Annotated in this window: 98 protein-coding genes and 2 pseudogenes (1 of these 100 cut by a window edge); 58 read left to right on the plus strand and 42 right to left on the minus strand. The window is 64.9% G+C overall.

From position 1 onward, the window contains the following. Positions 1-844, minus strand: the 5' portion of a protein-coding gene (locus CK228_RS22680) for a LysR family transcriptional regulator (protein WP_095789299.1). The gene continues 80 nt to the left of window position 1, outside the view; only the first 844 of its 924 coding nucleotides appear in the window; it begins with the start codon at positions 842-844; the stop codon falls past the left edge of the window. A 228-nt stretch (positions 845-1,072) separates the two neighbouring features. Here CK228_RS22680 and CK228_RS22685 point away from each other — a divergent pair, with 228 nt between their 5' ends. The 6 genes from CK228_RS22685 (at position 1,073) to CK228_RS22710 (ending at position 6,390) form a co-directional block, all read left to right on the plus strand. After that, positions 1,073-1,807 (plus strand): SDR family oxidoreductase, encoded by a 735-nt coding sequence (locus CK228_RS22685; protein ID WP_095789300.1) that lies wholly within the window; start codon positions 1,073-1,075, stop codon positions 1,805-1,807. 67 nt (positions 1,808-1,874) lie between these two features. Beyond that, complete coding sequence (locus CK228_RS22690; RefSeq protein ID WP_095789301.1) at positions 1,875-2,627, plus strand: glucose 1-dehydrogenase; 753 nt, start codon at positions 1,875-1,877, stop codon at positions 2,625-2,627. Between the two features lie 31 nt (positions 2,628-2,658). Next, positions 2,659-3,258 (plus strand): NADPH-dependent F420 reductase, encoded by a 600-nt coding sequence (locus CK228_RS22695; protein WP_095789302.1) that lies wholly within the window; start codon positions 2,659-2,661, stop codon positions 3,256-3,258. A 181-nt stretch (positions 3,259-3,439) separates the two neighbouring features. Continuing rightward, the gene (locus CK228_RS22700) at positions 3,440-4,072 is read left to right on the plus strand and encodes a class I SAM-dependent methyltransferase (RefSeq protein ID WP_095789303.1); all 633 of its coding nucleotides are present in this window, start codon (positions 3,440-3,442) and stop codon (positions 4,070-4,072) included. Between the two features lie 235 nt (positions 4,073-4,307). Beyond that, positions 4,308-5,534 carry a hypothetical protein gene (locus CK228_RS22705; protein ID WP_143750616.1) on the plus strand — a complete coding sequence of 409 codons (1,227 nt, stop codon included), beginning with the start codon at positions 4,308-4,310 and terminating at the stop codon, positions 5,532-5,534. A 40-nt stretch (positions 5,535-5,574) separates the two neighbouring features. Continuing rightward, positions 5,575-6,390 carry a hypothetical protein gene (locus CK228_RS22710; RefSeq protein ID WP_245437867.1) on the plus strand — a complete coding sequence of 272 codons (816 nt, stop codon included), beginning with the start codon at positions 5,575-5,577 and terminating at the stop codon, positions 6,388-6,390. Positions 6,391-6,459: 69 nt separating this feature from the next. On the opposite strand, the gene CK228_RS22715 is transcribed toward CK228_RS22710, so the two are convergent. After that, entirely contained in the window at positions 6,460-8,106 is a 1,647-nt protein-coding gene (locus tag CK228_RS22715; RefSeq protein WP_095789305.1) for an acyl-CoA synthetase, read from the minus strand. A 175-nt stretch (positions 8,107-8,281) separates the two neighbouring features. Here CK228_RS22715 and CK228_RS22720 point away from each other — a divergent pair, with 175 nt between their 5' ends. After that, the gene (locus CK228_RS22720; protein WP_095789306.1) at positions 8,282-9,832 is read left to right on the plus strand and encodes a serine hydrolase; all 1,551 of its coding nucleotides are present in this window, start codon (positions 8,282-8,284) and stop codon (positions 9,830-9,832) included. A 327-nt stretch (positions 9,833-10,159) separates the two neighbouring features. On the opposite strand, the gene CK228_RS22725 is transcribed toward CK228_RS22720, so the two are convergent. Then, entirely contained in the window at positions 10,160-11,914 is a 1,755-nt protein-coding gene (locus CK228_RS22725; RefSeq protein WP_095789307.1) for an adenylate/guanylate cyclase domain-containing protein, read from the minus strand. Between the two features lie 310 nt (positions 11,915-12,224). Between CK228_RS22725 and CK228_RS22730 the strand changes: the two genes are divergently transcribed. The 3 genes from CK228_RS22730 to CK228_RS22740 all read left to right on the plus strand — a co-directional run bounded on the left by CK228_RS22730 (position 12,225) and on the right by CK228_RS22740 (position 15,355). Next, positions 12,225-13,802, plus strand: coding sequence for an HD domain-containing phosphohydrolase (locus CK228_RS22730; protein WP_095789308.1), 1,578 nt, complete (start codon positions 12,225-12,227; stop codon positions 13,800-13,802). A 90-nt stretch (positions 13,803-13,892) separates the two neighbouring features. Next, complete coding sequence (locus tag CK228_RS22735) at positions 13,893-14,165, plus strand: hypothetical protein (protein ID WP_010910579.1); 273 nt, start codon at positions 13,893-13,895, stop codon at positions 14,163-14,165. A gap of 71 nt (positions 14,166-14,236) precedes the next feature. Continuing rightward, on the plus strand, positions 14,237-15,355 hold the full coding sequence (locus tag CK228_RS22740) for a substrate-binding protein (protein WP_095775124.1): 1,119 nt from the start codon (positions 14,237-14,239) through the stop codon (positions 15,353-15,355). Positions 15,356-15,451: 96 nt separating this feature from the next. Here CK228_RS22740 and CK228_RS22745 read toward each other — a convergent pair whose 3' ends face one another. Continuing rightward, entirely contained in the window at positions 15,452-16,387 is a 936-nt protein-coding gene (locus tag CK228_RS22745) for a hypothetical protein (RefSeq protein WP_095789309.1), read from the minus strand. A gap of 121 nt (positions 16,388-16,508) precedes the next feature. Continuing rightward, positions 16,509-17,402 carry a LysR family transcriptional regulator gene (locus tag CK228_RS22750; RefSeq protein ID WP_095789310.1) on the minus strand — a complete coding sequence of 298 codons (894 nt, stop codon included), beginning with the start codon at positions 17,400-17,402 and terminating at the stop codon, positions 16,509-16,511. A 103-nt stretch (positions 17,403-17,505) separates the two neighbouring features. Between CK228_RS22750 and CK228_RS22755 the strand changes: the two genes are divergently transcribed. Next, positions 17,506-18,264, plus strand: a complete 759-nt coding sequence (locus tag CK228_RS22755; protein ID WP_095789311.1) for an SDR family oxidoreductase — start codon at positions 17,506-17,508, stop codon at positions 18,262-18,264. A 124-nt stretch (positions 18,265-18,388) separates the two neighbouring features. After that, the gene (locus tag CK228_RS22760; protein WP_095789312.1) at positions 18,389-18,601 is read left to right on the plus strand and encodes a 4-oxalocrotonate tautomerase family protein; all 213 of its coding nucleotides are present in this window, start codon (positions 18,389-18,391) and stop codon (positions 18,599-18,601) included. Between the two features lie 153 nt (positions 18,602-18,754). On the opposite strand, the gene gcvA is transcribed toward CK228_RS22760, so the two are convergent. Then, positions 18,755-19,666 (minus strand): transcriptional regulator GcvA, encoded by a 912-nt coding sequence (gene gcvA, locus CK228_RS22765; protein ID WP_095789313.1) that lies wholly within the window; start codon positions 19,664-19,666, stop codon positions 18,755-18,757. A gap of 216 nt (positions 19,667-19,882) precedes the next feature. Here gcvA and CK228_RS22770 point away from each other — a divergent pair, with 216 nt between their 5' ends. From CK228_RS22770 to CK228_RS22780, 3 genes are all read left to right on the plus strand, one after another. Continuing rightward, a complete protein-coding gene (locus CK228_RS22770; protein ID WP_095789314.1) occupies positions 19,883-20,065 on the plus strand; it encodes a DUF1127 domain-containing protein in 183 nt (60 codons plus the stop codon). After that, a complete protein-coding gene (locus CK228_RS22775; protein WP_095789315.1) occupies positions 20,062-20,952 on the plus strand; it encodes an NmrA family NAD(P)-binding protein in 891 nt (296 codons plus the stop codon). Before CK228_RS22770 ends, CK228_RS22775 begins: the two co-directional genes overlap by 4 nt. A gap of 198 nt (positions 20,953-21,150) precedes the next feature. After that, positions 21,151-22,245 (plus strand): KamA family radical SAM protein, encoded by a 1,095-nt coding sequence (locus CK228_RS22780; protein ID WP_095789316.1) that lies wholly within the window; start codon positions 21,151-21,153, stop codon positions 22,243-22,245. A 7-nt stretch (positions 22,246-22,252) separates the two neighbouring features. Here the strand turns inward: CK228_RS22780 and CK228_RS22785 are convergent, their stop codons facing one another. The 3 genes from CK228_RS22785 to CK228_RS22795 are packed head-to-tail and all read right to left on the minus strand — an operon-like array spanning position 22,253 to position 27,477. Continuing rightward, positions 22,253-22,891 (minus strand): 4'-phosphopantetheinyl transferase superfamily protein, encoded by a 639-nt coding sequence (locus CK228_RS22785; RefSeq protein WP_095789317.1) that lies wholly within the window; start codon positions 22,889-22,891, stop codon positions 22,253-22,255. A 3-nt stretch (positions 22,892-22,894) separates the two neighbouring features. Beyond that, a complete protein-coding gene (locus tag CK228_RS22790; protein ID WP_095789318.1) occupies positions 22,895-23,350 on the minus strand; it encodes a GNAT family N-acetyltransferase in 456 nt (151 codons plus the stop codon). Next, complete coding sequence (locus CK228_RS22795) at positions 23,347-27,477, minus strand: Pls/PosA family non-ribosomal peptide synthetase (RefSeq protein WP_095789319.1); 4,131 nt, start codon at positions 27,475-27,477, stop codon at positions 23,347-23,349. The genes CK228_RS22790 and CK228_RS22795 overlap by 4 nt, the downstream gene beginning before the upstream one ends. Before the next feature lie 422 nt (positions 27,478-27,899). On the opposite strand from CK228_RS22795, the gene CK228_RS22800 reads away from it, so the two are divergent. The 8 genes from CK228_RS22800 to CK228_RS22835 all read left to right on the plus strand — a co-directional run bounded on the left by CK228_RS22800 (position 27,900) and on the right by CK228_RS22835 (position 32,532). Beyond that, positions 27,900-28,148: a DUF680 domain-containing protein gene (locus CK228_RS22800; protein ID WP_095775135.1), complete on the plus strand. Its 249-nt coding sequence runs from the start codon at positions 27,900-27,902 to the stop codon at positions 28,146-28,148. Positions 28,149-28,201: 53 nt separating this feature from the next. Beyond that, the gene (locus CK228_RS22805) at positions 28,202-28,423 is read left to right on the plus strand and encodes a DUF680 domain-containing protein (RefSeq protein ID WP_095775136.1); all 222 of its coding nucleotides are present in this window, start codon (positions 28,202-28,204) and stop codon (positions 28,421-28,423) included. A 112-nt stretch (positions 28,424-28,535) separates the two neighbouring features. Further along, a complete protein-coding gene (locus CK228_RS22810; protein WP_095789320.1) occupies positions 28,536-29,507 on the plus strand; it encodes an MBL fold metallo-hydrolase in 972 nt (323 codons plus the stop codon). 176 nt (positions 29,508-29,683) lie between these two features. After that, positions 29,684-30,163, plus strand: coding sequence for a tetratricopeptide repeat protein (locus CK228_RS22815; protein WP_020628939.1), 480 nt, complete (start codon positions 29,684-29,686; stop codon positions 30,161-30,163). Between the two features lie 524 nt (positions 30,164-30,687). Next, complete coding sequence (locus tag CK228_RS22820) at positions 30,688-31,209, plus strand: DoxX family protein (RefSeq protein WP_095789321.1); 522 nt, start codon at positions 30,688-30,690, stop codon at positions 31,207-31,209. Between the two features lie 119 nt (positions 31,210-31,328). After that, positions 31,329-31,934, plus strand: coding sequence for a BA14K family protein (locus CK228_RS22825; protein WP_245438097.1), 606 nt, complete (start codon positions 31,329-31,331; stop codon positions 31,932-31,934). A gap of 115 nt (positions 31,935-32,049) precedes the next feature. Next, entirely contained in the window at positions 32,050-32,367 is a 318-nt protein-coding gene (locus CK228_RS22830; RefSeq protein WP_095789323.1) for a DUF2934 domain-containing protein, read from the plus strand. A 15-nt stretch (positions 32,368-32,382) separates the two neighbouring features. Beyond that, positions 32,383-32,532 (plus strand): hypothetical protein, encoded by a 150-nt coding sequence (locus CK228_RS22835; protein WP_010910556.1) that lies wholly within the window; start codon positions 32,383-32,385, stop codon positions 32,530-32,532. 29 nt (positions 32,533-32,561) lie between these two features. On the opposite strand, the gene CK228_RS22840 is transcribed toward CK228_RS22835, so the two are convergent. From CK228_RS22840 to CK228_RS34850, 6 genes and pseudogenes are all read right to left on the minus strand, one after another. Then, the gene (locus tag CK228_RS22840; protein WP_143750617.1) at positions 32,562-33,029 is read right to left on the minus strand and encodes a hypothetical protein; all 468 of its coding nucleotides are present in this window, start codon (positions 33,027-33,029) and stop codon (positions 32,562-32,564) included. Positions 33,030-33,602: 573 nt separating this feature from the next. Beyond that, positions 33,603-34,010 (minus strand): FAD-binding oxidoreductase, encoded by a 408-nt coding sequence (locus tag CK228_RS22850; protein WP_095789373.1) that lies wholly within the window; start codon positions 34,008-34,010, stop codon positions 33,603-33,605. A 269-nt stretch (positions 34,011-34,279) separates the two neighbouring features. Then, positions 34,280-34,398: pseudogene (locus CK228_RS22855) on the minus strand (transposase); the annotation flags it as partial. 75 nt (positions 34,399-34,473) lie between these two features. Next, complete coding sequence (locus tag CK228_RS22860; RefSeq protein ID WP_095789325.1) at positions 34,474-34,803, minus strand: hypothetical protein; 330 nt, start codon at positions 34,801-34,803, stop codon at positions 34,474-34,476. 105 nt (positions 34,804-34,908) lie between these two features. Continuing rightward, positions 34,909-35,184 (minus strand): hypothetical protein, encoded by a 276-nt coding sequence (locus CK228_RS22865; RefSeq protein ID WP_095789326.1) that lies wholly within the window; start codon positions 35,182-35,184, stop codon positions 34,909-34,911. A 39-nt stretch (positions 35,185-35,223) separates the two neighbouring features. Then, complete coding sequence (locus CK228_RS34850; protein ID WP_143750618.1) at positions 35,224-35,802, minus strand: hypothetical protein; 579 nt, start codon at positions 35,800-35,802, stop codon at positions 35,224-35,226. A 1,289-nt stretch (positions 35,803-37,091) separates the two neighbouring features. Between CK228_RS34850 and CK228_RS22870 the strand changes: the two genes are divergently transcribed. Next, positions 37,092-38,525 (plus strand): radical SAM protein, encoded by a 1,434-nt coding sequence (locus tag CK228_RS22870; RefSeq protein ID WP_095789327.1) that lies wholly within the window; start codon positions 37,092-37,094, stop codon positions 38,523-38,525. Between the two features lie 7 nt (positions 38,526-38,532). Here CK228_RS22870 and CK228_RS22875 read toward each other — a convergent pair whose 3' ends face one another. Next, the gene (locus CK228_RS22875) at positions 38,533-39,630 is read right to left on the minus strand and encodes a helix-turn-helix transcriptional regulator (protein ID WP_095789328.1); all 1,098 of its coding nucleotides are present in this window, start codon (positions 39,628-39,630) and stop codon (positions 38,533-38,535) included. A 428-nt stretch (positions 39,631-40,058) separates the two neighbouring features. Here CK228_RS22875 and minC point away from each other — a divergent pair, with 428 nt between their 5' ends. The 3 genes from minC to minE all read left to right on the plus strand — a co-directional run bounded on the left by minC (position 40,059) and on the right by minE (position 42,087). Then, the gene (gene minC / locus CK228_RS22880; RefSeq protein WP_095789329.1) at positions 40,059-40,880 is read left to right on the plus strand and encodes a septum site-determining protein MinC; all 822 of its coding nucleotides are present in this window, start codon (positions 40,059-40,061) and stop codon (positions 40,878-40,880) included. A gap of 122 nt (positions 40,881-41,002) precedes the next feature. Continuing rightward, the gene (gene minD / locus CK228_RS22885) at positions 41,003-41,818 is read left to right on the plus strand and encodes a septum site-determining protein MinD (protein ID WP_010910549.1); all 816 of its coding nucleotides are present in this window, start codon (positions 41,003-41,005) and stop codon (positions 41,816-41,818) included. Next, positions 41,815-42,087, plus strand: a complete 273-nt coding sequence (gene minE, locus CK228_RS22890) for a cell division topological specificity factor MinE (protein WP_027047075.1) — start codon at positions 41,815-41,817, stop codon at positions 42,085-42,087. Before minD ends, minE begins: the two co-directional genes overlap by 4 nt. A gap of 557 nt (positions 42,088-42,644) precedes the next feature. On the opposite strand, the gene CK228_RS22900 is transcribed toward minE, so the two are convergent. The 7 genes from CK228_RS22900 to CK228_RS22930 form a co-directional block, all read right to left on the minus strand. Continuing rightward, a complete protein-coding gene (locus CK228_RS22900) occupies positions 42,645-44,429 on the minus strand; it encodes an ABC transporter ATP-binding protein (protein WP_095789330.1) in 1,785 nt (594 codons plus the stop codon). Next, entirely contained in the window at positions 44,429-45,460 is a 1,032-nt protein-coding gene (locus tag CK228_RS22905) for a glycosyltransferase (protein ID WP_095789331.1), read from the minus strand. Before CK228_RS22905 ends, CK228_RS22900 begins: the two co-directional genes overlap by 1 nt. Before the next feature lie 4 nt (positions 45,461-45,464). Beyond that, on the minus strand, positions 45,465-46,571 hold the full coding sequence (locus tag CK228_RS22910) for a glycosyltransferase (protein ID WP_095789332.1): 1,107 nt from the start codon (positions 46,569-46,571) through the stop codon (positions 45,465-45,467). Further along, entirely contained in the window at positions 46,568-47,740 is a 1,173-nt protein-coding gene (locus tag CK228_RS22915; protein WP_095789333.1) for an acyltransferase, read from the minus strand. Before CK228_RS22915 ends, CK228_RS22910 begins: the two co-directional genes overlap by 4 nt. Next, the gene (locus tag CK228_RS22920) at positions 47,740-48,084 is read right to left on the minus strand and encodes a hypothetical protein (protein WP_095789334.1); all 345 of its coding nucleotides are present in this window, start codon (positions 48,082-48,084) and stop codon (positions 47,740-47,742) included. The genes CK228_RS22915 and CK228_RS22920 overlap by 1 nt, the downstream gene beginning before the upstream one ends. Before the next feature lie 318 nt (positions 48,085-48,402). Further along, positions 48,403-49,644, minus strand: a complete 1,242-nt coding sequence (locus CK228_RS22925; protein ID WP_095789335.1) for an ATP-binding protein — start codon at positions 49,642-49,644, stop codon at positions 48,403-48,405. Beyond that, positions 49,641-50,366 carry a response regulator gene (locus tag CK228_RS22930; RefSeq protein WP_095775152.1) on the minus strand — a complete coding sequence of 242 codons (726 nt, stop codon included), beginning with the start codon at positions 50,364-50,366 and terminating at the stop codon, positions 49,641-49,643. Before CK228_RS22930 ends, CK228_RS22925 begins: the two co-directional genes overlap by 4 nt. Positions 50,367-50,590: 224 nt before the next feature. Between CK228_RS22930 and CK228_RS22935 the strand changes: the two genes are divergently transcribed. The 6 genes from CK228_RS22935 to CK228_RS22955 all read left to right on the plus strand — a co-directional run bounded on the left by CK228_RS22935 (position 50,591) and on the right by CK228_RS22955 (position 57,911). Continuing rightward, entirely contained in the window at positions 50,591-51,271 is a 681-nt protein-coding gene (locus CK228_RS22935) for a hypothetical protein (RefSeq protein WP_095789374.1), read from the plus strand. A gap of 133 nt (positions 51,272-51,404) precedes the next feature. Next, on the plus strand, positions 51,405-51,617 hold the full coding sequence (locus CK228_RS22940; RefSeq protein WP_095789336.1) for a hypothetical protein: 213 nt from the start codon (positions 51,405-51,407) through the stop codon (positions 51,615-51,617). A 153-nt stretch (positions 51,618-51,770) separates the two neighbouring features. Beyond that, positions 51,771-51,983 (plus strand): hypothetical protein, encoded by a 213-nt coding sequence (locus CK228_RS34860; RefSeq protein WP_143750619.1) that lies wholly within the window; start codon positions 51,771-51,773, stop codon positions 51,981-51,983. Then, positions 51,967-53,262: an efflux RND transporter periplasmic adaptor subunit gene (locus tag CK228_RS22945; RefSeq protein ID WP_095789337.1), complete on the plus strand. Its 1,296-nt coding sequence runs from the start codon at positions 51,967-51,969 to the stop codon at positions 53,260-53,262. Before CK228_RS34860 ends, CK228_RS22945 begins: the two co-directional genes overlap by 17 nt. Positions 53,263-53,265: 3 nt before the next feature. Further along, complete coding sequence (locus tag CK228_RS22950) at positions 53,266-56,409, plus strand: efflux RND transporter permease subunit (protein ID WP_095789338.1); 3,144 nt, start codon at positions 53,266-53,268, stop codon at positions 56,407-56,409. Between the two features lie 11 nt (positions 56,410-56,420). Further along, complete coding sequence (locus CK228_RS22955; RefSeq protein WP_095789339.1) at positions 56,421-57,911, plus strand: efflux transporter outer membrane subunit; 1,491 nt, start codon at positions 56,421-56,423, stop codon at positions 57,909-57,911. A 48-nt stretch (positions 57,912-57,959) separates the two neighbouring features. Here the strand turns inward: CK228_RS22955 and CK228_RS22960 are convergent, their stop codons facing one another. Next, a complete protein-coding gene (locus tag CK228_RS22960; protein WP_095789340.1) occupies positions 57,960-58,808 on the minus strand; it encodes a response regulator transcription factor in 849 nt (282 codons plus the stop codon). A 476-nt stretch (positions 58,809-59,284) separates the two neighbouring features. Here CK228_RS22960 and CK228_RS22965 point away from each other — a divergent pair, with 476 nt between their 5' ends. From CK228_RS22965 to CK228_RS22985, 5 genes are all read left to right on the plus strand, one after another. After that, the gene (locus CK228_RS22965) at positions 59,285-62,065 is read left to right on the plus strand and encodes a hypothetical protein (RefSeq protein ID WP_143750620.1); all 2,781 of its coding nucleotides are present in this window, start codon (positions 59,285-59,287) and stop codon (positions 62,063-62,065) included. 365 nt (positions 62,066-62,430) lie between these two features. Further along, positions 62,431-64,164, plus strand: coding sequence for a type I secretion system permease/ATPase (locus tag CK228_RS22970; protein WP_142885590.1), 1,734 nt, complete (start codon positions 62,431-62,433; stop codon positions 64,162-64,164). Positions 64,165-64,175: 11 nt separating this feature from the next. Beyond that, positions 64,176-65,471 (plus strand): HlyD family type I secretion periplasmic adaptor subunit, encoded by a 1,296-nt coding sequence (locus CK228_RS22975; protein WP_095775203.1) that lies wholly within the window; start codon positions 64,176-64,178, stop codon positions 65,469-65,471. Between the two features lie 177 nt (positions 65,472-65,648). After that, entirely contained in the window at positions 65,649-66,335 is a 687-nt protein-coding gene (locus tag CK228_RS22980; protein ID WP_095775161.1) for an aspartyl/asparaginyl beta-hydroxylase domain-containing protein, read from the plus strand. Positions 66,336-66,474: 139 nt separating this feature from the next. Continuing rightward, positions 66,475-67,356 (plus strand): DMT family transporter, encoded by an 882-nt coding sequence (locus tag CK228_RS22985; RefSeq protein ID WP_095789343.1) that lies wholly within the window; start codon positions 66,475-66,477, stop codon positions 67,354-67,356. A 59-nt stretch (positions 67,357-67,415) separates the two neighbouring features. On the opposite strand, the gene CK228_RS22990 is transcribed toward CK228_RS22985, so the two are convergent. Together CK228_RS22990 and CK228_RS22995 are read right to left on the minus strand one after the other, a co-directional pair. After that, the gene (locus tag CK228_RS22990) at positions 67,416-71,960 is read right to left on the minus strand and encodes an autotransporter outer membrane beta-barrel domain-containing protein (RefSeq protein WP_095789344.1); all 4,545 of its coding nucleotides are present in this window, start codon (positions 71,958-71,960) and stop codon (positions 67,416-67,418) included. A gap of 226 nt (positions 71,961-72,186) precedes the next feature. Continuing rightward, positions 72,187-73,149 (minus strand): AraC family transcriptional regulator, encoded by a 963-nt coding sequence (locus CK228_RS22995; RefSeq protein WP_095789345.1) that lies wholly within the window; start codon positions 73,147-73,149, stop codon positions 72,187-72,189. A 280-nt stretch (positions 73,150-73,429) separates the two neighbouring features. Here CK228_RS22995 and CK228_RS23000 point away from each other — a divergent pair, with 280 nt between their 5' ends. The 3 genes from CK228_RS23000 (at position 73,430) to CK228_RS23010 (ending at position 77,049) form a co-directional block, all read left to right on the plus strand. After that, positions 73,430-74,575, plus strand: coding sequence for a helix-turn-helix transcriptional regulator (locus CK228_RS23000; protein ID WP_095789346.1), 1,146 nt, complete (start codon positions 73,430-73,432; stop codon positions 74,573-74,575). Between the two features lie 315 nt (positions 74,576-74,890). Further along, positions 74,891-76,294: a nodulation protein NfeD gene (locus tag CK228_RS23005; RefSeq protein WP_095789375.1), complete on the plus strand. Its 1,404-nt coding sequence runs from the start codon at positions 74,891-74,893 to the stop codon at positions 76,292-76,294. Then, the gene (locus CK228_RS23010) at positions 76,291-77,049 is read left to right on the plus strand and encodes a slipin family protein (RefSeq protein WP_095775166.1); all 759 of its coding nucleotides are present in this window, start codon (positions 76,291-76,293) and stop codon (positions 77,047-77,049) included. Before CK228_RS23005 ends, CK228_RS23010 begins: the two co-directional genes overlap by 4 nt. 38 nt (positions 77,050-77,087) lie before the next feature. Here CK228_RS23010 and CK228_RS23015 read toward each other — a convergent pair whose 3' ends face one another. From CK228_RS23015 to CK228_RS23025, 3 genes are all read right to left on the minus strand, one after another. Further along, entirely contained in the window at positions 77,088-77,384 is a 297-nt protein-coding gene (locus CK228_RS23015) for a hypothetical protein (protein WP_245438098.1), read from the minus strand. 271 nt (positions 77,385-77,655) lie between these two features. Beyond that, complete coding sequence (locus CK228_RS23020; protein ID WP_095775167.1) at positions 77,656-78,045, minus strand: VOC family protein; 390 nt, start codon at positions 78,043-78,045, stop codon at positions 77,656-77,658. A gap of 34 nt (positions 78,046-78,079) precedes the next feature. Further along, the gene (locus tag CK228_RS23025) at positions 78,080-78,289 is read right to left on the minus strand and encodes a hypothetical protein (RefSeq protein ID WP_095775168.1); all 210 of its coding nucleotides are present in this window, start codon (positions 78,287-78,289) and stop codon (positions 78,080-78,082) included. Positions 78,290-78,431: 142 nt separating this feature from the next. Here CK228_RS23025 and CK228_RS23030 point away from each other — a divergent pair, with 142 nt between their 5' ends. After that, a complete protein-coding gene (locus tag CK228_RS23030; protein ID WP_095775169.1) occupies positions 78,432-78,815 on the plus strand; it encodes an SgcJ/EcaC family oxidoreductase in 384 nt (127 codons plus the stop codon). A gap of 88 nt (positions 78,816-78,903) precedes the next feature. Here CK228_RS23030 and CK228_RS23035 read toward each other — a convergent pair whose 3' ends face one another. Continuing rightward, positions 78,904-79,833, minus strand: a complete 930-nt coding sequence (locus CK228_RS23035; protein WP_095775170.1) for a LysR family transcriptional regulator — start codon at positions 79,831-79,833, stop codon at positions 78,904-78,906. A gap of 96 nt (positions 79,834-79,929) precedes the next feature. Between CK228_RS23035 and CK228_RS23040 the strand changes: the two genes are divergently transcribed. Next, on the plus strand, positions 79,930-80,940 hold the full coding sequence (locus tag CK228_RS23040) for an NAD(P)-dependent alcohol dehydrogenase (protein ID WP_095789347.1): 1,011 nt from the start codon (positions 79,930-79,932) through the stop codon (positions 80,938-80,940). A 57-nt stretch (positions 80,941-80,997) separates the two neighbouring features. On the opposite strand, the gene CK228_RS23045 is transcribed toward CK228_RS23040, so the two are convergent. From CK228_RS23045 to CK228_RS23055, 3 genes are read right to left on the minus strand one after another with little or no spacing between them, the layout of a single operon-like run. Continuing rightward, complete coding sequence (locus CK228_RS23045) at positions 80,998-83,310, minus strand: xanthine dehydrogenase family protein molybdopterin-binding subunit (RefSeq protein WP_095789348.1); 2,313 nt, start codon at positions 83,308-83,310, stop codon at positions 80,998-81,000. Beyond that, positions 83,307-84,290: a xanthine dehydrogenase family protein subunit M gene (locus tag CK228_RS23050; RefSeq protein WP_095789349.1), complete on the minus strand. Its 984-nt coding sequence runs from the start codon at positions 84,288-84,290 to the stop codon at positions 83,307-83,309. Before CK228_RS23050 ends, CK228_RS23045 begins: the two co-directional genes overlap by 4 nt. After that, positions 84,287-84,760: a (2Fe-2S)-binding protein gene (locus CK228_RS23055; RefSeq protein WP_095789350.1), complete on the minus strand. Its 474-nt coding sequence runs from the start codon at positions 84,758-84,760 to the stop codon at positions 84,287-84,289. The genes CK228_RS23050 and CK228_RS23055 overlap by 4 nt, the downstream gene beginning before the upstream one ends. Positions 84,761-85,005: 245 nt before the next feature. Between CK228_RS23055 and CK228_RS23060 the strand changes: the two genes are divergently transcribed. The 6 genes from CK228_RS23060 (at position 85,006) to CK228_RS23085 (ending at position 90,824) form a co-directional block, all read left to right on the plus strand. After that, positions 85,006-85,620 (plus strand): TetR/AcrR family transcriptional regulator, encoded by a 615-nt coding sequence (locus tag CK228_RS23060; protein WP_095789376.1) that lies wholly within the window; start codon positions 85,006-85,008, stop codon positions 85,618-85,620. 332 nt (positions 85,621-85,952) lie between these two features. Continuing rightward, positions 85,953-86,699 carry a DeoR/GlpR family DNA-binding transcription regulator gene (locus CK228_RS23065; protein ID WP_095789351.1) on the plus strand — a complete coding sequence of 249 codons (747 nt, stop codon included), beginning with the start codon at positions 85,953-85,955 and terminating at the stop codon, positions 86,697-86,699. Positions 86,700-86,802: 103 nt separating this feature from the next. Continuing rightward, the gene (locus tag CK228_RS23070) at positions 86,803-88,374 is read left to right on the plus strand and encodes a sugar ABC transporter ATP-binding protein (RefSeq protein ID WP_095789352.1); all 1,572 of its coding nucleotides are present in this window, start codon (positions 86,803-86,805) and stop codon (positions 88,372-88,374) included. Beyond that, positions 88,371-89,357 (plus strand): ABC transporter permease, encoded by a 987-nt coding sequence (locus CK228_RS23075; protein WP_095789353.1) that lies wholly within the window; start codon positions 88,371-88,373, stop codon positions 89,355-89,357. Before CK228_RS23070 ends, CK228_RS23075 begins: the two co-directional genes overlap by 4 nt. A 73-nt stretch (positions 89,358-89,430) precedes the next feature. After that, entirely contained in the window at positions 89,431-90,579 is a 1,149-nt protein-coding gene (locus tag CK228_RS23080) for a substrate-binding domain-containing protein (RefSeq protein ID WP_095789354.1), read from the plus strand. A gap of 14 nt (positions 90,580-90,593) precedes the next feature. Next, positions 90,594-90,824 (plus strand): bestrophin family ion channel, encoded by a 231-nt coding sequence (locus CK228_RS23085; protein WP_348629235.1) that lies wholly within the window; start codon positions 90,594-90,596, stop codon positions 90,822-90,824. Positions 90,825-90,843: 19 nt separating this feature from the next. Here the strand turns inward: CK228_RS23085 and CK228_RS23090 are convergent, their stop codons facing one another. Beyond that, positions 90,844-91,116 carry a hypothetical protein gene (locus tag CK228_RS23090; RefSeq protein WP_019859410.1) on the minus strand — a complete coding sequence of 91 codons (273 nt, stop codon included), beginning with the start codon at positions 91,114-91,116 and terminating at the stop codon, positions 90,844-90,846. A gap of 216 nt (positions 91,117-91,332) precedes the next feature. Between CK228_RS23090 and CK228_RS23095 the strand changes: the two genes are divergently transcribed. Together CK228_RS23095 and CK228_RS23100 are read left to right on the plus strand one after the other, a co-directional pair. Further along, complete coding sequence (locus tag CK228_RS23095) at positions 91,333-92,493, plus strand: hypothetical protein (protein ID WP_095789355.1); 1,161 nt, start codon at positions 91,333-91,335, stop codon at positions 92,491-92,493. After that, positions 92,486-93,244, plus strand: coding sequence for an ABC transporter ATP-binding protein (locus tag CK228_RS23100; RefSeq protein WP_095789356.1), 759 nt, complete (start codon positions 92,486-92,488; stop codon positions 93,242-93,244). The genes CK228_RS23095 and CK228_RS23100 overlap by 8 nt, the downstream gene beginning before the upstream one ends. A 44-nt stretch (positions 93,245-93,288) precedes the next feature. On the opposite strand, the gene CK228_RS23105 is transcribed toward CK228_RS23100, so the two are convergent. The 3 genes from CK228_RS23105 to CK228_RS23115 all read right to left on the minus strand — a co-directional run bounded on the left by CK228_RS23105 (position 93,289) and on the right by CK228_RS23115 (position 95,557). After that, complete coding sequence (locus tag CK228_RS23105) at positions 93,289-94,293, minus strand: NAD(P)-dependent alcohol dehydrogenase (protein WP_095789357.1); 1,005 nt, start codon at positions 94,291-94,293, stop codon at positions 93,289-93,291. A 50-nt stretch (positions 94,294-94,343) separates the two neighbouring features. Further along, on the minus strand, positions 94,344-94,613 hold the full coding sequence (locus tag CK228_RS23110; RefSeq protein WP_095775183.1) for a hypothetical protein: 270 nt from the start codon (positions 94,611-94,613) through the stop codon (positions 94,344-94,346). 194 nt (positions 94,614-94,807) lie between these two features. Further along, on the minus strand, positions 94,808-95,557 hold the full coding sequence (locus CK228_RS23115) for a thioredoxin family protein (protein ID WP_095775184.1): 750 nt from the start codon (positions 95,555-95,557) through the stop codon (positions 94,808-94,810). A 387-nt stretch (positions 95,558-95,944) separates the two neighbouring features. Here CK228_RS23115 and CK228_RS23120 point away from each other — a divergent pair, with 387 nt between their 5' ends. From CK228_RS23120 to CK228_RS23130, 3 genes are all read left to right on the plus strand, one after another. Next, on the plus strand, positions 95,945-97,165 hold the full coding sequence (locus tag CK228_RS23120) for a helix-turn-helix domain-containing protein (protein ID WP_095789358.1): 1,221 nt from the start codon (positions 95,945-95,947) through the stop codon (positions 97,163-97,165). A gap of 102 nt (positions 97,166-97,267) precedes the next feature. After that, complete coding sequence (locus CK228_RS23125) at positions 97,268-97,900, plus strand: PQQ-binding-like beta-propeller repeat protein (protein ID WP_095789377.1); 633 nt, start codon at positions 97,268-97,270, stop codon at positions 97,898-97,900. Positions 97,901-98,039: 139 nt separating this feature from the next. Continuing rightward, positions 98,040-98,870, plus strand: a complete 831-nt coding sequence (locus tag CK228_RS23130) for an aldo/keto reductase (RefSeq protein ID WP_095775186.1) — start codon at positions 98,040-98,042, stop codon at positions 98,868-98,870. 130 nt (positions 98,871-99,000) lie between these two features. Here the strand turns inward: CK228_RS23130 and CK228_RS23135 are convergent, their stop codons facing one another. Then, a complete protein-coding gene (locus CK228_RS23135; RefSeq protein WP_019859393.1) occupies positions 99,001-99,309 on the minus strand; it encodes a hypothetical protein in 309 nt (102 codons plus the stop codon). Positions 99,310-99,476: 167 nt separating this feature from the next. Here CK228_RS23135 and CK228_RS23140 point away from each other — a divergent pair, with 167 nt between their 5' ends. Beyond that, entirely contained in the window at positions 99,477-100,130 is a 654-nt protein-coding gene (locus CK228_RS23140) for a glutathione S-transferase family protein (protein ID WP_179296018.1), read from the plus strand. 312 nt (positions 100,131-100,442) lie between these two features. After that, positions 100,443-101,945 carry an ATP-binding protein gene (locus tag CK228_RS23145; RefSeq protein ID WP_095775187.1) on the plus strand — a complete coding sequence of 501 codons (1,503 nt, stop codon included), beginning with the start codon at positions 100,443-100,445 and terminating at the stop codon, positions 101,943-101,945. Between the two features lie 134 nt (positions 101,946-102,079). On the opposite strand, the gene CK228_RS23150 is transcribed toward CK228_RS23145, so the two are convergent. Beyond that, the gene (locus CK228_RS23150; protein WP_095789360.1) at positions 102,080-102,715 is read right to left on the minus strand and encodes a class I SAM-dependent methyltransferase; all 636 of its coding nucleotides are present in this window, start codon (positions 102,713-102,715) and stop codon (positions 102,080-102,082) included. Positions 102,716-102,910: 195 nt separating this feature from the next. Between CK228_RS23150 and CK228_RS23155 the strand changes: the two genes are divergently transcribed. Next, a complete protein-coding gene (locus CK228_RS23155; RefSeq protein WP_095789361.1) occupies positions 102,911-104,473 on the plus strand; it encodes an alpha/beta hydrolase in 1,563 nt (520 codons plus the stop codon). A 367-nt stretch (positions 104,474-104,840) separates the two neighbouring features. Here CK228_RS23155 and CK228_RS23160 read toward each other — a convergent pair whose 3' ends face one another. The 3 genes from CK228_RS23160 to CK228_RS23170 all read right to left on the minus strand — a co-directional run bounded on the left by CK228_RS23160 (position 104,841) and on the right by CK228_RS23170 (position 109,776). After that, on the minus strand, positions 104,841-108,044 hold the full coding sequence (locus CK228_RS23160; RefSeq protein ID WP_095789362.1) for a multidrug efflux RND transporter permease subunit: 3,204 nt from the start codon (positions 108,042-108,044) through the stop codon (positions 104,841-104,843). Further along, positions 108,041-109,147: an efflux RND transporter periplasmic adaptor subunit gene (locus CK228_RS23165; protein WP_179296019.1), complete on the minus strand. Its 1,107-nt coding sequence runs from the start codon at positions 109,145-109,147 to the stop codon at positions 108,041-108,043. The genes CK228_RS23160 and CK228_RS23165 overlap by 4 nt, the downstream gene beginning before the upstream one ends. Positions 109,148-109,497: 350 nt before the next feature. Further along, complete coding sequence (locus CK228_RS23170) at positions 109,498-109,776, minus strand: hypothetical protein (RefSeq protein WP_095789363.1); 279 nt, start codon at positions 109,774-109,776, stop codon at positions 109,498-109,500. A gap of 457 nt (positions 109,777-110,233) precedes the next feature. On the opposite strand from CK228_RS23170, the pseudogene CK228_RS23175 reads away from it, so the two are divergent. After that, a pseudogene (locus CK228_RS23175) lies at positions 110,234-110,918 on the plus strand (alpha/beta hydrolase); the annotation flags it as partial.

Genomic DNA, 110,918 nt, shown 5'->3' on the forward strand with positions numbered 1-110,918 from the left:
TGCGGGATACGAAGTCGGTGAAGAGCCGCACGCGCTTCGTCTTGCGTGTCTCGCCCTGCGTGAGAAGCCAGAGTGTCCCATGCATGGGCGGGTTGATGCCCGGCACCCTGACCAGCAGGGGGTCGGTATCTCCGACGAAGCACGGCAGTTTCGTCATCCCGATTCCTTGCTGCGCCGCGATGATCTGCGTCTCGGCATCCGGCGTCCTGAACGGAGCTCCCATGGTGTGAACTTCTCCCTGGCGCGCCCAGTCCGGAATTCCATGATTGTCTATGACGATCCACCGGATGGGATCAGGCGTGCCCGCACGCAACGCGGCTAGTCGATCGCGAGACATGTAGACGCCGCTGAACAACTCCGGCCCCTTCAGTCCGTGAAGATTGAGCGGCAGGGTCTTGCGGTCGGCGACAATGCGGATCGCGACGTCGGCCTCCCGGTTGGTCAGATTCGCCACCTCGCCAGTGGTCAAGATTTCCATCTCGATGTCGCGATGCATACGCGCGAAGTCGGCGAGATCTGGCATGAGCAGGTGTGTGGCGAGAAACGGTGGAAGTGTCACCCGCAAAAGCCCGCGCGCGCTCTGGTCGCGACCGAAGACGCGCGTCTCTAACTGGTGCGACGACGCTTCCATCCGCTCCGCGAGTTCGAGGACCTCCTCGCCCGCAGCCGTCAGGCGGTAGCCCGAAGGCAGCTTTTCGAACATCTGCGCCCCGAGACGTTCCTCGAGCTGGGCGATGCGTCGCAGCACGGTTGAATGATTCACTCCGAGGTGCGCGGCGGCAGCCCGCACCGAGCCTCCGCGCGCGGCGGCAAGAAAGTAGCGAACGTCATCCCAGTCGATCATGGTGCATTCCTGCGCCGCGCAGTGCGGTTTGCAAAGCCCATTCTAACACGCTCAGCCGTGGTTCGCGCGGTCGTCGCGGCGTTCAATCATCCAGCTGGATCGTTTTCGCACCACCGATGTGCGCGATTGCGCACTCACCGCCCGACTTCGGCGAACCCATCTTGAGGCTCTCGCGGGACTTCCCCGTACAGCCAAGGACACGAGACGGCGAAACAAAGGATACATGACATGAACAGACTGAATGGCAAGACCGCCGTCATCACCGGCGGCGCCACCGGCATCGGTCGCGCCGCGGCAAAGCGCTTCATCGAGGAGGGCGCCTTCGTCTTCATCTTCGGCCGCCGGCAGGAAGCGCTCGACGCCGCCGTGGCCGACCTCGGGCCCAATGCCCGCGCGGTGAAGGGCTCGGTCTCGAATGAGGCCGACCTCGACCGGCTCTACGCGGCGGTGAAGGCCGAGCGCGGAAGCCTCGACATCGTCTTCGCCAATGCCGGGGCCGGCGGCCCGCTTCCGCTCGGCCAGATCACCGCCGAGCACATTGACGAAACCTTCGACACCAATGTGAAGGGTACGATCTTCACGGTCCAGAAGGCGTTGCCGCTGATGGGCCAGGGCGGCTCGATCATCCTGACCGGATCGAGCGCCGGCACCACGGGCGCTCCGGGGTTCACCGCCTACAGCGCGAGCAAGGCGGCAGTGCGCAACCTCGCGCGGACCTGGGCGGAAGACCTGAAGGGCACCGGCATCCGGGTCAACGTGCTGTCGCCAGGGGCGACGGCGACCGAACTCGCGAGAGAGGCGCTGGGCGAGGAAGGCCAGAAGGCCTACGGCGCGATGACTCCGCTCCAGCGCATGGCCGATCCGGCGGAGATCGGGGCCGTGGCCGCCTTTCTCGCGTCGTCGGACAGCAGCTTCATGACTGCCAGCGAAGTCGCCGTCGACGGCGGCCTGGCACAACTGTGACCCCGATGCGGGACCACGCTTCTCAAACTCTACGAAAAACCAAACACACGACCAAAGGTGAAAGATTATGAAAAAACTCGAAGGTAAGGTTGCAGTCGTCACAGGCGGAAGCAGCGGGATTGGCTTGGCGACGGCCAAGCGCTTCGTGGAAGAAGGTGCACACGTCGTCATCACCGGGCGACGAGAGAAAGAGCTGAAGGAGGCCGCAGCCGTCATCAAGATTAACATTACGACGGTCACGGGCGACGTGGCTCGCTTGGAGGATCTGGACCGGCTCTATGCCATCGTGAAAGAGAAACATGGTCACATCGACGTTCTCTTCGCGAACGCGGGCGCGGGGACAATCGCACCGCTCGCGGTCGCTACTGAGGCCCACTTCGATCAGACCTTCGATGTGAACGTGAAGGGGCTGTTCTTCACGGTGCAGAAGGCCCTTCCCCTCTTCAAAGACGGCGGTTCGATCATCCTGAATTCTTCGGTTTCGAACGTGTTGGGATTGCCGGGGTTTAGCACATACGCCGCGAGTAAGGCGGCCGTGCGCAACTTCTCGCGCGCTTGGACACTGGAGCTGAAAGACCGCAAAATCCGGGTGAATACGATGAGCCCCGGAGCAATCGAGACCCCCGCGTTGGAGACAACGACAGGCCTTACCCCTGAGCAAGCCGAGCAAGCGGCCGCCCAGTTTGCGTCACAGATCCCAATGGGTCGCAGGGGCAAACCAGAGGAAATCGCGGCTGCCGTCACGTTCCTCGCCTCCGATGAAAGTTCTTTCATCACCGGCGTGGATCTCGCCGTCGACGGAGGCATGGCGCAGGTCTGACCCCGCGTTAAAACAAGATCGGAGAAGCATCATGAGCTATTCAATTATCGGCTTCGGCAATATCGGCCAGGCATTGGCCAAGGCGTTTGCCCGCAAGGGCATCGACGTGTCCGTTGCAACGACGCGCGGGCCGGAAAGCTTTGCAGCCGATGCGGCCGCGATCGGACCCGCGATCATTCCCAAGAAGCTGGCCGACGCGGTCAAGGCGGACATCATCTTTCTGGCTGTCCGTTTCGAGTCGCACCCTGAGGTCGCGAAGGCGCTCGCCACTTGGCAGGGGAAGACCATCGTCGATGTGACCAATGCTTACGGCGTGCCTCCTGAAAAACTGGGGGGACAGCCTTCTTCCAGGTTCATCGCACAGGCCTTCACCGGTGCAAAACTGGTCAAGGGCTTCAACCATCTGGTCGCTGCTGTCCTTGATCAGGATCCGGCCGTGCATGGTGGCAGGAGGGTCGTGTTCCTGGCGAGCGACCATGACGACGCCGCGGCGGAGATTGGTGCGCTTGCGGAAAATCTCGGTTTCTCGCCGATCAAGCTTGGCGGGCTGTCGGAAGGTGGGCTGCTCGTCCAGGCGCGCGGAAACAGCTGGGGTCAACTGATCTTCAAGGACCTGGTCAAGTTCGACTGATGAACACTGACCTGCCAACCGGCAGGGCGACGATGCACGGATCGGGTACGATCCGATCCGTGCGGAATTGAGAAATTCCCATGAGCCTTGAGAAGCCCGCTGCAGCCATCGGCTTTGACGGTGGCTCAGCCATGGATCGCCCCCTCGCACTCGTCGAATGCTCAACCTAAAGGAGACTCCGATGTACGACCAATCCAAGCTATCCGAATTGATCCGGTTCGCACGTATAGACGCGGGCTCCACTGTCATTGACGTTTACCCAGGCGACGGCGACTGGACGCGCTTGTTCTCCGACGTCGTGGGACCCGAAGGACGGGTCTACAGCTTCGTGCCGGCCGAAGTCGCCGACTTCAAGAACGATCCGGTCGGCCGCATGCGGACGCTTGCGAAGGAACCGGGCCGAGAGAACGTCGAAGCCGTCTCGGCGGACCTCGTCGCGATGCCGCAGGCCACGCAACCCGCGGATGTCCTGTGGCTGCACCTGTTCTACCACGATCTCCACACCGCGCTGATTCAGAAGAAGGGCGCGACGGCGGCCGACTTCAATCGAGCCGTCCACGAGCGGCTGAAGCCCGGTGGGTCATACGTTATCGTCGACCACGCCGCCGCCGCAGGGGCGGGCACGAGCGACGCCCAGTCGCTGCATCGGATTGAACCTGCATCCGTCCGCGAGGAGGTGGAGGCAGCCGGGTTCGTACTAGACGCCGAAAGCACCATACTGGCGAACAAGGACGATGCGCATTCGATCAAGGTGTTCGATCCCTCGATCAAGGGCGAGACCGATCGCTTCGCCTATCGGTTTGTGAAGATCTGACACTGTTCGCCAACGATGAGATTGGCACTGCCGCGGAAATCTGGCCGCGCGCCTGCCGGCGCATGCTCGGCGCCGCTATTTCGAACGGAGCCGTCCCCCAGCAAGGTTTCGTTCGTTCGAATGACAACAAGCAAGGAAATAGGAGGTAGCGTCCAGGTGACGCGGCATCCAGCCGTAGCTCGAATTAAGTGGAGAATACGATCGCGGTGAGGGTCGCGCCAGGTGAGGTCAAGTGATGAATCATTTGCAGGGTACCAGGTCCAAATGTCTGCGCTTTGACTTCACCTTTACCGAACGACGGCCTTCGATCGTGCTTCACGGGATATTTGGCAGCGGGTGCAACGCCATGCTGCCGGTCGTTTCGTCAATCCTCATCCTGCTGTTGGCATCTCCGGCAAATAGCCAGCTGGCGCCCGACGCGTCCGCGACCGCCGCAGCCAATGGCGGGTCGCCGGTCGCGGTTTCGGAGCGCACCGATATCGCCAAAGGCGACGATGAGCAGGCGGCCTTACGCCGCGAACTGGCCGCGGCACGGGCTGAATTGGCCAGGCAAGCGCAGGCCCTGAAAGCGCAGCAGCGGACGGACGAAGCGCTCACGCTCAATCTGGAGACGGCGCAGCGTGCCATCGAAAATTTCAGGGCGGAAGCCAGTCTCTGGGATAGCAAGAAAGCCGCGATGCCTGAAGCGCCGCCCTCCGTGGATGGCTCCCAGGTCGCCGCGACGCAGGCGCTGGATGAGGAGCGCCATAAGGTCGGGCTGCTGGAACAGGAACTCGCCACGGCCCGTCAGACCATCGATGCGCTCAAGGCAGGCGAAAATCTGTCTGTAGCGGAGCAGGCCAAGGCGGTGAAGGGCCGGCAACAGGCCGACGACGCCGCGAAGCAGGCGCTGGATGAGGAGCGCCATAAGGTCGGGCTGCTAGAGCAGGAACTCGCCACGGCCCGTCACACCATCGATGCGCTCAAGACAGGCGCAAATCTGGCCGCCGCGGAGCAGGCCAAGGCGGTGAAGGACCGGCAACAGGCCGACGACGCCGCGAAGCAGGCTCGCAAAGCGCTCGAACTGGAACGTCAACGAACAGATTCAGCCATGCGTGCCCTCGACATTGCTCGCAAGCAAAGCGACGCCTTGAAGCAGAGCTCGATGGATTTGAGCGCGGCGCTGGACCAGGAGCGCGAAAGAGCCAACGGCCTGGCCCGCAGCCTCAGTGCCGCGCGCGACGAAATCGACAGCGCCAAAATCGACAGTATCAGGGAGAAGCGTCGGACCGCGGCAGTGGTGCGCGCGCCCAAGGCAGGTGTTTCCAAGAGCGCGCTCGCGAGTTCGCTGCCGGTCGCAGCCCATCAACCGGGCTTGCCGAAAAAATGGAAGGTGAAGGGTCGAAGGTCAGCACAAGCTGTCCTGCTGGCAACGATGGCTCTTCCCCCCGCATTGCTGCCAACCCGCCCACTCTCGCAGTGAAAGACAGGTGAGCGAAATGCACGGCGCAGGGAGGATGACAGTGAAAAAATATGTCGCGGCCGCGTTGACGATCGGCATCGCGATCGGGCCTGCCTCGGCCCTCGATGCAGGTTTAGGCGGCAAGGTCGGCGGTCTCGGGCTCGATGCCGGAGTGAGCGCCGGTTCGCAAGGCGCGTCCGTAGGGGTGGGCGCGAGCGTCGGCGGTGTCGGCGGAGCAAATGTCGGCGCTTCCGTCGGCGCAGGCGCCGGATCAGTCAGCGCAGGCGTCAGTGCCAGCGGTAGCGTAGGCTCCGCAGGCGTCAGTGCCGGCGGCAACGTTGGCTCCACAGGCGGAGGCCTTTCGACCGGTGTCGGCCTGGGCGCCGATCCGTCCGCCGGAAACGGATCGGCGGCCGCTTCCGGTGGTTCGGCCGCCACGGCAGCCAGCGGTTCTGCCGCGAAAGGCACTGGGTCCGCCAAGACCGCCGCTGGCAAGACCGCCACTGCCAACGCCGTCATTGCCAAGACCGCCAGGCCATCGATCGCCCTGCCGCCCGTCCTCAGGCCTTCCAAAGCCGGTCAGGGCGACCTCGCCAGGGGATATCCCTTTGCACCCCTGGAAGCACTGAAAGCGAAACCCGGCACGCCGGTCGCGGTCGTGCAAGCCTGTCGCGCGGCGATCCTGTCCGCCGCCAGGCCGCTTGGCGCCGTGCGGGTCCGCGCGGTGAGCGCTGGTGCCTTGCGTCGACGTGGGAGTGCACTGACGGCGCCGATCCAGGTGCGAATAGACTATGCAGGGCGCGGTGGCATCGAAGTCCGGCAAGCGCAAGTCGGTTGTCGCCTCGATGCGGCGGGCAGGGTCATAGCGATAATGTAGAACCGATCTGCAACAGGGCACGCGCCGCTCCGCAGGCGTCGCCCGAGTTGAGCCGGCATATGCGGCCCTTCACCCCTTCCGCTTCTCCACCTCTGCCTTCCGCAGCAGGAACCGCTGGATCTTGCCGCTCGGCGTCTTCGGCAATTCGGCGACGAAATCGATCTCGCGCGGATAGGCGTGGGCCGAGAGCCGCTTGCGGACGTGTTGCGCCAGTTCCTCGGCCAAGTCAGGGCTGGCCTGGTAGGCGGGCGCCAGGATGACGAAGGCCTTGACGATCTCGGTACGCTGCGGGTCGGGCACGCCGACCACCGCCGCCTCGTTGACCGCGGGATGTTCGATGAGCGCGCTTTCGACATCGAACGGGCCGATGCGGTAGCCCGACGAGGTGATGACATCGTCGGCGCGGCCGATGAAGGACACCGAGCCGTCCGGCTCATATTCCACCGTGTCGCCGGTGCGGTAGTAGCCGCCCGCGATCGCCGGCGTCTCGGCCTGGTGGTAGCCGTCGAACCAGCGCAGCGGCGAGTTGGCGATGTCGACGGCGAGGATGCCGGGCTGGTTGGGGCCGAGCTCGTTGCCTTCGTCGTCCAGCACCACCATGCGATAGCCCGGCATGGCAAAGCCGGCCGAGCCCGCGCGCACGGAATGCGAAAGCCCATGGTGGTTGTTGACCATCATGCCGTTTTCGGTCTGGCCGTAATGGTCATGGATGGGCACGGCGAGATGGGCGTCGAACCAGCGGATCACTTCCGGGTTCAGCGGCTCGCCGGCGCTGCTCACCACGCGCAGCCGGCCCTTGATGCGGGCGGCGGCTTCAGGGCCTTCGGCGAGCAGCAGGCGGAAGGCGGTGGGCGAGCCGGCAAGGCTGGTGACGCCGAGCCGCTCGATGACATCATAGGTGTTCCTGGCGTTGAACGCGCCCTCGTTGAAGGTGGTGGCGATGCCGAGCAGCAGCGGGCCTGTGATGGCGTAATAGAGGCCGTAGGCCCAGCCGGGATCGGCGATGTTCCAGAAGACGTCATCGGGGCGCAGTCCGATCGCGTCGCGCATATAGGCGCCGAAGGCCAGCAGCGCGCTGAGCGGCACCGGCACACCCTTGGGCAGGCCCGTCGTGCCCGAGGTCGACATCATCATGAACAGGTCGTCGCCCTTGCGCATGACGGGTTCGCAATCGGGGGAGGCAGAGGCAAGGGCGGCGCGGAAATCGATGTCGCCTTGAGGCAAGGCATCGCCGGGGCCTAGAATGGTGGCGATCGGCGGGCAGTTCTCGATCTCGTCGAGCTTGCCGCGATTGGCCTGATTGGTCACCACCAGCCTGGCGCCGCTGTAGCCGAGGCGGTGCTCGATGGCCTTCGGGCCGAAGGCGGTGAACAATGGCTGGTAGACCGCGCCGATGCGCCAAGTGCCGAGGATGAGCGCGATGAGTTCGGGAATGCGCGGCAGCATGCCGGCGACGACATCGCCGGGGCCGACGCCTGCATCCTTGAGCAGGTTGGCGACGCGACCCGACATGTCCGCGAGGTCGTCGAAGCTGAACTGCCGCAGTTCGCCGCCGGCCGAGATGGCGCGCAGCGCCAGCCGGTTCTCACCGGTATGGCGGCCGCAGCATTCGACATAGGCGTTGATGCCGGTCGCCGGGTCGCCGTCAAGCCTGGCGATTTCATCCTCGATGCGAAAGGCCGCAACGGCGTCCTCGTAGCGTGGCAAGCCGGTCATGTCAGTCCTCCCTGGCGGCGCTCCATCTCCCCATGGCGCGCCTTCATCCGTCAGATTGCCTGAAATCGTGGTGACGGTCGATTGCGACGAAGGTGGACCGTGGAGCGGCAGGCATTGGCCTCGTTTGCACCGGCCTGTATCATAGCCAGGTGAATGCAGGAGAGGAGGGTCGGACGTGCGGCTGGGACGGAACCTCTGGCGAATCTGGGTCTGCATCGCCCTACTGGCACTTTGGCCGCGTGCCGCGTCGGCCGACACCATTGCGCCGGAGCGCATCGCTGTCGCCCTGTCGAAGCTAGAAGCGCTCGCCCAAGGCGCCGTCGCGGACGGTGGCGTGCCCGGTCTCGCCATCGGCGTGGTGCACGACGATGAGGTGATCTTCCTGAAGGGTTTCGGCCACCGCGAGGCCGGCAAGCCGGAGGCGGTCGACGCCGACACGGTGTTCCAGATCGCCTCGCTCTCCAAGCCGGTCTCCGCAACCGTCGTGGCGGCGCTGGTCAGCGACGGGATGGTGTCCTGGGATTCGAAGATCGCCGACCTCGATCCGGCCTTCCGGCTGGCCGATCCCTATCCGACCAGCCAACTCACCGTCCGTGACCTGTTTTCGCACCGCAGCGGACTGCCCGGCACCGCCGGAGACGACCTCGAGGACATAGGCTACGACCGGGCCGAGATCCTGCATCGCCTGCGGTTCGTGCCGCCGTCGTCCAGCTTCCGTGCCGGCTACTCCTACAGCAATTTCGGACTGACCGAGGGCGCCGTCGCGGCCGCCCTGCCGACAGGCAAGCCCTGGGAGGAGGTCGCCGAGGAGAAGCTCTACCGTCCGCTTGGCATGGCCTCGACCAGTTCCCGTCATTCGGACTTCGTCAAGCACGCCGATCGTGCCGCGCTGCACATCAAGGTCGATGGCGCCTGGGCCGCCAAGATAGAGCGCAATCCCGATGCGCAGGCGCCCGCCGGCGGCGTCAGTTCCACCGCGCGCGATCTCTCGCAATGGGTGCGCCTCATCCTCGGCAACGGGGTCTATGCCGGCAAGACGCTGATCGCCGCCGACGCGCTGGAACAGACGCATGTGCCGCTGATGACGCGGGGCAAGAACCCCGTCTCCGGCGGCGAGTCCTTCTACGGCCTCGGCTGGAATGTCGAATTCGGCCGGCATGGCCTGAGCTGGGGCCATGCCGGTGCCTTCAGCGTCGGCGCACGCACGCTGGTGACGATCTTCCCGCGGGAGAAGCTTGGCATCGTCATCATCGCCAACGCCTTCCCGACCGGCGTGCCGGAAGGACTGTCCGACAGTTTTGCGAACCTCGTCTTCGACGGTTCGGTGCAGAAGGACTGGGTCAAGGCATGGGACGGCATCTATGCCGGAATGTTCGGCCCGGCGGTCGCGGCGGCCAAGGCCACCTATGCCGCGCCGCCATCTCCGGCAAGGCCGGCCAGGCCGGCAAGCGCCTATGCCGGCCGCTACGCGAACGACTTCTTCGGCGATGCCGTCGTGGCGAGTGCCGGAGACGGCCTTGTGCTCAAGGTCGGCCCGGCCGGCGCCCGGTCCTATTCCCTGGCGCATTACGACGGCGATCTTTTCCTGACCTTCCCCGATGCCGAGACTCCGGACAGGCCAACCGGCGTGAGCTTCGTCGTGGGCCCGGACGGCAAGGCGTCGGCCATGACCATAGGCTTCCTCGACGACAATCATCTCGGCACGCTGCGGCGCGTGGGCGACTAGGGCTGACGGGGGCAACGCGCCGGACGCGGATGTTGTGCCGCAGCCCCAGACGCCCGATGCCGGATCGCCGCAAAGGACGCTGCGATGGTTCACTGCGCCGCAACGCGATCGCGATGGGCGATAGTGCCGGCGCTGGATGCAGCCTGACAACCGATCGGATTTTTCTCACGACGCATTACTGAGGTGGGACTTTACGAAAACGACATCCGCTTTGCGCCTGATGTCAGCCACAGAGAACTACTCTGCCGGTGCCCGCGAGCAGACATCGCTGTTCTTCCAGAACCGAACCGTCTGCTCTCGGCTTCAAAGGCGCAATGCACGAAGTCACTAGGGCGGCATTCCCGCCATCTTCAGAGCCTCGACATACTTTTTCCGGTCTTCGGGTCGTCGGAACGGCGGCAGCACGTCAGCAATATTTACAAGCCGCAGCGCAGGAGCGACCTTCGCATGGCGCTCGATCGTCTCCTTCGCTTGACCTGATCGCCCGGCTAGGGCGTGGCTGGCGGCAGCAACGCGTAACGCGCTTGCGTAGTTGGGTTGCTGTCGAAGCGCCCGCTCCGCCCACAGCAACGCGTCGTCGTAGTGGCCGGCACAGAAGTGGGCCAGCGCGGTGCAGAACTGCCAAGAGTAAATTCGCAGATCGAGCGGACTGAGGCGCATTGCGCGCGCGGCGTGCTCAATTCCCTTGTCCGGTTGGCCCAAACACGTCTTGACCCAGCTGCTGTAGCCCCACGCCAGAGCCAGGTTTGGGTTGAGCGCAAGCGCTTCGTCGAGGCGGGCCGCGGCCTCTTCAATGTCGCCACCGACATAGCCAAGCACGTAGCCGCCAAACGAAAGCGCAATGGCATCGTCGCGACCGAGGTCGATCGCTCTAGAAGCAAATCCAAGCGCCTCCTCGACTTCCTGCGTGCGATCGACCATCCAGCCATTGCTCTTCCGAGTGGAATAGCATCGCGCGGCTCTGGCGTGGGCGAGTGCGAACTCCGGGTCGCGGGCGATCGCTTGATTGAAAAGCCACAGCGCTTCCTCGCCAGCGGCCTTGGTGATCGTCCGGTCGAAGGTAGCAAGCCCGCGTAGATAGTAGTCATAGGCTTCAAGGCTCTCCGTCGGCTTGCGTCTGGCGCGCTCGATCTCGGCCTGCTCCATTTTCGGCGCGATTGCCCCGACGATGCTCGATGTGATCTGGTCCTGCAGATCGAACACCTCCGCCAGCGCGCCATCGAAACGGTCGGCCCACAAATGTGCCCCTGTCGAGGAATCGATGAGCTGGGCTGAAATGCGCAGCCGTTCGCCAGATCGGCGCACGCTGCCCTCAACCACATACCGAACACCCAGCTCGCGCCCTACCTTCTTCACGTCAACGGCGCGGCCTTTGTACGCAAAGCTCGAATTGCGGGCGATGACCAGCAAGTGGCGAAAGTGAGCGAGCGCTGTGACTATGTCTTCAACGACACCATCTGCAAAATATTCCTGCTCCGCATCGCCGCTCATGTTCTGAAACGGCAAGACCGCAACTGATGCCTGGTCGCGCTGGCTGGCAAGCGCCCGCGGCTCGATGCGAAGTGACCCTTCCAATCTAACCTGAAACACGCGTACCGGGTGCTTGATGTTTTTCAATTTCCGCTCGCCGAGATCCTCGAACGCAAGACCCAAACGGTCACCGACTTCATGGCGCACCGAAGACGAGACTACGATTCCGCCGGGCTCCGCCATGCTCTCAAGCCGAGCGGCGACGTTAACTCCATCGCCGAAGATATCGTCGTCCTCGACGATCACGTCGCCGAGGTTGATCCCGATCCGGAAGTCGATCCGGCGATCGCCCGGCTCGCCCTCGTTGCGGCTGGCCATGCCGCGTTGGATCGCTGCCGAGCAGGCCACCGCATTGACTACGCTGGGGAATTCTACAAGCATCCCGTCGCCCATCAGCTTGACGACGCGCCCCCGATGCTCGGCAATGCTGCCGTCGAGGAATTCCTTGCGATGGGCGTTAAGCGCCGCCAGGGTGCCGGCCTCGTCGACGCCCATCAGCCTAGAATAGCCGACCACGTCGGCGGCAAGGATAGCGGTAAGGCGGCGCTCCATAGAACAAGCCTGGCTTAGTTAATCGGAGCAGCCTAGCGCGTTTCACCACGGTGGCTAGCCGGATTCGGGAATCTGTCGACCTCACGCTCGGTCGTCCGCATTGCTGTTCTTACTGGCCCTGCAGCATGTGCAGGGGCAAAGCATGTATATTCGGAGCTTAAGGGCAGCGCGACAGCCAAAAGCGGACGTTCAGCTTGCGGCCCCCAAAACAGAACGCCCTGTTTCTCGCAGGATCTGCATCCGGCTCGAGATTTTTCCCCTAGGTATCGGCGGTGCAGGGGGCTAGCATAGGGATCACTGGGGGTGTGCGATGACAGCTGTCTCGATACGCCGGGCGGACTTCATGATGGTCCTGGCCTATGCCTCGGACCTCGCCACAGGCCATTCTCGCGACTTCGCGCTGAAATCCTGCGTGCTTGCAATGCGGATCGCCGAGCTTGCGGGGGTTTCCGATGAGGTTCGGCGCAGCGCCTACCATCAGTCGATGCTGCGCTATGTCGGCTGCAATGCCGACACGGACCTTCTGGCGGCCACGTTCGGCGACGAAATCGCGCTGCGCCAGGATCTTGTCGGTCTCGACATGGGCAATCGAGCGGAACTGGGCAGGGTCTTCGTGCAGGCCTTCAAGCGATTCTACTACGATCTCGAGCCTGACGCGCAGGCCAGGGCGATCGAGGCCGCGATGTCGCAGGCGCTCGCGGTGGCGCGCCCGGTGCTCATCGCGCATTGCGAGGTCGCGCAGCGGATCGGCGAGCGGCTCGGCCTGTCCGACGAGATCCGGCGCAATCTCGGGCAGATCTACGAACGCTGGGACGGCAAGGGCTTGCCGCGCGGGCTGAGTGGCGAGGATGTCCTGCCCGCCGTGCGCCTGATCACATTGGCGCAGGACGCGATTGCGCTCAGCGATGCCGTCGGCATCGACGGGATGGCCGAAACCGTGGCCAGCCGCGGCGACGGTCCATACGAAGCGGAACTGGCCCGGCTCGTCTCGGCCAACGCGGCGGTGCTGATGGAAGGCATCGGCGCGACGGTCGAACGCGAGACCATCCTGGCGCTCGAGCCGGATCCGCCGGTGACGCTGGACGAGGGGGCTTGCGACGAGGCGTTCCTGGCCATAGCCGACATGATCGACATGCGCATGCCGTTTACGCAGGGCCATTCGAGGATGGTGTCGGAACTGGCCGCGGGTGCGGGCAAGCGGATCGGGCTGCCCGCCCCTGATGTTCGCGCGCTGCGCTGGTCGGGCTGCATCCACGACATTGGCGAACTGGTGGTGCCGGTGGCGACCTGGATGCGCAACGGTCCGCTGTCGGTGCGCGAACGCGACGCGGCACAGCTGCACGCCTATTACGGCGAGCGGGCCCTGGCCTCGTTCGGTCGCGAGGGCGAGGCGATGGCAGCCCTCGTGCTTCGCCATCACGAGCGCCTGGATGGCTCGGGCTATCACCGCAAGGTCGGCGGCTCGGACCTGTCCCCGGCGGCAAGGATCCTGGCCGCCGCAGAAGCCTTCCAGACGTCGCGAGAGGAACGTCCGCACCGCAAGGCGCTGTCCAGCGAGGCGGCGGCGGCGCAGCTGCGCGCCGCCGTGCGTGACGGCTGTATCTGCCCCGACGCCGCCGAGGCCGTATTGTCCTTCGCCGGGCAGCCATCGCGGCGGGCCGTGCCGCGAGCGCTGGCCGGAATGACGCCGCGCGAGGTCGAGGTGCTGCGCGTGATCGCCGCCGGACTTACGGCGAAGGAAGTGGCCCGAAAGCTCGACATCTCGCCCAAGACCGCGGACCACCATATCCAGAGCGTCTATGCCAAGATCGGCGTGACCACCCGTGCCGCGGCCGCGCTCTACGCGGTCGAGCACGGCCTTGTCCGACCAGGCGAAACGCCGGCATAGGGAATCCACCCCATGCGCGCCCGCTCCAGGGCGCGCATCGTGATCCCGTCGACAGGCCAATGACGGCCGCAACCGACAGGAGGAAATCAGATGCTGCTCGCAACGACCAAAGTGGCTGATATCGATCACTTCATCCGTATCTTTTCGACCAAGGGCGCCGACAAGCGCCGGCTGCACGGCTCGAACGGCGCGACCGTCTTCCGCGACCCCAGCGAGCCCGACCGCGTCTGGGCGATCTTCGACTGGGACGCCGAGGGCTGGAAGAATTTCGTGTCCGATCCGGAGGTGCCAGCGATCCTGCAGGAAGCCGGCCATGTCGGCAAGCCGCAGGCGGCACTGCTGCTCGGCCACTACGAGGCCTGATGTCCCGCACCGGGCGCCGCCTGCCGCCAGGCGGCGCGCCCCCGACGAACCCCAAGATTTGGAGAAATCAAATGGATCCGAAACCCATCAAGATCGGCCTTGTCGCCGAACTCACCGGCCCATTGTCTTTCATGGGCGTCGCAAATGCGAACCTCACCACCATGCTTGTCGACGACATCAACGCCAAAGGCGGCTTGCTCGGCCGGCCGGTGGAACTCGTCATCGAGGATGGCGAGACCACGGACAGCGTTGCCAAGGCAAGGGCCGCGAAACTGGTCGACGTCGACAAGGTCGACGTGGTCGTCGGCGGCATCTACAGTTCGACCCGCCTGGCCATCAAGAGCGAGGCGGTCACCCGGGGCAGGACGCTCTACATCTACACCGAACAGTATGAGGGACAGGAAAACGATCCGCTGATCTTCTGCACCGGGCCCGTGCCCGCCCAGCAGGTCGAGCCGCTGATACCATGGCTCATGAACAGCACCGGCGCGAAGCGGTTCTATTTGCCGTCGGCCGACTACATCTGGCCCCATTTGCTGAACAAGGCGGCGAGCCGGGCGGTGCGCGCCAATGGCGGCGAGATCGTCGGCGAGGAGTATTTTCCGCTGGACACCGTCGATTTCCGGCGGACGGTGCAGCAGATCATGGCGAGCGGCACCGACGTGGTTTTCAACACCATCGTCCCGCCGGGCCTGACGCCGTTTCTCGAAGAGTTGCACAAGGCGGGTTTCGGCAAACGCGGCGGCAAGATCGTCTGCACCTACTTCGACGAGAACTTCTTCAATCTGGTGCCATCCGATCAGATCGAGGGCCTCTACAGCTGTCTCGACTACTACCAGGAACTCGACGAACCGTTCGGTCGCGCGCTGTTGCGCCGCTACGGTGAACGGTTCCCCGGTGGGGCTACGCTCACCGCGGGCAGCGGATGCACCGGGCACTACCGGGCGATCAAGATGTGGGAAGCGGCGGTGAAGGAAGCGGGCAGTGCCGAGCGGGACGCGGTCATCCGGGCGCTCGATCACGCCCGCATCAGCGAGGGACCGGGTGGCCCGGCCGAAATGGTCCCCGGCCAGCACCATGTTCGCATGAACATGTACATCGCGCAGGCGCAGGGCGGTCGGTTCCGGGTTGTCAAGAATTTGGGTTCGATCGATCCCAACGAGCGCGCGCTCAGCGACGAACTGGGGTAACTGGCGGCGTCGGAACGGACAGTCCGCATCCGGCGCGGTCTTTGAAAGTGATTGGCTTTGTCACCAGAGCAGCGGGCCTTGCCGCTCGCTCCCGGCTCATGACCCCTGGCCGTACCGGAGCAGTTTGAAGCAGTCGCCGCTGCCCGACTTCGCCTGCGACAACACCGGTTTTGACCCGTCGAGCCATTCCTGATGCGACCTGGCATCGGCCTCGATCCCATTGACCGGGGCCGCGCCGACGAAGCCGCGCCCTTGGCTGAACAGCCAGCAGGCGCGGGCCAGATGCTGCCTGGAGCGCTGGCGCAGCAGATCGGCATCGTAGAAGATGTCGAGCACCTCCCGCTTGACCCGGCTCTCCTTTTCCGAGTCGGCGACCGCTGCCTCCGGCGGATCGCCGCCGATCGTGTCCCGCAGGTCCTTGTAGTCGAGGGCGAGCTGGGTGGTGGCGTATTTGATCTCGCTCTCGTCGCGCACGATGTCGAACCACAGCCTGGAATCCAGCTCGTTGACGACGAAAGAGGATTCGAAATCGCGCGACAGGTTCAGCACCTCGAAGTCCGCGAGATCGACGTCGCGCTCGACCAGCAGGATCCTGGCCGCCTGTTTGCCGAGCTCTGTCCCGTGGAGGCTGACGGCGGTGTTCTTGCCGCCGAGCTGGGGGCTGAGATAGGGTCCGCCTTCATCCAGCAACTCGTCGAATTCTTCCAGCGACTGCATCACCGGCGCGCCGCGGGCAATGCGCGCGGCGAGTTTGGCGAGAACCTGCTGCAGCTCGGTCTCGCGCCGGCGCTGGTCCTGATAGTTTTGCTGGAAGAAGAAGATGAACAGCGACACGCCGATGCCGATCAGGATCACGCCCAGCTGTGAGAAGATGTTGCGATAATATTCGAGCAGCTTTTCGCGATGGCGCACGTCGTTGCGCACGCTGTGGGCGACGCCAAGATTGACGATCAGCGACAGGATCAGCAGCCCGGTGCCGACCAGGATGAGGCCGCCAATGAGGAGGTAGCCATGACCCGTGCTGAAATCCATCCGCTTATCCCAAGACCCCGCGCAGAATACTGCTATTTTGCTTCAAGACCTACGGTTTCGTCGGCGATGGGGTCGATGGCGGCGAGAGACCCATGATGGGCGCGGACCGATGGCCGCATCCCTACAGATTGGCCTCGGCGAAGATGTGCGCGGCCCAATCGAGGAAGACGCGCAGGCGCGGCGAGAGCTGGCGGTTCTGCGGGTAGAGCGCCGATAGCGGCGTCGGCGAGGGCGGGCAGTCGGCCAGCACTTCGACCAGCGTGCCCTGGGCAAGGTCCTTCTCGAAGCGATAGCGCGGCGCCTGGATGAGGCCGAGGCCGAGCCGCGCCAGATCGGCGGCGGTGTCGGAATTGTTGGCAGCGACGCGGCCCGGCAGCCTGATCTCGCGGGTCTTGCCGTTGACGGTGAATTCGAAGGGCAGCACCTCGCCGGTGCGCGACGAGACGAAGCCCACGGCCTGATGGCCGTCGAGCGCGTCGGGGGAGGCGGGCACGCCGTGACGTTCGAGGTAGGCGGGGCTGGCGCAGGTCATCTCGCGGATCATCCCCAGCCGGCGCATGATCATGCCGCTGTCGGGCGGCTCGCCGACGCGGATGACGCAATCGACGCCCTCACGCACGAGGTCGACCAGCCGGTCGCTCTGGCCGATCTGCAGGTCGATGCGGGGGTAGCGCGCAAGAAACTCCGGCAGGCGCGGCAGCAGGAAGGTGCGGGTGAGCAGCGTGCTGGCGTCGATGCGCAGCAGGCCGAAGGGCTCGGCCTTGCGGAAGGCGGCTTCCGCGTCCTCGATCTCGGCCAGGATCGACAGGCAGCGCCGGTAATAGGCCTCGCCGTCCTGCGTGGCGTTCACCTGCCGCGTCGTCCGCTCCAGCAGACGTGCGCCGAGATGTTCCTCGAGCCGGCGGATCGCTTCCGTCGCGGTTGAGCGCGGCAGGCCGAGATCGGCGGCGGCAGCGGTGAAACTGCGCCGCTCGAGCACGCGAACGAAGAGCCGCATCGTGTCCAGGCGATCCATAGCCTTTGTTCGCAGTTTCCGAATAGTGATGTCAAGTGACGGCTGATTATCCAAAAGGAGGCTGCATCTATATCCGTGTCACCAGCAACACGGAGAGACTCCCATGACAAACCAGCAGACAAAGACGGGCGACCCAATCAGAACCGCGATCGTGACCGGCGCTTCCAAGGGCATCGGTGCGGCGATCGCGCAGCGGCTCGCCGGCGACGGCTTCGCCGTCGTCGTCAACTATGCACGGGGCCGCACCGAGGCCGAAGCGGTCGTCGGCGCGATCGAAGCCGAAGGCGGCAAGGCGATCGCCGTGCAGGCCGACATCGCCGACCCCACCGGCATCGCCACCCTTTTCGATGCCGGCGAAAAGGCGTTCGGCGGCGTCGACATGCTGGTCAACAATGCCGGCATCATGAAGCTGTCGCCGATCGCGCAGACCGACGATGCGTCCTTCGACGCGCAGATCGCGGTCAATCTCGGCGGCGTGTTCCGGGGCATGCGCGAGGGCGCGAAACGCCTTCGCGACGGTGGCCGCATCGTCAATTTCTCCAGCAGCGTCGTCGGCTTCCTGCAGCCGGGCTACGGCGTCTACGCCGCCACCAAGGCGGCCGTCGAGGCGATGACGCATATCCTGGCCAAGGAGCTTGGCGGGCGCCGCGTCACGGTCAATGCCGTGGCGCCCGGCCCGGTCGAGACGGCGCTGTTCATGGACGGCAAGAGCCCGGCGCAGATCGAGGCCATCGGCAAGATGATCCCGCTCGGCCGGCTCGGCCAGCCCGACGACATTGCCGGCGTGGTCTCGTTCCTGGCCGGACCGGACAGTGGCTGGGTCAACGGACAAATCATCCGTGCCAATGGCGGCGCGATCTGAGGAGGCTGACATGCAACAGACAATCCTGATCACCGCGTGCGCGCAACTCCTGGAACGGATCGGCCTTGCCGACCTGCTCCATCCCAAAGCCTGAAAACCCAATCCCAACAGAAAGGAAACGATCATGCCATTCGCCAACATCAAGCTGCCGCAGGCGGCACTTTCCAAGGCGCAGAAGGAAGACCTCATCCATCGGACCACAGCCATGTTCGTCGACTTTTTCGGCGAAGGCGTGCGGCCCACCACGATGGTGCTGGTCGAGGAGATCGCCGACGGCGGCTATGGCCGGGCCGACGAAGTGTTCGTCATACCGGAAGCCTATCGCGCCAAGGAGTAGGCGCGCGCTGTCTCGGGCCGCTTGTTTCCCCCTAAATGGGGCGAGGGGCCCAGGTCTTGCAGCGCCGCGCCGCCCCACTGGACCGAAGGTCCGGGTGCTGGCGCTACCCTTGGAAGACTTGGGTTCCTCACCCAAGAAGGGGCGAGATCATCCTCAATCCCTCCTGGACATTCCGACCCAGTCAGCCGCCACCTCGGCAAACAGCCAGTCGCGGAACGCCCTGATCTTCTTCTGCCGCAGCGCGCCGTCGGGATAGACGAGATAGTAGCTGGCCGCCGATTTCAGCGCGAGGTCGAAGGGCCGCACCAGCCGCCCCGCCGCGAGGTCGGCCGAGACCAATGCGCTGCGGCCGAGCAGCACGCCTTCGCCATGCACGGCGGCCTCGACGGCGAAGGTGGCGGAATCGAAGCGCACGCCGCGCTTGGGGTCGATGCCGTCGACTCCGGCCTGTTGCAGCCATGTCGCCCAGTCGATGCGAAAGGCGTCATGGATCAATTTGTGGTGCCTGAGGTCCTCGGGCCGGCGCAGCGGATGTTCGCCTTGCAGCAGTTCCGGGCTGCAGACCGGGAAGACCTCCTCGTCAGCGAGAAATTCCGCCATCACGCCGGTGTAGCCGCCCTTGCCGTAGCGGATGGCGATGTCGATGCCGTCGCTGACGAAATCGGCCAGCACGCCCGAGGTCGCCAGCCGCACGTCGATATCGGCATTGGCGCGGTGGAAGCGATGCAGCCTCGGCACCAGCCAGCGGCCGGCGAAGCCGTCCGACGTCGAGACGCTCAGGATGCGCGTCGAGCGGTCGGGCGTGGCGGCGATGGTGGCGGCGGCGATCCGGTCGAGCGCCTTGCCGACCTCGACCGCATAGGCCGCGCCCACGGCGGTCAGGCGCACGGATCGCGTTCCCCGATCGAACAGCTGGATGCCGAGCCTGTCCTCGATGTTGCGGATGGCGCGGCTGACCGCGCCATGGGTGAGGTTGAGCTCGTCGGCCGCCCTGGAGAAGCTCAGATGCCGGGCGGCGGCGTCGAACGCGGGCAGGGCGGTGAGGGGCGGCAATCGTCGCGGCATGATCTCAACCTGTGAGTGTTGCTCACAAATCCTGCACAAAGAGTCGTTTGTCGTCCAGCCCGGAAATGCCCAGTATCAGGACGTACCGCGCATCGATGTCGACCTTTCCGGTTCCCTGATGCGTTCAAAGACCAACGATATGTGTGAGCGATCGTCATGCTCGCCCGATGGGCGGCACCGGCACGCTTGCGCCCTGACGAACATCGGAGACAGACAATGACCTCGACCCTTGGACCCATCGGCGCCGCGATGAGCGGCCTTGCCACGCGCAGCACGGCGGCATTCGAGCGCCGCCGCGTGCTGCGCCGGATTTCCCGGTTTTCCGACCGCCGCCTGCAGGACATCGGCCTGCAGCGCGACTGGGACGGTTCGATCTTGCACAATGGGAGGGGGATATGACCAGCACCCTGATCATCGGCGCGACGGGGCTTCTGGGCAGCGAAATGGCCAAGGCCAGCGCGCGCAATGGCGACAGCCTGCATGTCCTGGTTCGGGCAGCCACTTCAGCCAACGAAGAGCGGATGCGGCCGCTCAGGGAATTGGGCGCGACGGTGCATGTCGGCGATCTCGACGATTATGACAGCCTTGTGCGAGCCGTCGGCAAGGTCGACCGCGTCATCAGTTCGGTGCATGTCGGTTCGGCCAGCGAGATGACGCTGGTGCGCGCCGTCAGGGATGTCGGCGTCTCCCGCTTCGTGCCCTCCGCCGGCTTCGGCCTCGACTTTGCCGCCGCCGCCCCCGGCACGATCGCGCCGCTCGACATCAAGAGGGCCGTGTTCGACGCGGTCAGGGAGGCGGATCTGCCCTATACGGTGATCTACACCAACGGCTTCTTTTCCACCTGGGTGGCGACGCTGGGCGACCTGACGCGCTTCGGTTCGGCCGTGCTGCCGCCGGACGAGGTTACGCTCTATGGCGATGGCAATGTGCCGGCGACCTTCGTCAGCGAGAAGGACATCGCCGCCGTCACCATGCGGGCGCTGGCGGATCCCGCCGCTGTCCGCACGGAGATCCGCATCGCGCGAAACAGGATCACGCAGGGCGCGATGATCGATCTGTGGCGCCGGGTCAGCGGCCGCTCGCCGCGCGTCGTGAAGATGAGCGCGCAGGAGCTGGAGGGGTTGATCGCCGCGGTCCCCGGCCTCGGTCTGCTGCGGGCCTTCTGGATCCGTGGCGAGACCGCGCTTGAAACGGACACTCCGGAGGCGGGTGCGCTTTATCCGGAGCTGAGGTTCGAGAGCATTGAGAGTGCTTTTGTGGCGATGGCGGCGGGAACGGCTGTGTGATCAGGTTGTGCGTCACGAACCTGGTTCTGCAAGCCTTGCGCCAGGCCCCCACTGGACCGAGGTTCCGGGTGGGGTCTGCGCGGTGCTGCAACACCTAGGTTCCTCCCCCCATGCCGCAAGACAATCTGCGACAAGCGCGGTTGTTGACGGAAGCCTACTTACGGCCGATAGGTCCGCGCGACCACTCCGAGACCTGCAATGACCGACCTCAAAGATGCAACCCGCGCCCCCGACTGGCAGGACGATGTCCGCCAGGGCGTGCGCCATGTGCGCGACCTCGACCGCCTGCCGCTGTCGCCGGCCGAGCGCGCAGCAGCTCAGGCGGCGGCCGCACTGCACAAGGTGCGTGCGCCAAAAGCCTATCTCGACCTGATCGACTGGAATGACCCGGCCGATCCGATCCGAGCGCAAGTCATCCCGTCACTGGGCGAACTGGAGGAGGTGGAGGGCGAGCTTGGCGATCCGATCGCCGACCATGAGTTCAGTCCGGTGCCGCGATTGACGCACCGCCATGCCGACCGGGTGCTGCTGTTCCCGACCTATCAATGCGCGGTCTACTGCCGGTTCTGCTTCCGCAAGGAATCGCTGACCTCGATCGGCCGCGGCTATACGCGCGAGGCGCTCGAGCCGGCGCTGGCCTATATCGCGGATCATCCCGAGATCCGCGAGGTGATCCTGACCGGCGGCGACCCGCTGTCGCTGCCCGACAAGGCCCTGGCCGAAATCTTCGCGCGCATCGAGGCGATCCCGCATGTGCGGCTGCTCCGCATCCACACGCGCGTGCCGGTGGCGCTGCCGTCGCGCATCACAACCGGGCTGGTCGCTGTGCTGCAGGGCCGGCTGATGGTCACGGTCGTCACCCATTTCAACCACGCGCGGGAGATCACGCCCGCGACCGAGGTGGCATGCCGGATCATGCGGCAGGCGGGCTTCGTGCTGCTCAACCAGAGCGTTCTGCTCAAGGGTGTCAACGACAGTGTCGAAGTGCTGGAGGAGCTCTGCCGCGAGCTGATGTACCGGCTGGGCGTAAAACCCTACTACCTGCACCATGGCGACCTGGCGCGCGGCATGGCGCACCGGCGCACCACGATCGCGCAGGGCCAGGCGCTGGTGGAAGCGCTGAGGGCACGCCTGTCGGGCATCTGCAATCCCGTCTATGTGCTCGACCTGCCGGAAGGCGGCGGCAAGGTGCCGATCGGGCCATGTCCTATCGAGGGCCGCGACGGGGAGAGCTGGCGGATACGCGGGCAGGACGGCGCGGTGAGGATCTATCGGGAGATTGTCGGCGAATAGATCCGCGCTATTGCCCGACAAACGCCAACACGACCACGCGCGGGGCGACGCAGTAGGCGAGGCTGAGCATGCGGCCGGTCTTCGTCGTCGCGCGGCCGGCATCGAGGTCCACGGCGATATCCTCGTAGCCCAGCACCTGGCGATCGAGCGGAAAGGCTGCCTTGTAGACCGCCTCCTTGGCGGCAAACAGGATGCGGCCGGCAAGTCGCGGATCCGCCGCGCCGGTGCGATCCGCGGCGGTTGCAACGATCGCGAAAATGTCGTCGGGCAAGGGTTCGGCGGGCTCGACGTCAATGCCGAGAGAGACGATACCGCCGACAGGCGCGACCGCCGCGACGGCCATGTCGTCGTCATGGGCGAGCGAGCCAATTATCCCGTCCGGCCAGACCGGAGCGCCGGATGGCGCGCGTGGGATGGCGAGGTCGCTGATGCCGGCATCGGCCAGCAGCCGGTGCGCGATCCAGCGGGCGGCGCCGCTGGCGCGCCGCATGGCCGGCCGGCGCGCGGGGATGGAGCGCGCTTCCTCGGGCAGCAGATGGGTCTCGTCCGCATCGCCTATCACCCGGCATCCGGTCCGGACGCTCCGCGGCGCGATTGCCGCCATCGCCTCGGCCAGCGCGGCTTCAGGGGAGGGCGGCCGGGTCAATGGTCATCCCTTCGCCAGGACGAGGTCGGCGATCATTTCTCCGTCCTCGTCGAGCCCTTCTTCCACGAAACCGGCGGTGCGATAGAGCTGGCGTGCCGCTTCATTCTCCGGTTCGTAGCAGATCGAGACGTGCCTGACGTGACCGAGCCCGCCGATCTCGTGCAGCACCGCGCGCAACGCGGCCTTGCCGTAGCCTCTGCCCTGCCAGGCGCGGTCGATCATGAAGCGGTAGATGCGCGCCTCGTCGTCATCTTCCGGCGCGTCGTACATCAGGAAACCGACGAGGCGATCCCCGGCCATGATTGCGCGGGGCCGCGCGTCCTCGTCGGATTGGGACTCCTCCAGCGACTCTGCATTGCCGGCGACAAAATCCATCTGCTCCGGCGCCAGTTCCAGCGACGCGACCAAGGCCCGATTGGCCTTGGTCACCGGGGCGAGACGGATTTCTCCGGCCCTCAAGCCGACGCCTTGGCGCCGTCATTCGTGACCGGGATCACGAAGCGATGCAACTTGGCCGGGTTGCCGCGCCAGATCGAGTAGGGCTCCAGTTCCTCGCCCTTCATCACGAAGGAATCGGTGTCGGCCACCGAGCCTTCGCCCATCACGACGCCGTAATGGACAAAGGCGGACGGTCCGAGCGTGCAGCCCTTGCCGATGCGGATATAGTCGGACTTGAACGCGCCTTCCTCCAGCGAGTGAGCCTGGATGACGCAGCCCTCGTTGAGCGTGACATCATCGCCGATCTCGACCAGGGAGCGCTCGGTGAGGTTGGCTCCGCCATCATAAACCCGCTTGCCGACCTTGACGCCCAGCATGCGCAGGATCATCGGCCGGAAAGGCGTGCCGGAGAACAGGCGCACGATCGGAGAATCGGCAAGCTTCCAATGGCGTTCGTGGCGCCAGAAGGCGACGTCGTAGATCGTCGTCATCTGCGGCTTCAGCCTGCCGAAGCCAAGGCTTGCCCGCTCGACAAGGATGTAGAACGGAATGGTGATCGCCGAGGTCAGGAGCACGGCGGCGAAGAGAGCGACTTCAGCCCATTCGGTGTAGTAGTTCAGCGCCCGGTCCCAGATCGCCAGCGTGGCGAACAGCATGACCCATTGCGTGGCCATGAACAGGAGGATCGTCACCGCGTTGTGCAGGTTCTTGTGCGGGATGCGCTGGCGTCGGTCCGCCTCGTCGACGCCGGCGATGAGTTCCTTGTCGCGATTGACCATGCGCGGGATTTCAAAGGCAGGCGAACCCAGCAGCCCGACATTCTCGCGCACCGGCCCATCGATGGGGATCATCACCTTGGTGCCAAGCAGGACGTTGTCGCCCGTGCGTCCATCCGGCGGGTAATAGATGTTGTTGCCGAGATAGTTGCGTTCGCCGATGCGCGTCCGCTCGAGCCGGAACGCGGAGGCGGATTTGTGCATGTTGATCATGAACAGGCCGTCCGACACCATGGTCTCGGTGCCGATCTCGCACAGAAGCGGGTTTTCGTGCTGCTGGTTGGAGCCGAAATTGGAGCCGGTCTGCACCACCTTGTTGAGGTTCCAGCCGATGGCGCGCATGTAATAGACGATTGCCGAACTGTCGCCGAACAGCAGCCCCAGCACGCGGGAATTGCTGGTGAACTCGGTGGCGGCCTGCAGCCAGTAGCGGAAGCCGTAAAGCGTGTAGGTGCGGCCGGGTTTCAGGATCACGCTGAGCAGGCGCGGCAGCACCGTCGCGGCGATAAAAGCCGTGGCGATATAGCCGAAAAGCGTGACCGTGGTGCCGACGGCGACCACGCCGATCGTCTCCTGGTAGTCGTCGCCGACATTTTCCCAATAGCTGTGGAACAGCAGCGGCAGCGGGATGACAATGGCAAACAGCCCGATCAGCTGGACCGCCTCGAAGAGGAAGCGCCGGATGTCGGAAGGGTTTTCGTTGCGTACCTTGCAATAGTCCGCCGTGGTCGGCACGGCCGGCGAGCCATGCCAGTGTTCGCCATCGGGGATGCTCTGCCCGCGCTGCAGCGAGGACGAATGGCCGAGCTGGGCGCCGTCGCCGATCGACGTGTCGATGTCGAGCGTCGAGCCGACGCCGACGAAGGCATCGCGGCCGATGGTCAGCGGTCCCATGTGGATGTAGCCGGACTGCGCGCGAAAGCCGAGGATCAGCGATTCCTTGCGCAGGATGGTGTTGGCGCCAATCGAGATCAGATCCGTACAGACCGGTACGGATTTGGATTCGATGACGGCGTTCTTCCCGATCCTGGTTCCCAGCATCTGCAGATAGAAGCTGTAGAGCGGGCTGCCGCGGAACAGCACGACAGGGGCGGTGCGGATCAAGGTCTTGACCACCCAGAAGCGGTAGTAACGCAGGCCCCAGATGGGGAACGCCTCCGCCTTCCAGCGGCCGATCAGCACCCATTTCGCCAGGACGGCAAAGCCCGTCATGCCGAAGAACACGCCGGCCGAGAGCGCCACGCACCTGGTATAGAGCTGCAGCGGATCGTCGAGCGTGTCATACATCCAGTTGAGGCCGATGTTGAGCGCCCACAGGCCCGCGTAGCTGTAGACCGCGTAGAACAGCAACTGCGCCATTCCACAGGTCCAGTAGGCAAGATTCGATGCCTGGCGGGTGAGGACAGGCTCGTTGGCGGCGGTCGTCACCTCTTCCGAGACGCTCAGGTGCTTGGCCAGGCGCGCCACCGTCGGATGGAGATAGATGTCGCGCATGGACGTCGTCGCCCATTCCTTGCGAGTGCGCACGCGCGCGCAGAAATGCGCCATCAGCAGGGAGTTGGCGCCGAGATCGTCGAAGAAATTGTCCTCGACCGAGACCTCGTCGAATTTCAGCACCGCGGCCAGGGCCTCGGCCAGGAAGCGCTCGTCGTCATTGCCGGGGGCAACCATCTCCCGGTCGGCGGAAAGCCGCACGCTTGTCGGCTTCGGCAGCTGGCGAAGGTCCACCTTGTTGGAGACCGTCATCGGGATCGCGGGCAGTTCCTCGAGATAGGAAGGCACCATGTAGTCCGGCAGGCGACGCTTCATCGTCTGGGCGAGATCGGCGCGCGAGAGCGCCGGCTGGCCGGCCTTGGGCGCGTAGTAGGCGACGAGTTCGACGCGGCCGGGCTCGATCTCCCAGGTGGTGACGGCCGCCTGCGCGATCTCCGGCTGGTCCAGCAGCACCGCCTCGATCTCGCCGAGCTCGATGCGATAGCCGCGGATCTTGACCTGGGTGTCGATGCGCCCGGCATATTCGATCTCGCCATCGCCGTTGATCCGGCCAAGGTCGCCCGTGCGGTAGATGCGCTGCGACGGGTTGTTCGGCAGGCCGATGAAATCGGCGATGAACTTCTGTTCCGTCAGGTCTTGCCTGTTGAGGTAGCCGACCGCGAGCCCGATGCCGGCAATGCCGATCTCGCCCAGTTCACTGGGCTCGGCCAGTTCCGGCAGCGACGGGTCGAGGATGACGATGGAATAGGTGGGCAGCGGCGCGCCGATGGTGACGGGCTTGTCCGGCGTCAGCGCGCCCATCGTAGCCGTGACGGTCGCCTCGGTCGGGCCATAGGTGTTGAGGATCTGCCGGCCCGGCGTCGACCAGCGCACCACCAGATTGTGCGGGCAGGCCTCGCCGCCGACCAGCAGCGTGCGCAGGCTGGGCACATCCGATGTCATCGACGACAGCAGCGTCGGGCTGCAGGCCATGCAGGTGATTTCATGGTATCGCAGGAAATCCGCCAGTTCCTCGCCGACGAGCGGCATCTGGCCGGGCGCGGGCACCACGGTCGCGCCGGCGACGAACGGCACCCAGATCTCCTCGGAGGAAAAGTCGAAGGCAATCGTCATGCCCTGGTAGACGCGATCGCCCGGCCTGTAGCCATAGGATGCGGCGGCGACCCGGATGAAGTTGACGAAGCTCTGGTGCCGGATGGCCACGCCCTTCGGCCTGCCGGTCGTTCCCGACGTGTACAGGATGTAGCAAATGTCTTCCGCCGGCGCCTTTTGCGGCTTCAGCGGCGCGCTGGACTGTTTGGCGATCTCGGCGGCGGCGCTGTCGATCAGCACATGGGGGACCGGCAGCTGGTCGGCCCGCGACGCATAGGTGGCGATGGTGACGATCAGGCTGACGCTGGCGTCTTCGATGATGAGCGCCATGCGCTCTTGCGGAAAGGCGCTGGCCAGCGGCACGAAGGCGGCCCCCGCCTTCACGACGGCAAGCAAGGCGACATAGGTCTCCGCCGACCGGTCGAGAATGAGCCCGACCCGGTGGCCCGGCCGCACGCCGCGCTTGATCAGCACACGGGCGAACTGGTTGGCGCGGCTGTCCAGCTCCTGATACGTCCAGACATTTCCGTCGGAGATCACCGCCGGCAAGGTGGCGAATGTTGCGGCGAGCTCTTCGAAGAAGGTGTCGAGCCGCTCGTCGGGCTGGCCTGCGCGGGCGAAATCGGCGCCGGTCAGAATCTGGGCATGCGCGGCCCGCTGAGCAGCCCTTACAAGGGTATCGACGCCCGCCAGGCCATTTTGGGCCAGCCCGCTTTCGGGCTCCGCGCCCGGTCGTGCCATGTCCCTGTCCAGGCTGGCAAAGTCGACACCGTAATCCATTTCCATACTTTCTCGTCCTGGCCGCGCATCGCCCGGCTGTTCATGCCGCCGTTCGAGCAGGCATTTTCGGCAGTGCCGCTGCTGCAATTTGACCCTTGTCGATGGCGGACCGAAAGTTCCGAAAAGGAAGTCCCCACAGTCCCCCGCGGGATGGTTATGCCATCCGATCTTTTCGCCAGTTTTTCCGAATTGTTGAAACTTGTTTCTGAATTGTGTCTGAGCGCTCCTCCTGCCTTGCCCTTGAAGGTCTTTTCCGGAGGTGATGCCGCCGCCTTTCACCCAGATCCTGTCTGGCCGCGCCCCTTGAATCCCCGCCTCTCAAAAAAATCTCACCACCCCCGGGAATAAAGCACCGCCTTGCCGGGTCTTCCCTTCAGCGGGGCCAATCCGGTCCGCGACGCGAAGAAACGAAACAAGGATTTACGAACATGACCAAGCTCGCTCTCAGCGTGGCCGCGATGTTGCTTGCCTCGAGTGCCGCCTTTGCCGGCAGCGACCATTTCGGCGCCGACACTGTCAATCAGCCTGTCGCTTCCGTCGACACCAATGCCACCGCCTCGATCCCCTACACCGCGCACCCGGCCGGCGTCGACACCAAGGTGACGACCGGGCCGAGCCAAGGTTCGGTCCAGGACATCATCAACCGGCACAACGACGACGGTCTCTGGGGCCGCTGAGCGCCCCCGACCTTCGAACTCCTTCTCAAACCCCACAAACAGGAAGCACCGACATGAAAACCCTCGCTCTCACCGCCGCCGCCATCCTCGTGGCCACCACCGGCGCCTTTGCCGGCAGCGACCATTTTGGCGACCGCACCGCCAACCAGACGGCCGCCATGGTCGACAACACCCACACCGCCTCGATCCGCAAGGCCGACATGGTCCGGCACGGTGTCCAGGCGACAACGAAATCTGACGCGGACGAACCAGGCCAGGGCATCTGGGGCAACTGAGTTCTGGGTCCGGACCGCTCTCGAGGGTCCTGACCCAGCCCGCGATCAGGACGGAGGGCCATGTGGCGTGGCCCTCCGTCGCCCTTCCGCCACAACAACCCAGGAGACCACAATGTTCACCATGACACGCCGCACAGTGCTTCAATCCGCCGCCGCCGCTGCCGCCTTCGGCCTTGCCGGCAAGCTCGAATTCACCCGCCCCGCTTTCGCGCAGACGCCGGTCGAGCCGACCGTCGGCTTCTACAAATACACGGTCGGCGACATCGAGGTCACCGCCATCTACGACGGCATCTGGAAAAAGCCGCACGACCCGGCCTTCATCAAGGATGTCTCGGTCGAAGACACCAAGGCGGCGCTCGCCAAGGCGGGGCTGACCACCGACTTCATGCCCATCCCGCTCACCGTCGTCGTGCTCAAGATGGGCGGCAAGCTGATTATGATGGATGCGGGCTCGGGCGTCGGCCAGTGGCAGGCCAATGCCACGCACCTGCCGGCCAACATGGCCGCCGCCGGCATCGACTACAAGGCGATCGACACCATCATGATCTCGCATTTCCACCCCGACCATGTCTGGGGCCTGATGGAGAAGGGCACCAACACGCCGGTGTTCCCCAATGCCGAGCTGATCGTCAACGCCACCGAATACAGTTGGTGGACCGACCCGAGCCGGCTGGCCAAGCTGCCGGAGGGCCGCAAGCCGGCGGGCAAGCGCATCGCCGAAAACTTCCCGAAATGGAAGAACTGGAAGCTGGTTCAGGACGGCGCGGAAGTGGCGCCGGGCATCCAGATCGTCGCCGCGCCCGGCCACACGCCGGGACATTCGGTGTACCTCGCCAATTCCGGCAAGGCGCAGCTGATGATCTCGGCCGACACCATGTATGTGCCGGCCCTGCTGGCGCCGCATCCGGAATGGCAGGGCGCCTACGACCAGGATGGGCCGACCGCGATTGCCACGCGCCACAAGATCATCGACCGCGTGATCGCGGACAATATCCGCATTTCCGGGTCGCATTTCCCGTTCCCCGGCACCGGCGTCTTCGTCAAGGACGGCAGTGCCTATGGCTTCTCTCCCGTTCAGATTTGAGACCGTTTGGAAACTCTACTCTGGCGGCCATCTGAAGGCGTTTTCTGCGCTTCCGGTGCTCACGGACCCGAACGTCCGCTCCGCTCCGGTTCTCGAAACCACCATCATATGACTCGCCAAAGCGAATTTCGAAACGGTCTCTCAACGCTAACGCACAAACCAAAGCGAGAAAGACAATGAAACAGCTTCTTTTGGGCAGAAACGCCCTGTTCGGCCTGCTCGGCGCCATCGCCGTGCTGACCGTCGTTCCCGTCGCAACGATCATGCCGGCCTATGCGGTGGATGATATCGAGGGCGCCGATGCGCCCGACCTCACCGCCGTCCAGGCCAAGATCGCCGCCAAGGACTACAAGGGCGCACTGGCCGATCTGCGCGACCTCGCGCAGGACAACCAGCAGGCCGACGTCTACAATCTGCTCGGCTTCACGCTGCGCAAGACCGGCGACGTCACCACCGCGCTGACCTATTACAACAAGGCGCTGGAGCTGAAGCCCGACCACAAGGCCGCCCGCGAATATCTGGGCGAGCTTTATGTCGAGACCGGCGACATGAACAAGGCAAAGGAGCAGCTGGCGTCGCTGCAGAAACTCTGCCCCGCCGGCTGCGAGGAGCTTTCCGACCTACAGAAGGCCATCGACACCAAGGTGACGCAGTAAGCGGTGACCCGTTCCAACTCCCCCACGGACGTGGCCATGAGCTTGGCCATGCATTGTCTTATGCTGCGTCGGTCGACCCCCACTCCGTCTCGGCTTCGCCGAGCCACTGCCGGGGCGAGCCACGGGTCTCGCCCGTCCTTCGGACCCCCCGATCGACGGGGTAGAGGAAAGGCGGCAGGCTTTTTGCCGGCAACGCTCGTCCGGCAATGCTCCCTTCCTTTCCCTCCGGAGGGGGGAAAGGTGGCGCTGCGAAGCAGCGACGGATTGGGGAACCACGTGGCAATCAAGCCTCGAGCTGGTCAGTCGCGGACTGGGGGAGAGGTGGCCGCCAAGCGGCCCGCGTTGGGGACTGGCACAGACCGATCCAGTCCCCCACCACCAGTTTGGGCGCTCGTGGCTGGGAGCCGGCGCCTCTCCCTCGAGCCGGCTCCGGCCCTTTCGAAGATCAGACCCGTCAGGCGCCGTGCTTGCGCGCGTCCCACGGCGGGCGGCGCTTGCCTGTGCTCAAAAATTGGAGGCTGACCATGACACCGAACGAAATCGCCGCGAAGCTCACCGGCCTCGCCGCGAAATACCACATCAGGGACGTGACCCTGCTTGCCGGCCGCCTGCTCATGTCCTTCATCTTCCTGCATGAAGGCGTGACGCTGACCACCCATTTCGACGCCGCCGCCAAGGCGATGGCAGCACTTGGCGTCGGGTTGCCGCTGTTCGTCGCCACCATCGCGCTGCAACTGGGGGCAGGGCTCTCGGTGGCTTCAGGCCTGCTGACGCGGCTGGGCGGCATCGGGCTCGGCCTGTTCTGCCTGGCCACGGCCTTGCTGTTCCATGTCAACTTCGCCAGCCAGAACGAGCTGCTGCATTTCGAAAAGGACCTCGCCATATCAGGCGGCATGTTCGTGCTGGCCGCCGTCGGCGCCGGCCGGTTCTCGCTGGACTGGCTGCTGGCCGGGTATCTGCAAAAGCGCCAGCGCGACAAGGAAATGGTCAGGGCCTTGCTGGCCGTGGAGAACCAGTTCTCCGCGGATGTGCGGCTGCCGGTTTAAGGCAGCAAGGCCTGCCGCCTCGCGCATCGGCCTGCCGCTCCAGTGCCCTGCAACACGCCGCTCGCTGGAACCAGGCCCGGTGCTCCGCATTCTATTAGCGAAGGCTCAAGGAGTGTGTGATGAAAGCGGTTCTGGCACTGGTCGCAGGCTTCGTCCTCACCCTTGCGGTCTTTGCCAGCGGGCTGGCTTTCGCCGCCTGGCTGATACTGGCCAAGCCGGTGCATCAGGCCAGGCCCGCCGACAGTGTCTCACAGCTGTGGACCAAGGACGCACAGCCGGTAGATAAGGCCGCGCCGGGCCTGGAGCGCGTGGCCGCCGCGCAGCCTCCCGCGCCCGACGCCGCAGCCAGGATGCAGTCGCCCGACCCGACCATTACCAGCGCGGTGGCGCCCGATGCGGGCGAGCGGCAGATCAGACTGCCGGCTGCCCATCTCAGCTGGTGCGCGGACCGCTACCGCTCCTACAACCCCGACGACAACAGCTACATGTCCTACAGCGGACAGCAGCGCCCCTGCGTCTCGCCCTATCTCGAACCCGACGCCGGCAAGGCCGCGCAGCAGCCCGACGAAGTCAGCTATGTCGAGGGCGCCGCCGCGCCGCTGGTGGCGATAGCGGGCCTTTCGGACGACCACGTCCAATCCTGCTTCAGCCGCTACCGCTCCTACCGTCCCGAGGACAACAGCTACCAGCCATATTCCGGCGGACCGAGGCGCCAGTGCGAATAGGCGCCGCGCGCCCTCCCACCCATCCGGCAGTTCCGCCTGGACCAGCGATCACGCAGATTTTTTGGATCAATCCCATCACCGCAGCGTTCATCCCTGACACGAAGGAGGAACGACAATGGGCGACGAACGGCACGAGAAGATCCAGAAGCGCGCATACCAGATCTGGGAGCGTGAAGGCGGCGGCGATCCCGAGCATCATTGGCACCGGGCCGAGGCCGAGATCGACAGGGAAGCGGCACTGCCGCTGACAGCCGACGACGCGCTGCCGCGCGAGATCGCCAGCACCGACGTGCTGGAAGTCGAGGAACTGGCCATGCGCACCGGCATATCGGGCGACGAGGCGCAAGCGCTGCTCGACCGCTTGGGCACTGATCGCGCCGCGCTGGAACAGGCAGCGCGCAGTCTCAAGGCCAGGAAGGGCGCCAAATCCTGATCAGGGAGAGCGAAGATGATCCGCAAACTCAAGGACGGCAAATACCGGCTTTATTCGCGCAAGAAGGATGAGAAGACCGGGAAGCGGCGCAACCTGGGGACGTTCGATACGCGGGAAGCGGCAGAGAAGCATGAGAAGGAGGTGCAGTATTTCAAGCGGCATTGAGGGGGCCTCTGCAGCGGCAGGCGCCGATCTCATCCCTTGGCCGGCTCTTCGTAGATGCCGATGATGAGGAGCCATGCGCCTGAAATCAGGAAGGCGAACAGGACGATGGTTCCGAGGGCCGCGATGTAAAGCCCCACGCCGCGCCCGAGAATAAGCAAAATCGCGCCTGCAACTTCGGCCAGGTAACACATCGTGCCGCCCGCCAGCCGCGGCCCGGTCAACCCGATGGTGCTCATCCCCGCCTTGATGGCCACGACATATCCTCTGACGAAGATGAATGTTGCTATGCCCCAGAGCAAAAGCCATTCGAGGCCGAGTGCCGGAAGATATTGACCTCCCAGAAGCGCAAGGCTGCATGCCATGAAAATCGCGCTGAAGCCCGACAGCATGTTGATTGCCCGGTTCTTGTGCGTCGTGTTGCGGACGATGCGTTCGGGATTGATCGAGATCGCGACGAAGATCAACCCGGCAAGCCCCGCCGCGCCGCCGCCCACCATGACGAAGAAATCAGTCCATTGATCCAACATGACTTGCCCCCGAGCTTAAGCCGGCTCGATGGAGGCTAGCATGGGCGCGTTCTCGAACTCCACGGGGCGGGGCAGCCGATCGTGGGGTTTTGTCGTTCCGCGTTCGCACCGGCGCAGCGTTGATCCCGACGGTAGGCAGCGCTCGGACTGAAGGCCAGGACGGGAGCTAAATCCTGATCAGGGAGAGCGAGATGATCCGCAAACTCAAGGACGGCAAATACCGGCTTTATTCACGCAAGAAGGATGAGAAGACCGGCAAGCGACGGAACCGGGGGGACGTTCGAGACGTGTGAGGCGGCTGAGAAGCATGAGCGGGAGGTGCAGTATTTCAAGCGGCATTGAGGGAGGGCTGTTCGGTGCGTACCTCTGGCTACCGTGATGGCGATACGCTGCAAGCTTGCGTGACCGGTTTACTCTTAATTCCGCTAAGCACACGGCAGCTTTGCGCCCAAATGGCGACGTTCAATTCACGTGCCTCCAGCGCCAAAAGCCGACATTGATTCGCCTTAAATACGACATGGCGCGTAAAGGTCTGGGTGAAACCTAGAAACGGCTCGGTGCGAACGGAGCAAGCAAAGGACCAACTGGTCGATCGGTGACAGAATCTGCGACCAGACGGGCAGTAGCTGCTGCCAGCGTCAGCCCAAGATGGCCATGGCCGAAAGCGTAGATGACGTTGGGGTTGCGGGCCGACGGGCCGATGACGAGCCGGGAATCCGGCAGCGACGGGCGGAAGCCGAGCCCCTTTGAAGACGGCTGGCTGAGCGCGGGAAAGAACTTGCGCCCGCCGCGGTCGAGCAGAGCCAGGCGGCACGGGCACGGTAACCCCGTCGTCCTGCTGCTCGATCTGGAACCGGCGCAGGTCGTCGGTGGTCGCTGTGTCTGGTGAACGCCCGAGGAACGTCGCCAGGCGTCCGATGTCGCGGAGATGGTTGCGAACGTAGCGTGCATCCCAGCCAAGGCGTCCTGCTCTTTGGCAAAACACAAACGAGGTCTGGGACTACGGTCTAAAAGCTGAACCTAGACTAGCGCCTCCGGCGAGAATATTTCTCTGCAAGTCCGGGCTTATCAGTAGTGATTGTGCAGTCCCTCCCTGGCCCCGATGGTGGTTCAAAACCGAGGCCGCTAGTGGCTTAGTCAGCGATACACAGCAGTTGCAAAGTTGGTAACCACCGTGACGGTGGAGCGCTAACGTCCATGGCACTAAACCTGGCCCGCTATGTGTAGAAAGTCGTTTCCGAGATCCCGTGCTTGCGGCAGACATCGGCGGTCTTCATTCCCGCCTCCTGCTCCTTCAAGATCGCGATGACTTGTTCTCCGTGAACCGTGAGCGCTTCATTCGTCCGTCTCCTTAGATCGAGCTCTACCAAAAACTAGAGGAGATTCTGGGTCTCAGGTCACGAACTGTCCACCCTCAGGGGCGCACTCCAACAGAGTGGGAAAAGATTTCCGCAGGCATGCCGCGCAAACGCTGTGCCCTTATGACCAGCGGCCTTCTTCCCGGCCGAGACAGGCGAACGGGAGACGATGCCATCGTATCGGCAATCGCAACCGATTGCAGGACTGCCTTGAATTGGCCGCGCAACGCAGCGCTTTCCGCAGGCCAGTGCGATGTCAGTTCCCCCTGAACAAGACGGAGTTCCTGATCAAGAAGACTTTCGCACAGCTTGTTCAAGCGGGTGACGCGCCCATGCCTGTCGTAAAAGGCGCATGCTGTATTCGCCATGTCGAAGGCGTCGCTCATGCCGCTGACCCGCTCGGAAAAAATGCCTCGCGTGAGCAGATTGAATCCATATTGGTGCGACTGCTACCCAAGCGAGGGGTAGTCGAGCCGCGGACGAGCAGGAGGCTATTGACATTGCTGATCCTTGAAGGATTGGATCGACTGCGCAATGCCTGCCTTGAGCTTGGACCGATCGGAGGCGTCCATACATTCCGCGGGCGCGCGGAGCGCGGCCTTCATCATCTTGATCAGCAGGGATGTCTTTTGGCAGGCGGTAGCGGCTCTGGATATGGGGCCGCTGAATTGCGCAGTGACTTTTTGATCATAGTTTTGACAGGCGTCGGCCAAAGCGGCTGTCTGCGACAGCAAGATGATGGCAATAGCATAATTTAAGGTCTTCATCGAACTCCCCTTTAGTGTTTGCTTCTGATATAATTATATCTATTCGCCATCGCTCGGATCCTTTCCATATTCCGAATCAGTTGTATTGCAGTATCCGGGGCCACAAGATGTTCCTTCATAGCAGCAAAATGGCTCATTATCCCATAGGCAGCATATGTTGCCGTCACTGCAGTATATTGAGTGGGTCGGCCCTGGGCATATGTGATTTGCAAACGCAGATCGTGGAAAAGCCGCAGTTATTGCTGCGCTTAGACAGCCAACCGCAGCGGATTTAGCAAAACTGGCCATGACGCGGCGTTTTTCGATGTCTATTTGCGATGTGCTTCGAACTGCGAGGTGGGATCGCGCCTTGGGTGAGTCCCTGACTGGCTCGATACGAGCACGGCGGATGCCGAAAACCACGATGTGGGTCGCAAACAATACAGAAAAGGCCAGCGCCATGGCGCCTGCGAAGTAAATTCCTTCCTTGAAGTCGAATAGAACGCCAGCGATAAAAGTATTGGCAAATACGGCGCCGCTTAGAAGCATTGCCAGGAATGACTGACGGATACATCTGCTGCACTTGCCGATACGATGCAGAAAATCCCACTTCGAAGGTCTTTTGGCTGGTGTCTGCATCGGATTCTCGTTGGAACAAAGCTTTTCGGTTCCGATCAGACAGGAAGGCCATGGACCTTGCATCACCCAATTGGGTTAAGGCCCACGAAGTGAAGACTTTTATCACGCTTCGCGCATCACCAAAGTGGATGAAGTGCGATACAATACTCGCCAGCGCTGTTGAAGAAGTCACTCGCCGCTGAGGTCTGGCCTGATTATTTGGCCCTGAAGAGGTTCGGAGATGAGGTGTGCGCGGAGGCGACGATCAAAGTGGTGAACTCTTTCGCCAAAGATGGCATGAGCAGGCGAAGCTGATATCAGTGCCAACGCCAGTCCAAGGAAAAAACGCCGTGCTCCGATGGTCCGGCGCCATGTGACCTGCATGACAGGCGGTCAATGACGATAGCACGTCGAGAGCAAGATATTATCCGCCAGTCCAGAAGCGCTTTGGGGATTTGTATGCATTCTCAACCCCATTGAACAATGAACGAGAGGAGTAGCCGATGAAATTGAGTTGCGCACTCGTCTGCTCGGTGTTGGCATCATCTCACTTGTCTCGAAATGATCTTGAAGCCGAAACTCGGCGGCATCCAAGCATAGCGCATCACCCATCTGGGTGATGCACCTGGAGGTGCGTCTATTAAATTCTCACATCACGGCAACGAGTTGCCTCTTACCCATGGTACATTTTCTGATGGATTGGACAGATCGGCTTATGATTCTGGTATTAAAGTAGTATTATTTTCCTTCGTTGGAATATAGACTCGGCGGGTGACCTCGATACGGGACGTCGGTACGCGTCGTGTGAATAAGACAAGCTACTGCGGGAAGGGATGCCCCTGCAGAAAGGTTAATAAAGGGGGGGCTGATGACAACGGGAAAAAAAATAACTCTTGGCGGCTTCAGCGTGCTGATGCTGGCCGGATGTACGACCACGGATCAGGATCAGGCGGCACAGGCTATCCTGACGGGACTGATAGTAGGTGCCACTGCCGTGTCAAATTCCTCTTCTGGCGGGTATCATCCGCCTCCGGTCAACAGTGGGGCATCTTCTGGATCTGTCTATACTGGATCGGGCCCGGTTTCGGGAGGGGGTGGTGGATGCGGCGGATATTGTTCAGGCAGCAGTTGCGGAATAAAATGACTGCGCGCATCTCAGTTCCGCTCGTCGCCACGCGGCCAACACAGCGTCCTGCGGAACCCGGCTTCAGACCATGCGGCTTTTCGAGACAGCGTTGCGTTCCAGGCGGCGAAATCCCTGGTGTTTTTGCGGACGGGTGCAGAAACATCTCCACTGTTGGTAGTTGCGAATGAAAGCCGGAGCACACCTAGCCGGTGCCGAGCGCCTGATCTTTGCCTCCGAGAAGGGACGCATTGTGGCTACGCCCACGGACCGTTTCGCACCGGTTGAATTCCGGGGCGGGCCAGATGCCATTGACTATATCACCGCTACGCTCACATCCACGAATGAACGACTTGCGGATCGCGAGCCTTTGTCTCCGCATGAGGAGCAACTCCTCAAGCACGTGCTGCAGGCGGATAGCGGATCTGCGATACAGCAGACAACTTCATGCGGCGGCTGCTCCTGTACGGCTGTCGGTCAATCCAAATCGATAGAACTTTTTCTCCTGCTTTCGCAGTACTGCAATCTTGGCTGTGTTTATTGCCTGGACGGCGATGAGTCGTACCAAAAGCGGCGGCACCTGAAGATGCCACTGGAGACTGCGAAGCAGGCAATCAGCAGGTTCAGCAAGGATCTGGGACCGCGCGACCGCTTCGCGATCACGCTGTTCGGAGGAGAACCGCTCCTGAACTGGGAAGTCGTTCCCGACATTGTCAGCCATGCCAAGGAGGTCTGTCGTGATTCGCTTCTTCCTCTCCGGATTGCCGTGCAGACGAATCTCACCTTCATTCCTCCAGGTTTTATTGAACTCGCGGCCAAGGAAAATATCGAAATCATATCGAACATCGATGGGCCGCCGGAGATACACAACAGGATGCGGCCTCACCGCGGCCGAGGGTCCAATTCCTATAGTATGACGGTCAAGAATCTCGAAAAGCTTCAGCAGAGCGGAGTCCCGTTCTCCCTTAGGGCAACCATCACGTCACTGAATGCAGGCCGACTCGTGGAAGTCGCTGATCTCCACCGCTCGCTGGGAGCAGCCGGAACGATTTTCGGGGTGTTGCGGCCGGTCAATTCCGACGGGTTTGTTTTCGACCCTTCCTTGGCGCCAAGCAATGAAGACCTTGGCAGGAGTATGAGGCAACTTTATTGGGAGCGCCCCGAGATAGTTCGCGACACGCTGGAAGGCCTTTTCGGCCGTATGGTCATGCAGCGGTCTACGCGGGCTTGCGGTGCCGCTGAAATGGCGACCCCGACCGTCGACGCTAATGGTGACGTCTTTTCATGCGCGTGGTTCGTCGGCCAGCCCGCGAGGCTCATAGGCAACGTCCGTGAGGAAACATTGCTGCGCGAAACTGCGGTCCGCCGAAACTTTGAAGACTTCGATGGAACGAAAGACCCCGTTTGCGCGCGGTGTGAATACTTCGCGCTCTGCCGAGGTGGGTGTTCCGCGACCAGATTGAACACATGTGGAACTCCAGGCGAGGAATTCGCTACCGCCGTTGTCCGGAATCAGCAGTGCTCCATCGTCAAGAATTTGCTTGGCGAAGCCCTTCTTGCCAGCGGCGCTGGACAAAGCCCCGCGACGACGTATCGGAGGGAGAAGCCAAGCCTGGCATGAAGGGCAGCTACAACGGCCGCGGAATCGGTCTCGCCCCGATCAGAAGCAATGCCAGTTCGGTCTGACGCTCGGTCCCTGTCTTGGCCATGACCGACTTCAGTTGCGTTCTGATCGTCTCCCGCGACACTTCGGTTTTCGTCGCCATGTCTTCGACGGACAGGCCGTTGGCAATACCTCTGGCGACGCGCGCTTCCGCTGTAGTCAAATCGAACAGCCCAGTCAAAATCTCAGCCAATGGTGCATCTGGCGCAATCACCCGAGTCACGACCAGAAGAACGGCGGAGCGGGTAAAGATGTCATGCGCGTTGCGCCTGACCGGCACTAGGTGACCAACCAGAGGGGGCATTCCATCGCTGCCCGGTATCGCTATCGATCGCACGGATGCCTGGTTGCTTGCACTCAAACCGGCCAGTGCCGAGACCAGCAAGCGGTCGGCCTTGCGGTCCGCAAGCGACAATTTGTCGAAGGGGCCGAAGCGTACCCGTGGGGAGAGGGCCTCAAACATCGCATTGGCCGAGACAACGCGCCCTTGGGCAGTCAGGCTCGCGGCGGGGAGCCCGACAGTCTGTAGGGCTTCCGTGGCCGAATGTGCCGCCTGGAGACCCAGGCGCTGAGCCAGTAGGCCGGCGCGCGCGAAATGCGGCCAATATTGGTCGAGACGGCTGATCTCTTCGGTGGAAAAGGGCCCTTCGGTTGCGAGTCTTGCCGTATCGAAGGCGATAATGTCTTTGGTCGGAGAGACAACGGCCGTGCCGGCGGTCCAGCCAAAGCCGTATGGGCGATAGAATTCGCGATACAGCGCGTCCCGGTCGAGTTCCTCCTGGGTGCAAACGTCCAGGTCGGTAACGAATTTGTGCGGATGCAATACCAGGGCACGGTGAGGCCTGACATTGGGGTACTGCAATCCGCGGGCAAGATAGTCGTGGAACACTCCCTGGTACGTATCTGTGTAGATGGTTTTCACGCCGCCGCCAGGATCGAAGGTCAGCAAAGCGCCGGCGCGCACGCCGACGACAAGGCAAAACCGTGCCAGAACCTCTTTCCAAAACTCCGGAACGACCGCAGCTTCGTAAAGGCTGTCGACAATACCCAATTCACCGATCACTAGAGCCCCGGGACATCTGCTTTGTGAATCAAGTTTCTATGAATCAGAAAGATTTGGAAAGAGGCTCCGAGAAAACCGAACAAGATCAATTCGGTAGCGGCATCCTTTCTTAAGCACGGCGCTTTGCCCTGGCTGAGGGCGGGAGCCCGCTTGAGATACCTGAGGACCTATGCCGGCTCTCTCCGCCGAAATTCCAACGGTAGCTGTGGCGGCTCAACGAATGGCAACTGTTCCACTAAAGACGTCTGAAAGCCGCCTGTCTGGAAGCGGCCCCTATCAAGACATTTAGGGTGTTGGGGTAGCGGCCGCAACTGGCGTTTGGCCCGACCTTCCAATTCCTCGAAGACTGCCAAGTTGCCCACCCCTTGTTAACCATTCGTTAACCATTCCCTCGCTAGCGTTTACTTCTCAGTAAGGATTCGCCAGCCGTGACCTTTGCCGCCCCCCTCGAGGCCAAATCCATTCGCTTTCGTGCCCGTTCTTTCGTCGCTTTCACATTGACCCCGGAAGCGCCCATGGTGGAGTGGCTGCAGGGGCTGGATCACTGGATCGGCAACTCGCCGGGCTATTTTGCCGGGCGGCCGGTGCTGCTCGATCTGAACGTTTTGAAGCCCGCGCCGAACGAGATCGCGGCACTTGTGGCGGAGCTGGGGACGCGCGGCATCCGCATCTATGCCATCGAGCTGGAAGGGGCAGCGCTCGGCCCCGACCTGCCGCCCCTGCTGGTCGGCGCCAAGGAGGCGACGACGGAGGGGCTGCTGCCTGGCCGCAAGGGCGGGCAAGAGGCTTCCGGCAAGCCGGACGGCAAGGCCGCCGAGGGCAGGGTGCCGGACCATGGCGCGGACGCCGGCGGCGTTGCCAAGGGCAAGGCTGGCGCAAGCAAGACTGACCAAAGCGAGCCGCAGGTTTCGCACTACGATTCGGGCACGCTGATGATCAAGACGCCGATCCGTTCCGGCCAGGCGATCATGCATGCGCATGGCGATGTCATCGTGCTGGGCTCGGTCGCGTCCGGTTCGGAGATCGTCGCCGCCGGCTCGATCCATGTCTACGGCACGCTGCGCGGGCGCGCTTCGGCGGGCGCGCTCGGCAACACCGCCGCGCGCATCTTCTGTCGCCGCAACGAGGCCGAGCTTCTGTCGGTCGACGGCTGGTACATCACCGCCGAGGAGATGGAAGGGGTTTCGCGCGGCAAGCCGGTGCAGGCCTTCCTCGACGGCGACGGCCTGCGCGTCGAGACTTTGAGTTGAAGCGGCTTGGGAGCTGAAGCGGCTTGGGAGTTGAAGCGGCCGGGGAGCTGACGACCGCTGACTGAATAAAGGCCGGCAAGCCGGCCCGGGACAACAAACTGATAACAACGGAGGCTTTTTTCATGGGCAAGGTAGTGGTGGTCACATCGGGCAAGGGGGGCGTCGGCAAGACCACCTCGACGGCGGCGCTCGGTGCCGCCGTGGCCAAGACCGGCAAGAAGGTGGCGCTCGTCGATTTCGACGTCGGCCTCAGGAATCTCGACCTGATCATGGGCGCCGAACGCCGCGTGGTGTTCGACCTCGTCAACGTCATCCAGGGCACGGCCAAGCTGTCGCAGGCGCTGATCCGCGACAAGCGCGTCGACACGCTGTTCCTGCTGCCGGCCTCGCAGACGCGCGACAAGGACGCGCTGACGGAAGAGGGCGTCGGCGAGGTCATCGACAAGCTGCGCTCGGTGTTCGACTATGTCTTCTGCGACAGCCCGGCCGGCATCGAGCGCGGCGCGCAGCTCGCCATGCGCTTTGCCGACGAGGCGGTCATCGTCACCAATCCGGAAGTATCGTCGGTGCGCGATTCCGACCGCATCATCGGCCTGCTCGACGCCCGCACCATGCGCGCCGAACAGGGCGAGCAGATCGCCAAGCACGTGCTGGTCACCCGCTATGACGCGGGGCGGGCCGCGCGCGGTGAAATGCTGTCCATCGACGATGTGCTGGAAATCCTGTCGGTGCCGCTGCTCGGCATCATTCCCGAAAGCCAGGACGTGCTGCGCGCCTCCAATCTCGGGGCGCCGGTGACGCTGTCCGAGCCGCTCAACACCGCGGCCAAGGCCTATATCGACGCCGCAAGGCGGCTGGAAGGCGAGGATCTGCCGGTCGTCGTCCCCTTCGAGCGCAAAGGTTTCCTCGATCGTCTGTTGGGAAGGAGGGCGGCATGAACGTGTTCGACCTTTTCAAGCGGCGCTCGAGCGCGCCGGTGGCGCGCGAGCGGCTGCAAGTGCTGCTCGCCTATGAGCGCCGCAACCGCAGCCAGCCCGACCTCGTCTCCATCCTGCGCGAGGAGATCATGGCGGTGATCGCCAAGCACGTGCAGATCGACCAGGATTACCTGCAGGTCTCGATGGACCGCGGCGAGACCATGTCGACGCTGGAGATCGATATCCAGATCCCCAACAAGAGCGCCGTGCCGATGGCGATCGCGGGCTGATCTTCACCTCCCCCTCGTGGGGAGGGTCGGCTCGCAGTCGGAGCAAAGCGGAGATTGCGAGACGGGGTGGGGGCTGCGCGACGCTGCAGGCCTGTACTCCGAAGACTGGCGCCAGGCGCCCCCCTCTGTCCTGCCGGACATCTCCCCCTCAAGGGGGGAGATTGGCAGTTTCCGCGACAGCTCACTCCTTGCGACGTTGGTGGTTGGCGAAAGCCGACCCGATATCTGATCTCCCCCCTTGAGGGGGAGATGCCCGGCAGGGCAGAGGGGGTGCTGTCCCGCTGACATTGCCAGCCGCCCATCCCGTCACGTCGCCGCGAACGCCGCCGTTTTGCGCGGGGCGGCGGATGACCAGAGCAAGGGGAGGCCGGCACCGCATCTGGAGAGTAAGCGATGGGCGCCGGCCCGGGCGGATCGACAGGTCCGCCGCGAAGGAACGGTAGCGAGTCCGTGCACCGCATGGCATTGGTGCGATCGCGCAAGGTGCCAGCGGCGAGTCGTGGGTCCTTGATTCGGACGGCCGAGGGCCGCTCCGGGAATCGCGGCCCCGGCCCTTGTCAGTCCTGCGGTTCATGCTGGTAGAGCTCGTCCATCGAGAGCGACGCCAGGGCGCCGAAAGGAGCCTGCTTCTTCACCCGGCCACCGCTCAGGATCACCACGTCGTCGCAGAACGAGATGGTGCTGTGATGGTGGCTGATGACGATGGTCGTGCGCCGTCCGGCCCTCGACTTCAGGGTCTCGACGATGGCCGCCTCCGACAGCCCGTCGACCGCATTGGTGGCTTCGTCGAGGATGAGCAGATCGGGGTCGCGCACCAGGGCCCTGGCCAGCGCGATCCGCTGCCTCTGTCCCGCCGACAGATTGACGCCCCTGTAGCCGACGAGCGTCTCGTAGCCCTGAGGCAGCCGTTCGATGAATTCATGTGCTTCGGCCAGTCTCGCGGCGCGCTCGGCGTCGCCAAGCGTCGCCGCGTCCTGGCCGTAGCTTATGTTTTCGAAGATCGTGCCGTCGACCAGTTCCAGTTCCTGGCTGGCCAGCGCGATGTGGCGCCGCCATTGGCTGGCGTCGATGCGGTCCAGTGGCGATCCATCGACCAGGATCCTGCCGCTGTCCGGTTCCACGAAGCGGCACAGAAGGTTGACGATCGTTGTCTTGCCGGCGCCGGAGCGGCCGATCAGCGCCGTCGAGCGGCCACTGTTGATTTCGAACGTCGCCGCATGCAGCACCACCTCACGCTGGTCCGTGCCGGAATAGGTGAACGTCACATCATCGAACCCGATGCCCCGGCGCAAACCGTGGAACGGCCCGTCGCCTTGCGGCGGCCCGGGCTTGCCGGCGGGATCCAGCATCCATGTCACCTCTTCCAGCGATCCGCTCAGACCCTGCAACTGGCTCCACGAGCCCTGCAGGGCCCGCATATGCGGCTGCAGCCTGTAGAGCAGGATGACGAAGGCGATGATCAGCGGGAAACTCACCTGCGCCAGCCAGGCGCCGATCACCACCGCCAGGAACAGCATGGCATGGAGAACCTCCGTCAGCGGCGGCAATGCGCCCTGGCGGACCTGCAGGACGAAGGAGGCGCGGCGAACCGCATCGGACGCGGTGTCGAAGATCGCCTTCTCCCGGCCCTCCTGGCCGAAGATGCGGATCAGGCGTCCGGCATGCACCAGATGCAGCATCTGCGAGGCAAGGTGGCTGTTGCGCGAAGCGACGCTGCGGCTGGGCTCCTTCAGATTGGCCGAGAGGATGGCGTGCGCGATCTGGACGAGCGCCAGCCCGAGCGTGACCAGCAGCGTCATGCGCCAGGACAGGAGAAGCAGGAAGGCCAGGAGGATGATGGCGGCCGATGCGCTGACGATCGCCGACAGCATGATCTGGATGGCATCCGACGCCCGCCAGGATTCGTTCGAAATGATGTTGAGCAGCCGTCCGGGGCTCTGCCGCAGGAAGAAGGGATAGCCGACCCGCAGGAGCTGCTCCGACAATGCGCTGCGGATCGAATGACTGGCCTTGCCGGAGATGAAGGTCGTCAGCAGCGTGTTGGCGAAGGCGAAGACGTTCTTCAGGATGATCGAGCCGAGGATGGCGGCCGAAATGACGACAAGCCGGTCGCGCTCGCTGAAGCCCGATCCGACTTGCTGGAGAACAGCGGAGAAGCCGGCCATTCCCGTCGCGTCGCCGTGTCCCATGATGATGCCCAGCAGCGGGATGATCAGGCCGATGCCGAACCCTTCGAGGGCAGCGCTGACCAGGCCGAGGCCCACCACGGCCGGAACCAGGCGCAGTTGCCGCGTTCCGAAGGCGCGGAACAGCATCGGCAGGCTAGGCGGGAGCAATGGCATCAGGCCTCGGCATTGGCTTGCTGGTCCTGCCGCACCGGCTCGGCCTGCGGCCGTCCGGCCAGCAGGAGCAGCGCGTATCTGGCCGCGCCGAGCACATTCATGCCGACGATCGGCCAGTGCGACAGATCGAGTTCGCGATCGAAGGCGGGCCCGCCCGCCAATTCCCGCAAGGCGCCTCTCGCGGCCCAGTAGAAATGGCGAAGCAGCCAGGGAGCATGGCGGACATGTTTCAGGCAGAGCCCGCCATTGCCCAGGCTGTAGTCGCAGTGGAGCTTTTCGATGGCTTTGCGATCGCGCCGGCCATGGTGGTGGAATATCGTCATGTCGGGCACATACTCGACCGGGATGCCGAGCAGCACCGCCCGCACGAGGTAATCGGTATCCTCCGCCGACCGCAAGGGCCCGCCCGCGCCGAAGCGCTCGTCGAAATAGCCGATGCGGGCCGCGACGTCGCGGTGCATCGTCATGTTGCAGCCCAGCACGAAGCCGCCGGGATGAATATCGGGCGTCAGCCGCTCGCGCACCCGCGATCGCTTGATCGTGAAAGGCAGGTCCCGGGGATCGCCCAGCTCGACACGGCCTCCGCGGATGAGCCCCTGTTCCCCGGAAGAATAATGCCGCTCCAGGTCGCGCAGATAGTCGGGATGCACCGCGCAATCGTCATCGACGAAGACCAGCACGCGCCCCCTAGCGCGCCTCAATCCGGCATTACGGGCGGCCGCCAGTCCGGGACGCGGCTCGCAAATGGGCGTCAGTGGAATATCCGACATGGCGGCGATGCCGGCCAGGCGTTCCGCCGTGCGGTCGCTAGAGCCGTTGTCGACGACCACGAGCTCGGCCGCGAAGCCGGCATGGGCACGGCACGCGGCCTGCACCGACTTGATGCAGGCCTCGAGCACCGCGACGCGGTTGCGCGTGCAGATGATGAAGCTGACTTCCGGCGCCGATCGTTCCGGTCGCGGGCCGGCCGGGGCGCCGACAAGCGCCGTCGAACGATCGCGCCGCAGAGGTTGGTGGGCTTTGACGGTCATGCCTCTAGCCCACCCGATGAGATGCCAGAACCGCCGCGGCGGGCGCGGATTTGAAGAAATATTCCACGGCGTCCGCCTGCTTGCCGGCCGACAGCGAGGCGCGGCTGAGCCAGGGCGCCCAGGCGCCCGGCCGCAGCGCATATTTCTCGCGGCGGCGGATGGCGTTCCACTTCGCGGTCCGCGTCAGCAGTTCATGCGTCAGTGCGGGCTGCTTTTCGTCGGCGACGAGCTGGTAGAGGAAATAGAACAGATTGAGCGCGCCGGCCTCGAAGCTCGGCCGCGTCTCGTCCGGCAGCGAGCGGATCCGCTCCTCCAAGGCGAGAATGAAGTCGGCCGCGCGGGTGATCGTGTCGAAATTGACCGCTTCGCCGATGTCGCGCAGGTTCTGCGTGGCTTCCGCGAGGCCCTTGCGCTCGAGATTCTCGGCCACGATCCGCAAATGCGTCCTGCGCATCTCCTCGCTGTGCCGGCTGGTCACGCTTGCCTGATGGACGCGGTAGACGAGCAGGTTTTCGGGCATCATGGCCGCCGGATAGCGGGCGGTCAGCCGCCTGAAGAGATCGAAATCCTCGGCGTGCCTGTAGGTCGGGTCGTAGTTGAGGTCGGCGTCTTCGATGACCTTCCTGTTGTAGACGACCGTCGGGTGCATGAAGATGGTGAAGAACATCGCCAATATGGGCATGCGGCCGGACCGGAACACCGGATCGGGCTTGCCCCTGGCGATGCGGTCGCGGATCAACATGTCGACGCCGGCGCCGCAGAAGCCGAGTTCGGGCCGCTGTTCGAACAGCGCCACCTGGCGCGACAAGCGCCAGGGATAGGCGACGTCGTCGGCGTCCATCCGCGCGACCAGCTCGCCGCTCGCGACCGCCAGTCCTTCGTTGAGCGTCGCGACGAGGCCGCGGTTTTCGCGCGAGATGATCGAGACGCGGCTGTCGGCCTGCCGGTATCGCTGGAGGATCTCGAGCGAATTGTCGCTCGAGCCGTCGTCGATCGCGATGACCTCCAGGCGGCCGTAGTCCTGCCGCAGGATGCTTCCAAGTGCCGCGGCAAGGTAGGGTCCGGCATTGTAGACCGGCAGCAGGACGGAGACGAGCGGCGCGGCGGTCATGGTCTTGCATCCGTTCGCGGGAGGTCGAGGGATGGCGTGCGGCCATCGGGCGATCCGCCGGGATAGGCTTGCGCCGGCCTCGCAAACCAGCCGGCATGACCGGCCTGGGCTCGCCCGACATAGGGGAAGTGGCGCTTGAGGCTGTTGAGCGGCCTTTCGAAAACCAGCCAGGAAATCGAGGCCACGGCAATCGTGGCGGTGCTTGCAACCAGGAACCGTCCCGGCCCTTGCTCCGAGACATTGAGCGGAATCCAGGGCTGCGACTTGATGGCGAGCGACAGCAATATCGGGTGATAGAGATAGACGCCGTAGCTGATACGGCCAAGGGCGAGCAGCGGCGGCAGCTCCGCAAACCTGCCAGGGATGCCGCCAAGGCCGCGCGAACAGGCGGCGACGATGGCCATCAGCGGCACCAGGGGCAGGATTTGCAGCAGCAGCCAGCGGGCCCACTCCAGCGTCGGATCGGCAGGCGCCGGGACAAACCACTCGATCATCAGGAACGCGGCCGCGAAGGCAGGCCAGCCCAGCCGCATCCATTGCGGCAGGCCGGCGCCCCTCGACCGCCAGCAGGCAAGCAGCGCGCCCGACGCCAACGCGTCCATGGATGCCGGCGGCAGCAGGTCGCGCGCCAGCGCCGGGGTGGCGGTGATCGGCCAGTAGAAGCGATAGGCCAGCGACAGCGCGATGACGCCGATGCAGATCTGTTCGAAGCGCCGGTATGGGGCCAGCAGGACGACCAGCGGCCAGGCAATATAGAACTGCTCCTCGATGCTCAGGCTCCAGAAATGGCACAGCACCCAGGGGTTCCAGTCATTGCGCAGCGCATACCAGAAATTCGACAGGTAAAGCGCATGCCAGACCAGCGATCCCCTGGACTGCTCCAGGTCAAACAGCCAGACGAAACCCAGCACGGCAAAATAGGGAGGGAATATCCGCAGCGCCCGCCTGATGTAGAAGGACCGCAGCGCCGGGCCGGTTTCAAATGCGGCGGCCGAACGCGCTTCCAGGAGCAGGCGGGTGATCAGGAAGCCGCTCAGAACGAAGAACAGCCGCACGCCGATATGGCCCCAGAACGAAGATCCTCCCGCCGCGTAGAAATGCGAGTACATCACCATCGTCACGGCGATGGCCCTGAGTGCATCCAGCTGGATGTCGCGGGCGTTTGCCATCAGCGGCTTCCACCGGCGGCGTGATGTCCGCGATGAAGCTGGCGTGCGATTTCGAGCGGCAGACCAATGCACACGAAATTCGGCGGGACACCATCAAATCCGCGCTGTGCGAGCCTGCCTGCGTCGATCTCGCAATCGACGGACGGACGGCTCAAGTCGGTGAACCCGGCGGGATCCTTCACGGCGTATGTCCAGTCGCAAATGAGTCCCCCGGCGGATGGTTCGGTCACCGCATTGTGCAGCGCAACACAAAAAATCTTGCGAGCTGAAATACTTATGTGAGCAAGGCCAAAAATTGGCAGAAAGCCGCCGGTTTTTCGGATTTTGGCGATTTTCCACAGCATTTCAACCTTATGGTTCGAGTTGTATTGGCCTGCTCGCTTTGGTTGATTGGAAGCATTGCTACCCAGAGGGATAGGTAGCGCCCGAATTTTCGTTAAAAAGACCGCTGGATTTTAGAATCTACATTTTATCTATTTGGGCTCGTTCAAAATTATCCGGTGAATTTACTGAAATCATTGGCTTCTGCGGTGCAGCATAGTCGCCTTCTTTCGTCGGGCGACCACGCGGCTTGCTTCCCTCAAAGGACAGGCATTCGGCCAAGCTGCAGGGTGTTGCAAAGGCCTTTCACACGGCAAAGAAGACCGTGGCTTGCCGGCGCCTCACACCGCCGCAAACACCACCGTCTGCGTCAAACCGCCACCCTTGCGGTTCTCCAGAGTCACCGTTCCGCCGTAACGCTCGATGATCTCCTTGGCGATGGCCAGGCCGAGCCCCGCGCCGGGGATGAATTGCTGGCGGCCGGGGTCGACGCGGAAGAAGGGCTCGAAGGCCTTGTTGATCAGGTCGGGCGGGATGCCCGGGCCGTTGTCGGAAATGGTCAGCACGGCGCGCCTGTCGGTGGCGGCGAGCGCGACGGTGCAGGCCTTGCCGTGGGTGGCGGCGTTGACGATCAGATTGCGCAGCGCGCGGCGCAGGCCGAGCGCTCCGGCGCGCACCGAGACCTTGTCCAGAGGGCCGATCGAGACGGCATGGCCGAGCGAGACCATCTCGGCTTCGATGTCGCGCACCATCTTTTCCAGGTCCAGTGGCTCGACGGCGTCCTGATTCACCTCCTCGCGCACCAGGCGGATGGCGCTGTCGGCGATGCGGTCGAGCTCATCGAGGTCGTGAAGCCACTTGTCTCGGTCTTCGTCGAGGAATTCGGCGCGCAGCCGCATGCGCGTCATCGGCGTGCGCAGGTCATGGCCGGCGGCGGCCACCAGCCGCATGCGGCTTTCCATGGCCACCTTCAGCCGCGACGACAGCTGGTTCAGCGCATGCGCCGTCGCCTTGACCTCGGCCGACCCCACTTCCGGCACCGCTGCCAGCACGCCGTCGCTACCGATCTTGGAGACGGCCGCCTCCAGCATCTCCAGCGGCCGGATCAGCACCGAGGTGAAATAGACCGAGACGGCCGTGGCGCCGGCCACGATCAGCGAGATCCAGCCTGCCAGGATCAGCCATTCGCGCCCCGGCGGCTGGAGATGGGGCACCTCGACGATCGCCCAGCGATTGTCGGGCAACTGCACCGATGCGATCTGGCCGGGTCCACCAATCCTTTCGCTGACGAAAGCCAGCAAGTTGAAGCCGCGGCGGCGCAGGATGTCGGTGAGCATCGCGGTCTCCGCGCGGGCGATCCTGCCGCCGGCCGGATGGTCGGTGAATTGGACCTGCAGCACATCGGGGATAGGCCCTGGCAGCAGGCGCACCACGAGTTCCATCTGCTGGGCAACCCAGGGCACGACGAGTTCGGGCGGCGGCCCGCCGCCGCGCACGCTGATGACGGCGGCCGTCGCCAGGCCGACGACGCCGACGATCGAGGCGACAAGCAACAGGATGAGGCGGCGGCGCAGCGAGTTCACGCCGGGGTCTCCACCGTCTCGACGCGCGCGGTGAGCTGGTAGCCGCCATTGCGCACGGTCTTGAACAGCGGCCCATCGCCGGTGTCGGCGAATTTGCGGCGCAGCCGGCTCATCAGCACGTCGACCGAGCGTTCGAGCGGGTCGCGCTCGCGGCCCTGCGTGAGGTCAAGCAGCTGGTCGCGCGACAGCAGCCGGCCGGGGCGGTCGAGGAACACCTGCAACAGGTCGAACTCGGCGCCGGTGAGGTCGATGAGCTCGCCCCGCCGATCCGTCACCTTGCGGGTGTCGGGTTCCAGCCGGTAGCTGGCGAAGCGGTAGATACGGGGGCGCGGCGCCGGCGCCTCCTCGGGCGCGGCGCGCCGCAGCACGGCGCGGATGCGGGCGGTGAGCTCGCGCGGATTGAAGGGCTTGCCGAGATAATCGTCGGCGCCGAGCTCAAGGCCGATGATGCGGTCGACATCTTCCTTCAGCGCCGTCAGCAGAATGACGGGGATATGCGGCTTGCGGTCGCGCAAGGTGCGGCAGATGTCCAGTCCCGACCCATCCGGCAGCATGACGTCGAGCACGACGAGGTCGAACTGGCCGGCGCCCAGCTTCTGCTCGCATTCGCGCCGGTCCGCCGCCACCGAGACGCGAAAGCCTTGGCCGTCGAGATAGCGGCCGAGCAGCGTGCGGATCTCGCGGTCGTCGTCGACGACCAGGATATGGGGTTGTGATTGCATGATCGTGCCCTTGCCCGTGATGATAGGGGCTCGACGGTGATTATAGGGAGAGCGCGCGCCAGCGGCATGGAAAATTGCAACGCAATGTTTCTGGCCGGGGGCGGGAAACATTTGGAAACAAATTGCCGCTTTGCGGAAACCTTCGGCAACATGCCGACGCGAAGCGGACAAACAGGCTTCCTATCCTCATGGCCGTCCGATGCATGAGAGAAAGGAACACCGTCATGCGAAGCAGACTTCTTGCGCTCGGCCTGTTTTCCGTCGCCGCAATCCACCCCGTGATGGCGGCACAGCCCGATCCGGGCGCCGCGCCCGGCGAGCCGCCGGTCATCGCTCTCCAGAATGGGCCGGACCATGGCCCGATGCCCGGCCCCCATGGGCCGATGCGGCCTGGTCCTCAGGGTTGGGGCCCGCACCGCATGGGACCACCGCCGGAATTCATGCTGGCCGCCCGGCTGGCGGCGCTGGAGACGCGCGTCGGAATCCGCAGTGAGCAACTCGACGCCTGGCGCGACTATACCAGCGCGCTGCAGGCCGTGCTTGCGCCGCCTCGGCATGATCGCGGTCCTGGCGGTGCCGGCGGCCCCGACGGTCCAGTCCCTGGTGACCGCGAGGCCAAGGGTCCCGATGCGGTTCCGGCTGGAAAGCCTGATCCTTTCGCCTTCCAGGAGAGGCTGGCGGACGAGGTCACGGCGCGTGCGGCCTCGGCCGCCAAGCTGAAGGACGCGATCGCCGCGCTGCGCACCAAGCTCTCGCCCGAACAGCTCGAAATCCTCGCTTCGGCGGAGCGCCCCCACGGACCACCCCCCGGTCCCTGGGGCGGTCCGCCGGATGACGCAGCCGGAGCTGGAGGTCCGCCCGACCAGGGCGGACAGCTTCCGCCACCCCAGCCCGGGAACGGCTGACAACTCCGACCGGCTGCCCCGGCCGGCCCGGCGCCCAACCCGTTCCCGGGCCGGCCGGTCTCGTGGGATGGCGGCATGTTCCGCCATCCCACCGTTCAATTCACGTACCAATTCACGCAATGGAAGCACGGCAATGTGGGAAGCCATGATGATGCTGCGGCTGATCGCATCGATGAGCCCGAGGCTCTCGCTCGGCCAGCGCGCCCGCCATGCCGCCACGCCGGCGGCGCTGCCGGCCGATACGCTGAAGGGCGCGGTGCGCCTGCATTTTGCCGCCTGGCGCTTGTCGCTGCCGGCTTCGCGGCAACCCATTAGCCACGGACATCATGACCGCCGAATTGCATGAGTGGCCACGGTCCAGGGCAGTGCCGCGCGTTTTCAGGCTCCTCGCCGGCATGCCGCTTGGCTTGTCCGCGTCGGTCGGCATGCTGGCGCCAGTGGGCATTGTGGCCAGGAACTTGGCCTTGCTTGTCGCCTGGCCACGCAGAAGGCGCGCGACATGAGCCGCTTCGAAGCTTCACTCGACGTCGCCCGCAAGCGGGCGCAGCCCGTTGTCACGATATTGATCGCCTCTGTCGGCTCTCAGGTCTCGTCGACCGCGCCCGGTCTTGCCCGTTTTGGCCGGCATCCGGGTTCGCTCCCGGCCGAGCGATCCGATGCCGAGGCGACCGCAACCCCAGGGAAAGTTTCAGGCCATGCGCGTCAAGACTAGTCAGCCTTCTTTGCCGGCCAAGCAGCGCCGGCCCGCGCCCTGGGCAGCAGTGCTTGCCGCCGCGGTTCTCGTGGCAGCCTGCTCGCAGGAGCAGGGCAAGGCCCCGGCCGGCATGGGCGGTGTCGGCAAGCCGGAAGTCGGCGTCGTCACGCTGCATCCGCAATCGGTGGCGATCACGGCCGAACTGCCGGGGCGCACGGCGGCCTCGCTGGTTGCCGAGGTGCGCCCGCAGGTGGACGGCATCATCCGGCAGCGCCTGTTCAAGGAGGGCGCCGAAGTTGTGGCGGGGCAGCCGCTCTACCTCATCGATCCGGCCAGCTACAAGGCATCTTATGACAGCGCGGTCGCGGCACAGCAAAAAGCCGAAGCGGCGGTGCCGACGGCGCAAGCCAAGTTCGACCGTTATGCCGGCCTTTTGAAGCAGAACGTTGTTTCCAAACAGGATTATGACGATGCCGCCGCCACGCTGGCGCAGGCTCAGGCGGATGTCGCCTCGGCCAAGGCCAGTGCGGAAACGGCGCGCATCAGCCTCGACCGCACCTCGATCACCGCGCCGATCGCCGGCCGCATCGACAAATCGACGCTGACGCCGGGCGCGCTGGTGACCACTAACCAGGAAACCGTGCTGACCACCATCCGCTCGCTCGATCCGATCAATGTCGACGTCACCCAGTCGAGCACCAATCTGCTCAACCTGCGCAAGGCGATTTCAGAAGGGCGGCTGAAGTTCAGCGGCCCTAATGTCAGCGTCAAGCTGAAGCTTGAGAACGGCACCATCTATCGGCAGACCGGCAAGCTGGAATTCGCCGGCGCCAATGTCGACCAGACCACCGGCACCTTTGCGCTCAGGGCCGAGTTCCCCAATCCTGACCGTCTGCTTCTGCCGGGCATGTATGTGCGCGCGCTGGTCGAGGAGGGTGTCGCCCAGAACAGTTTCCTGGTGCCGCAGCGCGCCGTTACCCGCAACACCAAGGGCGAGGCGACCGCCATGGTCATCAACGCGCAAGGGAAGGTCGAGACGCGCGTCCTGGCCGTGCGCAACAGCGTCGGCAACAACTGGCTGGTGGATTCGGGCATTGGCGACGGCGACCGTGTCATCGTCGAAGGGCTGCAGCTGGTGCGCCCAGGCGGCGATGCCAGCGGCGTTGAGGTGACGATCGACGAGACGACCGGCGAGGTGAAGGACCGGGCGCAGACCTCTTCGACCGCACCTTCCACCTCCAATGTTGCCGATAGTGGCCAGAAACCGGCGCAAGGCGCCGCCTCGGCCGGGAATTGAGCGATGTCAGCATTCTTCATCAACCGGCCGATCTTCGCCTGGGTGATCGCCATAGTGATCATGCTGGGCGGCCTGCTCGCGCTTACCACGCTGCCGATCTCGCAGTACCCGCAGATCGCGCCGACAACGGTCAACATCAGCGCCAGCTATCCCGGTGCCGATGCGCAAACGGTCGAAAACTCGGTGACCAAGGTCATCGAGCAAGGCATGACCGGCATCGACAATCTCGACTACATGACGGCCACCTCGACCTCGACCGGCTCGGCCTCGATCACGCTGACCTTCACCAGTGCGGCCGATCCCGACACCGCCCAGGTGCAGACGCAGAACAAGCTGCAGCTGGTGCAGTCGCAGCTGCCGCAGGTGGTGCAGAGCAACGGCATCACCGTCTCGAAATCCTCCATCGGCTTCCTGATGGTCATCGGCTTCGTCTCAAGCGACGGCAAGATGAATTCGACCGATCTCGCCGACTATGTCGACAGCACCATCAACGACACGCTGAAGCGCGTCGAAGGCGTCGGCTCGACGCAGCTTTTCGGCTCGGGCTATGCCATGCGCATCTGGCTCGATCCGGACAAGCTCGCCAAATACGCGCTGATGCCGAGCGACGTGGCCTCGGCGATCGAAGCGCAGAACACGCAGGTCTCGGCCGGCCAGCTCGGCGGCCTGCCGGCGCGCAAGGGCCAGCAGCTCAATGCAACGGCGACCTCGAAGAGCCGGCTGCAGACCGCCGAGCAGTTCCGCAACATCATCCTGAAGAGCCAGACGGACGGCTCGCTGGTGCGCCTCAACGACGTCGCCACCGTTGAGCTCGGTGCTGAAAGCTACACGACGCAGGCCAATTACAACGGCAAGCCGGCGGCGGGTCTCGCGGTCAATCTGGCGACTGGCGCCAACGCCATCAGCACCGCGGAGGCGGTACGCACGACGATCAACCGGCTGAGCTCGACCTTCCCGCAAGGCGTCGAGGTCGTCTACCCCTACGACACCTCGCCCTTCGTGCGGCTGTCGATCGAGGAGGTGGTCAAGACGCTGGCCGAGGCGATCGTGCTGGTGTTTCTGGTGATGTTCGTCTTCCTGCAGAATTTGCGAGCGACGATCATCCCGACCATCGCCGTGCCGGTGGTGCTGCTCGGCACGTTCGGCGTGCTGTCGCTGTTCGGTTATTCGGTCAACACGCTGACGATGTTTGCCATGGTGCTGGCCATCGGCCTGCTGGTCGACGATGCCATCGTCGTGGTCGAGAATGTCGAACGCGTCATGCAGGAGGAAGACCTTTCGCCTAAAGAGGCGACGCGAAAATCGATGAACGAGATCACCGGCGCGCTGGTCGGCATCGCCACCGTGCTGTCGGCGGTGTTCGTGCCTATGGCCTTCTTCGGTGGCTCGACCGGCATCATCTACCGGCAGTTCTCGGTGACCATTGTCTCGGCCATGGTGCTGTCCGTGCTGGTCGCACTGGTGCTGACGCCGGCTCTGTGCGCCACGATCCTGCGACGGCCCAAGGACCATGCGACGCAGACCGGTCCGTTCGGCTGGTTCAACCGCGTCTTCGACCGCGGCACGACAGCCTATCGCGATGGCTCGCACGGTATCATCAACCGGTCGTGGCGCTTCCTGGCCGTCTTCCTCGCCATCGTCATTGCCATGGGCTGGATGTTTTCCAGGCTGCCGAGCTCGTTCCTGCCGGAAGAAGACCAGGGCATCCTGATCACCAGCGTGCAATTGCCGGTCGGCGCGACGCAGGACCGCACCGAGCGCGTGCTGGCACAGGTGACCGAGCACTATCTCAAGGACGAGAAGGATGCGGTCGAAGGTGTCTTCACCGCGTCGGGCTTCGGCTTTGGTGGCGCCGGGCAGAATGTCGGCATCGGTTTCGTGCGGCTGAAGGATTTCAGCCAGCGCAAATCGCCGGCTTCCGCCGCGCAGGCGATCGCCGGCCGCGCCATGGGGGCTTTCTCCAAGATCAGGGACGCGCAGGTCTTCGCGCTCGCGCCGCCCGCCATCCAGGGCTTTGGCAACACCAACGGCTTCGACTTCTACCTGCAGGACGTCAATGGCGCCGGCCATGACGCGCTGATCCAGACGCGCAACCAGCTTCTGGCCCTGGCCGGCCAGAGCAAGGTGCTCGCCAACACGCGCCCCAACGGCCAGGAGGACCAGCCGCAATTCTCGGTCGACATCGACCAGGAAAAAGCCAGCGCGCTCGGCGTCAGCCTTGCCGATATCAACAACACGCTGTCGACCGCCTGGGGCAGCGACTATGTCAACGATTTCATCGATCGCGGACGCGTCAAGCCGGTCTATCTGCAGTCGGATCCGAATTTCCGCATGCAGCCGCAGGATTTGGACAAATGGCAGGTGCGCAATACCAGCGGCGCCATGGTGCCGTTCTCGGCCTTCGCCTCCAGCCACTGGACATTCGGTTCACCCAGGCTGGAACGCTACAATGGCTCGGCGGCGGTCGAGATCCAGGGCGCGGCGGCCGCGGGCGTGAGCTCGGGTGCGGCGATGGACGAGATCGACAGGCTGGTGGCGCAGCTGCCGCCCGGATATTCCCACGAATGGACCGGGCTGTCGCATCAGGAGCGGCTTTCGGGCAACCAGGCGCTGTCGCTCTATGCGATCTCGGCCCTGGTCGTGTTCCTGTGCCTGGCGGCACTCTACGAGAGCTGGTCGATCCCGTTCGCGGTCATGCTGTCTGTGCCGATCGGCATTTTCGGCGCGCTCGCGGCGGCAACGCTGTTCGGCCAGACCAACGACGTCTATTTCAAGGTCGGCCTGCTGACCACGATCGGGCTGGCTTCCAAGAACGCCATCCTGATCGTCGAGTTCGCCATAGAGCGGCAGGCGGCCGGCATGGGGCTGGTCGAGGCGACGCTGGAGGCGGCGCGACAACGATTGCGGCCGATCCTGATGACGTCACTGGCCTTCATCCTCGGCGTCACGCCGCTCGCCATCGCCAGCGGCGCCGGTTCGGGGGCGCAGAACTCGGTCGGCATCGGCGTGATGGGCGGCATGATCGCGGCAACGGTGATCGGCGTCTTCCTGGTGCCGCTGCTGTTCGTCACCGTGCGGCGCATCTTCCAGGGCAGGGCGGCTAGACAAGATACGGGCGAGAAGCCGGCGACAGCCAACCAGCAATAAGGAAACTTCCCATGACAGGTTTTGAACGTGGCCCGGTGGCCGCGGGGCGGCTCATTGTGCCCATGATCACGGCTGTTCTGCTCACCGGATGCGTCGTCGGCCCCGACTATCGCACGCCCATCCTGCCGATGCCGGCAAACTGGAGCGGCGAGAAACCGACGAAATCCGTCCAGCCGGCGCAGCTGTCGCAATGGTGGCAGCGCCTGCGCGATCCGCAGCTCAACACGCTTGTGGAGGAAGCGGTCGCCGGCAATCTCGACGTCGCCACCGCCAAGGCCAAGATCCGCGAGGCGCGCGCCAGCTATCGCCAAAGCGCCGGCACGTTGCTGCCGTCGCTGGACGGCTCCGGTTCCGTCACGCGCAACAAGTCATCCGAGACCACATCGGGGAGCAATTCCATCTACAGCGAATATCAGGCCGGTTTCGACGCCAGCTGGGAACTCGACCTGTTCGGCGCCAACCGCAGGGGCGTCGAGGCGGCGCGCTACGGCGTCGACGCCGCGCAAGAGGAATTGTGCTCGACGCTTCTGACCCTGGTCGGCGATGTGGCGTCCTACTACGCCCAGGCGCGCGGCTACCAGGCCCGCATAGCGCTCGCCCGGCGCTCGGCCGTTTCGCAACGGCAGACCGCCGAACTCACCCGTACCATGGCGCTGGCAGGGTCGGCGACGGCCGCCGATGTCGCCAAGGCGATGGGGCAGGCGGCCAGCACCGAGGCCGCGGTGCCGACGCTGGAGGCAAGCTATGCCGAGGCGGTGCATCGCCTGTCGGTGCTCACCGGCCGGCGGCCGGCCGCACTCAGCGTGCGGCTGAAGCGCGGCAGGCCGATCCCGTCGCCGCGCCTGCCGATGCCGACGGGCATTCCCGCCGACATCCTTTTGTCGCGCGCGGATGTGCGCATGGCCGAGCGGCAATACGCGCAATACACCGCCAAGGTCGGCCAGGCCGAGGCGGCACGCTATCCCTCGGTCAGCCTGACGGGGAACATCAGCACGGCGGCGCTCAATCTCGGCGACCTCGGCAAGAACTCGTCGATCGGCTGGTCCTTTGGGCCGACGATCAGCGTACCGCTGTTCAATGCCGGCCAGTTGCAGGCGGCCGCCGACGTCGCCCGGGCGCAGCGCGACCAGTATTTCATCGCCTACCGGTCCTCGGTGCTGACCGCGCTGGAGGATGTCGAGAATGCGCTGGTGCTGATGGCACAGGAGCGCATCCGGATCAGCAAGCTTGCCGCGTCGGCGAAATCCTATGGCGAGGCGGCAAATCTCGAAGGCACACTCTACAAGGCCGGCGAGACCAGCCTGCTCGACGTGCTCGACGCCCAGCGCTCGCTCTACTCGGCGGAAGACTCGCTGCTGCAAAGCCGCGTGCTGTTGGCGGCCAACTACATCGCCCTCAACAAGGCGCTCGGCGGCGGCTGGGATGGTGTGATCGACAGCACGAAACCCGAGATCGTCGACATCAAGACCGGGCCAAGGCTGGCCAAGGTGACGGCGCAGTGACAGGTTTGCGCCTGCCATGGGGGCTGCGCGGCATTTGCGATGGCGGCCTCATTCGCTTCCGATGCGGGCGTTCAGTCCGGTCTGGCCGGCGGCCAGTTGCAAAAGCTGGGCACGCGAGGCGACCTCCAACTTGCGATAGATGTTGTTCATATGGATTTTCAGCGTGCCTTTCGAGATGCCGATATCGAGCGCGATCCGCTCGTATGGCTTGTCCGTGGCAACGAGCCGGGCAATCTCCAATTCCCGTCTGGTCAGCCGTGACGACAGCTTCTGCCATTTGATCCGGCGGGAGGCCTCAATCTCAAGGGCTTCGCCGATAATTTCGGCAGGCAACCAGTGACCGCCGGCGGCGACCTGGTCGATGCATCTCAGCAGCGTGCCGACGGCGGACTCCTTCAGCACGATCCCGGCGACGCCGGCCATGACCACATCGTAAAGCTGGCCTTGTGACGCGCCAGCCGTCAACATCACACAGCGCGTGGCCGGCGTTTCCTTGCCGAGTTCTACGGCGACGTCGAGCCCGCTGAACCCCGGCATGTTCAGATCGATCACCGCGATGTCGGGCAAGTCCTGCCTGATCCTGGTCACAGCGCTCCTGCCGTCCAGCGCCGAGCCGACAACCCTATAGCCGGGGTCGCGGGCAATCAGGTTTTCCAGGCCGTGCAGGAGCAGCGGATGGTCGTCGACAATGAACACAGTGGTGACCATACGCTCCAACCCCATCCGGCTCGCACACCCCATGCGATAACCCACCCCGGCAGCAGCATCGCGCCTCCGATAAGAATTAGCAACTACTAATTGATGTCGATACGCTTCCGGCACCACGGTGCGTGGTGCCGGATTGAAAACAGGGCAGTTCCGGTGCGTCATTGCCAGTTCGTGATTTGATGAGATCATGGACTTTAATCAACTCATCTCGTCTTTGAGAGTAAAACGCGGAAATAGTTTTATACAGTTCGGCTAACGTCGTGGTTTTTACTGAAATAACGATGCTATTTAACGATGTTGAATTTTCATTTGCGCCTATAACCGCGGTTATATGGACGTGCTCATTGCAACCTGCGAAATATGGTTAGGGGAATATTAAGGTTCTGGCGGTCGGCGTTGATCGGGCGAGCCTGGGCTATGGGGCGTGAGCGTGGCAAGCAGCAAGACGGCACCTGTGTTCCGTCGTCCAGCGATGGCTGGCGAGGCGAGTTCAGACTTCGCTGCCGCTCCAGAACTTTGTCCAAATGCGTCCCCTTCTTTTCACGAAACGATCGCTCGTCGATATGCCGCGTTCCGCGGGAGCCGGGCGCTCGGAGCTTGCAGTCAACCTGGATAGACGGTCGCGACATGAGCGCTGACCGGACGACACTGTGGAGGAAACAACAATGGCAATAGATCTGGGCTCGGGTGTCCTTCTCGAGGCAACGACCGAAGGTTCGGGAACCGGTAACTACGATTCGTTCCTGCGGCTGCAGGCGACGGGTGTCGAGGAGGGCTTCAACACTGATCAGAACGGCAACGTCCTCGACAACAAGGCGTCCTTTACCCACGACCTGCAATACAGCAACATGCAGTCGATCACTGTCGACGGCATCCAATATATCGAGTTTCGGCTGGACCTAAACGAAAGCAACAGCGCGGCAAACGGCGACATCACGCTGACCGGCCTGGACATCTACATCTCCAATGCCGGAGCGACCCTTGCCGACTACAATGCAGGCTTTGCCGGGTTCACCTCCGTCTTCCATCTGGGTCCCGATCAGCTGCTGATCGATTCCAACCATGGTTCGGGAACGGACGACTATCGGGTGCTCGTCCCGGTCAGCGACTTCACGGCGGCCAATGTCTCCCCCGGATCCTATGTGACGCTGTTTTCGAGCTTCTCCGGTTCCAATGGCGGCTTCGAGGAGTGGCGCACCCTTACGACACCCGGCACCGGCACCAGCACGCCCGGAATCGGCATCGACAAGATCACGATCGACGGAGCGGCAGCGGGCGACGGCCTGACGGTGCTCACCGGCGATGCGATCAGTTGGCAGTACACCGTGAGCAACACAGGCAATGTCGCCTTGTCGAACGTCGCCGTCACCGACGACCAGGGTGTGGTCGTGGCGCCGGTTCTCAGCGGCGGTTTCAACGTCGGCGACGTCAATCACAACAATCTGCTCGACACCACCGAGACCTGGAGCTTCACCGGCAGCGGTACGGCCATTACCGGCGACTATGCCAATATCGGTCACGTTTCCGCTTTGGCAGGTGCTGTTTCAGTCACCGACGACGACGGCTCCAGCTATTTCGGCGCCGATCCGCAGATCGTCATCGACAAGGTGACGGTCGACGGTGCGGCCAAGGGCGACAATCTGACCATCCTGACCGGCGAACCGATCTCGTGGGAATACACGGTAACCAATGGCGGCAACGTCGCCCTGTCCGATGTCACGGTCAGCGACAGCGACGGCGGCGTGACGCCGGTCGCGGTGACCGGCAACGGCCATGTCACCAACATCGGCGACATCAACGACAACAACAAGCTCGACGTCGGCGAGATCTGGAAGTTCTCGGCAAGCGGCACCTCCATAACCGGCCCTTACAGCAACACCGGGACCGCCTCCGGTTCATTCACCGACGATGCCCTCCACACCCGGACCGACACGGCCACCGACGATTCCGGCTATAGCGGCGCCGATCCGCAGATCGTCATCGACAAGGTGACGGTCGACGGTGCGGCCAAGGGCGACAATCTGACCATCCTGACCGGCGAACCGATCTCGTGGGAATACACGGTAACCAATGGCGGCAACGTCGCCCTGTCCGATGTCACGGTCAGCGACAGCGACGGCGGCGTGACGCCGGTCGCGGTGACCGGCAACGGCCATGTCACCAACATCGGCGACATCAACGACAACAACAAGCTCGACGTCGGCGAGATCTGGAAGTTCTCGGCAAGCGGTACCTCCATAACCGGCCCTTACAGCAACACCGGCACCGCCTCCGGCTCCTTCACCGACGATGCCCTCCACACCCGGACCGACACGGCCACCGACGATTCCGGCTATACCGGCGCCAACCCGCATATAACGCTCGACAAGAAGACCAATGGCGTCGACCACGGCCTCGACATCCTCCAGGGCAAGCCGGTTACCTGGACCTACGATGTAACGAATGACGGCAATGTCGCGCTCGCCAATCCAGCCGTCACCGACGACAAGGGCGTCACAATCACCGCGATCCTCGGGGGCGATCTCAGCCATAACATTGGCGATACCAACGTCGACGGCGTATTCGACATCGGCGAGACCTGGCATTACAAGGCCACCGGCATCGCGCAGCTTGGCGATTACGTGAACACTGCAACGGCCACCACCGATGCGTATGTCGACACGGCCGGACATCCGCGCACGCCGACCGCCACCGACAGCAGCGACTACGAGGGCTTCTCGAACAAGGCGCTGACGCAAGGTTTCTGGGGCAGCCACACCGATGCGTGGGATGGCGTCACGGGCCACGAGAGCAATCCCACCAAGAGCGCTTTCAACAGTGGCGTCATCTGGGGCCTGGACATCAACCCGCGCCACGACGGCAACCTGCTGCTCGGCGACAGCAATGGCAACGGCGCTGTCGACGCCGGCGAACACACCCTGCTGATCTCGAACTCCCTGGCCGCCTCCATCGAATCGAGCTCGACTGGCGGTGACGCGCGCACCATCATGCTGCAGCAGGCGATCGCCACCCAGCTCAACATCGACAACCACGTCGCGCAGCCCAACGACCTGATCAGCGAGGCGGTGATGTGGCTGAAGGGCGAGGGGGCATGGGCCGGTCTGGTCAATCTCGACACAAACCATGACAGCAAAATCGACACCAACCTCGCCGGTACGGCGCTGGCGGGCAGTGCCGTCAAGACCAGCTCGGATGCCTGGACCAAATATGTCGACGTCACCGATCCAAGCTCCGGCATCGCAGACTGGAATGGCGGCAAGGAGGCCGACGGCGAGGGCCTGAAGAACGCGCTGATGTGGTTCAACCAGGGGCAATTGGTGACATCCGGGCCGGCGGGCCATGTAGCCTGGTTCGATGGGACCAACATCGTCGACGAGCATCCCAATACGCTCGATCAATTCTGGCTCACGCTGCATGACGTTGGGGGCCTGACGGGCGTCGCCTGAGGCAGGCCCCGGCCTTCCGGCCGGGTGCCTTAGCCGCGGCGCCGCCCGCATGACACGGCATGGGAAGGGGCTCCACCATCTTCAGCTTGGCGCAGGCAAGGACCAGGTCCTTGGGTCTGGTTTCGATCGCCTGCGCCGTTTTTTCGGGGCTGGGCGGCGTGCTGGCGCGGTCGCCTGGCCTTGTGTCGGCCTGCCTGGCTCTGGCGGGATTCGGCGCGTTTGCGCTGTTTCGGGCACGCGGTCGCGACACCGCTGAGCCCGGTCCGGATGCCCCCCGCGTCGCGGCGGCGCGAGGCCCTGCCAGTCCCGATGTCCGGCAGCGGCCACCCAAAGCCCGGCAGCAGGGGTCGGAACTCGCGGCGGCGATCAAATCCTGCCGCTCGGCCTTCATCGCCATCGCGCTGTTCAGCGGTGTTCTCAATGTGCTGATGCTGTCCAGTTCGATCTATATGCTCGAGGTCTATGATCGCGTGCTGCCGAGCCGCAGCGTGCCGACGCTGATCGGCCTCAGCCTGCTTGTGGCCGTCCTCTATGCGGGGCAAGGCGTGCTCGATTTCATCCGCGGTCGCATCCTGGTGCGCATCGGCGGCGCGCTCGACGAGGCGCTGGGCGCTCGTGTCTATTCCAGCGTCCTCAAGCTGCCGCTCAAGGTCGGGCGCAACGGTGACACCATGCAGCCGGTGCGCGATCTCGACAGCGTGCGGACCTTCCTGTCGGGCTCCGGGCCGACCGCGCTGTTCGATCTGCCGTGGCTGCCACTCTATCTGGCCATCATCTTCATGTTCCACGTGCTTCTTGGCGTGACGGCCCTGATCGGCGCGATCGTGCTCGTGCTGTTGACCATCTTCGCCGAGCGGCTGACGCGCAAGCCGGTCACATCGGGCACCCAGACCGGCATCGTCCGCAACGGCCTGACCACGACCGGCAACCGCAACGCGGAAGTCATCGCGGCCCTCGGCATGGGCGGCCGGATGGCGAAACGATGGGAAGAGGCCAACCGCGACTACCTCGCCGAGCAGCGCAGCGTCAGCGACATCGCCGGAGGCTTCGGCGCCGTGTCCAAGGTGCTGCGCATGCTCTTGCAGTCGGCCATGCTCGGCCTCGGCGCCTGGCTGGTGATCGACCAGCAGGCGACCGCGGGCATCATCATCACCGCCTCCATCCTGAGCGGCAGGGCGTTGGCGCCCGTCGATCTGGTCATCGCCAACTGGAAAGGTTTCGTGACGGCGCGGCAGGGCTGGCAACGGCTGACCAGGATTCTCGCCGCATTGCCGGCCGATGCCGAGCCGATGGCCATGCCGGCGCCGAGCCGCCACGTTTTCATGCAAAACGCCAGCGTCGCCGCGCCCGGCACGCCGCGGCTCCTGGTGCAGGACGCCAGCTTTGCGCTGGAAGCGGGACATGCCGTCGGCATTATCGGCCAGAGCGGTTCGGGCAAGTCGACGCTGGTCAGGGCGCTCGTCGGCGCCTGGCCGTCCGCCGCCGGCAGGATCAGGCTCGACGGCGCCGACCTCGACCAGTGGTCGCCGGAGGACCGCGGCAAGTTCATCGGTTATCTGCCGCAGGACGTCGAACTGTTTGCCGGCTCGATCGCCGAGAACATCGCGCGTTTCGAGCCCGACGCCGATCCCGCATTGGTGATCGCAGCCGCCAGGGCAGCCGGCGCGCATGATCTCATCGTCGGTTTCCGCGACGGGTACGAGACGCAGATCGGCGAACTCGGCGAGGCCGTCTCGGCCGGCCAGCGCCAGCGCATCGCGCTGGCCCGCGCGCTCTATCGCGATCCGTTCCTGGTGGTGCTCGACGAACCCAATTCCAACCTCGACGCCGAAGGCGAGCAGGCGTTGTTCCAGGCGATCGTTTCGGTGCGGCAGCGTGGCGGCATCGTCGTGCTCGTGGCCCACCGGCCAAGCGCGCTCGGCACGGTCGATTTCATCCTCGCCATGAACCAGGGCCGCGTCCAGGCGTTCGGCCTCAAGGACGAGGTTCTGGCCAAGCTGTTTCCGCGGCCGCAACCGGCTGTGGCCACCGTGCCGCACCTCAGGCTCGCCACCGAAGGGCCGGCGCCATCGCCCGGCGTGGCGGCGGCGGGCGAGTGAGAGGCGCAACGATGCAAGGCACCTCTCACCAATCCATCCGGCACTACATGCGTTTGGGCCTCATTGCGGTCGCGCTGCTGGTCGGCGGCGTCGGTGGCTGGGCCTCGCTGACGCGGATTTCGGGAGCGGTCATCGCCTCCGGGGTCCTCGTCGTCGATTCCCACGTCAAGGATGTGCAGCATTCGACCGGAGGCATCGTCGGCGAGATCGCGGCGCGTGACGGCGACCGGGTCAAGCGCGGAGCGCTGCTCGTGCGCCTCGACCCGACCGTGCCGGCGGCCAACCTTGCCGTCGTCACCAAGGCGCTTGACCAGCTGTCGGCACGCGAGGCGCGCCTCGAGGCCGAGCGCCGGGGTTCCGACACCATCGTCTTTCCGCAAGAGCTTCTCGATCGCCGCGGCGATCCGGCGATCGCCGAGATGATGGCCGGCGAGCAACAGGTTTTCGAGACAAGGCGTGCGGGTCGTTCCGGCCAGAAGAGCCAGCTGCAGGAGCGCATTCAGCAGCTGCAGAAGGAGATTGGCGGCGACACGGCGCAGGTCGAAGCCAAGTCGCAGGAAATCACGCTCGTCGAGGAGGAACTGGCCAGCATACGCGCACTGTGGAAGAAGCGGCTGATCTCGATCGATCGCCTGACCGCCATGGAGCGCGAGTCGGCTCGGCTCGACGGCGAGCGCGGCCAGCTGACTGCGGCCCTGGCACAGGCCCAGGGCAAGATCGCCGAGATCAATTTGCAGATCCTCCAGATCGACCTCGAACTCGGCACCGACGTCAACAAGGATTTGCGCGAGATCGACGGCAAGGTCGGCGAGCTGACGGAACGCAAGATCGCCGCCGAGGACCAGCTCAGGCGCATCGACATCCGCGCGCCGCAGGACGGCGTCGTGCAGCAGTCCATCGCCCACACCATCGGCGGCGTGATCACCCCTGGCCAGACGATCATGCAGATCGTGCCCGACAGCGACAGCCTGACGGTCGAGGCCAAGATCGCGCCGAGCGACATCGACCAGCTCTGGGTCGGCCAGCCGGCGGCGCTGCGCTTCTCGGCCTTCAACCAGCGCACCACGCCGCAAATCAACGGCACGGTCGAACTGACCTCACCGGACACGACGACCGACCAGCGCACCGGCATCAGCTACTACACCGTTCGCATCGCGACCACGCATGCCGAGGTGGCACGCCTCGGCGAGGTCAGGCTGGTTCCCGGCATGCCGGTCGAATCCTTCATCAAGACCGCGGACCGGACCGTGATCTCCTATCTCGTCAAACCGCTGCAGGATCAGATCAGCCGCGCCTTCAGGGAATGAGGGAACTGCAATTGCGGGGCAGGCCTCGGCCTGCGCACGATGATCGGTCTTTTCATACACAGACGGCAGGGCTGCTGGTGATCGTGCCACGGCTGGCGGGGCCAGCGCACGGCGTCGTGAACAAAATGTGTAACCAAAATCGGGGCCGTCCGTTTATGATGCGACGGAGGCCATGCGATGTCGCGCACCTACGATCTTGCGTCCGATGTTATCCGGCGTGTCTATGAAAGGCGCATTGACGCGCCGGCGATCCTCGATTCCGCCAGCGAATTTCCGAACGCGGCGAAATTCACCGGCGCCTGGCGCGACATACGCGACGAAGCGCTTGGCGTGCGTCTGGGCAAGGTCCCGCGCTTCCATGACATCATGCCGGAGCAGGCCGATATCTCGGCCAATGACGGTCTCGACTGGCGCATGTTCGTGCTCAAGGCCTATGACATGGCGGTGCCGGAGAACCTGGCGCGCATGCCGGTGCTCAGCCGCTTGCTCGCCGAATGCCCGGAAGTCAAATCGGCGGCGATCTCGTTCCTGGCGCCGCGCAAGCACATACCCAGCCATCGCGGGCCGTTCCGCGGCATCATGCGGTTTCACCTAGGCCTGGTCATCCCGCGCCAGGCCGATGGCCGCCCGGCAACCATCATGATGATCGACCATCAGGAAAGACGGATCAGCGACGGCGAAGGCATGCTGTGGGACGACACCTATCCGCACGAGGTGATAAACAATGCCGATGAAGCGCGCATAGCCCTGCTCTTGGATGTCTGGCGCCCGGGCATGCCCTGGGACATGGAAATGCTGTCCCGGATGATCGTGCGCGGCGTGCAGGCGGGCATGCGCCGCCGGGGCGTGTCGTTCAGCGGCTGAAACGGCGAGGGCGCCAGCGCGCCTCGACACCTGTCTTGACCCTATCAAGCCGCCTTCACTGCCTCAGGACAGGCGGGCCGGTTCGGCCTATGCCGATACCGCCGCGTCAGCATATCGCGGCAGGGAAGGACAAACCGAAGTGACATCGATGCCGGTTGCCAGGCGCGAAGCGGCGCCCTTGCCTGTCGCGGCGCTGATGGGGGCCATGGTGTCGATCCAGATCGGCGCCACCTTCGCCAAAACCCTGTTCCCGCAAATCGGCGCGCAAGGCACGACGACGCTGCGGCTGGTGATCGGCGCGCTGATGCTGATCGCGGTGCTGCGGCCCTGGCAGATGCGGCCGACGCGCGCCACCTTGCCGTGGCTGGTCGCCTATGGGGTGACGCTCTGCGCGCTCAACCTGCTGTTTTATGCAGCCCTTGCCAGGATCCCGCTCGGCGTCGCCGTGGCGCTGGAATTTTCCGGGCCGCTGCTGGTGGCGACGCTGGCTTCGCGGCGCGCCAGCGACTTCGCCTGGATCGCGCTTGCGCTGGCCGGCATCATCCTGTTGTCGCCCTTCATCCACTCCTTGCAGCCGCTCGATCCGACCGGGGTGATGCTGGCGCTGGCGGCCGGCGGCTTCTGGGCACTCTATATCGTGCTGGCGCAGAAGGCGGGTGCGGCGCTTGGCACCCGCACCACCGCCTATGGCATGGCGATCGCCGCCGTGCTGGTGCTGCCCTTCGGCGTGGCGCAGGCGGGAACGGGGCTGCTGGCGCCGTCGGTCCTGGCCAGCGCGCTGCTCGTCGGCCTGTTTTCCAGCGCGCTGCCTTTCTTCCTGGAGATGGTGGCGCTGACCCGCATGCCAGCCCGCATCTACGGCACGCTGACCTGCCTGGAGCCGGGACTCGGCGCGCTGGCCGGCTTCCTGTTCCTGCACGAAAGCCTGACCCCGCCGCAACTGGCCGGCATCGCCGCCGTCATTGTCGCTGCCGCCGGGACGGCGCTGACCTCGAAGCCGCCGGTGCCGTCGCCGGAATAGAGGTGGATGCCAGACCGCATGGCGACGTCAATTTGGCGCGAGCCGGCGGCCTGTTGTCGTCAGAACTTGACGCTGAGGCTTGCCTTGGCGCCGTTGTCGACGGCGCCGCCGCCGAACTGCCCGGAATAGGACAGGCCGAGCGTCGCATCGGGCGACATTCTCATGTCGAAACCGGCTTCGATGACGGCCGCATCCCTGGCGATCGGCACGCCGGCGATGGTGAAGGCGTCGCCGCCGGCGAAGGCGAAGCTCGAGGTCGGCGTGACGTCGCCAAAAGCGTGACGCCAGCCGAGGATGCCGCGCGCGGTGGCATTGACGCCGCCAAGCGCAAAATCGCTCGAGCCGCGCAGGCCGAGCGTGGTGAAGGTGGCGTTGGTGCTCGCGCCGGCGCTGGTCAAGGCCGCCGCACCGCCGGTTTCGCTGAAGCCGTCAGTGTGCAGGCTGACATAGGCGAGGTTGGCGAAGGGTTCGAACTTGAAGCTGCCGGCATCAGCTTTGTAGGCGAGTTCGCCGAACATCTGCGCGGTGCCGGCGTCGTAGTCGGCCGAGAGCGCATCCGTGAAGCCGTTGAAGGCGAGGGAGCGTCTGGTCGAGAGGCTGCTCCAGCTGTAGGCGGCACCGGTGCGGAAGGCGATGGCGCCCCAATTGGTGCCGCCATAGAGGCCGAGATGGTAGCTGTCGCTTTTGCCGGAGGCATTGCGATCATCGGCGTCGAAGGACGAATGGCTGTAGCCGCCGAGAACACCGACGCGCCAGCCGCCGAGCAGTGTGTCAGCGCCGGCCAGCAGGCCGCCGGTCGAACGGTCGAAGGCGGCGGCGTTGCCGTCGGAATCCACCTTGCCCCATGAGCCGAAAGCTTGGCCCCAGACAGCGAAGCGATCGGTGTCGGCGGCCACCATTTCCGGTCCGCCCTCGCCATAGGCCATGACCGGCAGTGGTGCCGCGCCGGCATCGCCGAAGGCAGCATCGATGCGGTTGGTGGCGGCGTCGCGGAGGAAACGGCTGTCTTCCAGCAGCATGCCCTTGGCCGAGGCATGGATCTCGCCCGAGAGCTGGTCGAAGGCGTCCTGGGCGGCCGCCGCCGTCGGCAGCAGCAGGATGGCATCGAAGAGCGGATTGCCGGCGCCAAGGCTGTCGGCGCCGCCGCCGGTGGCGATCTGGTTGGGCGTCAGGCCTGCACTGGCAAAGCTTGCCTTGGCCAGGTTGAGATAGACATTGTTCGCGTCATAGGTGAGCGTCGGCGCAATGAAGATCGAGCTGCTGCCTTCAAAACTGACCTTGTCGAAGGCGCCGGTGACACCGCCTGCCGCCGTGACGATCGTATAGGTCGTGCCGGTCGCATAATCCGGATAGGGGGTGACGTCGACCGTGCCGCCGCCGATCGTCACCGTACCGGTGGCGCTGATCCGATCGGATGTGCCGCCGCTTTCGACTTCAACCGCATAAATCGAACCCGCCGAGAAGGTTGTGTTGCTGACATTGATCGTGCCGATCGAATTTCCCGGTGCAAAGGTGCCGCCCGAAGCAATGGTCACATTGCCTGCCGTGCCCGACCCGCCAAGCAGGCCGCCGGTGACATTGATCGCGCCGCCGAGCGAGCCGTTGACATAGAGGCCGCCGCCGAGAACGTTCGTCGTCCCGGTGAAGCCGGAGGAATTGCCGGTCAACTTGGTGTTGCCGGCGATCTGGTTGATCGTCCCCAGTCCGCTGATCGCCGAAGCGAAGCCATTGTTCGTGCTGGTATGGTTGAAATTGAGCGTGCCGGTGCCGGCGCCGAACTGGATGCTCGCCGCATTGAGCGTGCCCGCGGCCGCTGCCGGCGATCCACTCGCTGCACCGATGTTCAGCGTGCCGACGGAGCCCGCCAGGACGGCGATGTTGACCGCGCCGCCGGCCGACACGGCGCCGCCATCCGCGACCGTCAGCGTGCCTGTGCCACCGGCGCCGACGTCGAGATCTCCGCTATTGGTCCATGTCGAGCCGGTGCCGCTGACGTTGGCCATACCGATCGACCCGCCAGAAAAGCCCAGATAGCCATCGGAGTTGGCGGCCTTGCCGCCGTTCGAGACGGTCAATGAGCCCGTACCACGCTGACCGACGAGAAGGAGGTTGCTGCTGGTCCAGGTTGAGCCCGCGCCGCTGACTGCGGCCGTCCCCGTGGACCCGGCCTCAAAAGCCAGATAGCCGGCAGAGCTGGTGACCGTACCGCCGTTTGAGATCGCCAGCGTGCCGGTGCCGTTTTCGCCGAGATAGAGGGAAGAATTGTTGGTCCAGACCGAGCCGACGCCGTCGACCGTCACGGCGCCGATGGCGCCCGCGGCGGAACCTACAGTGCTCACCAGGTTGACGACGCTGCCGCCATTCGAGATCGTCAACTTGCCAGTACCGAAATAGCCGACGCGCAGGTCCGAGAAATTGGTCCAGCTCGAAGTCGGTCCATCAACCGTGACGGTGCCCACGGACCCCACGTCGTAGCCCACGGAGCCAGTCTGGTTGCTGACGGCGCCGCCATTGGTGATATCGAGCGTGCCGGTTCCTGATTGGCCGACAATGAGTTTGCCGGTATTCGCCCAGTTCGAACCCACGCCATCCACCGTCGCGGTTCCGCTGGAGCCCTGATAGTAACCCAAAATGCCGTCTACGTCGCCGAGGGCACCCCCTCCTGACACGGAAACGGTGCCTGCTCCGCCAACGCCCACAGTAAAGCCGCCGACGTTCATCCAGGTCGAGCCGATACCATCGACAGTCGCCTTACTCGAAGAATCCACCGAACCGCTACCTGCGCTTACGACGCCGCCATTCGTGATTGCCAATGTGGAGATCGAACCGGCGCCGACCTGTAGATAGCCGCTGTTGGACCAACTCGAACCCGCACCATCTACGATACCGGTACCTACGCCGGCACCGTACCCAAGCACGGCATTGACATCGCTGACACTGCCTCCATTTGTAATGTTCAACGTGCCGGAACCATCAAGCCCGACCTGCACATCGCCGCTATTGGTCCAGGTCGAACCCGCGCCATCGACGAATGCCATGCCGGTCGAGCCTGCTTTCGCGCCAATGATCCCCGCGCCATTGCTGACCGTGCCGCCATTCGAAATCGTCAACGTGCCCGTGCCGGCGTCGCCGACAAACAGGCTCGACGCGATGCTCCAGATCGAACCTATGCCATCGACCGTCGCCGTGCCGGTCGAGCCCGCTATGGCACCGACAAAGCCGATGTTGCTGCTGACGAGACCGCCGTTCTGGATGTTCAGTATGCCAGTGCCGCCATTTCCAACGTAGAGGCCGTTCGTGTCGCTCCAGGTCGATCCGCTACCGGTGACCGTAAGGGTGCCGCTCGAATCGGCATTGATGCCGAGGTAACCCGACATGGCGCTCACTGCGCCGCCGTTCTGGATCGTCAGCGCGCCGGCACCGTAATTGCCGATGGAGAGAAGGCCGGAATTGGTCCAGTGCGAGCCCGCACCGTCCACCGTCGCGGCGGCGGCCGGGCTGAAATTGTCACCGATATAGCCGTTGGTATTGCTCACCGTGCCACCGTTCTGGACCGTCAGCGTGCCGGCGCCGCTCCAGCCGACATAAAGCTCGCCGGAATTGGTCCAGGACGAGCCGGCGCCGGCGACTGTCACGCTGCCGGTCGAACCGGATTTGGCGCCGATCTGGCCGTTGGCGCTGCTCACCACGCCGCCGCTCTGGATCGTCAGCGTGCCGGCGCCGCCCCAGCCGACAAGTAGATTGCCGGAATTGGTCCAGGACGAGCCGACGCCGGTGACAGTCGCTGAGCCACTGGAACCGGCCTGCTCACCAATCGAACCGAGGGAGTTGCTTACTGCGCCGCCGTTGGAGATGGTCAGAGTGCCGACGCCGGCATGGCCGATGAAGAGCGACGAACTGTTTGTCCAGGTCGAACCCGCACCATCGACCGTCACCGCGCCGTTGGAGCCCGCATGCCAGCCGATAGTGCCTACGGCATTGCTGACCGCGCCGCCCTTGGTGATGTTCAGCGTGCCCGTGCCATGTTCGGCGATGTACAGGTCGCCGCTGTTGGTCCAGGTCGAGCCGATCCCGTCGACGGTCGCGGTGCCGGTGCCGCCGGAGCCGACATGACCCACCGTGTCGCTGACCGCGCCGCCGTTGGAGATCGACAAGGTGCCGGTGCTGCCCGGACTGGCGGCAAGGAAGAGGTCCGAACTGTTGTTCCAGGCCGAGCCTGCTCCCGTAACGGTCACGACCCCGTTCGCGTCCGTAAGGTAGCCTACAAAGCCGGCACTGCTGGCGAGCGTGCCGCCGCTTTTGATCGTCAGCGAGCCTGTGTAGCTCGCAATGGTGCCAAGAAGGAGATTATGCGCGGCCGCATTTGCCCCGTCTATCACGGTCGGATTCGGAAACTTCGGATTGAGCACGACGTCGTCACCCGAGGTGGGAACAGCGCTGTTTTTCCAGTTTCCGGCGGTGAACCAGTCCGTGGAGGCAGCGCCGGTCCATATCGCGTCTGCCGAGGCAGTGATTGGCTGGCCGAGACAGACCAGCGCGGTCGACGTCAGCGCCAGATACTTCAACGCCTTCGCCTTGCGGCTTGCAAATTCGTGTTGCGGCATTCAATCCCCTGATATGGCAGTCGTTTCGCCCTGGCGCTGACATGTCATCGGCGGCAGGCTGTTGTCTTGGGCAGGGCCGCACCGGAATTGGACTGGAGCGAGGTGCGGTGGCTTTTCCCTGCACTGTGATGGTTTGGCATCATCGGTCGCTTCGGGCGCGGCTGAAGGACCGACCGCCGCCCCGGAAGGGGATCATGTCGCCCGTCCGCAGCGGAACCATCCGAATCTATCGCACGCTCGTTGGCGTGTGGCCGAAACGGCGGCGGAAACAGCGGTTAAAGTAGGACACGTCGCTGAAGCCGTTTATCAGCGCAATTTCGCTGACGCGCATGGCGTCATTGTGCCTTTGCGAGAGCATCTTGCGTGCTCCCTGCAAGCGCTGTTCGAGAACACGTTCGGAAAAGCTGACGCCTGTCTCCTGGAGCAGATCCTGGACATAGCGCGCCGACAGCCCGAGTTCCTTCGCGACGCCTTGCGCGGAGATGCCGGGGTTGGCGAAATTGTCGGTGATCTTGGCCAGGATTGCCTGCAGTCTCGCCGCCCGCAGGCCGCGCAGGCCGGCCAGTTCGGCAGCCTCGCCCTTCGCGCCGGTCACCAGCCCGATCAGGTCGACGATCGTTTCCGTAGCATGTGTTATGAGATCGGGCGAGGCGAGAGGGGGGCCGGTCTCGAGCAATTGGCAATAGCGTTTGAGGAAATCGAGAGCTTCGTTTTCGGCGCCGATCTTCAACGCCAGCCTGTCATCGATCTGCGGGAAGGCCCGGGTGAGGACTGCGCGTGGCACGACCACGTTCGTCCACACATTCCAGTCGGCGCCGGTCATTTTCAGCGCTTCCGCCGCGGTGACCAGGACGGCTTCCCCCTGACCGACGCCGTATTCACGGCCGGCCTGCGCCCCGCTCAGCACGGTGTCGGCCTTGTTGATCAGCAGCAGGTAGCCGTCATTGCCGTCATCGGCGATGTTGCTCGCCTTCCGCGTCGCCTGCCGGATCGTTCCGGCCATCTGGCCAAGCACGAGCGATCCGACGGCGGTGGCTTCGATCGCGGCCTGGAAAGGCAGTTTTTCCGATATGCCGTATTCGACCGACCAGATCTCGGCGACATGGATATCCTGCCAGAGGGAAAAACGGTCGCTTTCGCCAAGATGCGGCGGCAAGTCGGTCGATGAGAACACCGTCTTTCTTGACAAGGAAGCGCCCCCGCTAAACCCGCAGTCTCAAAAAAATCGAACGCGGCGCTTTCCATTCCAGGAATAACCAGCGACATAGGTCGCCAAGCGTTCAACGGATCGAATTGGACCTTTAGTCGAGCTCAATCACGCTTGGCGTCACCCGAAAGTATGACGCCAGCAAAATCGTCCAGACGCGGTCGGCGTCCTTGCACCGACCCGCCGTCCAAAATTGCTGGTTTCATCTTTTGCCCACCATCCATCATGGGAGGGGCGGGCATGCCGGGGTGTAGGAGAAACGGTGGAAAGGCTGAGCAGCGAAGTCCTTTATTCGATTGTCGGCGATATCTACGACTGCGTGTTGAACCCCGACGGGTGGACTGGGGTAATGGTCCGCATCACCGAAGCCATGGATGCGGCCTATGCCACCATCGCGCTTGCCAGCACCGCCGGCAATCACGGCCGCTTCGCGGCCCAATCACCGTGGGATCCGGAGCGGATGCGCGTGCTCCAGGAGGATTATGACTTTGACGCGATTCCCGGGCTGAAGGCCGCGGTCGTCGGCGATATCGACACGCCCGTCGCCACACTGTCGCATATGAGCGAAGCCGACCTCCAGCGGACGCCCTTTTTTCAGAACTGGGCCAAACCGCAGGGATTGCGTGAGGGCTGCATCACCAAATTCGTTCATACGCCGGACCGGATCGGGCTCATGGGTTGCACCACGCGGGCAAGCAGGGGGGTGATTTCGGCCGAGGAGCAGCGCTTCCTGGCAATGCTCTCGCCGCATCTGCGCCGTGCGTCGCTGATCGGCGATCTGCTCGATCAGGCCCGCATGGCCGCCAATCTCTATCGCGCGGCGCTTGACCATCTCGCCGTGCCGGTCGTTCTGACCGGCGCCAACGGCACGATCCTCCATGCCAATGGAGCCGCCGAGCTGATGCTGTCGGGACACGGTCCCATTCTTTCCAGGAACGGTGTACTGCAGACGGAGAATGCGGCGGTTGCCCGCGCCTTGCTGGAAGCGATCGCCGGCGCCGCGGACGCGGATGGCTCGCTTGGGTCACGCGGCATCGGTCTGCCCATTTCGGCCCCGGGCCAGCCGCCCGCCGTCGCCTATGTGCTGCCGCTGAGCGAAGGCACCGCGCGCGCGGCTTTCCGGCCCGCCTGTGCCGCTGTCTTCGTCTCGACCACGACGTCCTCTTCGCCACTGCCGGAGGCCGTCCTGACCACGCTGTTCGATCTCACGCCGGCGGAGGCGCGGGTACTGCTGCGCATCGGCAGCGGGTTGTCCGCGTCCAGAAGCGCGTTGTCGCTCGGCATCGGCGAGAACACGCTGAAGACCCACCTCAACCGCATCTTCGCCAAGACCGGCACGCGCCGCCAGGCCGATCTGGTCAAACTCATTGCGGATATTGGCACGCCCGTCGCGGCTCCCGGATCATAGTGCGGGCCGCCTGAGGCTGCCAATCTCCGCCTCGCCGAGGAATCAGCGATTTCCTGACGCGCCGATCGGCCGCGGCTGATCGGCCACAGCGATCGGGAAAGCGCGGCGGCGCATTCCAGGGCAATTCCAGTGCGATCCAGCCCAAGACGTCAGGCGCGGGACAATGCAACACCGGCGCGTCGCCGAACGCCCCGCGCACGTGCCGCGCGGGGAAACGCCATTCGCCGTCACATCGGCCTTCGCCAATCGGCGCCATCAGCTCCCCATTGGACTTCGCCGGGACACCACCCATATTGAGTCCATGGAGCGTTGAGCGTGTCCTTCGCGCGGGTGGCCTTTCTTGCCGTGGCTTTTGTCGCCGCGGCTGCGTTTTCTCCCTTCGCCTCGGCTGGGAGCGAGAAGGTTGCGCTGAGCGTCGCCATTGACGGCGCCATCGGGCCGGCGAGCACCAGGCAACTCGAGGAAGCGCTCGATGTCGCCGCCAAGCGGGACGCCGCAGTCCTCATCCTGCAACTCGATACGCCGGGCGGGCTGGTCACCTCGATGCGCGAGATGATCGCCGACATCCTGGCCTCGCCGGTGCCCGTCATCGGCTATGTCGCGCCGGCCGGAGGCCATGCGGCGAGTGCCGGCACCTATATCCTCTACGCCACCCATATCGCGGCGATGGCGCCCGGCACCAATCTCGGCGCGGCGACACCGGTCGAGATCGGCGGGCTGCCGTCGCTGCCGGGCGGCGACAATGGCGACCAGAAGAACCAGGGCGACCAGAAGAACCGGGGCGACCAAAAGGGTGAGGACGGCCGGCCGGCGGGCGACGCGATGATGGCCAAGGTGACCAATGACGCGGTCGCCCTGATCCGCTCGCTCGCCGAACTGCGCGGGCGCAATGGCGACTGGGGCGAGAAGGCGGTGCGCGAGGCGGCAAGCCTGTCGGCCAATGCGGCGCTGCAGCAGCATGTCATCGACTTCGTCGCCCACGACACCACCGAGCTGTTGCAACTGGCCGATGGGCGCACCGTCGACGTGGCCGGCAAAAAAGTGGTGCTGGCGACCAAGGGGCTGCCGGTCGAGACGCTGGAGCCCGGCTGGTTCATCCAGCTTCTTTCGGTCATCACCGATCCGAACATCGCGGTCATCCTGATGCTGGTCGGAGTCTATGGCATCGTCTTCGAGTTCACCAGTCCCGGCGCGGTCGCGCCCGGCGTCATCGGCACCATCTGCCTGGTGCTCGGGCTCTATGCGCTCAACCTCCTGCCGATCAACTATACCGGCCTTGCGCTGATGCTGCTCGGCATCGCCTTCCTCATCATCGAGGCCCTCAATTCCACCGTCTTGCTTGGGGTCAGCGGCGTGGCCGCCTTTCTTTTCGGCGCCGCCATGCTGCTGAGGGTGGAGGGGCCGGGCTTTGCCATGTCATGGGCCGTCATCGGCCCCGCCGCCGCGCTGACGCTTGGGCTGGCGCTGCTGACCGGCACCTATGTCTGGGCGGCACGCAAGAACCCGCCGCGCGTCGGCGGCGAGGCGATGCGCGGCCTGCCGGTCGAGATCCTCGACTGGCAGGGCGGCGAGGGCCATGTGCTGGCTTTGGGCGAGCGCTGGCGGGCAAGGGCGGACGAACCGATCGCAGCGGGCGACAGCGTCGAGGTCACCGAGATAAGCGACCTCGTGCTGACCGTGCGGCGGCGCGATGCGGCAAGGAATGGAGCAAGACAATGATGGTTGGTTATGTGGCCTATCTGGTCGTTGCGCTGGTCGTGATCATGTTCCTGTCGGCGGCTGTCCGTATCCTCAGGGAATATCAGCGCGGCGTGGTCTTCACGCTTGGCCGCTTCACCGGGGTCAAGGGTCCTGGCCTCATCATCCTCGTCCCCTTCGTGCAGCAGATGGTGAAGGTCGACCTGCGCGTGGTGGTGCAGGATGTGCCGCCGCAGGACGTGATTTCGCGCGACAACGTCTCGGTGAAGGTGAACGCGGTGCTCTATTTCCGCATCGTCGACGCCGAGCGCGCGATCATCCAGGTCGCGGACTACATGGCCGCCACCAACCAGCTGGCGCAGACCACCCTGCGCTCGGTGCTCGGCAAGCACGAGCTCGACGAGATGCTGGCCGAGCGCGACAAGCTCAACAGCGACATCCAGGAGATCCTCGACCAGCGCACCGACGCCTGGGGAATCAAGGTCTCGAATGTCGAGATCAAGCATGTCGACCTGAACGAGAGCATGATCCGCGCCATCGCCAAGCAGGCCGAGGCCGAGCGGCTGCGGCGCGCCAAGGTGATCAATGCCGATGGCGAGCAGCAGGCGGCGGCGAAACTGGTCGAGGCGGGCCGGATGCTGGCGGCCGAGCCGCAGGCCATGCAACTGCGCTATTTCGAGGCCCTGCACGACATTGCCGGCGAGCGCTCGTCGACGGTGGTATTCCCGCTGCCGGTGGATCTGCTCAGCCAGTTCATGAAGGGGCAGGGGAAGTGAGGCATTGACGCTGCCGGTCTCTTCCCTCGTCGGCAGAGTCAATCGGCCTCGCCGCCCGAACCCTTGCCGCATTCTGCCAGCCCCTTGCCGATCGCGGCTCCGGAGCCTTTCAGCGGAAAGCTCGCCGTGCCGTATTTGTCGGCGGAAACCGTCACCTCACCCTTGCCGCGCAAGAGCGCCAGCAGTGGGTCGGAAGGGCCGGACAGGTCTGCCGTGAAGTAATTGTACATCGCCTCCAGCACGAGCGTTTTGGTCACGCTCTTGCCGCCGGCCTTGAAGCTGAAGGTGCCCTTGGTGCCGGGCTCGATCTTGTCCGCCCGCGGCGCCCAGATCATAGCTCAGCACCGGCCTGTCGAAGCAGGCCAGCATCAGATGCGCATCGCCCTTCGGCCCGCCGCAGACCGACGCCATCAGCACGCTGCCGCCTTCGTCCTCCTCCATCCGGGCGGACCAGTCGCAAGGTGCGGCATGGGTGAAAGGGGTGGCTACAAGTGCCAGTGCGACGATTGCCAGCGCGCTTTTCATTATCGGTCCCCGCCGTGGCGGGGGCATCTTATAGAGATTGGTGAAAACCGGCGAGCTGCCAATCTCCCCTGAGTGGATCGCTTATCTGCTCTTGGCCGGCTCGAACAGTTCCACCAGATTGCCGGAAGGGTCGACCAGCAAGATCTGCGAGCCGCCTGGCCCCGTCACGATTTCATTGCGGAAGTTGAGGCCCGCAGTGCGCAACCGGGCGACCTCCGCCGCCAGGTCCTCGACGATCAGATGAATGCGGTTCCAACCTCCGGGTCCCGGCCGTTCACCGTCGGGCATCGGTCTGCCCGCCGAGCTGGTCGGACCGCTCAAAAGCAGGCGAAGCGCTCCGCGTCTGACGTCCGCGAACGCCGGCGCATGGTTCGAAAGTTGCTCAAACCCCAGATGCTGCGTGTACCAGGCCACGGCGTCATCGACGTCGCTGACCATATAGCGGACATTGACAGTCGCGGACGCGGACATGGTCCTGCCTCTCTTTTTTCACGACGAAGCCAGGCTACCGCCAAGCTGCTTCATTCTTCTGCTCATAATCCTGGAACGCCTTGATCAATCCGCCCAGAACCTCCGCCGACGTCTCGAACATCGCCTTGAACTGGGGCTCATCGACCTTTGCGACATCTTCCCGCAGGTGGTCCTGAATCTCCTTGAATGCCTTCTGCATCTTCTGTGTGTGGTGCCGCGGATCGCGGTCAGCTGCGCTTGCCATTGTCCTTCTCCATTTCGTGGAGTCCTCCGTCACAAAACGCGGGCGATAGCGCTCGGGTTCCGCCTGCGGCGTTGCTGGCGAAGGCGATTGCACTAGGTATTTACGACAATCCGATCGCCGACGATTGCAAGGAGATAAACCGATGACCGATGACGCAACCGCGATCCGCCACGTGGTCGAGACCTGGATGGCGGCGAGCCGGAATGGCGATCTGGAGACCGTGCTTGGCCTGATGACGGACGATGTCGTCTTCATGGTTCCCGGCAAGGAGCCCTTCGGCAAGGAAGCCTTCGCCGCCACCTCCAGGAGCATGGGCGAGACCAAGATCGATGGTGACAGCGAGATCGTTGAGCTCAAACTGCTCGGCGACTGGGCCTATATACGCAACCGCATCGATATGACGGCGACACCGCCCGGCGGCGAGCCGGTGCATCGGTCGGGCTATACGCTGACGTTGCTGCGCAAGGAGAATGACGGCCGCTGGCGGCTGGCGCGGGATGCAAATTTGCTCGCGGCGAAAGGGTAGGGCGCGACCGCCGGAAGTGCCTATCTCCCCTTTTTTGGGGTGTGTGCACCGCGTTCGATCGCCGGCGCGAACGCCCGCTACGTCGCCCTTACCTTCGCCAGGGTGGCTCCGGCGAAAATCGCTTACCGATCCAGTCGGCGAAGGCGCGGGTCTTGGCGGCTTGTCCCTTGGCCGAGGGCACGACGACATAGACCGCGCCTTCATCGGCCAGCGTCCACTCCTCCAGGACAGGCACCAGCCGTCCGTCGGCGAGTTCGCGTCCGATCAGCCAGTCGGTGCTCATCATCAGGCCGAGGCCCTGCACGGCGGCCTCGACCAGCACCTCGGCATCGTCGCTGACCAACGGCCCGGAAACCTCGACGCGTGCGCGCCGGCCCTCGTGGTCGGTCATCTCCCAGGCCGGAAAGGTCTGGAAGCCGCTGAAGCCCAGGCAGGAATGTTCGAGCAGCGCCTGCGGCGTCCGCGGCCTGCCTCTTCGGGCGAGATAGGCGGGGGCGGCGCAAAGCAGCCGGCGCCGCGTCGCCACCTTGCGTGCCACCAGGCGCGAATCCTCCAGCGCGCCGAGCCGCACGGCGACGTCGAAATTCTCGGCGACCAGATCGGCGAAGCGGTTGGAGAATTCGGCCTCGATGCGGATATCGGGAAATTCGGCAAGGAATTGCGGCAGCAGCGGTCCGATCCACATGCGCCCGAACGTGCCAGGCAGCGCCAGCCTGAGCAGGCCGCGCGGGCTGCCTCCGGCATGCGCCGACGCGGCGGCCTCGGCCTCGTCGACGGAGGCGAGGATGGCGCGCACGCGCACCAGGAATTCGGCACCGGCTTCGGTCAGCGACACGCTGCGTGTCGTGCGATGCAGCAGCCTGACCCCCAGCCGCTCCTCCAGCGATTGCAGGCGCCGCGACAGGATGGTCGCGTCGCGCCCGACACGCGCCGCCGCCCTGGTGAAGGAGCGCGCCTCGGCGATGGCCGCGAAGGCCGCCATTTCGGCAAGGGCCGCCGGTTCATGAGATTGCTGCATGTTTCGCATTACTCAAATGCAAAATGGAACGATTATCCAGGAATAGCGCAACAGATAGGTTCACTCAACCATCGATCGTCTCACCGGAGTGAAACCATGAAAGCCATCGAACTGAGCCAACCCAGGCTCGACGCCTTCCGCGCCGCCACCGTCGCCACCCCCGAACCGCAGCGCGGCGAGGTGCTGATCCGCCAGCGTGCGGCAAGCCTCAATTTCGTCGATGTCGCGGTGGCGAGCGGCAATTATCCGGGCTCGAGCTTTCCGCTCATCCCGGTCGCCGACGGCGCCGGCGAGATCGTCGCGCTGGGCGAGGGCGTTACGAGTTTCAGCACCGGCGATCGCGTCGTCGCCCATGCCAAGCCGCGCTGGATCGGCGGCCGGCCGCGGCCCTACGAGATGACGCAGATGCGCGGCATCTCGCTGCCGGGGTCGCTGGCCGAATATGTCGCGCTGCCGGCCAATTCGCTCGTGCCGGTCCCGGCGCATCTCTCCTTCGAGGCGGCGTCGACAGTGCCGATCGCCGGCACCACGGCATGGAATGCCATCCGCGCCGCCAATGTCGGGCCGGGCTCGGTCGTCGTGCTGCTCGGCACCGGCGGCGTCTCGATCTTCACCCTGCAGCTTGCCAAGGCGGCCGGCGCCACCGTCATCATCACCTCGTCGTCGGACGAGAAGCTGGAACGGGCTAAGGCGCTGGGCGCCGATCATCTCATCAACTACCGCGCGACGTCGGACTGGGACGGCAAGGTGCTTGAGCTGACGGGCGGGCTCGGCGCCGACCTCGTCGTCGAGACCGGCGGCACCGCCACCTTCGCCCGCGCCGTCAACGCCACCGCGCCCGGCGGCACGCTGTTCACCATCGGTTTCGTCACCGGCGCCGAGGCCACGATCAACCTGCTGCCGATCATCATCAAGGCGCTGAAGGTGATCGGCAACAACACCGGGTCGGTGTCCGACCTTCGCGACGCCGCCCGCGCCATCGGCGCCGCGGGGATCAAGCCGGTCGTCGACAAGGTGTTTTCACCTGACGAGGCGACCGAGGCCTACGCCCACATGGCCGCCGGCGGCCTGCACTTCGGCAAGCTGGTGTTCGGGCTGGAGTGGTAGGGGCGAAAGTGACCGAGCGCGTAATCTCCACCGCAAAAGGAGATTACGCGCTCCATTTCAGATCAGCTTCTCCAGCGTGATCGGCAAATCGCGTACCCTCTTCCCCGTCGCGTGGAACACCGCATTGGCGATCGCGGGCGCGACACCGACGATGCCGAGCTCACCCACACCCTTGCCGCCGAGCGCCGAGGAGTGCGGGTCGGGAATGCCGACCGAGATCACCTCGATGTCCGGGATGTCGGCATTGGTCGGCACGAGGTAGTCGGCGAGGTTGTTGTTGACGATGCGGCCATGGCGACGATCCATGATGCCTTCTTCCAGCAGCGCCTGGCCGATGCCCATGATGATGCCGCCCTTCCATTGGCTTTCGGCGAGCTTGGGGTTGTAGAGCCGGCCGGAATCCAGCGCCGACACCACGCGCGAGACGCGCACCGTGCCGAAATCCTCGTCGACGCGGATCTCGATGAAATGCGCGCACCAGGAATAGCGCGAATAGTCGCCCTCGGTGTGCGGCAACGCCATGGCGATGGTGGTGTAGTTCTTGTAGCGGTCCTCGGCGGTCGAATTGGCCGGCATGGTGTCGCCGGTCGCCTCGATGCGGTCGCGGCCGACGCTCTTGAGCAGTTCGGCGATCGAGACATCGGGGCCATCGCCGCGCGGCGAGCCGATGCGGCCATTGGCGACAACCAGAGTGTTGGCCTGCAGTGCGTGGAAGGGCGAGCGCGGATCGCTGATGGCGAGCCCCACCAGTTGATCGAGCGCCGAGGTCGCGGCCTTGTGAACAGCACCCGTCATCACGCCGGCCAGGCGCGAGCCGCCGCTGACGCCGGCGCGGGCAAAGCGGGAGTCGCCGAGCTTCACCACCACATCGTCGGCCGGCACGCCGAGCGTCTCGGCGGCGGTCTGCGCCAGGATGGTGTAGGTGCCCTGGCCCATGTCGATCGAGGAGCTTTCGACCTCGACCGAGCCGTCGGCCAGGATGCGCACGACGGCCTCGCCATAGGCGCGCCGCACCGGATAGGTGCCGGCGGCGACGCCCCAGCCGATCAGCTGGTTGCCGTCGCGCATCGAGCGCGGTTTCGGCGAGCGCCTGGACCAGCCGAAGCGTTCGGCGCCTGCGGCAAAAGCCTCGCGCAACTGCCTGGTCGACCAGGCCTTTTTCGCGTGCGGATCCTGTTCGGCATAGTTGCGCAGGCGGATTTCCAATGGATCGATGCCGACCTCATAGGCGAGCTCGTCGATGGCGCTTTCGATGCCGAAGGCCGAGGGATTTTCGCCCGGCGCGCGCATGGCGCCCGGCACCACGGAATTGACCCGCACGACATTCTGCTTCGAGGAGAAATTCGGCGTCGCGTACATGATCGAGGTGACCGAACCCAGCGGCTCGACCCACATGCCGTCGATGGACGTTTCATTGACGCCGCGATGCACGATCGACTGGATCACGCCGTCGCGGTCGGCGCCGATGGTCACGGTCTGGCGCGTCGCGGCGCGGCCGCCATAGCCGGTAAAGGTCTGCGGCCGCGTCATCACCAGCTTCACCGGGCGGCCGATCATTTTGGCGGCACTTGCCGCCACCGCACCGTGGCTCAGCGCCAGCGCCTTGGAGCCGAAGCCGCCGCCAATATAGGGCGAGACCAGCCGCACATTCTCGAACGGCACTTCGAACCATTCGGCATAGGTGCGGGCCATGCCGTCGAGCCACTGGCTCGGCTCCCACACGGTCAGACGATCACCTTCCCAGCGCGCAATCAGGCCATGCGGCTCCATCGGCGCCTGGTATTCGCGCGGCGTGTTGTAGGCGGCGCAGATGCGCACCGGCGCGGCGGCGAAGGCGGCGGGCGCATCGCCCCATTCCTTGGTCATGGCGTCGATCGCAATGCCGTCACCGGCCTTGCCGTCGCTGAGGTCGACGATGGAAGGCGTCTCGTCGTAGCTGACGTTGACCAGGGCCGCCGCGGCGACCGCCTGCTCGAAGGTTTCGGCGACAACCGCCGCGACATGCTGGCCCGAGAAGGTGATGTCGCGGGCCAGCGGGCAATAGGGCTTGTCCGGCGGCGGCGTGCCGAGCCAGTCCGACGCGGTCCTCAGGCTGATGATGGTATCCGGCGTCAGCACTCGCAGCACGCCGGGCGAGGCTTCAGCGCTTGCCGTGTCGATCGCGCGTACCTTGCCCGAGGCGATCGTGCTTTCGACCAGCACGGCGTAAGCCAGTCCTTCGAGCTGCTGTTCGACCGCGTATTTCGCGGCACCGGTGATCTTGGCCGGGCCGTCGACGCGCGACAGCCGGCCGCCGACGGCCTCCGCCAGTGTGCCGTCGGAGGCGTCGCCCCGTTTCGATTCACCAACTCTGATGTTGTGAACGGTCATGCCGTCTCTCCCAATTTGAGGATGGCGCGCGCGACAACGCGCGGCGCGAGCTCGATCTTGTAATGGTTGGCGCCATGGTCGACGGCACCTTCGACGGCGAGCAGGCTGGCGGCACGGACGGTTTCCGGCTCCAGCACCTTCCCCTTCAGGGCGTCTTCCACGGCACGGACGCGCCAGGGCCTGGTCGCGACGCCGCCGAGCGCGACGCGCAGATCGCGGATGGTGCGGCCATCTGCTTCGAATTCGATGCCGACAGCGGCACTCGCGGCGGCGAATTCATAGGATTGCCGGTCGCGGATCTTCAGATAGGTCGAGCGGCGGGCTGCCGCGGAGGCAGGGATTGCGATTGCGGTGATCATCTCGCCCGGCTCGATCGCGTGTTCCCTGTCGGGCGTGGTGCCGGGCAGCAGGAAGAAGTCATCCACCAGAAGCTTGCGCTCGCCCAGATGAACTGTTGCGTCGAAGGCGACCAAGGCGGTGGCGAGGTCGCCGGGATACATGGCGATACAGGCCTCGCTGGTGCCGAGCACCGCGTGTCCCCTGGTGACTCCGCCGATGGCCGAACAGCCGCTGCCTGATACACGCTTGTTGCAGGCGGCAAAATTCACGGGATCGCGGAAATAGGGGCAGCGCGTGCGCTGCATCAGATTGCCGCCGATGGTCGCCATGTTGCGGATCTGCGCCGACGCCGCCTGCCACAGCGCTTCCGAGATGGCGGGGAAGCGGCTCTTGATGTCGGCATGGTCGGCGACATGGCCCATTCTGGCGAGCGCGCCGATGGTGGCGCCGCGCTCGTCGACCGCGATCCGGTCGAGCCCCTTGAGATGGGTGATGTCGACCAGCGTGTCGGGCTCGGCGACGCCGCATTTGGCGAGGTCGATCAGCGTGGTGCCGCCGGCCAGCAGCATGGCGCCGGGCAGGGCGGCCGCCTGGCGTGCGGCGTCAGTCGAAGTGGCGCGCAGGTATGAAAAATCCCTCATGATGCGAACTCCTGGGCTGCCTGGCGGACGGCGGCAACGATGTGCGGATAGGCGCCGCAGCGGCAGAGATTGCCGGCCATGTATTCGCGGATTTCCTCGTCGGAGCCGGCATGGCCCTCGCGGATGCAGGCCACCGCCGACATGATCTGGCCGGGCGTGCAATAGCCGCACTGGAAGGCGTCCCGTTCGAGGAAGGCAGCCTGCACGGGATGCAGTTCGCCCTCCCGTGCAAGCCCCTCTATGGTGGTGATGGCGCGGCCCTCGGCTTGCGCGGCCAGCGTCAGACAAGCCAGCACGCGCTCGCCGTCTATGTGCACGGTGCAGGCGCCGCACTGGCCATGGTCGCAGCCCTTCTTGGTGCCGGTCAGGCCGAGCCGCTCGCGCAGAGCATCGAGCAGCGTCACGCGCGGCTCAATCTGCAATTCGTGGTGCCGGCCGTTGATGTCGAGATGGACGGGGATTTTCGTCATGGGCGTCTGGCTCCAGTTGCTTGACGCTGAGGGGAATGATCTGGTGTCGGGGCGGGGGAGGGCAAGGGCGTCTTCGTCAATCCCCGGCTGGCAGGGGAGCTGTGGCTTGCGGCTTTGAAAGACGTGACATACCCGTTCCCCTTCTTATATGATGAAGGCACTCCACTAAAGCGGAGGTGCCTCCGTTTATTACGTGGGGGCTGACCCGGCCGGGTTCAAGCCCCTGACACAATGTGGAGAAAAAATTGGCCGTCGAGCCGTCCGCGATCGCCGAAACGAAGACCGCCACGGAGGAAAAGCCGCTGCGCGCGGATGCCCGGCGCAACCGCGACCGGCTGGTCGAGGTGGCGGCTTCGGTGTTTGCCGAGCGCGGCATCGATGCCTCGCTGGAGGAGATCGCGCGTCGCGCCGGCGTCGGCATCGGCACGCTCTACCGGCATTTCCCGACGCGCGAGCATCTGGTCGAGGTGGTCTACCGCCGCGAGGTCGAGGCGCTGTGCGCCGCCGCCGGCGAGCTTGCCGCGAAACATCCCTCCGATGTCGCGCTGGAAGAATGGATGCGGCGCTTCGTCGACTACATCGCCACCAAGCGTGGCCTGGCGACCAGCCTGCGCATCCTGCTGACAACCAATTCCACCCTGTTCTCCGACACGTCGGGGCGGGTCTCGCAGGCCTTGCGCCAACTGGTCGAGGCGGCGGTGGCCGACGGCACCATCCGTGGCGACGTCGATGCCTCCGACGTGCTGCACGCGCTGTCGGGCATCTACTCAGCGCCCGATACGCCAGAGTGGCGCGACCGCTCGCGGCGGCTGGTCAAGCTGTTGATGGACGGGCTGCGGTTCGGGGCGGGGAAGGGCTGACATCGTGGACGACCTCAGCTTGTTGCTGACTGGTTCGTCAGCGGGGAGGACACCAGCCTGGCAGCCGCCAACAGTCTGGAAGCGTTGCTCGACGCGGCCTATCCCGATGATGAGCTTGTTCAAGATGTGGTCATAGACCTTGCGAGCTACAGACCCGGCGGCGGCCCGTTTCTCTTCGATAAGCTGGAGATTCAACGGCGCTTGCATCGCCTTCGCGATTATCTTTCGCGCCGCACCTAAAGAGATCTAGAGCGAAGCGGGACGCAGGGCTTGCAACCAAATGCGAGCGGTTGTTAAAATCCTCACATTTCAAGGGATGCACAGGCCAACGCATGACGGCTCGCAAGGCGCAAAGGACGGCACGGCTTATCGATCTGCTGTCGCAGCGGCGGGTTATCCATCTCAGCGAAGCGGCAGCGCTGCTCGGCGTTTCCGAGATGACGGTGCGGCGTGACATCGCCACCAACCAGGGGCAGATCGCCTATCTCGGCGGGCACATATTGGCGGCGGCCGAGATCGAGGCCGATATTCCCTATGAACTGGCGACCGCGGCCGACAGCCATGCGGCGGCCAAGCGCGAAGCCTGTGTGCATGCGGTGCGCAAGATACGGCCCGACGAGACGATCTTCATCGACTGCGGCACGACGCTGATCCATCTGATCGATCTCATTCCCGACAATTATCAAATAACGGCAATATGTTACGCCATGAATATCGCGGAACGCCTGAGCCGCAAGCCCAATGTCACCATCATCATGCTGGGTGGTGTCTATCATCCGGCCTCGGCGTCTTTCTCGGGCACGCATGATTTCGACATTCTGAACAGCGTCGGCATCAACGCAGCCTTCCTGTCGGCCGCCGGCGTCGACGCCAAGCGCGGCGCCACCTGCGAGCATTTCCACGAAGCGGTGGTGAAGCAGAAGGTGATGAGCCTGGCGCGCGAAAATTATCTGGTCATCGACTCGAGCAAGATCGGCAAGCTCAAGCGGGCCTTTTTTTCGGCCATGGACGGCTTCGACGCCATCATCACCGAACATGGCGAGGTCGGGCCGGATTCATTCCTGCCGCAGGCCGTTTGACATTTTACTGGTCTGATGGAAAAGTCACAAAAAAAGTAAGAGAAGTCTCAAAAGGGACTCGACGGGGGTAGGGGACGCGTCAACGGGAGGAAGTGCGGGCGTCATGGTCGAACAGGGTTCGATTGCGCTGATTTCCGAGGCTCCCTTGCTGCGCGTCGAGGGCGTCAGGAAGCGGTTCGGCGGCGTCAATGCGCTGCGCGGCGTCAGCCTCGAGATCCTGTCCGGTGAAGTCCACGCACTGCTCGGCGAAAACGGCGCCGGCAAGTCGACGCTGATCAAGATCCTGAGCGGCGTGCACGTGCATGATGGCGGCTCGATCGAAATCGACGACAAGCCTGTCTCGTTTTCTTCGCCCGCCCAGTCGCGCGATGCCGGCGTGGCGGTGGTTTACCAGGATCTGAGCCTGGTCGAGTCGCTGTCGGTCGCCGACAATCTGCTTTTGGGGCGAGAGCCGCAGACGCGGCTCGGCTTCCTGAAAAAGCGCCAGCTGGTGGCGCAGGCCGAGGCCTTCCTCAAATCGCAGAACATTCCGCTCGATGCCCGCGCCATGGTCGGCTCGCTGCCCTTCGCCTATCGCCAGATGACCGAGATCGCCAAGGCGCTGATGGGCGATGTCCGCCTGCTCATCCTCGACGAGCCGACCTCGGCGCTGACCGATGATGAGGAGAAGATCCTGTTCGAGGCGATCCGGGCGGTTGCAGCACGTGGCGTCGGGGTGATCTACGTCACCCACCGCCTCAACGAAGTGTTCCGCATTTCGAACCGGGTGACGGTGTTCCGCGACGGCCAGAACGCCGGAACTTTCGTCACGGCGCAAACCAATATGCGGCAATTGGTCGGCGCGATCGTCGGGCCGGATCACGCTGTGCTAAAAGCAGATGGCGCCGCATCCGGACAAGGGCAGGCGCCGTCCGCCGGTTCATCTGAAAAGCCCGTGCTCGAATTGAAAGGCGTCAGCAATGACCGGCTCGACGGGGCCAGTCTCGAATTGCGCGCGGGCGAAATCCACGGCCTTGCCGGGCTGATCGGCAGCGGACGCACCGAAATCCTGCAGACCATCTTCGGCCTGCGGCCCATCCAGTCGGGCGAGGCCAGCCTGGACGGCGTGTCGCTGAAGGGAACAGACCCGGCGGCGGCGATCGGGCAAGGCATCGCACTGGTGCCGGAGGACCGGCACGTCCAGGGCCTGGTCCTCGAACATTCGATCGAGCGCAATCTGACCTTGCCGCGGCTGCCTTATTTCTCGCGCCTTGGCTGGCTGCAGCGCCGGCCGGCGAGCGAACATGCCAATGCGGCGATGCGCAGGCTGGCCGTGAAGGCGCCAAGCGCGTCGACCATGGTGAAGAACCTGTCGGGCGGCAACCAGCAGAAGGTCGTGTTCGGCAAATGGAACGAGCCACGGCCGCGCGTGCTGTTGCTCGACGAGCCGACGGTCGGGGTCGATGTCGGCGCGCGCGAGGAGATTTACGGCGTCATTCGCGCCGCTTCGGCGGCCGGCAGCGGGGTGCTGCTGGTGTCTTCGGATCTCTCCGAACTGCTGCAACTCTGCGACCGCATCTCGATCGTCGTCGATGGCCGCATCACCAGGACGATCGCGTGGCCGGAATTCGGCAGCGCCGAGGACCTGCATCACCTCATTCAACTTTCGCAGCCATCGGAAGAGCACGCGGCATGACCGACATCCACAGCCCGGCAAAAGCCGCCACCAACCAACCGAGCGGGCGCTCGGCCTTGCAGCATCTGCTCAAGGGCGAGCGTCCCTACATGCTCTATGTCGCCTTCGCCGTCATGCTGATCGTTTTCAGCCTGGCGTCACCATGGTTCCTGTCTATCGACAATTTTCTCAACATCGGCCGTCAGACGACGCTGGTGTCGATCATTGCGGTGGGCATGACATTCGTCATCATCTCCAGGCAGATCGACCTGTCGGTGGCCTCGACGCTGGCACTTTCGGGCATGAGCGCGTCGCTGGCGATGGCCTTTGTCGCCAACAACTGGGTCGTCGGCGCCGTGGCCGGGCTGGGCACCGGGGCGCTGATCGGGCTGCTCAACGGCGTCTTGACCACGCGTCTGGAAATCCCGTCCTTCCTGGTGACATTGGGCACGCTGAGCGGCGCACGCGGGCTGGCGCTGATGGTCACCAACACCAAGCCGGTCATCATCACCAACGAGTATTATTTCGCGATCTTCGGCGAAGGCTCGGTGCTCGGCATCCCGGCGCCGATCCTGTGGACGCTCGGCGTCACCATCGCCGGCATCTTGCTGCTGCACTACAGCGTCTATGGGCGGCGGGTTTACGCGGCGGGCGGCAACCCGACGGCGGCGCTCTATTCCGGCGTGCATATCAAGCAGGTCACGACGCTTGCCTTCGTGCTGACCGGGACGCTCGCCGGGCTGGCGTCGCTGATCCTGTCGGCGCGCTCGCACGCGGCGCGGCCCGATGTGGTGCAAGGCATGGAGCTCGATGTCATCGCCTCGGTCATCCTTGGCGGCTGCAGCCTGTTCGGCGGCCGCGGCTTCGTGCTCGGCACGCTGCTCGGCAGCCTGATCATCGGCACGCTCAACAACGGGCTGGTGCTGCTCGGCGTCAGCTCGTCACTGCAACTCGTCATTAAAGGAGCAATCATCGTCGCCGCTGTCGCGTTCACGAGGAGGTAAGGCGCACGCGGAAATCAGCAGAAGCCGCCGGCTCCAAACGGCAAGACAATATCAACAATCAACGGAGGAAGTCATGAAATCGGTTCACTCGCTTTTCTGCACATTGAGCCTCGCCGCCAGCGCCTTCGCGCTGTCGACGACCCTCAGCCTCGCGCAAACGCCGGACACCTGCGTTAGCGGCGTCGACATGGCGACGCTCGGCCCCAAGGGCATTGTCGGCCAAGGCCCGCACGGTGAAAAGGCAGCCTCGCCCGACGAGCTGAAGCTGACCGATGACGAGGCCGCCAAGGTCAAGGCCGGCAAGTTCAAGGTCGGCATTTCCATGCAGACGGTGAACCTCGACTGGTCGCAATTGCAGGTGCAAGGCATCAGCGAAACGCTGGCCAAATATGGCGTCACCGTCACCGGCGTGGCGTCGGCCGAATATCAGGTCGACAAGCAGATCGCCGATATCGAGAACACCATCCAGCAGCATCCGGACGGCATCATTTCCATTCCCGTCGATTTCACCGCGACGGCGCCGACCTACAAGAAGGTGGGCGAGGCCGGCATCAAGCTGGTGTTCATGGACAGCATCCCGGTTGGCCTCTCATCTCCAAAGGATTTTGCCTCGATGATCTCGGCCGACAGCCAGGGCAACGGCCAGATCGCTGCGCAGATCCTGGCGTCCTGCATGCCCAAGGGCGGCACGATCGGCCTGGTGAATTTCGGCGTCGACTATTTCAGCACCAATGAGCGCACCAAGGGCGTCGGCGAGTGGATGAAGAAGAACCGGCCCGACATCGTCATGAAGCAGGTCGACTTCACCGATCCCTCGAAGGTCTCGCAGATCTCCGGCGACTTCCTCACCGGCAATCCGGATGTGAAGGGCCTGTTCGCGGTCTGGGACCAGCCGGCGCTGGACACGCTGTCCTCGATGCGGGCGCAAGGCATCGACATTCCGATCACCACGGTCGATCTCGGCCTGCAGTCGGCGATCGAAATTGCCAAGGGCGGCCCGCTCAAGGCAACCGGCTCGCAGCGCCCCTATGACCAGGGTGTGGCCGAAGCGATGGCGATGATGAAGGCGCTGATCGGGCAACCCACGCCGGCCTGGGTCGGCGTGCAGTCGCTGCCGGTGGTGCAGTCCAACGTGCTGGAATCCTTCAAGACCGTCTTCCACAAGGATCCGCCGGCCGAGCTCGTCGACGCCTGCAACAGCGCCAAGCCGAAGTGCAATTGAGGTAATTGAGGTAATTGCGTGGGCGCGGGAGAGATCCCGCGCCACCAGCCGGAACGACCATTCTGGGCTGGGCCTACATGTCTCTCGACCAGGTCGGCGAGGGCAGCGCCAACCCATTCGAAGGCAATGCCAACGACGTTCCGATCTCGCAGATCTGCCGCGACATCGAGATCGAACTGCGCGCCGGACTTGGCGAGGCTGACCTGCCCAAGCCCTTGCTGCCCGTCAACGACATCGCGACCTGAAGTGCCTGATCTGGCGCGGCTACGCTTTCGCTTCGACGAGGATCACCAGCGATTCCGGCACCACGCCATCGTGCGCCATGGCGTCGGCGGCCGCCTTGCTCTGCATCAGCGCGGCCATCTTGTCCATGTCCGGCACGTCCATCATCACGGCCACCCGCTTCGGGTTCTGCGGATCGACGAAGGTGCGGATGTTGGTGATCCCCAGCGAGCCGAAAAGCTCCTTGCGCTTGGGTGAACTGAGCCAGTGCTTGCTGTCTTTCGAGATGTTGTGATGGCCGATTACGGTTGGCATGGCATCCTCCCCAGGGTGACGCCGGCGGTCGATATCGCCCGCCTGATGCTGCGATCCACCTGTACGGGCCAGTGAGCGCTGTTTCCCGTAGACTGTCAATTAGCGGTTGCTGATATACCTCCGTCCCGAGGACTGAGCCACGACGGCCCTACTGGCGGCACAATCGTCGCCGACCTATGTCGATGTCCAACCGCTGGCGATCGCAAAGATGGAACAATGCGGCACGACAGGCTTGTCCTGACCCTGATTTGGCGCGAGCTCTCGGCTGGCCTGCGCTCGATGCGCCGACGCGACCTTGCATGGATCGTCACTGGCGGCGGGGCGCTGCTCGCCTACGCCATTGCCGACATCGTCGTCGCCTTGCAGGCGGCATCCACCGCGCTGCGGCAGGCACAGGCGCTGTGGACGGCCGGCCTGCCGGGATCGCTTCTTTGCCTTGGCGGCTTCGCCGGCAGTGCAATCGCAAGACTTTGCCTGTCGTGTGCCTTCGCGCCGTTCCTGAAAGCACTGCCGCTTCCACTCATGGAGCGCCGGCGCATGGCGGCGGTGGCGGCATGCGCGCTGGGCGTTCCCCTTGCCTTCATCGTCGCGGCGACAGTGGGCCTTGGCTGTTTCGTCATCGCAAAGCCACTGGCGCCGGCCTGGGGTCTCGGTGCCGCGATGCTGTTTGGCGCCGGATTTGGCGCGGCGGCGGTGCTGCGCCTGCGGAGCGCTCGCGGCCTGGTCCACGCCGACAATACCGATCCGGTGAGCGATCCGGGCGGGCGCCGCCCGTCGCTCGGCGCCTTCGATCGATCGACGCCGGCCTGGCTCTCGAGCTGGGCCTGGGGTCTGCCCGCCGGGCGCGTAAGGTTTTCATGGCGGCTGGCGGGAGCAGGCATCCTTTTCGGCCTCGCGGCGGTCGTTGCCGGCTCCATCAGCCTTGTCCACCATGATGCCGTGCCGGCGGCCATGGCAGGGCTGACCGGGGGCCTTCTGGTGTTCATGCTGAGCGCTCGGTTCCATCCGCTCGGCTCGCCGGTGCTGCGCACGGCTCCCCTCGGCTTCGTCAGGGCCTGGCTGCGCCTGGCGCGGCTGCCGCTGCAGTTGTCGCTTGCCTTCTTTCTCTTGCCGGCGGGCGCCGCCCTGGCGGCGGAGCCGTCGGCCTGGGCGATGCCGCTCGCCAGCGGCTTCTGGCTGCTGGCGCTGAACGGCGCCTATGCGGTGTTTGCCGCCTATTTCATGACCGCGCCGTTCGTTGCCGCGCTGAGCTTCCTCGGCGCCATTGCCTACGCCAGCTACGAGACGCTCGAATATGGGCGCACGGTGCTGATCGGCTTTGCCGCCCTTGTCCTGTTTCTGTGGCACCAGGCGCAACGGAGATATCGCCATGGATAGCAGCGTCGATCCCGCCGAAATCCTCGCGGTTCGCGGGCTCAGCGCCGGGTATGGTCGTCGCGCGGTCGTCAGCGGCATCGATCTGTCGCTCGAACGGGGCGACGTGCTGGGCCTGCTCGGCGCCAACGGCTCGGGCAAGTCCACCTTGCTCAGGGCGATCACGGGCCAGATCCGGCCGCTCGGAGGGACCGTGGCGATCGACGGCGCCGACCTTGCCAGGGCACCGGAACGCGCCAAGTCAGGCTTCGGCCTTGCCGTCGATCCATCCGACCTGCCGGCGGCGCTGAGCGGGCGGCAATACCTTCAACTCGTCGCCTCGATCCGCGGTTGCGCCGAAGACGACTGGCCTGGCGTCGATGTCGCCGAACGGCTCGGGCTCAAGCGCTGGATTGAACGGCCGATCGCCGAATATTCACTCGGCACGCGGGCCAAGATCGCCATTGCCGCGGCCTTGCTTGGCGCGCCACCGCTGCTGATCCTCGATGAGTCCCTGAACGGCCTCGATCCGCTCGCCGGCTTTGAGGTGAAGCGCATCATCCTGGCCCTGGCTTCCAGTGGCCGCCATGCCGTCATCATCTCTACCCATGTCGTGGAAGCGGTGCCGGGACTGTGCAACCGCGCCGTCCTCCTGGCCGATGGCCGCATGGCGCGCGACTGGCACGCAAGGCAACTGGCCGAGGCTGGCCAGATGCGCGGCGCCTTCGAAGCCGAAGTCATGCAGGCACTGACGGTCCAGGCGGTCGATGGGTGAGGGCACGTTGCGGTCGTTTCGCGATCGCTGCGGTCACGCAGGGCTCAAACCTCCAGGCATACCTTGCCGAAATGCTTCCGCGCTGCGTAGTGCGTGAAGGCGGCGGCTATCTCGCGCAGGGGGAAGCGGCGGTCGATGACGGGTTTGATGCGATTGGCCTCTATCGCGCGGATCATGTCCTCCTGGTCCGCCCGGCTGCCGATCGAAATGCCGCTGATGCGGATCTGGTTCGAGAATATGGCCGGGATCGAGACATCAGCCGCAAAGCCGGTGAGCACGCCGATCAGGGCGATGTGGCCGCCTGTCCGGCAGGCGGTTAGGGATTGCGCCAGCGTGGCCGGGCCGCCGACTTCGATCACGTGATCGACGCCGCGTCCGTCCGTCAACTCTCGAACCTTGCGGCTCCAGTCCGGCACGGCCTTGTAGTTGATGAGGGCGTCGGCGCCGAGGCGGCTTAACCGCTCCAGCTTTTCCTCATCGGAGGAGGTGGCGATGACCCTGGCGCCGGCGGCCTTGGCGAATTGCAGCGCAAACAGCGACACGCTGCCGGTGCCGAGAACCAGAACCGTGTCTCCGGGCTTGACCTTGCCGCACACGACCAGGCCTCGCCAGGCAGTGACGCCGGTGCAGGTGAGCGCCGCCGCTTGCGCGTGCGTATAGCCCGCGGGAGCTTTGGTGAAGGCCTGCGCGGGCATGCAGACATATTCGCTGGCGAAGCCGTCGAAACTTTCTCCCGGGATGTCGCGCCTGGTGGCGGGCGTCATGTCGCCATCCAGCCACCAGGGATAGAAGACACTGACGACGCTGTCGCCGGGCTTGAGCGCATCGACATTGCTGCCGACGGCGATCACGTCGCCGGCACCGTCGGACAGCGGAACGCGGCGGTCGGCCAGGGGTGTCTTGCCCTGCACGGCGAAATCGTCGCGCATGTTCAGCGAGCAGGCGCGGATCCTGACCATCACGTCGCCGGGTCCCGGCTGGGGCGGATCTTCCTCGACCAGGTCGAGCCTGTCCAGGCCACCCGGCGCTCTAAGCCTGACGAGCTTCATCTGCCTTCTCCGAAATGTGGGATGTTTGATGCAGGCGGCGCGCGCCGGCGCTATCGAATCTGGCGGCCGGAAATCACCCGCAGCCAGGGCGCCAGGTGGAAGGCGCTCATCAGGAGATACATGGCCGGCATCCCGGTTAACGGGCCGGTCAGCGGCGAGGCGCCCATGCACAGCATCGCCGCGTCGCCGCCTTGAAGGCAGGAGAGCAGGGCCATCAGGGCGAAGGTGGGTGCCGCCGCGAGGCATAGCCAGTCGGCGATGCCAAGGGTGCTGGTGTTTTCAGGGGTCGCGCTGCCGGTACCAGAATGGATATCGCTCATGATCTTGATCCCGTGATGGTTGCGGCCCGTCAGAACTTGGGTTCCTCGCCCCCGCCACAGGCGGAGGAGAGGTGTCCGCGAAGCGGACGGAGAGGGGACCTTCGGGCGCAGCCTCTCCGTCTCGGCTTCGCCGAGCCACCTCTCTCGAGCGAGGAACCCAGGCTGGACAGGGGCTTGGCTCTCGCCAGTTCCTGCTACTCACCCTTGTCCCTGAAGGCGGCTTCGCCGGCGGCGGCCACTTCGGCCCATTTCTTGTCGGCGCCAGCTTCGTAATTGTCGTGCCAGTTCCACCAGCTGTAGAGCGGCGTCTGGGGATAGCCTTCGGGCGAATCCTCCCAGATCTCCTGGCGGCCGAGCGGGGTGGCATCGAGATAGCTCCAGACCGTGCCCATCTGCTCGTCGCCGCGGCTGCTGATGAAATAGGTACGGAAGACGCGGTCGCCGTCATGGATGAAGACGTTGTGGCCGTGCCATTCGTCGACGCCGAAATCCTTGTCGAAGCTGTCGGTGATCGTGTACCAGGGCATCTCCCAGCCCATCCGCGCCTTCAGCCTGACAATGTCAGCCTGCGGCGCGCGCGAGGCGTAGGCCAGCGTGGTGTTGCGGGCGTTGAGATGGGCGAGGTGGCCGACCTGGTCGGCGCCGAGCGAGCAGCCGCGGCAGGCATGATCGGGCCAACCATAGACGCCCGGCTCGTAGAAGGCGCGGTAGACGATCAGCTGGCGGCGGCCTTCGAACAGGTCGAGCAGGCTTGCCTTGCCGTTGGGGCCCTCGAACACATAGGCCTTGTCCACTTCCATCCACGGCATGCGCCGGCGTTCGGCGGCGAGCGCATCCTTGGCGCGCAGCGTCGCCTTCTCCTTCACCAGCATCTTTTCGCGGGCGGCGTCCCATTCCTGCCGCGAAACGACCGGCGGGGTCTTCATCGTCATGTGCTTGGTCATTGGTCTTCTCCTTTGTCAGTCATGGCGCCGTCGCGGCCTGCGATCGCGTTGGGATCCAGGGTAGAGCGATGAGGCGGGGTGGGGTGAGTTACATCCGCGACGGGATTGGAATCGTCCGGCCCGGCGCAGCAGGGGTGGCGGGGCCGTGCGGTGTGTTCGAGATTGTCGGTTGCAGGCATTTTCAACTATCCCTAATGAGATGCTTACTGTTAATACCTGAGATGCTCAGGCTAGCGGGTGCCGGAATTGGCGTCAACGGTGCCGATGACGGCCTCAGCCACATGGCTAGGTCTCCATCGCGCCGTTGCGACTTGCTGACCGGCGGTGGTGATTTAAGCTAGGGCGCAAACGTGCCGCGGTGGGAGTTACAAGTTTGACGGGATTTGCATGGACTCGCTGATCACCGCGGCGGCATTGGCGCTGGCGGCGGGCGATCCGCTCGGCGCGCTCGACCGCGTCGCCTTGCGCGAGGATGCGCCGGCGCTGGCGCTGCGCGGCATCGCCATGGCGCAGCTCGGCGACTTCGACCGCGCCAAGCTTCTGTTGCGGCGGGCGGCGCGCGCCTTCAGCCCGAAAGAGGCCGTCGCGCGCGCCAGATGCGTCGTCGCCGAGGCCGAGATCGCGCTGGTCTCGCGTGACCTGGGCTGGCCGGCCAAGGCGCTCGACGCGGCGCGCACGACGCTGGAGAAGCATGGCGACCGGCTGAACGCGGCGCATGCGGGTCATCTCAAGGTGCGGCGCCTACTGTTGATCGGCCGGCTCGACGAGGCCGAGCATGTGCTGGCCGGGCTCGACCCGACGCCGCTGCCGCCGGCCGCACGGGCCGCGCATGAGCTCGCCGTCGCCGGCATCGCCATGCGGCGCCTGCGGACCCGGCCGGCGCGCGCGGCGCTGGAATGGGCGCGCAACGCCGCCCGCCAGGCGGGTATTCCAGGCCTCATGGCCGAAGTCGACAGCGCATCCCTGGCGCTGGAAACCCCGGCGGCGCGGCTGATCGCCCAAGGCACGGAGCGGCCGTTGCTGCTCGAGGAGGTCGAGGCGCTGCAGGCATCGCCGGCGCTGGTCGTCAATGCCTTTCGCTACACCGTGCGCGCCGGGGACAGAACGGTCTCGCTGGCGAGCCGGCCGGTGCTGTTCGCGCTGGCGCGCGCACTCGCCGAAGCCTGGCCCGGGGATGTCTCGCGCGAGGAACTCGTGGCGCGGGCCTTTGGCGGCAAGCATGCCGATGAATCGCACCGCGCCCGGCTGCGCGTCGAGATCGGCCGGCTGCGCGCCGAGCTTGCAGCACTTGCCGACATCAGCGCCACCAAGCGCGGTTTCACGCTGGCGCCGCACCTGGCGCGCGCGGTGATGGTGCTGGCGCGGCCGATCGAAGAACGGCACGCCGCCGTGCTGGCCTTGCTCGCCGATGGCGAATCCTGGTCGAGCTCGGCGCTGGCGCTGGCGCTCGGAACCGGCCAGCGCAGCGTGCAGCGGGCGCTCGAGCCGCTCGCCGAGACCGGCAAGGTGCAGTCTTTCGGCCATGGCCGGGCGCGCCGCTGGATGACGCCGCCGGTGGCCGGATTCACGACCACCTTGTTACTCCCGGCGCCGCTGCCGAACGGCTAAGGTGTGGCGAGATTCAGGTGAGGCCAGCCTGACCGGAATCTCGACCCACCTAAATCCCGTACCGAAGATCAGCGGATGACGACCACAATCGAGGATCAAGACATGAAGCATTCACCGGCCGAAATCCTGTGCGAATACGGACCCTTTCCGGGTGTGGAGCGGATACATGGGGTGAGCTATGACGGCGAGAACGTCTGGTTTGCCTCGGGCGACAGGCTGAACGCCTTCGATCCGCAAAGCGGTCAGACGCTGCGTTCGATCGATGTCGCCGCGCATGCCGGCACCGCCTTTGACGGCCGGCATTTCTTCCAGCTCGCCAATGATCGCATCCAGAAGATCGACCCCGATACCGGCGCGGTGCTCGCCACGATCCCGGCGCCCGGCGGCGGCCGCGATTCCGGGCTCACCTGGGCCGAAGGCACGCTCTGGGTGGGGCAGTACCGCGAGCGCAAGATCCACCAGATCGATCCCGAGACCGGGAAAATCCTGCGCAGCATCGAATCCAGCCGCTTCGTCACCGGTGTGACCTGGGTGGATGGCGAATTGTGGCACGCCACCTTGGAGGGCGACGAGAGCGATCTGCGCCGAGTCGACCCGAAAACCGGCAAGCTTCTGGAGAGGCTCGACATGCCTGCCGGCATGACCGTCTCGGGGCTGGAATCCGACGGTGGCGACCGCCTGTTCTGCGGCAGCACTTCCACCCCGATGGTGCGAGCGGTGCGCCGGCCGAAATGAGCCGGTTCTCCTGACGAAGACATCAAGTCCGTGAGTCGCCGGCGAATTTATCCGCCGGCGACTGGTCGTCGTCCCGGCACGTGCCTAGATAGGCTGGGTCGGGCGACCGCCCGGACATTTCTTCGCAAAGGATCCGACCATGCCCGAACCGATCACGCTGAACGATGGCACCGCCATTCCCCAGCTTGGCCTTGGCGTGTGGCAGGTCGATCGCGGCATCACCGCCGACGTGGTGGGCTGGGCGATCAAGGCCGGCTACCGGCTGATCGACACCGCGCAGGGCTACCAGAACGAGGAGGGCGTCGGCGAGGCGATCCGCGCCGCCGATGTGCCGAGGAGCGAGCTGTACATCACCTCGAAGCTGCGCAACGGTGCGCACGAGCGCGACGCGGCCCTGCGCGCTTTCGACGACACGATGGAAAAACTCGGCATCGAGCAGATCGACCTGTTCCTGATCCACTGGCCGGTGCCCAGCCAGGACAAATATGTCGAGGCCTGGAAGACCCTTGTCGAGCTGAAGCAGGCCGGCCGCATCAAGTCGATCGGCGTTTCGAATTTCAACAGGGACCATCTGGAGCGCATCATCGGCGAGACCGGCGTGGTCCCGGTGGCCAACCAGATCGAGCTGCATCCGCGTTTCCAGCAGCGCGCGCTCAGGGAATTTCATGCCGGGCATGACATCCAGACGGAGAGCTGGAGCCCGCTCGGCAGCGGCCGGCTGCTCGGCGATCCGACGATCGCGGGCATTGCCCGCAAGCACGGCAAATCCGCCGCGCAGACGATCATCCGCTGGCATCTCCAGCAAGGGCTGATCGTCATCCCCAAATCGGTCCGCCAGGACCGCATCGCGGCCAATTTCGATGTCTTCGACTTCGAGCTGGACGCGCAGGACCTGAAGACGATCGCGGGCATGGATTCGGCCGATGGCCGCGACGGACCGAACCCGGCGACGGCGGCATTTTTGTTTTGAAGAGCCTGCAGGGAAGCTGCCGATCTCCCCCACGAGGGGGGAGATCGGCGGCTTCACCGTCGGCGCTCTCAAATCCCGGACCTATCCAACCCACGAGGGGGGAGATTGGCGGCTTCGCCGGCCGCGTTCGCTAAATCCCGGACCCATCCAGCTGTTGTGCGTCGTCGCCTTCCCAGGGGGCGGGCATCGAGCCGCCGCGGCTGAGGTTGGCCGAGGGCATGGGCATCCAGCACTTCAGCTCCGGTTCGGCATATTCGACGACGCGGCCGGGCGAGGAATCCGATGCCCGCCAGCCTTCACCGGCGAACTGGTCGCCGCGCGACCAGTAGGCGAGGTCGACTTCCGCCGGCCCCTGTTCGGAGGGACGGACCGTGACCAGGATCCGGCTGCCGTCCTTGGGTGCCGTCGACATGTGGCGCCACCGTTCGGGCTCGTCCATCGCAATTCCTCCTGCCTTGGTGCGATATGAAGTGTCGCCTCGCCATCGATGGTGGTCAACCCACACTTTGTCGGATTGCGCCTGCCAGTCGCGTCCTTGGTCTGGCATGTTCGCCAGGACGAGGAGAGACACTCATGAATGACAAGGTCGAGCCGGCCGTGGGCGAAATGACACTGTATTTCAGCCGCAATCCCAATCCGCGCCTGGCGGTCGCGGTGGCGCGCCATCTCAAGGCGCAGGTGGCCTTCGAATTCGCGTCACCCTTTGCGCCGGAGCAAGCGGAGCGATTCCGGCCGCTCAATCCCAACCTCTCCATTCCCATCCTGGCATGGCCCGGCGGCAGTCTGTGGGAGGCCGACGCCATAGCCTGCCGGTTGTCGCGCGCGGCGCGTTCCGATTTCTGGCGCACCGGCGAGGACGAACCCGACATGATCCGCTGGCTGAGCTGGGGCAAGGAGAATTTCATGCGCGCCTGCGACACCGTGCATTTCGAGCGCGGCACCAAGCAGCGCTATGGCATCGGGCCGATCGACGAGGACAAGGTCAGCAAGGGGCTGGAAGAGTTCCACAAGGGGGCCGCGATCCTGGAGGCGGAACTGGCCGGCCGGCAATGGCTGGTCGGAACGTCGCTTTCCTATGCCAATTTCCGCATGGCGGCCTTCCTGCCGTTCAACTATGCCGCCGGCCTGCCGCTCGGCGACTATCCCGCGCTCGACCGCTGGTATCGCCGGCTCGAAGCCATCGACGCCTGGCGCGACCCTTTCGAGGGCCTGGATGCACCGCCCCTGGCACCGATGCCGCGGCAACGTGCGGCGCTGTAGCTGACAAAACTGACGACCGGCGCATACAGAAACGAAACTTGAAGACGCCGGCCGCCGTCTGGGGCGTTGGGGTGCATCTCGTTGGGGCGCGATGCAAGGTCAGGCTAAACGGATGGCCGGCCTCCGCAACCGCAACGCCGGCCCATGGTGAATGAGTGGTTACTATCCACAGGGGCGGCTGACGGCGGCCGTTCCTGGCGGCCCTTTCCTCACAACTGTGCGCAACACCGGGCCGCCGGCCATCGGTGCTCGACGGGCCGCGCCTGGGTTGCTAAGCCCCATTCCGCGCAGGAGACCTTTTTGAGTCGAGACATGACCGTTGCGATCGAGATGGGACACACCACGGCGGGCGCCCCAGCGAACCTCGATCTCGAGGAACTGCTGGCGACCCGCCTTCTGGTGCAGGGCAATTCTGGCTCCGGCAAATCGCATCTTCTGCGCCGGCTGCTGGAGCAGAGCGCGCCCTGGGTGCAGCAGACCATTGTCGATCCCGAAGGCGACTTCGTTTCGCTCGGCGAGCGCTACGGCCATCTGGTGATCGATGCCGAGGAGCACACCGAGCGCGGCCTGCAGGCGGCCGGCGAGCGGGCGCGCATCCACCGCGTCTCCACCGTGCTCAACCTCGAAGGGCTCGACGCCGAAAACCAGATGCGCCGCGCCGCCGCCTTCCTCGGCGGGCTGTTCGAGGTCGCCCGCGACCACTGGTATCCGATGCTGGTGGTGGTGGACGAGGCGCAGCTGTTTGCGCCGGCGGTGGCCGGCGAGGTTTCCGACGAGGCGCGCAAACTCTCGCTCGGCGCCATGACCAACCTGATGTGCCGTGGCCGCAAGCGGGGGCTGGCCGGCATCATCGCCACGCAGCGTCTGGCCAAGCTCGCCAAGAATGTCGCGGCCGAAGCCTCCAATTTCCTCATGGGTCGCACCTTCCTCGACATCGACATGGCGCGCGCCGCCGATCTGCTCGGCATGGAGCGGCGCCAGGCGGAAGCTTTTCGCGACCTGGAGCGGGGGCAGTTCATGGCGCTGGGGCCGGCACTGTCGCGCCGGCCGCTCGGCCTGCGCATCGGCCCGACCGACACCAGCCCGCGCAACGGCACGCCGCGGCTGATGGCGATGCCGGAGGCAGCGCTGGAGGATGCCCGCGCGATCATCCTGGCGGCGCCGCCGCCCGAGACGGTGCGCACGCCGCGCCGGGTGGCGTCGCCGGACCTGCTCGACCAGCTGATGGCGGCGAAATCGGCGGCGCTGGAAATCCGCCCCGAACCGGCGGAGCCGCAAATCAGCGCCGAGGACCTGGCGGAACGGCGCGAGCGGGTCGACCGCGTGCTGCGCGCCATCCTGGCACAGCCCGATGCGGGTTTTCGCGTGATCGGCGTGCTCTATCAGGAATTCGTGGTGCGCTGCCGCATCGAGGGCCTGGCCTCGGTGGTGCCGGACCTCGCCGAATTCCGCCGCATGCTGACGCGCGCCCGCGCAGGCCTCGGCTCCGAAACGACGCAGGACGACGCTTGGCGGGACGTTTCCGTGCGCGCCTCGCTGCTGCCTGACGACATGCAGGGCGTGTTCATGATGATCGCGCGGGCGGCGAAGGAAGGCTGGCCGTGCCCGAGCGACGCCGCGATCGCACGCGCCTATGGCTCGCACTCGCTGCGCCGCGCCCGGCGCCTGCTGACCTATATCGAGGAGCAGGGGCTGATCGTCTGCCAGCTCGACGGCACCGGAAAGCGCACCGTGACGCTGGTCGAACTCGCCTGGGCCACCGCCCCCGGCGACCCCGATGCCGAGGAGGCGGAGCAGGGGAGCCTGGCGCTGTGAGGGCGGCCATGGCGCCAGGCAAGTGCGGCGCGACATCGATGAACGGGGCAAGATGACGCTGGGCCGGGCAGCCTTGCAGGCTGGGTTCCCTGCAAGGCCAGCGGCCAAATGAACGCGCGGCCGGTGCAGGCCGGTCAGCCTGCGGCCGCGATGCCGGCGTGGTGGCTGCCCAACTGCCATAGGGGCAGGGGAAACCGGCCGTGCTGCACCTCGAGCAGGCGAAAACCCGCCCCGCCGATCAGGCGCAGCGGATCGCGGTTGAGGTGGCAGCCGCCGGCGATCGAACCCCACAGCCGGTTCAGCCGCTGCTGCCAGCGGCGGCAGCGCGGTCCCTCGGCCTGGCCGTGCTCGATGAAGATCAGCCGGCCCGTCGGCTTCAGGACGCGGCGGATTTCGCTGAGCGCGGCCTCGGGGTCCGGAATGGTGCAGAAGGCATAGGTGACGACCACCGTGTCGGCGATGCCATCGGCCAAAGGCAGGCTTTCGCCGCCGGCCCGGACGCATTCGACGGCGAACGGCATGGCGCGGCTCTTGGATGCGGCGAGGCCGAGCATGGTGCCGTCGGGGTCGACGCCGACCAGCCGCTCCACCCTGGCGGCGTCGTAATGGGGCAGGTTGAGGCCCGAGCCGAAGCCGACCTCGACGACGATACCTTCAGCCCTCGGGATGACGCGACTGCGCATCCGCGTGAATGTGCCGGCCGAACAGCCGGCATGGACGAAATAGGGGGCGACGCAGCGCGCATACCAGGAGAGGCAGGTCTGGCACATGGTTCAGCCTCCATGCCCGGCGGCAGGGACGCGGCAGCCGCCAAGCGGTTCTGAAGTGCGATGGCTTGATGTATTGACCGGTGACATTTCTCGCTCCAAGGGAGTTGATCGGGCCGGATCGGCGCGAAACCGGGGGGTGGATAGAAGGCCGGCGTCCCCTCAACGTCCTCTCCTTGCGCGGCCGCGTGCGGATCGATGGAGCCGATACAACTCAGACTTCTGGGTTTTCCGGAGTTCCGGCTGAACGGGCGGCGGGTAGAGCTCGCCTTGCGCAAGGCGGCCGCGCTTGTCATCTACCTTGCCGAGGCCGGAGGACCGGTGGCGCGCGAGGTCGCCGCCACGCTGCTGTGGCCCGAGGCCGACGCGCAAGCCGCTCGCGCCCGCCTGCGGCGCACGCTGTACAAGATCCGCGTCGCCTTCGGCGAGGAGATCATATCGGCCGGCGCGGCGTCGCTCGGCCTGCGCCCGGGGCTCCTGGTCGAGGCCGACGCCATCGCCTTCGACCATGCCTGCGATGCCGGTCTGCTCGACGAGGCCGCCGGCCTCTATACCGGCGCCTATCTCGCCGGCTTCGCGCTTCCGGATTGTCCCGAATTCGAGGAATGGGTGTTCTTCCGCCGCGAGGCCTTGCGCAGCCGGCTGGTGCAGGCGCTGGAGCGGCTGGTGGAAGCCAGGATCGCCGGCGGCGACGCGCGCGGCGCCGTGATGCACGCAACGCGCCTTGCCGCGCTCGACCCGTTGAGCGAAAGCGCGCACCGCCATTTGATCCGCGCCCATCTGGCCGCCGGCGACCGGGCGGCGGCCGAGCGCCAGGGCGAGGCCTGTACGCGGCTGCTGCGCGACGAACTCGGCGTGGCGCCCGACCCGGCGACGCTCGCTCTGCTGCGCGCCGGCGATGCCGAAGCGGAGATGCCGAGAACCCGCTATGTCGCCGTGGACGGCATCCATATCGCCTACCAGACGATGGGCAGCGGCCCGGCCGATATCGTGCTCGTTCCCGGCTTCATCTCGCATGTCGAGCGCATCTGGGAAGACAGGAGCTGCCGCGCCTGGCTCGGTGCGGTGTCGCGGCTCGGCCGGCTGATCCTGTTCGACCGGCGCGGCATGGGCCTGTCCGACCGCGTCGGCGCCCGCCCGACCGTCGAGGCCACAGCGCGCGACATACTGGCGGTGATGGACGCGGCCGGCAGCCGCCGCGCCGTGCTGGTCGGCGCCTCGGAGGGCGGGCCGGGCTGCATCCGCTTCGCCGTCGACCATCCCGACCGCCTGACCGGCCTGGTCCTGTGGGGCTCGCTCGCCAAGGGCAGCCGCGCGCCCGACTATCCCTTCGCGCTCACCTCGGCGCAATATGATCTGTGGCAGCAGCGCCTGCTCGCCGGCTGGGGCGGCCCGGCGGAAATCGAAACCTTCGCGCCCAGCCTCGCCTCCGACCGCCAGGCGCGCGCCTGGTGGGCCGGCCTGCTCCGGGCTGCCTCCAGCCCCGGCGCGGTGGCCGGCCTGCTGCAGGCGCTGCGCGACGCCGACGTGCGGCCGCTGCTGTCAAAGGTCAGGGCGCCGACGCTGGTGCTGCACCGCACCGGCGACCGGGCGGTGCGGGTCGAGGCCGGGCGGTATCTGGCGGCGCGGATAGCGGGGGCGCGGTTTGTCGAGGTGGAGGGGGAGGACCACTGGTTCTGGGTGGGCGAGCAGAGGGCGCTGCTGGAGGGGATTGCGGGGATGGTAAGGGGCAAGGCAGGGCATCAACCGACGCTTGCTTAACAGCGGAGACAGGCTGTAGGCTCGGGCGCGGATCAGTCGGTTGCGGACCGACACGTTGCGCTCACGCTAGTTCAACGTCAGCTTTGCGCCTCTAGTGCTCGAACCTCCCGAAAACAATCCTTGGAGCGACGCGTTCAGCCGGCGACGGTGTGGGTCAGGTCGGGCCTGAATGGCCATGTCATATTTGCGGGTGCCTGGCTCTCCCACGAGGGCGAAGGCCGGCGTGCCCCTCTCCCGCTCGACGCCGAGCAATTCGAGGTCGCTTACGGCAGAGCTTTTGGTCTTCAGCCATGCCGTCGTGGCCGTTGCCGCGCCGTGCCGATTTTCTGGAGTGACAAGCCGCGCTCGACTCGGCGAATTCGTAACCCTACTCGGCGGCAGTCTCCGATGGCGCCTCTGCCGGCCCCAAAGGCTCGGCCTCGGCACGGGGCTTGCGCCGTGAAAACAGCGACCTGAGCGTGACGTAGAACACCGGCGTCAGGAACAGGCCGACAAAGGTAACGCCGAGCATGCCGGAGAACACCGCGGTGCCGAGCGACTGGCGCATTTCCGCGCCCGGGCCCGTTGCGATCATCAGCGGCACGACGCCGAGGATGAACGAGAAGGCGGTCATCAGGATCGGCCGCAGCCTGAGCCGGCAGGCTTCGACGGCAGCCTCGGCCGCCGACAGGCCGCGTTCCTGCGCCTGCCGCGCGAATTCGACGATCAGGATCGCGTTCTTGGCGGCAAGCCCGATCAGCACGATGAGGCCGATCTGCACGAGGATGTTGTTGTCCAGCCCTCGGAAAGAAACGCCGAGCAACGCCGCGAGCACGCCGAGCGGCACCACCAGCACAATGGCGAACGGCAGCACCCAGCTTTCATATTGCGCCGCCAGCGCCAGGAACACGAACAGCACCGACAGTCCAAAGATATAGACAGCGGCATTGCCGGTATTGTGCTCCTGATAGGCGAGCTCGGTCCATTCATAAGAGGTACCGGCCGGCAGCGTCTTTGCCGTGATCCCTTCCATCAAGGCCAGCGCGTCGCCCGTGGAAACGCCGGGCGCGGCGTTGCCCTGCAGCGGCACCGAGACGTACATGTTGTAGTGCTGGACCAGCGCCGGGCCGGTGACGTCGCGGATCTCGATCAACGTGCCGAGCGGAACCAGCGCGCCGGTCGCCGAGCGCACCTTTAGTTTCAAGATGTCGGCGCGATCGAGGCGGAACGCCTGGTCGGCCTGCGCCCGCACCTGGTAGACGCGCCCGAAAGCGTTGAAGTCGTTGACGTAGGCGGTGCCCAAATTGATCGACAGCGTCTCGAAGATGTTGGGGATCGGCACGTTCAGGATGCGCGCCTTGTCGCGATCGATCGCCAGGAAGAATTGCGGGCTCGACGCGGAGAACGTGGTGAACACGCCCGTCAGCCCCGGCGTCTTGTTGGCCTTACCGGCGATTTCGTAAGCAAGCGCCAGGATCTGCCGCATGTCGGCGCTGTTGCGCTCCTGGATCTGGAGTTTGAAGCCGCCGGCATTGCCGACGCCGCGGATCGGGGGCGGCGGCAGTGCGATAATGAAGGCTTCCTTGATGCTTTGCAGGCTGCCGAACAGATTGCCGATGACCTGGGTCGCCGACTGGCCGGCTTTCAGTCGCTCATCAAACGGCTTGAACCTGGCGAAGATTACGCCCGCGTTGCTGGCGTTGGTGAAGGTCGCGCCGGAGAAGCCGGCGAAGGCGACTGCGTAGTCGACGCCTGGCGTTTTCTGGATGATCTGCGACGCCTGCTGGATGACCGCATCGGTCCTCGACAGCGAGGCGCCGTCCGGCAGCTGGACGACGACGATCGCATAGCCCTGGTCGAGCGACGGAATGAAACCGCGCGGCACCGCCTGCACCATGTAGACCGTGGCGCAGATGAGGGCCGCGAAAACGGTCAGCATGGCGCCGATCGCTATCCACGAGCCGACCAGCACGCGCACGATGCTCGAATACCAATGGGCGAGCCTGTCAAAGCCATTATTGAAGCCGTCGGCGAGCGCCCGTCCGAACCGCGCCAGGAAAAAGCGCGGCGGCGCCGAAGCAGTGTGATGCGGCTTGAACAGCAGTGCGGCCAGCGCCGGCGAGAGCGTCAGCGAATTGAATGCCGAGATCGCCGTCGATACCGCGATGGTGATCGCGAACTGCAGGTAGAACTGCCCGGAAATGCCGGGGATGAAGGCTGTCGGTACGAACACGGCTATCAGCACCAGCGAGATCGCGATAACAGCCGTTCCGACTTCGTCCATGGTCAGGTGCGCCGCCGGATTGGGCGCCAGCCCTCTGGCGATATTGCGCTCGACGTTCTCGACCACGACGATCGCGTCGTCGACGACGATGCCGATGGCCAGAACGAGGCCGAACAGCGTCAACATGTTGAGCGAGAAGCCGGCGGCGAAAAGCACCGCCAGCGTGCCGATCAGCGACACGGGGATCGCCACGATCGGCACGATCGCCATGCGCCACGATTGCAGAAAGACGATGATGACGATGATGACCAGCAGCATCGCCTCGAGGATCGTCTTGTAGACCTCGTGGATCGACTGGGCGACGAACTCGGTCGGATTGTAGACGATGTCGTAGCTCAACCCCTTCGGGAAGTCGCGGGAAAGCTCCTTCATCTTGTCCTGGATCTCGGCGGCTGCGGCGAGCGCATTGGTGCCCGGCCGCTGGAAGATGGCGAGCGCCACCGCCGGTTTGCCGTTGAGATAGGAGTTGGTGACGTAATCCTTGGCGCCAAGCTCGATGCGCGCCACGTCCTGCAGCGAGATCAGGCGGCCGTCGTCGGTCGATTTGACGATCACGTATCGGAAGTCGCGTGCGTCGTTGAAGCGGCCCTGCGTGGTGACCGTGTACTCGAACGCCGAGCCGGTGTTGGTCGGCGGCGCGCCGATCGAGCCGCCCGACACCTGGACGTTCTGGTCGCGCAACGCCTGCACCACATCGCCCGAGGTCATCCCCAGGGCGGACAGTTTTTCTGGATCGAGCCAGATGCGCAGCGAATATTCGCGTTCGCCGAAGATGATGAGGTCGCCGACGCCGTCGAGTCTGAGCAGTATGTCGCGCACCCGCGAGCGGGCGTAGTTCGAGACGTAGAGCTGGTCGTAGGTATTGTCCGGCGACAGCATGTGCACGACCATCATCAGGTCGGGCGAGCTCTTGGTGGTGGTGATGCCGAGGCGACGGACTTCTTCGGGCAGGCGCGGCTCGGCGACCGACACGCGATTCTGCACCAGCACCTGCGCCTTGTCGAGATCGGTGCCCAGCTTGAAGGTGATGGTCAGCGCCATCGCTCCGTCACCCGACGAATAGGACGACATGTAGAGCATGCCCTCGACGCCGTTGATCTCCTGCTCGATCGGCGTTGCCACAGTCGCTGCGACCGTCTCGGCGTCGGCGCCCGGATACTGCGCGCGAACGACAATGGTTGGCGGCGCGATCTCGGGATATTGCGCGACCGGCAGCTGGGTATAGGCAATCCCGCCGAGGATCAAAAGGACGATCGAAACGACCGATGCGAAGATCGGACGGTCGACGAAGAAATGGGCGAACCTCATTGCTGCAACCCGGCGGTCTCGGCCTTGGGCGGCAGCGTTACCATCTCGACCTTCACCTTGGTGCCGGGCCTGGCGTGCATCAGGCCGTTGACGATGATCGTCTCGCCGCCGGCCAGGCCCGAGCGGATCACGCGGTAGCCGTCGAGAAGCGGTCCGGTGCGCACGGGCTTGGCCGAAACCATCCCGGCCTCATCCACCAGGAACACGATGCGGCGATCCTGATCGGCGCCGATCGCCTCGTCGGGCACCAGCACGCCGCTATGCGGCAGCGACCCCGGCACGTTGATGCGCCCGAACATGCCTGGCTGGAGAATGCCGTCGGCGTTGGGAAACGTCGCACGCACCCGCATGGTGCCGGTCGCGTTGTCGATCCGGTTCTCGGCAAAATCGAGCTTGCCTTTGAATACCGCCTCCGCGCGGTCGGCGACGCGAACCACCACCTCGAGCCCGCCAGCGCCTTCCTGCATGGTGCCGCCACGCGCCTTCGCGTCGCGGGCGTAGCTGAAATACAGGCGCTCATCGACGTCGAAATAGAAGTCGATCGGATCGCGCGTAACGATGGTCGTCAGCAAGGTGGAATCCGGCTGCACGAGGTTGCCGACCGACACCAGCCGGCGGTCGATGCGGCCGGACAAGGGCGCCTTGATCTCGGTGAATTCCATGTTCAGGCTGGCGGTCGTCAGCGCAGCCGTCGCGCCCTGCATCTGCGCCTGCGCCGAAAGGTATTCCCGCCGGCGGTCGTCGACCGTCGCGGTTGATATATTGCCGGTCTTGGCGAGTTCGTCGGCGCGATCCAGCTGCATCTTGGAGAATTCGAGCAGACTCTTGGCGACATCCACTTGCGATTTGGCGGCATCATAAGCCGCCTGATACGGACGCTGGTCGATGGTGAAGAGCAGGTCGCCCTTGTTGACCAGTGCGCCGTCCTGGAAGCTGACCTTGTCCAGATAGCCGCTGACGCGCGAACGGATGGCGACCTGGTCGACGGCTTCGAAGCGCCCGACGAACTCGTCGTCTTCGACGATGTCACGGACCACCGGCTTGGCCGCCGTCACCACGGGTAGCTGCTGGTCCTGCGCAAACGCAGTGCTGCTGAAAGCCATGCCGACCAGGAATGCCGCCGACACGGCGGCGCGGGCAAGCCAGCCGGCCGATCGACCGGGTCGCCCGCCCGCGTCGCGATGCAATTGCGCATTCTCTGGTGTGTCCATTTGCGTCCCCGCTCGCTGGACCCGGAGGTCGGTTGATCCGCTTCTACGCTAAGGCTTTCTCGTTGAGATCAGAGCACTGCAGTGTTGTGCATGGCAACATGATCATTTTCCATGTGGGCCGAAATGTCCACCCTGTGGCTGCTCCGCCACCGGGCCAAAGCCAGTCCGCAAATTAAAGGATTGCGGATCCCTTTGATGGACGGCTTATGATTCATATTGGTCGAAGGAGACCGATATGGGCATTACCACGCCGGCCAGATTGAATGGACTGCAACGCTGGGGCATCGAGCAGTGCGTTGATATATCCCTCCCGCTGCAGCCGGCACGTCGGTCTCAGGGGCCTGGCCAAAGCTGCCGAACGTGCCATCCTCGTCGCCGGTCGCGCCCGGACGAATGACCGGGGCCTCGGTCCGCAGCGCTGTGCCCGCTTTGACGAACGTCTGCTGGCTGGTGCCAGCAACACCGCTCCTGGCCGACAGCAGCTTCCGTATCGCAACGGTGAGGTCCGAGGTGACCTGCATCGAGCAATCCTTGAATTTCTTGCCTGCGATTTGCAGAATGTAGCATCGCAGTTAAGCAAGGGTTGAAAGTGAGTGCCGGGAGGAAATAGTTACTCCCGGTAGCGCTTGCCAAATACAATTCAACAACAGCTAATATAATTGGCGAATCCGCAAAGGCGACGAGCCTCTGGAAATTGATTGTATTTTGATGGGATCTGGAAGCGCGCAGGCGACAAATTCATGGCCTGCCGCTCAAGGTCCTTGTCACCGCTCCTCCACGATCCGCAAATAAGCCGCCGTCACGAACAGCACGATCAGCCCGAACAGGATCCGCCTTGTCCCCTCCGGCATCTGCGGCGAGATTTGGTTGCCGCCGAAGGAAAAGGGCTATCCCTATCGATCGTGCGCTCAGCCGTATCGGGCATCAGCACCGTTGTGGGTGTTCATGCAGACATGGTGCCAGGCGATGGTGCGGAGGCCCAGAACCCGCTATGTCGCCGTGGACGGCATCCATATCGCCTACCAGACGATAGGCAGCGGCCCGGCCGATATCGTGCTCGTTCCCGGCTTCATCTCGCATGTCGAGCGCATCTGGGAAGACAGGAGCTGCCGCGCCTGGCTCGGTGCCGTGTCGCGGCTCGGCCGGCTGATCCTGTTCGACCGGCGCGGCATGGGCCTGTCCGACCGCGTCGGCGCCCGCCCGACCGTCGAGGCCACAGCGCGCGACATATTGGCGGTGATGGACGCGGCCGGCAGCCGCAAAGCCGTGCTGGTCGGCGCCTCGGAGGGCGGGCCGGGCTGCATCCGCTTCGCCGTCGACCACCCCGACCGCCTGACCGGCCTGGTCCTGTGGGGCTCGCTCGCCAAGGGCAGCCGCGCCCCAGACTATCCCTTCGCGCTCACATCGGCGCAATATGATCTGTGGCAACAGCGCCTGCTCGCCGGCTGGGGTGGCCCGGCGGAAATCGAAACCTTTGCACCGAGCGTGGCCTCCGACCGCCAGGCGCGCGCCTGGTGGGCCGGCCTGCTCCGGGCCGCCTCCAGCCCCGGCGCGGTGGCCGGCCTGCTGCAGGCGCTGCGCGACGCCGACGTGCGGCCGCTGCTGTCAAAGGTCAGGGCGCCGACGCTGGTGCTGCACCGCACCGGCGACCGGGCGGTGCGGG

It is taken from the genome of Mesorhizobium sp. WSM4312, from assembly GCF_002294875.1.
In the GTDB taxonomy this organism is placed as follows: domain Bacteria; phylum Pseudomonadota; class Alphaproteobacteria; order Rhizobiales; family Rhizobiaceae; genus Mesorhizobium.

Excerpts from the sequence above, each read along its gene's own strand:
- CK228_RS23125 (WP_095789377.1), top strand. The coding sequence starts at position 97,268 with ATGAAGCATTCACCGGCCGAAATCCTGTGCGAATACGGACCCTTTCCG.
- CK228_RS22800 (WP_095775135.1), top strand. The coding sequence starts at position 27,900 with ATGACCAAGCTCGCTCTCAGCGTGGCCGCGATGTTGCTTGCCTCGAGT.
- CK228_RS22805 (WP_095775136.1), top strand. The coding sequence starts at position 28,202 with ATGAAAACCCTCGCTCTCACCGCCGCCGCCATCCTCGTGGCCACCACC.
- CK228_RS34860 (WP_143750619.1), top strand. The coding sequence starts at position 51,771 with ATGAGCCGCTTCGAAGCTTCACTCGACGTCGCCCGCAAGCGGGCGCAG.
- CK228_RS22715 (WP_095789305.1), bottom strand. The coding sequence starts at position 8,106 with ATGACCGGCTTGCCACGCTACGAGGACGCCGTTGCGGCCTTTCGCATC.
- CK228_RS22795 (WP_095789319.1), bottom strand. The coding sequence starts at position 27,477 with ATGGAAATGGATTACGGTGTCGACTTTGCCAGCCTGGACAGGGACATG.
- CK228_RS23010 (WP_095775166.1), top strand. The coding sequence starts at position 76,291 with ATGATGGTTGGTTATGTGGCCTATCTGGTCGTTGCGCTGGTCGTGATC.
- CK228_RS22730 (WP_095789308.1), top strand. The coding sequence starts at position 12,225 with ATGACAGCTGTCTCGATACGCCGGGCGGACTTCATGATGGTCCTGGCC.
- CK228_RS23105 (WP_095789357.1), bottom strand. The coding sequence starts at position 94,293 with ATGAAGCTCGTCAGGCTTAGAGCGCCGGGTGGCCTGGACAGGCTCGAC.
- CK228_RS22940 (WP_095789336.1), top strand. The coding sequence starts at position 51,405 with ATGTGGGAAGCCATGATGATGCTGCGGCTGATCGCATCGATGAGCCCG.
- CK228_RS23140 (WP_179296018.1), top strand. The coding sequence starts at position 99,477 with ATGACACTGTATTTCAGCCGCAATCCCAATCCGCGCCTGGCGGTCGCG.
- CK228_RS22755 (WP_095789311.1), top strand. The coding sequence starts at position 17,506 with ATGACAAACCAGCAGACAAAGACGGGCGACCCAATCAGAACCGCGATC.
- CK228_RS22750 (WP_095789310.1), bottom strand. The coding sequence starts at position 17,402 with ATGGATCGCCTGGACACGATGCGGCTCTTCGTTCGCGTGCTCGAGCGG.
- CK228_RS22910 (WP_095789332.1), bottom strand. The coding sequence starts at position 46,571 with ATGACCGCCGCGCCGCTCGTCTCCGTCCTGCTGCCGGTCTACAATGCC.
- CK228_RS22780 (WP_095789316.1), top strand. The coding sequence starts at position 21,151 with ATGACCGACCTCAAAGATGCAACCCGCGCCCCCGACTGGCAGGACGAT.
- CK228_RS22915 (WP_095789333.1), bottom strand. The coding sequence starts at position 47,740 with ATGGCAAACGCCCGCGACATCCAGCTGGATGCACTCAGGGCCATCGCC.
- CK228_RS23120 (WP_095789358.1), top strand. The coding sequence starts at position 95,945 with ATGGACTCGCTGATCACCGCGGCGGCATTGGCGCTGGCGGCGGGCGAT.
- CK228_RS23090 (WP_019859410.1), bottom strand. The coding sequence starts at position 91,116 with ATGCCAACCGTAATCGGCCATCACAACATCTCGAAAGACAGCAAGCAC.
- CK228_RS22835 (WP_010910556.1), top strand. The coding sequence starts at position 32,383 with ATGATCCGCAAACTCAAGGACGGCAAATACCGGCTTTATTCGCGCAAG.
- CK228_RS22820 (WP_095789321.1), top strand. The coding sequence starts at position 30,688 with ATGACACCGAACGAAATCGCCGCGAAGCTCACCGGCCTCGCCGCGAAA.
- CK228_RS22930 (WP_095775152.1), bottom strand. The coding sequence starts at position 50,366 with ATGCAATCACAACCCCATATCCTGGTCGTCGACGACGACCGCGAGATC.
- CK228_RS23020 (WP_095775167.1), bottom strand. The coding sequence starts at position 78,045 with ATGTCCGCGTCCGCGACTGTCAATGTCCGCTATATGGTCAGCGACGTC.
- CK228_RS23055 (WP_095789350.1), bottom strand. The coding sequence starts at position 84,760 with ATGACGAAAATCCCCGTCCATCTCGACATCAACGGCCGGCACCACGAA.
- CK228_RS22935 (WP_095789374.1), top strand. The coding sequence starts at position 50,591 with ATGCGAAGCAGACTTCTTGCGCTCGGCCTGTTTTCCGTCGCCGCAATC.
- CK228_RS23165 (WP_179296019.1), bottom strand. The coding sequence starts at position 109,147 with ATGGCTTTCAGCAGCACTGCGTTTGCGCAGGACCAGCAGCTACCCGTG.
- CK228_RS23145 (WP_095775187.1), top strand. The coding sequence starts at position 100,443 with ATGACCGTTGCGATCGAGATGGGACACACCACGGCGGGCGCCCCAGCG.
- CK228_RS23095 (WP_095789355.1), top strand. The coding sequence starts at position 91,333 with ATGCGGCACGACAGGCTTGTCCTGACCCTGATTTGGCGCGAGCTCTCG.
- CK228_RS22700 (WP_095789303.1), top strand. The coding sequence starts at position 3,440 with ATGTACGACCAATCCAAGCTATCCGAATTGATCCGGTTCGCACGTATA.
- CK228_RS23170 (WP_095789363.1), bottom strand. The coding sequence starts at position 109,776 with ATGCAGGTCACCTCGGACCTCACCGTTGCGATACGGAAGCTGCTGTCG.
- CK228_RS23050 (WP_095789349.1), bottom strand. The coding sequence starts at position 84,290 with ATGAGGGATTTTTCATACCTGCGCGCCACTTCGACTGACGCCGCACGC.
- CK228_RS22840 (WP_143750617.1), bottom strand. The coding sequence starts at position 33,029 with ATGGTGGGCGGCGGCGCGGCGGGGCTTGCCGGGTTGATCTTCGTCGCG.
- minD (WP_010910549.1), top strand. The coding sequence starts at position 41,003 with ATGGGCAAGGTAGTGGTGGTCACATCGGGCAAGGGGGGCGTCGGCAAG.
- CK228_RS23070 (WP_095789352.1), top strand. The coding sequence starts at position 86,803 with ATGGTCGAACAGGGTTCGATTGCGCTGATTTCCGAGGCTCCCTTGCTG.
- CK228_RS22770 (WP_095789314.1), top strand. The coding sequence starts at position 19,883 with ATGACCTCGACCCTTGGACCCATCGGCGCCGCGATGAGCGGCCTTGCC.
- CK228_RS23115 (WP_095775184.1), bottom strand. The coding sequence starts at position 95,557 with ATGACCAAGCACATGACGATGAAGACCCCGCCGGTCGTTTCGCGGCAG.
- CK228_RS22775 (WP_095789315.1), top strand. The coding sequence starts at position 20,062 with ATGACCAGCACCCTGATCATCGGCGCGACGGGGCTTCTGGGCAGCGAA.
- CK228_RS22825 (WP_245438097.1), top strand. The coding sequence starts at position 31,329 with ATGAAAGCGGTTCTGGCACTGGTCGCAGGCTTCGTCCTCACCCTTGCG.
- CK228_RS34850 (WP_143750618.1), bottom strand. The coding sequence starts at position 35,802 with ATGCAGACACCAGCCAAAAGACCTTCGAAGTGGGATTTTCTGCATCGT.
- CK228_RS22955 (WP_095789339.1), top strand. The coding sequence starts at position 56,421 with ATGACAGGTTTTGAACGTGGCCCGGTGGCCGCGGGGCGGCTCATTGTG.
- gcvA (WP_095789313.1), bottom strand. The coding sequence starts at position 19,666 with ATGCCGCGACGATTGCCGCCCCTCACCGCCCTGCCCGCGTTCGACGCC.
- CK228_RS22905 (WP_095789331.1), bottom strand. The coding sequence starts at position 45,460 with ATGACCGTCAAAGCCCACCAACCTCTGCGGCGCGATCGTTCGACGGCG.
- CK228_RS22735 (WP_010910579.1), top strand. The coding sequence starts at position 13,893 with ATGCTGCTCGCAACGACCAAAGTGGCTGATATCGATCACTTCATCCGT.
- CK228_RS22745 (WP_095789309.1), bottom strand. The coding sequence starts at position 16,387 with ATGGATTTCAGCACGGGTCATGGCTACCTCCTCATTGGCGGCCTCATC.
- CK228_RS22740 (WP_095775124.1), top strand. The coding sequence starts at position 14,237 with ATGGATCCGAAACCCATCAAGATCGGCCTTGTCGCCGAACTCACCGGC.
- CK228_RS22705 (WP_143750616.1), top strand. The coding sequence starts at position 4,308 with ATGAATCATTTGCAGGGTACCAGGTCCAAATGTCTGCGCTTTGACTTC.
- CK228_RS22990 (WP_095789344.1), bottom strand. The coding sequence starts at position 71,960 with ATGCCGCAACACGAATTTGCAAGCCGCAAGGCGAAGGCGTTGAAGTAT.
- CK228_RS23040 (WP_095789347.1), top strand. The coding sequence starts at position 79,930 with ATGAAAGCCATCGAACTGAGCCAACCCAGGCTCGACGCCTTCCGCGCC.
- CK228_RS23150 (WP_095789360.1), bottom strand. The coding sequence starts at position 102,715 with ATGTGCCAGACCTGCCTCTCCTGGTATGCGCGCTGCGTCGCCCCCTAT.
- CK228_RS23075 (WP_095789353.1), top strand. The coding sequence starts at position 88,371 with ATGACCGACATCCACAGCCCGGCAAAAGCCGCCACCAACCAACCGAGC.
- CK228_RS22920 (WP_095789334.1), bottom strand. The coding sequence starts at position 48,084 with ATGCTGTGGAAAATCGCCAAAATCCGAAAAACCGGCGGCTTTCTGCCA.
- CK228_RS22975 (WP_095775203.1), top strand. The coding sequence starts at position 64,176 with ATGCAAGGCACCTCTCACCAATCCATCCGGCACTACATGCGTTTGGGC.
- CK228_RS22810 (WP_095789320.1), top strand. The coding sequence starts at position 28,536 with ATGTTCACCATGACACGCCGCACAGTGCTTCAATCCGCCGCCGCCGCT.
- CK228_RS22690 (WP_095789301.1), top strand. The coding sequence starts at position 1,875 with ATGAAAAAACTCGAAGGTAAGGTTGCAGTCGTCACAGGCGGAAGCAGC.
- CK228_RS22960 (WP_095789340.1), bottom strand. The coding sequence starts at position 58,808 with ATGATCTCATCAAATCACGAACTGGCAATGACGCACCGGAACTGCCCT.
- CK228_RS23065 (WP_095789351.1), top strand. The coding sequence starts at position 85,953 with ATGACGGCTCGCAAGGCGCAAAGGACGGCACGGCTTATCGATCTGCTG.
- CK228_RS23025 (WP_095775168.1), bottom strand. The coding sequence starts at position 78,289 with ATGGCAAGCGCAGCTGACCGCGATCCGCGGCACCACACACAGAAGATG.
- CK228_RS23100 (WP_095789356.1), top strand. The coding sequence starts at position 92,486 with ATGGATAGCAGCGTCGATCCCGCCGAAATCCTCGCGGTTCGCGGGCTC.
- CK228_RS22860 (WP_095789325.1), bottom strand. The coding sequence starts at position 34,803 with ATGAGCGACGCCTTCGACATGGCGAATACAGCATGCGCCTTTTACGAC.
- CK228_RS22685 (WP_095789300.1), top strand. The coding sequence starts at position 1,073 with ATGAACAGACTGAATGGCAAGACCGCCGTCATCACCGGCGGCGCCACC.
- CK228_RS23030 (WP_095775169.1), top strand. The coding sequence starts at position 78,432 with ATGACCGATGACGCAACCGCGATCCGCCACGTGGTCGAGACCTGGATG.
- CK228_RS22760 (WP_095789312.1), top strand. The coding sequence starts at position 18,389 with ATGCCATTCGCCAACATCAAGCTGCCGCAGGCGGCACTTTCCAAGGCG.
- CK228_RS22950 (WP_095789338.1), top strand. The coding sequence starts at position 53,266 with ATGTCAGCATTCTTCATCAACCGGCCGATCTTCGCCTGGGTGATCGCC.
- CK228_RS23080 (WP_095789354.1), top strand. The coding sequence starts at position 89,431 with ATGAAATCGGTTCACTCGCTTTTCTGCACATTGAGCCTCGCCGCCAGC.
- CK228_RS22850 (WP_095789373.1), bottom strand. The coding sequence starts at position 34,010 with ATGCACGCTACGTTCGCAACCATCTCCGCGACATCGGACGCCTGGCGA.
- CK228_RS22945 (WP_095789337.1), top strand. The coding sequence starts at position 51,967 with ATGCGCGTCAAGACTAGTCAGCCTTCTTTGCCGGCCAAGCAGCGCCGG.
- CK228_RS23135 (WP_019859393.1), bottom strand. The coding sequence starts at position 99,309 with ATGGACGAGCCCGAACGGTGGCGCCACATGTCGACGGCACCCAAGGAC.
- CK228_RS22900 (WP_095789330.1), bottom strand. The coding sequence starts at position 44,429 with ATGCCATTGCTCCCGCCTAGCCTGCCGATGCTGTTCCGCGCCTTCGGA.
- CK228_RS22725 (WP_095789307.1), bottom strand. The coding sequence starts at position 11,914 with ATGGAGCGCCGCCTTACCGCTATCCTTGCCGCCGACGTGGTCGGCTAT.
- CK228_RS23035 (WP_095775170.1), bottom strand. The coding sequence starts at position 79,833 with ATGCAGCAATCTCATGAACCGGCGGCCCTTGCCGAAATGGCGGCCTTC.
- CK228_RS22965 (WP_143750620.1), top strand. The coding sequence starts at position 59,285 with ATGGCAATAGATCTGGGCTCGGGTGTCCTTCTCGAGGCAACGACCGAA.
- CK228_RS22830 (WP_095789323.1), top strand. The coding sequence starts at position 32,050 with ATGGGCGACGAACGGCACGAGAAGATCCAGAAGCGCGCATACCAGATC.
- CK228_RS23155 (WP_095789361.1), top strand. The coding sequence starts at position 102,911 with ATGGAGCCGATACAACTCAGACTTCTGGGTTTTCCGGAGTTCCGGCTG.
- CK228_RS22695 (WP_095789302.1), top strand. The coding sequence starts at position 2,659 with ATGAGCTATTCAATTATCGGCTTCGGCAATATCGGCCAGGCATTGGCC.
- minE (WP_027047075.1), top strand. The coding sequence starts at position 41,815 with ATGAACGTGTTCGACCTTTTCAAGCGGCGCTCGAGCGCGCCGGTGGCG.
- CK228_RS22870 (WP_095789327.1), top strand. The coding sequence starts at position 37,092 with ATGAAAGCCGGAGCACACCTAGCCGGTGCCGAGCGCCTGATCTTTGCC.
- CK228_RS23160 (WP_095789362.1), bottom strand. The coding sequence starts at position 108,044 with ATGAGGTTCGCCCATTTCTTCGTCGACCGTCCGATCTTCGCATCGGTC.
- CK228_RS22980 (WP_095775161.1), top strand. The coding sequence starts at position 65,649 with ATGTCGCGCACCTACGATCTTGCGTCCGATGTTATCCGGCGTGTCTAT.
- CK228_RS23130 (WP_095775186.1), top strand. The coding sequence starts at position 98,040 with ATGCCCGAACCGATCACGCTGAACGATGGCACCGCCATTCCCCAGCTT.
- CK228_RS23045 (WP_095789348.1), bottom strand. The coding sequence starts at position 83,310 with ATGACCGTTCACAACATCAGAGTTGGTGAATCGAAACGGGGCGACGCC.
- CK228_RS22815 (WP_020628939.1), top strand. The coding sequence starts at position 29,684 with ATGAAACAGCTTCTTTTGGGCAGAAACGCCCTGTTCGGCCTGCTCGGC.
- CK228_RS22865 (WP_095789326.1), bottom strand. The coding sequence starts at position 35,184 with ATGAAGACCTTAAATTATGCTATTGCCATCATCTTGCTGTCGCAGACA.
- CK228_RS23015 (WP_245438098.1), bottom strand. The coding sequence starts at position 77,384 with ATGATCTGGGCGCCGCGGGCGGACAAGATCGAGCCCGGCACCAAGGGC.
- CK228_RS23110 (WP_095775183.1), bottom strand. The coding sequence starts at position 94,613 with ATGAGCGATATCCATTCTGGTACCGGCAGCGCGACCCCTGAAAACACC.